We start from the raw sequence: 115,343 nt of genomic DNA, 5'->3' as shown, positions 1-115,343 counted from the left end.
TGATGGTGGTCAACTTCCAGTCGTTCCGGTATCCGTTTATCATTATTACGGCCCTGCCGGGTGCGCTTTGCGGCATGGTCTGGATGCTGTTTCTGACGCACACTACGTTCAGTATCCCGTCGCTGATGGGGGCCATCATGTCGGTGGGGGTAGCCACAGCTAACTCCATTCTGATGGTGAGCTTTGCCAAAGACCATTTGCCCGCCGTGAGCGGCAATGCCTACGAAGCGGCTCTCGAAGCTGGCCGCACGCGCCTTCGCCCGATTCTGATGACGGCCATCGCCATGATTATCGGAATGCTGCCCATGTCGCTTGGACTGGGCGAGGGCGGTGAGCAAAATGCTCCGCTGGGCCGGGCCGTGATTGGCGGTCTGTTGCTGGCTACGTTTACCACGCTCCTGTTTGTACCGGTTGTGTTTAGTTATCTGGCCCGGAAAGCGCCGAACCATAAACCCCAATGACGACACTCATTTACCACGTAACCACGCAGCCCGACTGGCAGCGGCAGGCTACCGAGGCTGTTTACCGGGCCGATAGTCTGGAAACCGAGGGCTTTATTCACCTCTCGCAAGACCATCAGGTAGCGGGTGTGCTCGACCGTTACTACCACAACGTACCCGACCGGCTACTGCTGCATGTCGATCCCGACAAGCTGACCGCCGAACTCAAATACGAACCCTCTACGGACAACGAATTATTTCCGCACCTCTACGGGCCTATCGACAAGGTAGCCATTGTGGAGGTTGAAAAACTATAGACCGAACGCATGAAACGTTTTATACTCTGGCTTATTCCCCTTGCGCTCATTGCCTTGTTTGTGCTGGTTGGCGTGATGCCCCGGATTCGTAACCAGCAGGAGCTGAAGGCCGCTGCCGAAGCCGAGCGCAGCCGCGAACCGGTGGTCAACGCTATTCCGCTCCGGCAGGGTGTCGATTCGGCGGGGCTTTCGTTGCCCGGTCAGATTCGGCCATTCATGGAAACCCCCATCCGCGCCCGTACGCAGGGTTTTGTGCGGAAAAGGCTGGTCGATATTGGTGCTTCGGTAGGGCAGGGGCAACTGCTGGCTACCCTCGACGTGCCCGAACTGGAGCAGGATATTGCCCGCGCCCGCGCCGACCTGCAACTGGCTCAGTCTAACCTGAGCCGCGTAACAAGTGTAACGCTGCCCGGTGCCGTTGCCCGGCAGGACATCGACAACCGGCAGGCGGCTGTGCAGGTGAGCGAGGCTGGCCTGAAGCGGTTGCAGACCCTGCGGAGCTTGCAGGAAATCCGGGCGCCGTTTCCGGGCATTATCACAAGCCGGGCCGTGGAAGTCGGTGACCTCATTTCGCCCACAAGCGCACAGCCTATGTATATGCTGGCGCAGCTCGACCGGCTGCGGGTGTTTGTCGATGTGCCGCAGAACTTCTACCAGCAGGTGCAAATTGGTATGCCTGCCACGGTGGTGGTGCCTGAGCTCAAAAACCGCACCCTTATGGGCACCGTAGTCCGTACGGCCGGCGCTCTGAACAACAGCACCCGTACGTTGCTCACCGAGGTGGTGATTCCCAATCCGGGCCGGGCTATTCCGTCAGGTTTGTATGCGCAGGTGAAATTTGCCGCCCGTTCGCAGGGGCAGAATGCCGTACTGCTACCTGCCAATGCACTCAAGATTACGCCACAGGGGCCCATGACCGTGGTGCTTGACCCTGACATGAAAGTGCGTTTTCAACCGGTAACCCTCGGCCGCGACTATGGTACCACTATTGAAGTAACGAGCGGCCTGACGGGTAACGAGCGCGTGGTGACCAACCCCAACGACCGCCTGAAAGATGGTATGAAGGTACGCTTGCGGCAGTCGGGTGGGGGAGCCAAAGAAACCAAAGTATAGGCCGGTAAGGCGAGTAATCGGCTTGTGCCGATGTCGAATCTAAGTGCCTGGTTAAACTGGTTTAGGGCGGTCACCGCTCTGGTTTGTCGTACAATTGCTTGATAGGTAGATGATTCGCCAAACGATAAGCTAAAAACAAAAAACCAGGAACGACTATTTTTGAACAGGTCTTTAATGAAAAACTGCCTCAGTTTTGTTCTGATTGCCTTACTCACGGGTGAAACCCTGGCGCAAACCACCCCGGCGGGCGGAGCCGTAACCCTCACACCCGCGTCGAACGGTACCGTGCAGCCCAGCCCGGTACCGGCTACCAATCCGGCCGCCCTGCCGTCGGGCTCGGTAACCGGTACCCCTACGCCCGATTATACCACCACGGGCTTTGCCCGTTTTAGTGACTCTACGCTCGACGGCCTCATTCAGGCTGGCCTTACCAATAGCCCCAATCTGCGGGCGGCCCTGAGCCGGTTAGAAGAAGCTCGTGTACGGGTACGCATTGCCCAGTCGTTTCTGTTACCATCCGTACGGAGCAGTGCGCTCATCACCACGCAAAGCCTGTCGGAGCACCGACCCGTGGCCATTCCGTTGGCTGCCGACCGCCTGCCCCGGTTTCAGCTCAATACGTTTCAGCTCCTGCCCGTCGACGCCAGTTACGAACTGGATCTGTTCAAGCGGATTCGGGCGGGCGTGGTCGTCGCCGATTTACAGGCGCAGGCTACCGACGCCGATTATCGGGCGTTTCGGCTCACGTTGGCCGCCGAAATTGCCCGCACGTATTTTCTGATTCGTGGTAACGATGCTGAGCAGGCTGTTTTTCGCCGGAATATCCAGGCCCGCGACTCGACGGTAGCCATTGCCCGCGAGCGTTTTCGGGTGGGTTTGGCGGATATTTTGGATGCCCAACGCGCCGAAACCGACGTGGCTCAGCTCCGGGTACAACTGGTAAGCCTGCAACGCGCCCGCACTGAGCTGGTCAACGGATTGGCACAGCTGGTGGCACAAGAACCCGCTACGTTTACACTCAACTCCGGCGACTTACCAGCGGCCGTACCAGCGTTGCCGGGTGCCGTATCGACCGCCGATCTGGCGCGTCGTCGGCCCGATCTGCAGCAGTTCGAGCGGCAGATCCAAATTGCCGGGGCGCAGCTTACGTTGCAGCAGGCCGCTACCCGCCCCAGGGTTACGGTGGTTGGGTCGGGGGGCTTGTTGTCGGGGCAATTGCCGTACTGGCCCGCGCCGAGCAGTGCCACGTATCTGCTGGGGGTCAATGCGTCGGTGCCGTTGTACGAAGGTCGCCGGAATCGGGAGCTGATCAATCTTTCGCGGCAGCAAACCCAAACAAGCCAGCAAACCTACCAGCAGGCTATTCAGGTAGCCGGGCGGGAAGTTGAAACGGCCGTAGACAACCTAACGCTCATTCGGGAGCAGCTTACCGCACAGACGCAGGTATTGACCCTCGCCCGAACGACCGAACGCTACAACCGCGAGCGGTACGTGCGTGGCCTGACCACGTACCTCGAAGTGCTGGATGCTCAACGGACCATTCTGACGGCCGAGCAAACGCTGGTGCAGCTGCGGGCTCAGGAAGTACAGTATGCCGTAGCACTGCTGCGGGCCGTTGGGGGAGATTTCTGAGTTGAGACGTTCGGGCGTCAGACGGTGCAAAGACCATGATCCGCCGGGTAACGTCCAGCCTGAACATAAATAAGTTGCAATTGCCAGATTGTGTGATTTTTTGGGGTAAAATGCCTCCATTCACCTCTTTCTGTAATGAACTTGTTTAAAAATCTCCTCCCCTTACGTATATGGCCCAGAATCTAATTGAATCAGGCGCGAACCGACGTGATTTTTTGAAAACATCAGGACTTTTTACGGGAGCGGCTATATTGAGCCAACTCCCTTTTGGTAGCCGGGCCGCCGGGTATCACGCATCGGTAGATGATACCATCAAAATTGCCCTTGTAGGTTGTGGCGGCCGGGGTACTGGTGCTGCACAGCAGGCATTGAATACAAAGCAGAATGTAAAGATTGTGGCTATTGCCGATGCGTTTCAGGATCGTGTCGACAAAGCGTACAGTGGCCTCATGCAACGCCCCGACGCAGCCGCTAAGGTTGATCTGCCCAAGGAGCGTCAGTTTGTCGGCCTTGATGCCTACAAACAGGCGATTGCTCTGGCCGATGTGGTTATTCTGGCCACTCCGCCGGGTTTCCGGCCGGGCCATTTCGAAGAGGCTGTACGGCAGAACAAGCACATCTTCATGGAGAAGCCCGTAGCCACCGATGCGCCGGGTATCCGCCGGGTGCTGGCCGCTGCTGAGGAAGCTAAGAAAAAGAAGCTGAACGTAGTGGTTGGTTTACAGCGCCATTATCAGAAAAACTACCGCGAGGCCATCAAACGAATTCACGGCGGAGCTATTGGCGATATTGTCGGGGGCAGCGTGTATTGGATCAGCGGGGGCGTCTGGATGAATCCCCGTAAGCCCGAACAAACGGAGCTGGAGTATCAAATGCGCAACTGGTATTACTTCAACTGGCTCTGTGGCGACCATATCGTAGAACAGCACGTTCACAACATCGACGTGGCTAACTGGGTGAAAAATGGTTATCCGGTATCGTGTCAGGGAACGGGTGGTCGTCAGGTACGCAACAGCAAAGAACATGGCGAGATTTTCGACCACCACGTAGTTGACTTCACGTATGCCGACGGTACGGTGATCAACAGCCAATGCCGGCATTACGAAGGAACGTACAGCAAAGTCGATGAGATGTTTATCGGTACCAAAGGCCGCATTGACTCATTTGGTAAGAATACGATCCTGAAAACGCACAAAGGGCAGGCTCTGTACACCCACCCGAATGACCCCAAAAAGCCCGATGGCAACCCGTATCAGGTTGAGCACGACGAGCTGTTTGCGGCTATTGCAGCTGGTCAGTATAAATTTGCTGATGCCGAAAACGGGGCTAAAAGTACCATGACCTCTATCATGGGTCGGATGGCGACCTATTCGGGCAAGCAAGTGAAATGGGAGGAAGCGCTGAATTCGGACATTAACCTCTTCCCCGACACGTTGGCCTGGGATGCGAAGCCGAAGCTTCTGCCGGGGCCGGATGGTTACTATCCAGTAGCAGTACCCGGTAAGACCATTACGGTGTAAGGTACAGCGTATAATTTTTTAGGTAAGGAGCGCTAACGACCAAGGTCGTTAGCGCTCCTTTTTGCTTTAAGTGCCCGAAAGAATTTAAGAGTTAATTAATTGTTTCGGGCGGATATTGGCAGGGTTTACGTTAAGGGTAAGTATAAATGGCTGAGTAATAAAAGCTATCAGATGCCAGTTGAATCTGCACAGTTATAAACGTAATTCAGCTATTTGTAATCGATTTTGCTTGTGAGTGCTTGTCTATATGGTGGTTGGTATAGTATTTGTTAAGCGACGGAGCGTCTCTATTTTCCCCTTTTTTGAGCCACTATCAAAAATAATGCTACATTTTTTTTTACGGGTTAAGTGTATTTACTATAGGTGGAAGATACATGATGATGTATTGAATTTTGTCTTTTAATTTTTTATATCGGTAACATATTGTGATGTAGAGATATTGTTATATCAACTATCAATGTTTTGTCGAATACAAAAAACGCGGTGTTTTACATTCTATTTATCTATATGTATTCTGAAAAAAAATAATGATTACTAAGTGTGATTTATTAAGTGCTCAATATTGATAGGCTTAGCGGATTGGGAGGTGGCTATGATTTTGCCGAGAGGGTGAGTATTGTCAGTGGAATCTTTAGTCCCATCAATACCAATCTGTAGGCTTATGAACTACATCTCCTTCATTCGGAATAACTACAAGCGCGCTTCTCTTAGGGAAAGAGTAGGGGCGACTTTATTTTTCTCGCTCCTGTATCAAGTATTTCTACGGGGGATGGTGGTATGGAACTCTCGCCGGAGAGATTCTGATAGTCTGATGCCGTCGGGTCTCAAAACCGTCTGGCTTAGCTTACTTGCCGTAACCCTGGTGTTTCCTGCCATTGCGCAGATTGCGTCGGCACCAGCCAACACACGCTCGCCCTGGGTGAATGGTACGTACACGAACCTGACCACCCTGACGGACGATAACAGTAGCTTAATTCCACTCAGGTCTGTAAGCATTACCGGGGCGGCAAACCTGGTTGATGCCAATACCGGAAATTTTGCAACCGTCTCAATCACAGGAATTGGTGGCCGAGCTACCATTAGTGTTAGAGACACAGATGCCGGTGATACGTATCCGGTTGGTACGTTTGCCGGTTTCAGAATTGGTACAGAAGGATTACTGAGCGCTACCCTGGCTTCAACCGTAACAATTCGGTTGTTGAACAATGGGTCGGTGGTGCAGCAACAGGATGTGGTGTCGGGCCTGATTGGCATTAACACCAGTTTGCTTGGGGCCGATGGCACGGCAACGCTCGGGTTTATTTCGACGGCGGCCTTCGATGAAATTCAGATTGAATACAATGCGCTGGTGGGACTCTTATTCACGGCCCAGGTTTACCATGCCGTTATTCAGCGGTTCGCGGCAGGGCCTGCGCTTGACTGTAACGTGCAGACACCGGTGAGCAACCCGGCTTATCCAGTTGCGGTGAATAGCGACAGAACAGGAATCTCCGGCGTGTGTGTGGGATGTTCCGTTGAAAATGCTGACAATGCCATCAATAGCAGCACGAGCGATTTTGCCCAGATTATTCTGACGGCCGGGGTTGCCGCTACGGGAAGTATTAGTGTTCAGGATCAAATCACCGACTACCCGGCGGGTACGTTTGCGGGTTTCAACATCGCTAACCCTTCGTTAATCGGGGTAAACCTGCTTTCCGGGCTGCAAATTCAAACCTACCTGAATGGTACGCTTCGGGAAACCTCGTCGTCGGGTACTCTTCTGTCTGTTAACTCGGTGCTGACCGGCAGCGGAGCGCAAACGGTCGGTTTCGTAACCACCCAAAGCTTTGATGAAGTTCGATTGGTGGTAAGCAACCTATTAGGGTTGCTGAGTACAACCAATGTGTATAACGTAGTGCTGCAACGGTTCTGCGCCGGGCCTGCCCTGAGTTGTAGCACCAACTCAAATCTGGTAACTCCTGCCTTCCCGGCTATTATCGACGGTACCCTGACCGGTATCAATGGGGTGGCCTGCGCACTTTGTTCGGTGAGCAACACACAGAATGTAATTGACAATGACCCCAACACGGCCGCTTCGATCGTACTGGCGGTTGGGGTAGGTGCTACGGGCTCGATTGCGGTGAAAGACCAGCTGACTACCTATCCGGCGGGTACCTTTGCCGGCTTCGATATCCAGAACGCGTCATTGATCGGTGTAAACCTACTGGGTGGTGTTACGGTTACGACCTACCTCAACGGGGTGCAGCAGGAGTCGAGCGGAGGCAACCTGATTTCATTGGAGCTCCTGAGCGCGAGCCGGCAGATAGTCGGTTTCAAAACCACGTTACCATTCAATACCGTACAGATTCGGGTGGGTAACTTAGTATCGGTAGATGTAGGAACAACGCAGGTGTATGGGGCCGTGTTGCGGGCTGCTTCAGCGGCTGGAGTAGTAGCGCCAACCCTATCATCTACGGCAGTTATAACCAATAGCTGCCCCACCACAACGATTGATCTGACCGCTCGGACGGTGACGAACCAGCCTGCCAACACGACGATTACGTACCACACAAGCGCAACCGCGACAACGGCGAACCGCGTAAGCACACCGACTTCGGTTGCGGCCGGTACGTACTTCGTAGCGTTTTACGATGCGGCCAACGATTGCTACAGCCCCACTTCGCCCGTGACGGCTACGACCGTGGCCTGCCCGCCTTCGGTAGCCATTCTGAGCCCGGCTACGAACACGACCGTAGCCACAACAGCGACGGTGAGTGGTACGGCCACACCGAATGCCCAGGTGGTACTGACCTCGTCGACGGGAACAACGCTTTGCACGACAACCGCTACGGCTGGTGGCTCATGGAGCTGTGCCGTGACACTCGCTCCGGGTTCGCAGACCTTGACCGCTGTAGCCAATAATGCAGCCGGTACCTCGGCTCCGGCTACCACTCAGGTCACGGCAATTGCTGCGGCTACGGTGGTGATCAACAGCCCCGCCAACGGATCGACGGTTGCCAATCTCAACCCGCCCATTTCGGGCACGGCCACACCGGGTAGCAGCGTAACGGTACAAGGACCCAACGGCCAAACGTGCATTACGGTGGCCAATGGCTCGGGTAGCTGGACCTGTACGAGCCTGACCTTTGTGAACGGACAGCCCGCCAGCGTAACGGCAGTAGCCTGCACGGCGGGTGGTTGCAGCAGCGCGGTGAGTAGCTTCACGGTGGCCGTTCCGCCAACGGTAGTCATCCTGAGCCCGGCCAACAACACGACCGCCACCACAACACCAGCCATTAGCGGTACGGCCACACCGGGCGCTCTGGTAACGATCACGGGCGGCCCCGGTTCAACGGGGGGTCCGGTTACGGTTACGGCTGATCCGGTCACGGGTGCTTATTCAACGTCGGCAATTACATTCCCCGCGGGTCCGCAAACGGTAACGGCCATCGCGACAAACGCAGGCGGTACCTCAACCCCCGCAACGGTTAGCTTCACGGCTGTAGCACCAGTAGGGCCATCGGCTGGTACAATCGACTGTTCGAAAACACAGATTATTCCGGCACCCGTAGCGGGCGTTCCCGGACAGGCGGTGCTGGTGGTTACGGTCAACGTAACGGTGGCCGGTACGTTTAGCCCCGTCACGGTTTCGGGCTCGGGTATCAGCCTCGCCAACGGCGTTACGTCGGTAAGCACACCGACAACCGGTATCCAGAGTTTCTTTATCCCGATTCGCTACGATGGGTCTGCGTTGGGCACTCTCAGCTTCACGGTAGGCAATACCGGTAGCTGTACGGCCGACCTGACTAAAGCACCCAAGAAAGCTATTACCGATGTGTGGACGCTGGATTGTATTCCAACGGTGGGCCCAAGCCTGAAATAGAAGTCATTACTCAATTAAACGGTATTTGATGTGAAACGATCATTTCCAAGTTCAAGTTGGGTAATAGGCTTCGTGCTGGGGGTTCTGTGTCTGATGAGCCAATTGGTTCAGGCCCAGACGCCCACTATCGACCTGACTACCCACGAGCCAACGGCAGTATTGCCGGCTGGCGTCACGCTGGAGTGGCATAATGCGCTGCCCATTGGTCCCGGCAATCTGTTGTCGCCGGTACAAACGCAGTCGGCCACACCGGGTGTTTATTACGCGGTATTCAATTACGGAGGCACGCCGGTTTGTTACAGCCAGCCGTCGTACCTGCGCGTGATTACCAACGTGTGCCCGGCCACAACCGTTGATCTGCAAACGGCGGTCGATGCTGCGGCTACCCCCGTGGGCTCGGTAGTGACCTACCACACGGCCCTCACTGGGGCAGGTACGGTGGACGGAACGAGCCAGTTAACACCTGCTCAAGTGGCTGCGGCTCCGACCTCACTGTCGGGTACTACGTACTATGTGGCTTACTTCGATCCGGTTGCAAACTGTTATTCGCAGCCGAGCCCGATTGTGGCCGTCACAACGAACTGTTGTCTCGTAACGGGCATTACGCCTGTGCTGTCGGCTTCGGCAATCACGAACATTTGCCCGGTTACTACGATCAATCTGAGCGCGATTACGGCGAATAATGCCCCTGCCAGCACATCACTGACCTGGCATTCGGGCACTCCGGCTACGGCAGCTAACCAGTTGCTGAGCATTACGGCTGTATCGGCCGGTACGTATTTTGCCGCTTTTTTCGATCCGATCAATAATTGCTACAGTGGCACAGCGGTGACGCCCGTCACGGCGACGACGGTATTGTGCGCACAGCCACCGGTTGCTCGTGGGGACATTGCCAATACGAACGTGAACACGCCGGTCTCGGGCAACGTGCTCACCAACGACACCGATCCGCAGGGACTGCCCCTGACGGCCTCGCTGCTCACCCAGCCCGCGGCTGGTACGGTGGTGCTGAGCCCCACGGGTAGCTTCACCTACACGCCCCCGGCAGGCTTTACTGGCACGGTGAGCTTCTGCTACACGGCCTCCAACACAGCGGGGCTGAGTGCCAGTGCCTGCGTGAGCGTGAACGTCAACCCCCAGCCGAGCCTGCTGGCCAACGATGCGCCCATTGCCAACAACGACAACACGCTCACCCGCTCGGGGGTAGCGGTGACGGTGGCGGTGCTGGCCAACGATTCGGACCCTGACTCGGCCACGAGCCTGGCCGGCCAGCTGGCCAACCCCACGCTGCTCGCCCAGCCCACGGTGGGCACGGCGGTGGTGAACGCCAATGGGACGGTGACCTACACCCCGCCGGTAGGCTTCACGGGTGTGGTGAGCTTCCCCTATCAGGTGTGTGACGGAGCTAGCCCGGCGCTGTGCGCGACGGCCCTGGTGACGGTGGTGGTACAGCCGACCCCGCCTGCGGGCACGACGCTGGCCCCGGTAGCGGTAGACGATGCGTTGCTGACATCGGTGAACACGCCGGGCGTGGGCAACGTGTCGGGTAACGACCGGGATCCGCAGGGCTTGCCGCTGACGTACGTGAGTGGTCAGCCGGTGAGTGGGACGGTGGTGCTGTCGCCGACGGGCAGCTACACCTACACCCCGGCAGCGGGTTTTGTGGGTCCTGACAGCTTCACCTACAGTGTGTGCAACTCGGCGGGCTTGTGCGACAAGGCCACCGTGAGCGTACTGGTGCAACAACCGGTCAACAATGCTCTGGTGTTGCGCCTGAAGGTGATGCTTCAGGGCGCACTGGTGGGTGGATCGGGTGGCCTCATGCGCGACGATCTTCGTAGCCGCGGCTTCCTGCCAGCCACCGAACCCTACACCGCCATTGGGGGCGCTCGCTTCACCCATGTCAATGGGGGAGGGGGCGAAACCATGCCCGCCAGTGTGACGGCACAGAATGTCGGTACCGGCAACGCGGTTGTTGACTGGGTGTTTGTGGAGTTGCGTAACCCCGCCAATATGTCGGTGGTAGTAGCAACACGGGCGGCTCTGGTGCAACGTGATGGCGATGTGGTGCTGGCGAGCGATGGCGTATCGCCCCTGAGCTTCACGGGTCTGTCGGGTACCAGTTTCTACGTCAGCGTGAAGCACCGGAACCACCTGGGTGTGATGACAGCATCGGCCATCCCGCTCTCTACGACGGGTACGCTTGTCGATTTTACTTCACTCACAGGACCACAGCTGTACAACACAGTTATTGGTGCCTTCAACTACGAAGGTTGGGAGCAGATCAATGTAAACGGGGTACAGGCCTTGTGGGCGGGTAACGCCAACCACGATGTGAAGGTGAAGTACCAGGGGTCGGCCAACGACCTGATTACGATCTTCTCGGAAGTGATCCAGGCACAAACGAGCATCGGCATTACCAATCCGATTTATAACTACGACAACGCACTCGGCTACTATTTCGGGGACGTAAACATGGACGGCAAAGTGAAGTACCAGGGTACCAGCAACGATACCTCGCTCATCTTTACCAACGTGATTACCAACTACCGTACCGATACCATGATGAACGTAGATCGGTTGTACAACTTTGACTTTATGCTTGAGCAAATTCCATAAGACCCACCCGGAGCGTACGTTCACGCGTACGCTCCATCTCATTTTCTATCATTTTTGCCATGAAAAAGCTCCTTTTTATCTTCTGTATGCTGGGGATCGGTCTGCCGGCTTTGGCCCAGACAGTCGAATACACCATTCGGTACAACCTCTCCCTAAGCCGGTATGAGGTGTATGCCCGCTCCAGCGCTACGGCAGCTCAGTTCAACTGGGGAAGCTCGCAGGTGTCCATCGTGACGCCCGCGTCGCTTACTAATGCGCCGTTTACGGTCAACAGCGTTGCTGCCGGTGGTTGGTCCGATAATTCACAGATTTACGACGTATTTGGGTCCGATTTTCACGGCGTTGGCTCTACGGGCTTGAAGGTCGATCTGGTAGCGAATCAGGAAACCCTGTTGTTTCACTTCACGTTGCCGGGAGGTGCCTGTGTACCGGGTATCCGGTTGTTTGTCAACGGGGTTGATCCCGCTTCGAGTGTTCCAGAGTTGAAAGGGGGCGATTTTGCCAACACCATGTACTCGGCCAATGATATTCTGGGGAGCAATAACCTGTACATCCAGAATTACGCCAACACTGGCACTGTATGTACGGCTTGCAATCTGGTAGCTCCAACGCTTAGTAAATAACCCAAGGCCATGAACAGCAAAAAAATGTATCTATGGCTGCTGGGGCTGACTGTCTGGTTCGGGCAGTTGGGCGGGGTGGCCTGGGCTACGACTCCCCGCGACGCCTACATCCTGACGACGCCCTGGCTGGCTGATAGCGACCTCGATGGAGTCGATGACGCCGTTGATCTTTGCCCCGGCACGCCCACCGGTACGCCGGTCAATGCGTATGGATGCCCCGTTTCGTTGTCTACCTGCGATTACAACACTTCTACCGTGTCGCTTATGAGCACGGGGGGCAGCAGCGGTACGTCGGTCACTACGGCCTATGTGCTGACCGATGCCGCAGGTACCATTTTACAGGTTCGCCCGACGGCCACCTTTTCGGGTTTGAGCGGTACGGCAACCTACATGGCTGTGGCTCTGACGTACGAGGGGACCGCCACTAATCTGACAGTGGGCGGTTCACTGAGTGCCGTCACTGCCAGCTGTTTCGATCTATCGAATGCACTCGTGTTCAAAGCCTGTGTACCCCCGTCAACAACCTGCGATTACGAGATTGGTAACCCGATTACGCTCCAGATTACCGGTGGTAGTTCGGGTACGGGTGTCAAAACAAGCTACGTTTTGACCGATGCAACCGATAAGATCCTCCAGGTTTCGGCCACGCCTACCTTTAGTACAACGGGGCTCGTAGCCGGTACGTACAAGGCCTACGCGGTTACCTATAATGACGACGGAACCATTACTAATCTGGTTCCCAATGGTACCAACTCGATCTTACAGGTGACGTCGAGCTGCCTGGCCTTATCGCCGGGTTTGCCGCTGGTGCTGTGTGGGGGCTGTATTCCCCGTTGTGTTCCGATTACGGTTACCCGGCTGTAACAAAACTGCTAAATCATGAAAACAGTAAACGCCTTAGTCGGAGTCCTCGGTTTGACGGGTTTATCATACCTGACTCAGGCCCAGTCGCAGTCTCCGCTTAATCTCCGACTCCATTTCAATACCGAACTAAACCGGTACGAGGTGTATGTGAAACCTACGTTTAGCGCCCAACGCTACACCTGGGGACCGTCGCAGGTAACGGTGGTTGTGCCTAAAGAGTTGGCCGACATTACCATCAGTCCGCACAGCAGTCAGGCCGGGGTCTGGCTCGACCAATCGGTGGTGTACAGCCCCGCTGCTGCTCCCGACCGCGATTTTCATGCCTTCTCAACGCAAGGGGGTAAGGTTGATCTGGTGGCGGGCGAAGAGCAGCTCCTGTTCGAATTCACCCTGGCGAAAGGGTATCTGGAGGGGGTACGGCTGTTTGATCCGGCCAAAGATCCGGGCTCGGCCGCGCCGGGTATGAAAGGGGGCGATTTTAGCTCGTACGCTTCCAACGATAAAGGGGATGTCAAACTTGGCCTCAACACCCGCCCCGCTGAACTACCCGTGGCGGTTGAGGCCGTCCGCTCGACCGGTGCCGAACCGGGGGCTTCGTTTGGCGTAGTTGCCTACCCCAACCCAAGCGTATCGGGTGTGTTTCGGTTACACCTGAAAGGGATACCCGATAAAGAAGTAGTACAGGTGCAGATGGCTACCCTAAACGGAAAAGTCCTGAAGCAGTTCGACGAGTCGGTTGAAACCCTGGCCGGGCGTGCCATTCCGGTACCGGGTGGGGCTAGTACCTACCTGCTCGTGACGGTGTCAAGACCCGAAAAACGGGAGGCTATTACCCAGAAGGTTTTGGTGAAGTAAATCGCTTCGCGTTTGGGAGTACACCGGATGTCCTTGAAAAATTTGCTAAAACCACAAACTACCGGTCTTTTTCGGTCGATTGCCATCGGAGCAGTCGACCTTTTTTTTGTTCGACTACCCAGACCTTTACGCCCGGAAACCGACGGGCCAACCGCTTATTGGGCCCCCAGTACGAAGGCCAGCCTCGCGACAGGCTGAAGACTTTGGTGAGCGCGTCGGCACGGTATCCATCGGGGGCCAATACCGTCGTTCTGACAAAGTGGGTCAGACCCAGGCCCGAGCGCGGGTTCATGATGTGCGAATACCGGCGGCCATTCAGGTCGAGGTGCCGGTACGTATCGCCCGATGTCGTAATGGCCCCGTTTTTCAGGTGGATAATCAGCGTGTCGGCTGGGTCGGGTCGCGCGTTGGTACCCGATCCTATGTCTATCCGCCAGCCCTGCGGTTGCCCCGGTGGAGGGGCGCCCGCCAGTACATCTCCACCCAAATCGAGCAGAAAAATTGAAATACCGGCATCTCGTAACACCCGACCAGCTTCGTCAACGGCAAATCCCTGTCCAATACCACCCACGTCGAGCCGCATACGGGGCCGTAACAGGCGCACTGTGCGACGAACGGTATCGAGTTGGATAAACCGGTAGCCAACAGCCCGGCGGGCCTGTCGGCGCTCTTTAGCGGGTGGAAATGACCGTTGGCGCACAGCGCGTCGCCAAAGCTGGGATAGGGGACCAATCGTTGGGTCGAAGCGCCCACCCGACAGACGGGCAATCCGGCATCCTTTTTGCAAAATATCAAATAACTCGGCCGATACCGGAATGGCCTGTTTGCTTCCGCCCGACTGCGACAGGCGGTTTATCTCCGACCCGTCGAGGTAATCGCTCAGGATTGTGTTGAGTGTATCCATACGGGCCGATACCTGCGTGTAGGCTCGCATGGCTGTGAGGCTATCGGGAGCGTATAGGATGACCGTAAATTGCGTACCCATAAGCCCCCGCCGAAAGCTGTAGCGCTGTAGTGACTGAGCCTGTGCGGTACTCCAGGCACCCAAAAGCGTAAGGAAGGTGATGACCCAACCCCAAATTGAGACGTGCATACGGGAGCATAAGCCGATTGAGCCCTTATTTTTTGGCCACCAACTAAAAAAAAATTGGCAACGCGACATCCGAAGCGTAGGTTTCGGCGTACATATCGATGCTTTTTTGCGAGGTCGTTGTAAAGTGCAAGTTTTTCTCAAAATGAGGCAGTTGTGCCGTAAAATGTGTTTATAGCAACAACGTTGCACGATACAAAATTTTATGGAACTAAACGCCCCACTTGAAAAATAATTGAATCCAGCTCTTGCTTGATACCTAATTATTTGGTTACTTTGATTCTACATTCTCGCAATTCGGCACAAAAAAACTAAACCAGCACACACTATCGATAGCACGCTCTACGTTACCTAATTGTCTTACTGAAAATGGAAAAAGCCCAGGTAACAGACAGTGAGCTGATTTCTCTGTACATCCGTGGTAGTGAAAGTGCCTTTGCCAAACTCGTTCATCGACATAAGTCTAAGATCTACACAACAATTTACCTGATTGTAAAAGACCAGTACGTAGCTGAAGACTTGCTTCAGGATACGTTCATCAAAGCGGTTGATACAATCAAGTCGGGTAGATATAACGAAGAAGGCAAGTTTCTCCCCTGGATCATTCGAATTGCTCACAACTTGGCCATTGACTATTTCCGGAAGGATAAACGCTACCCCAATGTAGTGTTTGAAGACGGAAGCAATGTGTTCAATACGCTTGAGTTTGCCGAGGACTCTATCGAATCCATGCAGATCAGGCAGGAGACACATGAGCATTTGCGCGAGTTGATCCAGCGGTTGCCGGAACAGCAGCGCCAGGTTCTGATCATGCGGCACTACGAGGAAATGAGTTTCCAGGAGATTGCCGATGCGACCGGCGTCAGTATAAACACAGCTTTGGGACGTATGCGTTATGCGCTGATTAATCTGCGCAAGCAACTAAGCAAACGTTCGCCGAGCTATGATAAAAACTTTTACTCACGATGATGTAATCCGGTATGTCTACGAGGAGACCTCCCCTGAGGAGAACCTGCTCATCGAAGACGCCATGATGTCGGACCCTGAACTGATGACTCAGTTCCTCGATACGCTCGAGCTTCGGGCGTTGATGGATAAAATTGAGCGGCAGCCCCGGCCCGATACGCTTAACGCGATACTCCAGTATTCACGATCGTACCCGCCGAACCCGGCGTCTCGTTTGTTGGCTTAGGCTACACAAAAGGGCGTCGGGTTTGTCGTATCTTTGGTCTTAGGAATTGAGTAGAGATGGCATCTTTCTGAACAAGATGCCATCTCTACTCAATTCCTAAGACTTTTCTTGTATATGCTGAAGAAAGAACGTTTCCGCCGTTTCATAGACTATTTCACAACGCATTACGCTGAAGTGCAAACCGAGCTCAACTTCAGCAATCCGTTTGAGCTGTTGGTCGCTGTCATTCTGTCGGCACAGTGTACCGATAAACGCATCAATCAGATTACGCCCGCTTTGTTTGCGCGCTTTCCGGAGGCCGAGTCGCTCGCGGCCGCGTCGGTTGAGGAGGTATTTTCGTACATCCGTTCGGTATCGTACCCCAACAACAAGGCAAAACACCTGGTTGGTATGGCCCGGTTGCTTGTCGAGCAATTTGGCGGAGAGGTACCGGCCACGCTGGCCGAGTTGCAGTCGCTACCGGGGGTTGGCCGCAAAACAGCGCACGTGATCCTCTCGATTGTGTATAATGAGCCCACAATGGCCGTAGATACCCACGTGTTTCGGGTGTCGCATCGGTTGGGGCTTGCGCCCTTAACGGCAACGACTCCCCTGGCCGTTGAGAAGGCCCTGGTGGCCCATATTCCGAAGGAACTGGTACCCAAGTCGCATCATTGGCTCATTCTGCACGGGCGGTACGTGTGTGTGGCCCGGGCTCCAAAGTGCGATGTGTGCGCGTTGAAAGACTTTTGTAAGTACTACGAAAAACAAACAGCTCCGCCCCGGAGAGTAAGGCAGAGCGTGTAACGAAGCAGCAGAAGGAGCGGACCGGTCAGTTCGCTCCTTTTTTTGTCAGCCAGGTCCAGACGGTGGCCGATGTCATCAGGGTAGCCTTGGCATACGCCGTGGCTTTGGTGCGCGTTGGGCAAGTAGGTTGACTCGCAACCGGCCGCTTGGCCCGAATCTGCTTACGAGCAGCAAACAAGTTGTGCGGATGCCCCATACCAAACGTCTGAAGACTCATCCCCACGATCAGAACCATCATTGCCAACTTCGTTTTCATTGTCTCGTCCGATTTGTTGTTCTTGTTGACACAAAGATATAGGTAACGTTTGGTATCTTGCAATACAAAGTACTAAAAATATTTTTTAAGAGCTGATTTGTTTGATGGCCGCGAGGGTGGGACTTGTGTCGCAAGTAGCTGACAGTCAATATAATCGCGGCCATCAAACAAACCAGTGGCTAATTTACTCGATGACCACCCGCTGAACGGCTCCGTCTTCGTTTTGTGTCACGCTAAGGAAATACACCCCCGCTGAGCCCTTTTTGCCGAGGTCAATTTGCCCCACAAACTCACCCGAGAAGTCTTTCAGCTCGCGCCGGGCTACCTCTTTCCCCTTGGCGTTGGTGACTACAATCTGAATATCGCCCTTGGCCGGTGCCGTAAAGCGAATGTTCAGCTGGTCTTTATCCGGATTGTTGGGGTAGGCGCTCAACCCCCGGATAGTTGAAGGCTTGTTCCGAATATTGTACGTACGCGACCAGCCATCGAACGCCCGGTTGAGTTCGGGTTCAATATCGCGCCGGAAGAAACGCTCGGTGTTGGTCACCAGCGAATCAACGTTCATGCGGAAGTTGTACTGCCAGTTAGGCGACACGTAAGGCCTGCGGGCGTACACATCGCCCGGCCGCTCGCGCACGCGGGTGCCATCAATTTGGTCGATGATGATGGTCATTTGCCGGTTACGCTCGTTAGGCCGGGCCGCCTTAATCGAGTCAACGAGTTTCATGGCAATCTGATCCCGGTCATCGTTGCTGTTGAGTTTGTACGTCCGGGTGGTTTCGCGAACCTGATCGCCATTGCGCTCAATAATCTTGATCGTAACGTCTTCGCCCTCGCTTGTTTTGTTGTTCGGCGATTGCTGGGCGAGGGTAGGGGTAGCGGCAAGGCTAATCAGCACGGCCGGCATCCAGAACCGTTGGTAAATAGAGCGTGTTGTTTTCATAGTGCTTGTCGTTGTGTAAAGGAACAAATGAGTTTTCAGAGGGTCTGCGGGTGAGCTGTTAAAGTTTGTTAAACCGGACCTGTTGGCCGGGGCCCTTCGTTAGTTTTACAAACACCGCCCGGCCTATGGGCCTGTTGAGCGGTTTTTAGCAAGGATGAATGTTCCGGTGGCAACGTTGCACGGGAGCCCAAAAAATGTCGAAACAACGCATTCGCTGGATTGTCGCCCTCATGACGGTAGGGTTGCTGGGGCTGGTAGGCCTGCAAGGCTACTACATTACCTCAGCGTGGCGGCTTCAGCGCGAACAGTTTGATTATAAAGTGACCGACGCCCTGCAGGAGGTTGTGCGGACACTCGAACGGCGGGAAATCATGGACCTGAGCCGGCAGCGGATTCGTGCCCAGCAACAGCAACAGGGGCTGATGGCTATTTCGCGCAAGGCCGAGGTTAAACCTGATGTGAAGCGGACTCCCTCGCCCAGGCCTCTCACCGAAAGCCGCATTGCCCGGCGGCTTCGGCAACAGCGGGCCGCCGAAAACGGCACCGACATGCCCGCTACGGTTGTGATTCAGTCCGATGTGTTGCACCCGCAAACCCAACCCATCACGCCCGAGCAAGCATTGGTGGTAGCTACGTTTTTTGAACAGCAGGAAATGCTGGCTGCTGCGGGCGAGTGGCAGGCTCAGCTCGAACAGCAACGCCAGTTTGAGGAATGGGCCAATCGGGAGCTGGTGGGGCAGATGAATCAGTTCAACCACGACCTGACTCAGTCTTACCTGAAGGCCGATTCGCTGCGCCAACGCCAACTGGCAGCCGGGCGCAATCAGGCCAGAAAGCAGCGAGAGCTTACCCGTAAATCTGTACCCGAACCGACGGCCGTAGCCCAATTGAACAAGCGGGCCGAGGAGCAAACCGAGATGGTAAAAGGGGTACTTAAGGAGCTGCTGCTGTCAGAACGGCCAATCGGTGAGCGTGTCGACCGGCTTACGCTCGATACGCTGTTGCGGCAAAGCCTGGCCGAGCGGGGTATCTCGCTGCCATTTGCCTATGGCGTTCGCAGCGACCGCACCAGCAGTGGTAAACCACAGTTTCTGTTTGCTACCTCCAATACCGATCCGAACCGAATTGCGCTGGCGGGCTACCGGGCGGTGCTGTTTCCCAATAACCTGCTCGACACGGGCAATCACCTGTACGTCTATTTCCCAACCCGGCAGGAGTTTATCTGGAGCCGCATGGGCTTTACCCTGGCCGCGTCGGCCTTGCTGATTCTGACCATTCTGGCTTGTTTTTACATCGCCATCAGTACCATTTTGCGGCAGAAGAAGATGGCCGACATCAAAAACGATTTTATCAATAACATGACCCACGAGTTCAAAACGCCTATTTCGACCATCTCATTGGCGGTCGAGATGGCCCAGAACATGGGTTGGCGGGAGCAAGCCGACTCCCAGCGCTCAACCGAACCCGAAGAGGCCGGGCGGTTGTCGCGCTACCTCGGTATCATCCGCGACGAAACCCGGCGGCTAGGCTCGCACGTTGAAAAAGTGCTCCAGATGGCCTTACTCGACCGAGGGGCGGTTAAGCTGGCTATCGTACCGGTAAATATCCACGATGTGGTGGAGAAGGTGCTAAACACCATTGGGTTGCAGATTGAACAGCGCGGGGGCGAACTGGAACTCGATTTTGACGCCGAAAACGAAGTAGTGGAAGCCGATGAGGTGCACCTGACCAATATTGTGTATAATCTTGTCGATAATGCGATTAAGTACTCGCCCGGTAAGCCGCACATCACCATTCGTACCCAAAGCCTGCCCGACGGGATAAGCCTGACCGTGGCCGACCAGGGGCTGGGCCTCTCCAAAGAGCAGCAAAACCGAATTTTCGAAACGTTTTATCGGGTTCCGACGGGTAACCTGCACGATGTGAAAGGCTTCGGGCTTGGCCTGAGTTATGTTCGGAAAATGGTCGACGCCCACCACGGCCGTATCACGGTGGAGAGCCAACTGGGGCAGGGCAGTGCATTTGAAGTAATCATTCCATATAAAATGAACAATGGATAGTGGTTAATGAATGGGCTTCTTTGCCGATATTATTCATTAACCACTATCCATTATTCATTGACCTATTACACATCCTTTTCGATGGCAACAATCTTACTGGCCGAAGACGACCCCAATCTGGGGCAACTTGTTCAAGAATATCTTACCCTGCGCGGGTTTCAGACCGACCGTGCCACCGATGGCAACATGGCGCTCGAATTATTTACCCGCGGCCAGTATGATCTGTGCATTTTTGATGTGATGATGCCCAAAAAGGACGGCTTCTCACTTGCCCGGGAGGTACGTATGACGGGCCGTGATGTGCCCATTATTTTCCTGACGGCCAAGTCGATGAAAGAAGACACCATTCAGGGGTTTAAGGTTGGGGCCGACGATTACGTGACCAAGCCCTTTAGCATGGAAGAGCTGTTGTTGCGGATTCAGGCTATTTTGCGCCGGTATCAGCGGGGTAGTGCCGATGCTCTCGAACCCACGGTGTACACCATCGGCTCGTTTTCGTTCGATTACCCCCATCAGGTATTGAGCCGCCATGCCGATGGACAGGAACAGTCGAGCCAGAAACTCACCAGTAAGGAATCGGAGCTGTTAAAATTGTTTGCTCAGAACCTCAATCAGCCAATAAGCCGTAGCTTTGCGCTCAAGATGGTCTGGGGCGACGATTCGTATTTCAACGCCCGGAGCATGGACGTGTACATCACCAAATTGCGCAAATACCTGCGCGATGATGAGCGGGTGCAACTGGTTAATGTGCACGGCGAAGGATTTAAACTGATTGTGTAATGGGTTGGTCGGTTGTGGTTCAGGGTTGACAGCCAACGGCCTGTGTGGGGCCCGCCCCCGTTTGCGCCGTTTGAAAAGGCCGGGGCCAGCAACGCATACACCCAAAACGATACACTATGAACCTCATTCGACGTCCCCGGCGTAACCGCGCTTCGGCGGTGATTCGGGATATGGTGCAGGAAACCCGCCTGACCCCCCACGATTTTATTCTGCCCATCTTTGTGATGGAGGGGCAAAACCTGCGGACCGAAGTGGCTTCGATGCCGGGCATTTATCGCCACTCGCCCGACCTGCTCATGGACGAAATTGCCGAGTGCGTTGACCTCGGTATTCGGGCGTTCGATCTGTTTCCCAACCTGCCCGAATTCAAAAAAGACAAGTACGCAACCGAGAGTACCAACCCCGACGGCCTGTATCTGAGCACCATCCGGGCCATTAAAGACCGTTTCCCGGAGGTGTGTATCATGACCGACGTGGCCATGGACCCTTACAGTTCCGACGGGCACGACGGCCTCGTGGAAAACGGGCAGATTCTGAACGATCCCACGCTCGAAATTCTGGCTAAAATGGCCGTAGCCCAAGCCGAAGCCGGCGCTGATATTCTGGGGCCTTCAGACATGATGGATGGTCGGGTGGGCTACATCCGGAGCGCCCTCGATGCGGCTGGTTTTACCAATGTGGGAATCATGTCGTACGCGGCCAAATACGCCAGTGCGTTTTATGGCCCTTTCCGCGACGCCCTCGATTCGGCGCCGAAGTTTGGCGATAAAAAAACCTACCAGATGAACCCCGCCAACAGCCGCGAAGCCCTCATTGAGGCCGAGCTGGATGTGCAGGAGGGGGCCGATATGCTCATGGTAAAACCCGCGTTGGCGTATCTGGATATTATCAAGCTCCTGCGCGAAAATGTGAACCTGCCCATTACGGCGTACAATGTGAGTGGCGAGTACGCTATGATTAAGGCAGCGGCCCGTAATGGCTGGCTCGATGGTGACCGTGCTATGATGGAGGCTTTGCTGTCGATCAAACGTGCGGGTGCCGATGTGATTCTGACGTATTTTGCCAAAGAAGCCGCTAAACAACTAAACAGCTAATCAGTGAACAACGAACAATAACGTATCATAAGCTATTGTTCGTTGATCTCTGTTCATTGTTCACTGTTTAGTTGTTCGTTGAACCCTGTTCACTGTAATGAAACTTCTAATTCTAAACGCTAACCTCGTCAACGAGGGGCAGATTACCCAAACCGATCTCCTGGTTGAGGATGGTTTTATTGCTCAGATTAGCCCTAATCTTTCGGGGCGCTCGGCTGACCGGGTCATTGACGCCAAGGGGCAGTACCTTCTGCCGGGGGTGATCGACGATCAGGTGCATTTTCGGGAGCCGGGCCTCACGCACAAAGCCAACATCCACACGGAGTCGATGGCGGGCGTGGCCGGGGGCACTACCACCTTTATGGAAATGCCCAATACGGTGCCTAATGCGCTTACGCAGGAGCTGTTGCAGGATAAATACGATATTGCCGCCCGGACGGCCATGGCTAACTACTCGTTTTTCATGGGGGCGTCGAACGATAATCTCGACGAAGTGCTGCGTACTGATCCCCGTACTGTGTGTGGCATAAAGGCATTCATGGGCTCATCGACCGGAAATATGCTGGTCGATAACGAGCAGGTACTTGATAATCTGTTTCGGCACAGCCCCATGCTGATTGCCACCCACTGCGAAGACGAAGCTACAGTACGCGCTAACAACGAACGATTCAAGGCGGAATATGGCGACCGCGGCACGGCGGCCCTGCACCCCCTGATTCGCGACGAGGTGGCCTGCCTCAAATCGTCGTCGCTGGCGGTGGAGCTGGCCAAACGGCACAATACCCGGCTGCATATTCTACATATTTCGACGGCCGAAGAGCTGGCCCTGTTCCGGAATGACATCCCGTTGGCCGAAAAACGCATTACGGCCGAGGTGTGTGTACATCATCTCTGGTTCGATGCCGACGATTACGAGCGGTTGGGGAATCAGATCAAATGTAATCCGGCCATCAAAGCCCCACATCACCGGGCCGAGCTGCTCAAAGGGTTACTGGACGACCGACTCGATATTATTGCCACAGACCACGCTCCCCATACCCGGGCTGAAAAAGAGCAGTCGTACTGGCAGGCCCCGTCGGGTTTACCGCTGATCCAACACTCGCTGCTGCTGATGCTCGATTTTGTGCGGCAGGGTAAACTGGATATACAAACGGTGGTCAGAAAGATGGCTCACGCGCCCGCCGAGTGTTTTCAGATCGACCGGCGCGGGTATGTGCGGGAGGGCTACTGGGCCGACCTGGTGCTGGTAGACCCGAATCAAACGACGCCCGTTACCGATGAGAGTGTGTACTACCATTGCGGCTGGACTCCGTTAGCCGGGCAGACCTTCACCAATGCCGTAACGCACACGATTGTATCGGGTGAGCTGGTGTATGAGCGGGGGCAGTTTCTGGTAGAGCGGGCCGGGAAACGGGTGTTGTTTGTCCGGTAATATAAAAAGCCCTCTTTTCGAGGGCTTAGTTTATTGATTGAGTCAGTAAGTTGAGCGCGTCAGGAGAATCGGACGCGATAGAAACAGCGATTTAAGACGGAGCGGTACATCTTTCCAAACTGTTCGTAGCACCACGACTTCAGGTGTTTCACTTCGTCGGGCAACAGGGATTCAATGGCTTTACGGAGTTCTTTTTCAAAGAGGGATTTGTCAAAACTAACCTTTTGCAGGATCGTCTTAATATACTCCAGCATTGGGGCCATGGGTGTACTCATTTTAAGGTTAAAAAAAGACTATGAGTTTATGAGTATGGATTAAAACTCGTTAAAAAAACAACGCAGAAATCCCTGAATTGTTGCAACAAAGTAACAATGAAAATTAGAATATTCGCCAAATTTCTTGTATTATTTTTTTGTGCGGTCGCGGGGCTAAATGCACAACAAATTGATAATGTACCTGTTATAGAACTTGGAACGCCTACTTTTTCTATAGACCGGCCTTACACAATTTCTGTACTGGTTCGGAACAGCGATTCGCGCCCGGTCATTGCCTTTCCAGACATCGCCGGTCTGACCAAACGGGGCACTGCCACCAGTATCTCAACGAGCGAATCGGAGGGGCAAACGGTGGTGAGTCAGGTAATTACCCAGACTTATATGGCGGTGCAGTCGGGTACAATTCGGGTACCTCCATTTAGTATCACGGTCAACGGAGTAACGGCCCGTTCGGAGGGGGCCGTGTTGCAGGTGCGACCCGCCAACACGCTTCCGGGCAGCAGTAGCCTGTCGGCCCCGCTCAAAATCCCGACCGAAAGCGGGGCGGCCTTTCTGTCGCTCCGGTCTTCTAAAAATCAAGTGTTTGTGGGCGAGGGGTTTGGCGTGCAATTATCCTTGTTTGTATCGGACAGCTACCCGTTTGAGTTACGGTTCGATGGGGTAGATGCCCAACTCCAAACGGTATTGAAACAGCTCCGACCCACCAACGCCTGGGAGGAGGATGCCGGCATTCGGGAGCTGACGGGACAACCCGTGGTTATCAATGGACGCAAGTTTACCGAGTACGTTATTTTTCAGGGTACCTTCTTTCCGTTGTCGGCCGTGCCAATCCAGTTGCCCTCGGTAAGCCTCAATCTCTTACGGGTGCGGCAGAGTGATCGACTACCCGACCCGACCCCGTCGGCTTCGGCAACTGCTACCAATAGCGAGCAGGGAACCCCGGCCGCCCGGCGCCCTCAACCAGCTCCGAAGGCCACTGAAACGGTTGAGCGCGTGCCGTTTATCACCTTGCCTCTCTCGATTGTCGTGAAGCCACTGCCTGCCCATCCGTTGCGGGGGCAGGTGCCGGTGGGCTCGTATCGGTTGGTAGAAAGTATTGACCGGACCAAGGTGGCGAGTGGGCAAAGTACCCGCTATACCATTCGGGTTGAGGGAACGGGAAATATTGCAGCCCTACAACCACCCTTGTTGAGCAATCAGCGGGCTTTGACGACCGTAGAGCCTATATCGCCGGTTACCGATGCGGGCCTGGAAGCGTTGCCTTCCAGCACGAATCAACAGATCAACCGCCTGAACGGGCAGGTAACGGGTAGTAAAACATTCGGGTATTTTCTGGTGCCGCGTCGGGGCGGAAAGCTCCCTCTGTCGAGCCTGTTTGGCCTGGTTTACTTCGATCCGCAAACCGCCCGCTACGATACCCTGACGCCCGTAACGGTGCTGACTGTGGGCGAGGGGGCTTCGGCCGCAGCACCCGCTCTGGCAACCGAAAATGGAGCACAGGCCAATTCGATTGATGCCTTATATGCAGGTCTGAACCAGATGGATAGTACCCAGCAACCCCTCAATTGGGTGGTGCTGGCGCGAGCGATTGCCAATGTTCTTTTGGTGTTGATGATTCTCGGAATGATCTTTGTGTTTTTAAGAAAATAACTTTTTAGCAACTCCTGAATCGCGAACCGGTCCGCCAGTTCTGTTCTCTGCCGGTTGTTCGTTGTTCGTTGTTCAATGCCATGAGTAGTACCTACGGAACCCTCTTCAAAATAACCACCTTCGGCGAATCGCACGGCCCGGCTTTGGGCGTCACTATCGACGGTTGCCCGGCTGGCCTTCGTTTCGACACCGACTTTATCCAGCAGGAACTGGATCGGCGGAAACCGGGACAGTCGCGTATCACAACCCAACGGCGTGAGGCCGATGAGTTTGAGGTGCTGTCGGGGGTTTTTGAGGGTGTCACGCAGGGAACGCCTATCGCACTCGTGATTCGGAATACCGATCAGCGCAGTAAAGACTACGGCCATATTGCCGGACAGTTTCGGCCTTCGCACGCTGATTACACATACATAGCCAAATACGGCACCCGCGATTACCGGGGCGGAGGGCGCTCATCGGCCCGCGAAACGGCGGCCCGCGTGGCGGCCGGAGCTGTTGCCAAAATGTTGCTTCAGTCTCTCGGGGTGAGGGTACAGGCCTACGTCTCGGCCGTGGGGACCATGAAGCTCGAAACCCCTTACCAATCGCTGAATCTGGCAACGGCCGAAGAAAACGCCGTACGCTGCCCCGACCCGGCAATGGCCGAGCAGATGTTTACGTACATCGACGAAATTCGAAAAAAAGGCGACTCAATCGGGGGCGTGGTTAGCTGCGTGGTTACGGGGGTGCCCGCCGGCTGGGGGGAGCCCGTTTTTGACAAATTACATGCTGAACTTGGTAAAGCCATGCTGAGTATCAATGCCGTAAAAGGCTTTGAGTACGGCAGTGGCTTTGCCGGAGCTGAATGGACGGGCTCTGCGCACAACGACGCTATGTACACCGATGCCGACGGCCGCGTGCGTACCCGGACCAACTTTTCGGGGGGCATTCAGGGGGGCATCAGCAATGGGGAGGATATTTATTTCCGCGTGGCATTTAAGCCGGTTGCCACAATCATGCAGGACCAGGAAAGCGTAGATGTAAACGGAGATCCCGTTACCGTATCGGGCAAAGGGCGGCACGACCCCTGCGTAGTGCCCCGTGCGGTGCCCATTGTCGAAGCAATGGCTGCTCTCGTCCTGGCTGATATGTGGCTAAGAAGCTGCAATGCACACCTTTAAGTAGGTGAGTGTATAATTACCTGAACAATTAAGCTTATTTCGGGTTAGCTCTGCTGATGTTGAGCCGATGGAATTCCCTATATTTGAGGCAGTACTGGTGATAATGTGCAGTTTCTGTCTGTTATGGTTATGCGTTGGGCTCTTGGGTTACTTATTGCTATGCTCGTTGCAACTGGCAGCGGGTGGGCCCAATCGCAGCTATTTCCCGAATTCAACTACGACCGCCGGGGCGATAAAGCCTATGTAGATAGTCTGCTGAAAGTGGGTCACCAGCGGCTCCGGCAGGCACAACAAGCGCCCCGATCTCCCCAAAATGACACCCTCCACCTGGAGTCTATTCGGTTTATAACCCGGGTGTTCAAACAACTGCGTACGGCCGAGCGCGACAGCAGCTATGTGTACGCGCTGCGGCTGTCGGCGCAGGCTCGTCAATACAGCAATAATTTGTATCAGGTGTATGGGCTTATTCAGGAGGAGTATTACCTCCGCATGGTTCGTAACGACTTTCTGACGGCCCTTTCACTCGATCAGAAAGCATCGGCGCTGTGCGAGAAGCAACGGCCCGACGTGTACCCCATCTGGCACATCCACATGAACATGGGCGACATTTATCTGCTCATGAAAGAGTACGACAACGCGCTGTACAATTATCAGCAGGCGTTTCGGCTGATGCCCAAATACAGGCTGCTTTCTAAACGCAATCAGCGCCTTATCTATTCACAGTTGACCACGCAGATTGGCGAAGTGTACGAAGCGCTTGGGCGATACGATCAGGCCCGGAAACAGTACGAAACCTCCCGTCAGATTGCGTTTGAGACCAATAGCCAAACCAATATTGCCTATGCCGACGAGCGCCTGGGTGATTTCCTGATCAGCCGCAAGCAATATCCTGAAGCGGTAAAGGTGTATCAGGAAGCCCTGAAGATCTGGAATCAGCTGAACGACGAGGGTGGTAAGGCGTCGGTCTGGGCGCGGCTCGCCGAAGGCTATTTCTACACCAATCGGTTGCCGGAGGCCATTCAGCTGGGCGAGCAGGCACTGGTACTGGCCCGCAAACGCGGCAACGCCCGGATCCAGCAAATTGCTTCGTCGGCCTTGTATCAGGCCTATCGGGCGAGTGGGCAGTACGAGCGCGCACTGGCCATGAACGAGATCAATGTGGCTCTCCGCGACTCGCTGGCCAACCAGAAGCAGGTGGAGGAAATGATGGTGCTGCAGCGGCAGTTTGAAACCAAAACCCTGCGGGCCGAAGCCGCCCGGAGCCGGTTTGAGCAGCAGGCTCGTATTGCCACGCTCAACCGCAACATCGAACGGCAAAACCTGCTGCGGGCTGTTTTGCTGGGCGGTCTGGTAATGCTGCTGGCGTTTGTGGGTGTGCTTTACCGGCGCAACCGCCTGATTCGGCAGCAACGACAGCAGATTGAACAGCTCAATGTGGGTCTGGAAGATAAAGTTCGGCGCCGGACGATCGAGCTCGAACGGGCCAACGAGCAGCTCCGGGCCAAAAACCGGGAAATTGAGGAGGCTTTGCTCCGTGGGCAGACGCTCGAACGCAAGCGCGTAGCCGCCGATCTGCACGATAACCTCGGGGGGCTGATTTCGGCCATTCGCTTGAGCTTGTCGGCGCTGAATCCGGGGCATCTTTCGGAGCGGGAGCAGCAGGTCTACAAAAACCTGCAGCACATGACCAAAGAGGCTTATGCTGAGGTGCGGCACCTGTCGCACAATCTGCAACCCGAAGAGCTGGAAAAGCAAGGGCTGGGCCATGCCCTCAGTCGCCTGGGCGATAAGCTCAACCAGAATCAACTGATTCGGTTTTCGATTGATACCGAGCAACTTCCCCGGTTGAACAAGGCTACCGAGTTTCATTTGTACTCGATCTGCCTTGAACTGTGCAACAACATCCTGAAGCACTCGGGGGCCACCGAGGCCTGTATTCAGTTCCGAAAGTACGGGGAGCAGCTCAACATGATTGTGAAAGATAATGGCCGGGGTATGGAAACGGTATTGCCGGTTACCCAGCAACACAGTCAGGCGCAGATGAATGGCATGGGGCTGCCCAACATACAAGCCCGTACCGACGCCATGAAGGGCCGTCTGGAGATTTACTCAGAAGTAGGAGAAGGCACAACGTTCTTCTTTATCTTGCCGCTGTCCGCTACCTTCGCGGAAGCATCGCAAGAAACAACTTCATGAAGTTCAAAAAACACGTTTTCATCTGCACAAACCAGAAAGACGCCCCCAAGAAAAGCTGCGGAACCGAACACGGTCTCGCATTGGTCGAAGCCTTTAAACAGGAACTGACGGCCCGGGGTCTGCAAAAAGAAATCCGGGCACAACGCGCCGGTTGCCTCGACGCCTGTGCCTTTGGCCCCGCGCTGGTGGTGTATCCTGAAGGAACCTACTACGGTAATGTTCAAATCGCCGACGTACCCGAGTTGGTAGAAAAACACCTCGTCGGCAACGAAGTGGTAGAGCGGCTTGAGCTGAAATTTTAGTAAAAAGTAGGTAGGAGTGAGAAGTTGCTCCTACCTACTCCCTCCCTCCGTTATGTACAAACATCTCTTTTTTGATCTCGACCACACGCTGTGGGACTTTGATCGCAACTCGGCTGAGTCGATTGCGGAGTTGTACGAGCGGCATCGTCTGCACGAACTGGGGATCGAATCCGTCGATCAGTTCAGCGATGCCTTTATCCGGATCAACCGGCAGCTTTGGCGCTCGTTTGATTTGAACGAACTGACCCACTCGTACATTCGTGAACACCGGTTTCCGCTTGTTTTTCAGGAGCTGGGTGTGACAGATACGTCGTGCTGTGCCGAACTGAATATGGGCTATCTGAGTCTGTTGCCCCGCAAGGCGCATTTGACCGAGGCTGCCCGTGACCTGCTCGATTACCTGACCGACCGGTACGAAATGCACATTATCACCAATGGGTTTGATGAAATTCAGGCTGTGAAGCTGGCGAGCTCAGAAATTGCCCATTATTTCACCCATGTAGTCACAAATGAGAAGGCCGGTGGGTATAAAAAGCCCGACTCGCGCATATTTGAGTATGCCCTGCGTGTAGCCCGTGCCGATGTGGCCGAAAGCCTCATGATTGGCGATAATTACGAAGCCGACATTCGCGGTGCCCAAACGGTTGGTTTAGATACGGTTTTCTACAACCCCAAAGGCGAAGTGGTCGATGTGGTGCCCACGCACGACATCCGGCACTGGCGCGAGTTGATGGAGATTTTGTAAGTCGCTGTTGGGCTGTCACCCAACTTTTTTACTCGAATGAAACGCATCCTGCCCCTTCTCCTTTTTGTTCTTTTTTCCCTTCCCGGCCTTGCCCAAACCTACGACATCTGCGTGTACGGTGGCAACTCGGCAGGGGTGATGGCGGCCGTAGCCGCCAAACGCGCCGGTAAATCGGTTATTCTGATCGAGCCCGGCAAGCATCTCGGCGGGCTTACGGCCGGCGGTCTCGGCGCTACCGATATTGGCAATAAATTCGCTATTACAGGGCTCTCGCGCGACTTCTATCGGCGCATTGGTCAGCACTACGGTAAGTTTGAGCAATGGACGTTTGAGCCGCACGTGGCCGAAAATCTGTTCAAACAGTACCTGCGCGAGGCCCGGATTGAGCCGCTGATGGCGTACCGCATTATAGGGGCCCAGAAGCAGGGTAATCGGTTGGTGTCGATCACCGTTGAACCCTCCACGTCGGCTAAGGGTCAGACTCGAACCATCTCGGCCCGGCAGTTTCTGGATTGCACCTACGAGGGCGACCTGATGGCACAGGCAGGTGTCTCGTTTACGGTTGGGCGCGAACCCAACCGCCAATACGGCGAAACCTGGAACGGGGTGCAGTATCTCGACAAGCATCAGTTTCCCGATGGCGTAGACCCCTACGTGATTCCGGGTAAGCCCGAAAGTGGCCTGATTTACGGAGTGAGTACCGCCAAACTAGCCCCCAATGGTACGGGCGATGCGGCCGTACAGGCGTACAACTACCGCATGTGCCTGACCGACGACCCCACCAACCGGGTGCCCATTACCCGCCCCGAGGGCTACGATTCGACCCGTTACGAGCTGCTGCTCCGGCAAATAAAGGCCAGCTCAAAGGTGCCCGATGTACTCACCTGGAACCTGATGCACTTTGTGCCGATGCCCAACCGCAAAACGGACATCAACAACTGCGGGGGCATGTCGACGGATATGATCGGGGCCAATTTTGAATACCCAACTGCCAGCTATGCGCGTCGGGAGGCTATTATCCGCGAGCATGAGCAATACACCAAGGGGTTCTTTTACTTTATCGGGCACGACCCCCGGATGCCCAAACACCTGCGGGACGAGATGCTGCAATGGGGCTACCCCAAGGACGAATACACCGACAACGGACATTTTTCGCATCAGCTGTATGTGCGGGAGGCCCGCCGGATGGTAGGCGAGTACGTGATGACGCAGGCCAACTGCGAGGGTAAAACCACTGTGACCGATGGCGTCGGGATGGCCGCTTACACCATGGATTCGCATAATTGCCAGCGTGTTGTGGTTGAAAAAGACGGCCGGATGATGGTCAAGAATGAAGGCGACGTACAGGTGGGGGGCTTTCCGCCGTACCCGGTTAGCTACCGCTCGTTGGTGCCCAAACGCACAGAGGTACAGAATCTGCTGGTGCCGGTATGCCTGTCGGCCAGTCACATTGCCTACGGCTCAATTCGAATGGAGCCCGTGTTTATGGTATTGGCCCAGTCGGCGGCAGTGGCGGCCTGCCAGGCCATTGACGAGCAACGCCCCGTGCAGGACATCGACATCAAAAAACTACAGGCCCGGCTTGCTACCGATCCCCTGCTCAGCGGACAGGCGGCCGAGGTGTTGATCGACAACGACGATGCCGACCGCGTAACCCGCTCGGGCACCTGGGAGCGTACCACCAAAGGCGGCAAATACGGCACATCGATGCTGGTGAGTCAGCGTGACGCATCGGCGCGGGTTACATTTCGGGCTACAAATGCGCGGTCGGGCCGTTACAAAGTGTACCTGTACAATCCACTATTGCAGGGTGGGGGTGGTAACCCCGATCAGGTAGGGCGGCAGTCGGACAAAGCTAACCGCGTGATGGTGCTGCTTTCGGATGGCAAAACCGAGAAACGACTCACGGTGGATCAGCAGGTGCAAAATAATGACTGGATTAGCCTGGGCGAGCATACGCTCAATGGCCCGCCCGCGCTGACCATCACGACGGTGGGTAATGCCGCCCCGGTGGTGGCCGATGCGGTGCTGTTTGTGCCGATTAACTAAGCAATTACTTTCACTTCTTCTATGAACTTCACCAACAAAACGGCCCTCGTTACAGGGGGCGCTTCGGGTCTCGGCGAGGCCACCTTGCGTCTGTTTCACCAACAGGGCGCCAATGTCGTTATTCTGGATCTGAACACCGAACGGGGCGAGGCTCTGGCAACGGAACTCGGGGAGCGGGCGCGTTTTATCCGTACCAACGTGGCCGATGAAGCGGATGTACAGGCCGCTGTTGATCTGGCTCTGAATACCTTCGGAGCACTCCACATGGCGGTCAACTGCGCGGGCATTGCCGAGGCCCGCAAAACACTCGGTAAGGTCGATGGTGTGTACGCACCCCACTCGCTTGATGTGTTTCGGAATGTAATCAACGTGAATTTGATTGGTACGTTCAATGTGATCCGACTGGCGGCTTTTGCGATGGAACGCAACGAGCCGAACGATGAAGGTGAGCGGGGCGTAATTATCAATACGGCCTCGGTAGCGGCCTACGACGGCCAAATGGGGCAGGCAGCCTACTCCGCGTCGAAAGGAGGCATTGTGGGAATGACCTTGCCCATTGCCCGTGATTTGTCGCGGTCGGGCATTCGGGTGATGACCATTGCACCGGGCCTGTTTGAAACCCCCCTGCTGATGGGGTTGCCCGAAGAGGCCCGGATTTCACTGGGTCAGCAAGTACCTTTCCCGTCGCGGTTGGGTCGACCGGCTGAGTACGCATTGCTGGCGAAAAGCATCGTGGAAAATCCCATGCTCAACGGCGAGGTAATCCGGCTCGATGGGGCCATCCGAATGGGCCCCAAATAGTTACTCGTACATTACAGGGCGGTTTTGATGAGCGGCCCTGCGGATTAACAATTTAGCTTAAAAAGAACCGACGAATGCCGCTTTCAAAATCAACTGTTGGTTCGTAACCGAGCAGCGTCCGGGCTTTGGTGATATCGGCCAGACTGTGCCGAATATCGCCGGGCCGGGCGGCTGCGTACGTCGGGTCGAGGGAATGACCGACCTGCTTTCGGATAACTGCCCAGGCATCGTTGAGTGAAATTTGCCTACCTGTGGCCACGTTGAACACCTGCCCAGGGGCCTCGGGATTGGCGGTGGTCAAAGCGAGTAGGTTAGCCTGTACCACATTGTCCACATGCGTAAAGTCGCGGCTTTGTTGCCCATCGCCAAAAAAAACGGGCGCTTCGGTTTGCCGGGCCGCCCGGAGCAAACGAGGAATTACGGCGGCATAGGGCCCATCGGGTCGTTGGCGGAGCCCAAATACGTTGAAATACCGCAGCCCTACGGTTTCCAGGCCGTACACACGCCCCCAAAGGTCGGCTTGGTGCTCGTTGATCTGCTTACTGAGCGCATACGGCGATAGCGCCCGGCCCGTGCGTTCCTCCTGCTTGGGTAGTGTCTCATTGTCGCCATACACCGAACTCGACGAAGCGTACACCACCCGACGCACCCCTGCTTTCCGGGCCGCTTCGAGCAGGTTGGTAAATCCTCCCACATTGACCTCCATAAACCGTTCCGGCTCCCTCAGCGACCGGGGCACCGACCCCAGCGCGGCCTGATGCGCTATGTGGGTGATGTGGGCACAGGCCCACTCGCATACGGTCGGATCGGTAATACTGCCCTCTATCAGTTCGAAACGGGAATTGTTTACGTGTGCACTCAGATTGGCCCGGCTGCCGTTGCTCAGATCGTCGAGCACCCGTACCAATTCGGCCCCTTGAGCCAGCAAGGTATCAACTAAGTGCGAGCCGATAAATCCCGCCCCACCTGTAACCAGAAAACGAAATCCTGATAGCATACTAGTTTATGGTTTTGGGTTTACAGTGTATTGAGTAGCCAGATAGATTTGGGTTTAGCCAACGTGAATTACGGACTCACTGCTGGACATTTTCTATCCATGAGGTCAGGTGAGGAGCGCACTAGTGGTCAGACCAGGAACTAAAAACGATAAACCAAAACCCCAAATCAAAGCCGCCCATCGGCCAGGCCGTCGCGGAGGCATCCTTTCACATCGTACACAATTTTGCCTAAGGCCCGCACCCGATCCTGAAAGGCAGACTCCGTGAAAACGTCGTGCGCGACGGTGAGCACCACGGCATCGTAACTGCCCTGCCCGTCGAGCGACGGCAGCAACGACAGTCCGTACATAGCCTGTACTTCATCCGGGTCGGCAAGGGGGTCGTATATATCGGTCAGAACGCCAAACTCATTCAATTCCTGAATGACATCGAGTACCCGTGAATTGCGAATATCAGCGCAATTTTCCTTAAACGTTATGCCCAGAATCAGGGCTCTTGCCCCGTTGATAGCGTAGCCGTTGCGGGTGAGAAGTTTGACTACTTTGCCCGCCACAAACGCGCCCATATTGTCGTTGATGCGCCGGCCGGCCAGTATCACCTGCGGGTGGTAACCCAGCGATTCGGCCTTGTAGGTGAGGTAGTACGGGTCTACGCCAATACAGTGCCCACCCACGAGCCCCGGTCGGAACGGCAGAAAATTCCATTTAGTGCGGGCCGCTTCGAGCACGGCTTGCGTGTCGAGGCCCATCCGGTCGAAAATGAGAGCCAACTCGTTGATAAACGCAATGTTGATGTCGCGCTGACAATTTTCAATCACTTTGGCGGCCTCGGCAACCCGGATAGAGGGGGCCAAATAGGTGCCCGCCGGAATAATGGACGCATACAGTTGATCGACGAACCGGGCGGTAGCGGGCGTAGATCCCGACGTAATCTTGCGGATGTTCTGAAGCGTGTGCTGTTGATCGCCGGGGTTGATACGTTCGGGGGAGTAGCCGCAGAAAAAGTCGACGTTGAAGCGTAATCCCGAAAGCTGTTCCAGAATCGGAACGCATTCCTCTTCGGTACATCCCGGGAAAACCGTTGATTCATACACGACCACATCGCCCGGTTTAAGCAATTGCCCCACGGTTCGGGTAGCCGTCAGAATTGGTGTCAGGTCGGGTTGGCGGTGGGCGTCGATGGGCGATGGCACCGTCATGATGTACACCGAGCAAGGCTGCAACTGAACCGGGTCGGCAGTCAGGGTCAGGTGTGTAGCCTCGGCCAACTGGTCTGGGGTGAAGCTGTGGGTTCGGTCGTGTCCCGACCGGAGCTCGGCAATACGGGCCGGGTTGCTGTCGAAACCCACAACCGGGTACTGTCTGCCAAACGCGGCTGCCAGAGGCAGACCCACGTAACCTAAGCCAATAATGCCAATATGGGGTGGAGGGGAAAGGTGCATAGTCAGAACCGAAACGCGTACCGGGCCAGCAAAACTACGATAGCCAGCACCAAACCCGACATGGCCCCGGTCAATACGATCCATTTTCGGGCGGGCCAGCTACGGCGGTCGGGCACCTGCGCTGGTTCGAGGATTTTAAACACGGGCGTTACTGTCTGCACCCGAATCCGGGCTTTGGCGTACTCGCGGGCGAGGTCGTGGTAAAGTAATTCAGCTAGGCGGTATTGTTCGTCGAGCCGTCGGTTAGGCAACGCAGCCGAGGGCAACGAAAAAAAGCGGGTCTGATCCTGCTGGTTTAACCGCTGTTTATCGAGCTGAATCATTTGTTTCTGGGCGTTGGCCAACTGGTTCGCCAGAAACGCTTCGTCGTCGCGGGCTTTCTGACTCCGGTACTGCCGCACATAGGTTTGCAGGTAATTGGCCGCAAACTGCACTACTTGGGCGGCTACCTCGGGGTCGGGCATTTGGGCCGAAATCGTCATAATGCCTGATTTTACATCCAGTTCGGCCGTAATGGCTTTCTGGGTGTCCTGCACCAGTTCCCGCTGTTCGGTCGAGAGCCGCAACGGGGTTTGGGCGGGCAATGGTAGTTTGGCCATACTCGCCCTACTCGAAAAGAGGTCGGGCCACGCTTGGCCCGGCCAAACGTGGCCCGACTGGTTTAGTAGCTGGTATAACGTGAGTGAATCGCCCGAACGGAGCCCAGCGCGCTGATGCAGCACCGATAATGCAAACGGAACCGACTCCAGAATGTCGGGGTACAGGTCGGGCCGGATGGCTTCGACGGGCGTGTGCGCGTCCAAGTCAATGTTGAACGACTCGGCCAATTCCCGAAACGGTTGCCAGTTTATCGCTTCGGCAGCATGTAGTTCGGGGAGTAGCCGCACGGTGGCCGTGTATCGCTCGGGCAGAACAAACGCCAGAATCAGACCCAGCAGTAAGCCTGCCAGGGTCGAGCCAAGGAGCCGACGGCGCGCTTGCCAGAGCGTAGCCCAAACCGGCCGTGACGCCAGTGGGGAAGTAGCGAGTTCAAAATCAGGGGTTTCCAACATGTGTGTGAGACAAGTCGGACCAATTATAACCATTTGTGACCACTCATGGCAGGGCTAACGCGCCTGATGAGTGGTCACCAGTGACAATTAATAGCTATTTAATACGCTAAGGTACCAGCTTCAGCTCAACCCGGCGGTTGCGGGCCTGCCCGGCCTTTGAATCGTCGCCGATGGGTTTGAACGCGCCGAAGTAGTCAATCAGAATCCGGCTCGGATCGTCGAGGCCGGCCCGAACAAGGTACTGCCGAACGGCATCGACCCGCCGACGCGAAAGGGCCATATTGTACCGGTCAGAAGCCCGGCGGTCGGCATGACCCGATAGTTGCAACCGGCACTGAGTGCGGTTCATCAGCTCCACCACCCGGTCCAGAATGGTGCGGTACTGCGGCTTGATGGCTGCCTGATCGGTGTCGAACTGGATATTGGCGAAAATTTCCGCGCAAGCCATTTCGGGCAGTGCCGAGGTAATATACTTCTCAAAATCAATGGACTCGCCTGAGCCCGACACCACGCTGCCCGCCGGGGTATTGGGTTGTTTATCGAAGAAATCCGATACGCCGTCGTTATCGGTGTCCATCATCAACCGGGGGTCAATTTCCTTAGGCCGGTTGGCCTTGGCTACCGAATCGATCTGGGCCAGCGACAGCACCGTGGGGGGCTTTACGAGCAGAGCCGGGTCGGTCCAGCGGAGGTGGTAGGTGCCCGCCTTCGTGTCGTAGTTGTATTTGCCGTTATTCTTCCGAACACGGGCGGCACCCGTTCCCAGCTTGTAGGTGAGCATGAGGGCCCCGTACCCGTACTTGTCTTTGGCCGATTGGCCCAGCTTTACGTCGGTTCCGTCGAAACTGCCCCGGCTACCTGTTGGGTCGAAAACGCTCGAATTGCTGCCGCCGATGGTGGCATCGAGCCGCTCAGTGTTGACGTGATTGATGCGAAAATCGAGGCCAATATCAAACCGGGGCGACACCTCGTAGTGAAACGCCACGCCCATCGGAATCGACCAGTCGCGCTCAAACCGGGCCGGGCGCACAATACCATCGCCGGGGTTGTCTTTGGTGTACCGCCGAACCCGGTTGGTACCCAATTCGTAGGCCGTCGACCGGAAAAACGTGACACCGATACCCGTGTACGCGTCAATTTTCCAGTGTTTCATTTTGTTCGGACCAAGCAGCAAGCTTTTCAGGTTGACGGTGCCGGTCAGTTCGGTATTGGCGTAGTCGGCCCGGAAGTACGAAAAGTAGATACGTCGTTTCATGCCGCGCAGCGTGCCGTAGCTACCGCCCAGTTGCAGTCCAAACAGGTGCGACAACTGCTTGTTGACCGTCAGGCCACCAAAAAACGATTCGCGTTCGTTGAAGCTGTCGCGGTTGGTGACGCCCACCGGGTAAAAGTCGTACTCGCGGAGGTCACCAAAAAATTGGGTGGGGCCGCCGTGCACCGAAATCGACCAGGTGTTGAGCCGGGGCGGGGCATCCGTTTGCGTACCCTGACCGAGTAAGCTACCCGAAAGCAGGGTCAGCGAAGCTGTAAGGGAAAGAGAGGAAAAGCGCATAGTTTTGAGGCTTCGTCGTCGGATTTACGCGATCAGGTGCGTTGAGGGTAGGTTGCTCAACAACTACCCGGCACGTTCCTACAATCGCTGCATGAGCCGAACCACCATCTCGTTTTTCCAGGAAACATAGTCTCCTGCCCGAATATGGAGTCTGGCCTGACGGACTAACCACAAATAGAAGGCCAAATTATGCAAACTGGCGATTTGGGCACCTAAAATTTCCTCCGAACGTATCAAATGGCGCAAATACGCCTTTGAATAGAAGTTGCTGGCGTAGTGGTCGAGGCCCGAATCGATGGGGCTGAAGTCGCGGCTCCACTTTTCGTTTTTGATATTGATGACTCCTTCCGTCGTGAACAGAATCCCGTGCCGGGCGTTGCGGGTGGGCATGACGCAGTCGAACATGTCGACCCCAAGAGCAATGCTTTCCAAGATATTGGCGGGTGTGCCAACCCCCATCAGGTAGCGGGGTTTGTGCCGGGGTAAAATCTCGTTTACAATCGCAATGGTCTCGTACATTTCCTCGGCGGGCTCACCCACGGCCAATCCGCCAATGGCGTTGCCGGTACGTTCTTTGCTCGCAATCACCTCGGCCGACTCCCGGCGCAGATCTTTGTAGGTGCTGCCCTGCACAATCGGGAAGAGGTATTGCCGGTAGCCGTACTTGTCGGGCGTGGCATCGAAGCGGGCAATGCACCGGTCGAGCCAACGGTGAGTCATGTGCATCGACCGGCGGGCGTAGTCGTAGTCGCAGGGGTAGGGCGTACACTCGTCGAAGGCCATGATAATGTCGGCCCCGATGGTCCGCTGAATATCCATCACAACCTCGGGCGTAAACTGATGTTTGGAACCGTCGATGTGTGATCGGAACGTGACGCCTTCTTCCTTAATCTTACGGGTGTTGGAGAGCGAATACACCTGATAACCACCCGAATCGGTCAAGATGGGGCGCTTCCAGCCGTTGAAACCGTGTAGCCCTCCGGCCCCTTCGAGCACGTCGAGGCCGGGCCGCAAATAAAGATGGTACGTGTTGCCCAGAATAATTTCGGCGTTAATGTCCGTTTCGAGCTCACGCTGATGAACAGCCTTTACGGTGCCTGCCGTACCGACAGGCATAAAAATGGGCGTTTCAATAGGCCCATGATCCGTGGTCAGCGTACCCGTGCGGGCGGCCGATGCCGGATCGGTACTGGTAATATCAAAGGTCATAACCCGCCTAACGTAGGTAAATGGTTTAGGGTTTCATCTATCTTTGCGCGTTCATCGTACTCATTTCTGGTATTCATCACGTTATACGCTGTTTGTGGTTTCTTTAGTGCTGATCGGCTGGCTGCTCGTTGTAGGGGTTCAGCTCGTGTTTATTTTGTTTGTTTTCGGACGATTAGCTTTCGCCCGACATACCCCACCCGGCGTTTCCGACGCGCAACTCCCTCCCGTAACGCTCGTTGTGTGTGCCCGCAACGAACTCGAAAACCTGCGTGCACTCCTGCCGCTGTTGCTCCAACAAGTTTACCCGCAGTTTGAAATTCTGGTCATGGACGACCGTTCGACCGATGGCTCCGACGGGTTTCTGGAGGAATTGGCCGCCCAACACCCACAGGTGCGCACCATCCGGGTCACGCAGGAATACGACCACGTGACGCCCAAAAAATACGCGCTCACCATTGCCCTCAAAAAGGCGCAACACCCGATTGTGTTGCTCACCGATGCCGACTGCCGACCTGCTTCAGACAACTGGTTGCGGCAGATGGTGGCCGAAGCCGAAGGGGGTCGCCGGGACCTGGTGCTGGGTTTCTCGCCCTATATCCGGTATTCGGGTATACTCAATTTTCTGATCCGGTCCGAAACCCTGTCGACGGCCGTGCAGTACCTGTCGTTGGCGCTCTGGGGGCGCCCGTACATGGGCGTAGGCCGAAATTTGCTGTACCGGCGCAATCTGTTTTTCGCCAATCGCGGCTTTTACTCGCACATGAATGTACTCGGGGGCGACGACGATCTGTTCGTCAACGAAGTGGCTACCGGACAAAATACGGCCGTTTCGCTCGATCCGGATACCTTTGTGTGGTCGGAGCCGAAACAGACCTGGGCCGAATGGCGTCGGCAGAAACGCCGACACCTCAACGTGGGGCGTTATTACAAAATTGGTGATAAAATCCGGTTGGGGCTTATTTCGAGTAGCCACATCTTGTCGTGGTTGCTGGGGTTGGGAGCAGGCTTGTTTGCGCTATGGCTGGTGGTCAGCGAGCAACAGGGCCGACTGATGGACACCTTGCTGCTGGCGGCCACGGGCCTGTTTGCCCTCCGCTTGCTGGCTTACTGGGTAGTGGTGGGCCGGTCGAGCTACCGGCTGGGGCATACCGTGCACTGGTTGCTTATTCCGGTAATGGATTTGTTGCTGGCCATTTACTACGCCCTGATGGGCCTGCGTGTGGTGTTCACCAAGAAGAAAAAGCAAGTGTGGTAGTAGAGTAATGAATAATGTATAATGAATAAGGACTTACCGGACCTGTTGACAGCGTCAGCCCATTATACATTATTCATTACTCATTACTCATTCAAACTAAGATGTCTGTAGACCTGATTTATAAACATTTTCCGAAGCTTACCGAGCAGCAGCGTGAGCAGTTTGCGGCTCTGGATGGGCTGTACAAGCATTGGAACGCGCAGATCAACGTGGTGTCGCGGCAGGACATTGAGGCCCTCTACGAAAAACACGTGCTGCACTCACTCGGTATTGCTAAGGTGATTCAGTTCAAGCCCGGCTCCGAGATTCTGGACGTGGGTACGGGGGGCGGTTTTCCGGGTATTCCGCTGGCCATTCTGTTTCCGCTGGTTGATTTTCACTTAGTCGATAGTATCGGCAAGAAAATCAAGGTGGTGCAGGAGGTTGCTTCGGCCCTGGGCCTTCAGAACGTCAAGGCCGAACAGGCCCGGGTTGAGCACCTGAGCACCACCTACGATTTTGTGGTGAGCCGGGCCGTAACCCGCCTGAAACCCTTTATGGGCTGGGTGCGCTATAAAATTCGGAAGGTGGGTAACAACGACCTGCCCAACGGCGTTCTTTACCTCAAAGGGGGCGATTTGGCCGAAGAACTGGCCGAAATTCCCGATAAGTACCGCATGTTCAACCTCTCTGACTATTTTGAGGGTGAATTTTTCGAGACCAAAAAAGTAATTTACGTACCTAAAAAATGAGTTTACAGTTTAAGGTTTACAGTTTTCAGTGCGCTAACCGGTGTGAATGCGTAAGCCAACTGAAAACTGTAAACCTTAAACTGCAAACCGAAAAAAAATGAGCGAACGTTTCTATTCCAGCAGTTTCAAAGATCCGATCAACCGCGATGTGGTTGAGTTTTCCGACAAGGGCGTCACCTTCCGGGTGAAACGACTCATCGGCGGTACCGACAACTTTGTGTTCTATTCCGATATTTCGGGCGTTGAGATCGACAACGGCCTGTTCTTCTCGACCATCCGGGTTATTCCACGAGCGCGTCCGGAAATCGTTATTCGGAACTTCTCGAAAGGCGATGCCCGCCGGGTGAAAGAGCTTATACTGGCCAATGTACCCAGCCACCGCCCCGATCCGTACGGAAATCGATAATTTTTTTTGCCCGCACCGGCTCATCCATACTCGTTGATTGTCATTTAGTTGTTGCTGACAGGAAGCGGGTAAAAGCAGAAATTAGCCTGTTGCGGGCAATTTTTTTCAGTCGGGCTCTTGCGCAATGTCAATTTTCGCTCTACTTTTGCACCACAATACGACGGAGACGCACCGGTTGTAACAGTCCCGAATAGCTCAGTCGGTTAGAGCATCTGACTGTTAATCAGAGGGTCGCTGGTTCGAGCCCAGCTTCGGGAGCCCTGATAATCAATAAGTTAAGCCATCTGCAGAAACAGGTGGCTTTTCTTTTTGCACATAATTTGCACATATTTGAGCCATCACTCCCTATTTGCACACAAACGGATACGTCTAAACTTACATGTCCCTAATCGATTCTCAGTATGAAGAGCTACGTAGCGACTACAATCAAGCCGGTAGTTATTCTGAGAAAATTAGTGTGTTTATCAAACATGGTGTCGACAATCTTACCATTTATAAAAGTAATCTTACTAATGAACGTGGTAGTTTGATCCAGTCAATAGCCTCATGGCGTCTACAGAGAAGGAGTCTAACCACAGAGCAGATAGAAGAAGCAACTGCTTTAAACAAGACATTACAAGAGTATGTCAAGGACCTGCAAAACGTTCAGTTTACTACAATCGAGCCTAAAAACCCGGACGAGTTAGAAATTTTGGTTTCAATGACGGAACAGTTAATGAATCAAGAGAACCAACCGTTATTGTACGCTCAGTTGATGAACAAATATGATTCAAGCGTTAAAACCTCGCCTATACCGAAACTTGCAATTAACGCTGAGTTGCAGATGGTCAACATTGTAAAGCTTAATTATGAAAATGGAAAGATCGGTAGAAAAGAATTATTGTCTTATGTGCATGAAGTCGATAGTAACGATCAAACACCTGCACCTGATTATGCTTATGAACTGTTTAAAGAGGGGTACGAATCAAAACTGCTGAATAGAAGCCGAGATTATGATAAAATATTTAAGATGTTGTACCGGGGACGATATGGATTTTTAGGAGCATTTAAGTTACCCGTAACAATATTAAGGCATTACTTCATAGGAGAGTCAATTCTACAGTACGAAGCATTTCTAACAGATCAATTAAACGCTACCACTATGCAGAAGGAAAGTCAGAGCAACAAGGCGGGTGATAATAAGGATGAGCAACGAGGTAAGGTGAAATTAAGGTGGACTGGTGGTAATGATGCATTGTATGATTTGTTTGCTCAACTTACGATCATGAACAACCGTGAGGGAACAACCACACTTTTACCAGACACTCTTGATGATATTGCCTATTTTATAAATCAGTCGTTCGAAGGAATGCCATCAACAAACACAATAAAGGCGAGTTTATCAAAATTTAGGGGTAGTAATCGACCAAAACGCTTCAGGCTGGATGTCAGAAAAGGATAATAATCTTATAACAATTTGGGAAAGAAGGTATTGGTTAACATTCTGAATATCAGAAATATAACTCTTTATTTTTTATAATATATTATATATTCTCTTCCTCTGGTTGCTGAAGGTCGATAGGTTTGCACTGTAATTAATCATTAAAGAAATGATACAACAAACCAATTTGATTTCAATATCAACCGACGAACTCATAAGCATAATTAAGGGCGCAATTGAAGCCGCTGTAAAGCAAGCTATATCCAAATCATTGCCGATACCGATAAACAAAACCAACGGGTTCCTTACCCGTGATCAAGCCGCGGAGAAGCTTCATATTACATTACCTACTCTTCATGCTTGGACGAAGAGCGGGCGTTTAGTCGCACATAGAATCGGTAGACGAGTCCTTTATAATGAAGACGAATTAGATCAATCAATCAGAGCATTTAGGAATAATGAATATAATGACTGACATCACTACAAACCATCTACAATTTTATATCAAGGTTAAAAAAACAGTTTTAAAAAGGGTTAATTATGATTAACAATATAAATCAACAGTATCAAACATTTGACGAAATAACTTTCACAATCCCTCTATGCGAATTAGAATCGTACAATAAAGATTGTTTCAGTACGGAAAGTTTACCATCAGGTTTATTAGTAAAACGAAAATATTATTCAAAAGGAGATATGAATAGGCGTTACAAACTGGATGTAATAATTAACTACAACTCCTATATTGTTCGGATCACTGTTTCGGCAAAATGCTTAGGTGATAGATACCCAGAATTGATTTGTTATAAGAATTTCGATCAAGTTATTAGTGCCATCAATAATACGGGTATCGTTAGAATTAGTGAAACTATCGATTATAATGATATTATAGTCGTTACTTGTGATGTGACGAGAGATGTTAATCAACGAATGGATGATTACTTCGGGTTAAAATTGGATGCAGCATTGCGAAAAGCAAATGCAATTATTATTCCTTACGGAAACAATAACTTAACTATTGTAACAATTAGAAAGAATAAAAGTAAGGAAGTACAGCGAGGATTTGCCAACAAATCTTTAACTATATATTGTAAAGAATATGAAATGGTAACTTATCAGAGGAAATTTCTTGAAAGCCTTAGCAATGGGGAAAAGGTTCTTATGGCATTCAAAGGAAAAACCCGTTATGAATTAAAGTTAAAAAATAAAAGCGAGGTGAAGCGAGCTTTTGGAAGCAATTATCTGGTTGACGTACTTTATTCTAACATTAGTCCAATCGATGACTACATGTCTTCAGTGTTGGATATGGATGTGTTTAACAACTACAATATTGTACCAATTTATAATTATAGTTCCGTTGTGGAGACGGGTAGGAACGGATTGAATTTTATGAAGAATCTGTTACTCTGTAGATATTTCAATTATGATCTCAAAGCGATAAAAGTTTTTTTAAAGAACTTTTACTCAAAGAATACTGATTTTCATGTCGCTATGAAGCCCTACAAGATTATTGTAAAGGAAAGAAGTAAGTACGAAGAGATGTTGACCCAGTTGAATCCAGCCAGCTTGTATAATTACAGTAGCTAAGGCAATTGTTAAGGAGAAGGTTTGGTCAGACCTATTTTTTATCACTGGACCGTTTTTTTACCAAACGTCTAAAAAGTGTAACACATACTAAAGCTATGTTTAACCACGAGAATTCGAATGTTATATACAAAATAAATGTATAGTAAAGCGGTTTGCAGCGTAAATGTACCTCTACTTCAGCTTATGGTATGTAAATCTAATCTGAAATTCAGAAAGCTTTGTTTACTTCAAGATCTTAAATTGAGTGATTGTTACAGAACTCTTGCTAATACCTGTAAAGGGTCGTAACAAAGTTCATTTGATAGATGTTTCGATAGTCTATGAAACATGTATATTATATTATTTAAGTATGAAAGCTTGGTATATTAGATTTTAATACATTAATTAGGCGTCTAATTAACATTTGAAGTGTGCATCTATCCTGACTCCAAACCATAATTTAACTGGAGAATATTGGCTACTATTGAGCTGCCGTGAACGAAACAAGCTCCTTAAAGTTAATACCCCCACTTGAATGGTGCGAACAATGTGCAGTAAAACGAAAAAACATTAAAGATCACCAAGAGCATGGCTAATAAATTAAAAATTTTTGAAAACGGTTCTAACTACTTGCGGGCTGACTTTCATCTTCACACAAAAGCAGACGAAGAGTTTAAATATGATGGTGACCCTAATTACTTTGTGAAAAACTATTTAGATAAGTTAGAAGAAGAAGAAATTCGGATTGGAGTAATTACCAATCATAATAAATTTGATGAAATAGAGTTCAGGGAACTCAAAAAGAATGCAATTAAAAAGGAAATATACTTATTGCCGGGAGTTGAGCTTTCAATTAACGATGGCAGAAAAGGGCTTCATGCGTTAATTGTTTTTAAAGAAGAGTGGATTATAAATATGGATAATAACCATAACTATATTCAACAGTTTATCAATGGGGCGTTTTCTGGCGTGGCAAATTTTGACAAACCTCCCTACGATGTAAACTCTATATATAACCTGAAAGAATTATGCCTTGCATTAGACCGATATAAAAAAGACTATTTTATAGTGCTTGCTCATGTTGATGATTCAAGTGGACTGTTTTTAGAATTGGAGGGCAGGGGACTAAGTGAATTTTTAAATTTAGATTCTTTTAAGAAGAATGTTATTGCATTACAAAAAGTTAGAACTCATAGAAACATTGGTAAGTTGAATAGTATTTTAGATAATAACGTTCCTGCGTTTGTAGAAGGAACTGATTGTGCTCATAAAGGAATTGAGGGGATTGGTAAAGGAAATGAAATAGATGGTGTTACTCAAAAAACGTATCTTAAAATTGGTGACTATAATTTTGACGCTGTTAAATATGCTTTAAAAGATTATAAAAATAGACTATTAGCTTACCCAGTTTTACATTCGAGACCTTACATAAAATCAATCACTTATGTAAGTAAAAGATTAGGAGATAAAAGTGTTTACTTGAGTTCTTCTATGAATAATTTAATAGGAATTAGAGGGAGTGGTAAGTCATCAATCCTTGAATCTATAAGGTATTTGTTAGATATTCCCCTCTCTCATAGTACGAAAGACTATGATTATAAAAATAATATTGTTCAAGAACTTTTAGGAAGTGGTGGAAAAATGAGTGCCGATATTATTGATAGTCAAGGTCAAGTATTTACTGTTGAGCGCATTTTTGGGGAATCTGCGAATATATATTTAGATGGAATGCTACAACAAAGTTTGAAGGTTGATTCAATTGTTTCAAATCCTTTATATTTTGGACAAAAGGATCTATCTGAACTTGGAAGTGAGGCCTCAACAGATGATCTTATAAGAAGGCTTATTGGAAACAAAACGATAGATATTAAACAGCAACTTGAAATTAAATGCTTTGAAGTAGAAGATTTGTTAAGAGAAATCAAAAAGGTTGATGCTACAATTAGCAAGGAGCAAGATTTAAAAGCCAAAAAAGCTGAACTCGAGATCAAAGAAAAGGCGTATAAACAACATAGCGTTGACAAAAAACTCAATAGACAGGTAGAGTTTGACAAGGATAAAAGTAAGTTAGCAGCATTGTCAACCTTTGAAGAAATGATTATTAGTAAATTGCGTGAGTTATGGACCGACAATTCATTTAACCTTGATGATTATATTAGTTATAAGTCTAAAGAAAATAATGAAATATTTGATGAAGTGTTTAAGTCATTCGGAAATTTTCATTCAACATTTGAACAAATTGGCGAATTATTAAATAAGCTTGATTCCGAAAGGGAAAAAATTAAACAAATTGAGCTACAATTCATCGCTCATTTTGATAGTTTGAAGCAGGAATTTTCTGAAATAAAGCGAACTATTGATATTCCAACCTTAAATCCTGATACTTATATTACTTTGTCGAATGAATTAAATAAAATTAATATTGATTTAGAGGAAGTTAGTAGGCTTAATACGAAAAAAGTCGAATTAAGGTCGAAACTTAAAGAGGCATTAGCTGATCTGAAAAAGCTTTGGTACAAAGAATATGAGATTGTAAAGAAGGAGATTGATAAAATTAATCTAAGTCAAACTTCTGTACGTCTGGCAGTTGATTTTAAAGGAAACAAAGACCGTTTTAAAGATTATTTAAAAGACGCATTAAGAGGGACAAATATATCAGATAAAAACATAAGTATGATTGTTTCAGAGTACCAAGATCTTGTTGAAGTCTATAACGACTTACGAATTGATAATTCTAAGATTAAATCTATTCTTTCAAATAGCGACTTTTTGCCAAAGTTTATAGGGAAATTTAGAGAGCGTGCAAGCGAATTCCTAACATTTCGAGTAGCTGATAAATATAACATTTATTATAAAGATAGGCCTCTTAAAGATCATTCTCTTGGGCAACGTGCATCCGCTGTTATTTTATTTATTTTGTCGTTGAAGGAGAATGATTTGATTCTTATTGATCAGCCAGAAGATGACTTAGATAACCAAACCATATATGAGGATGTAATAGCCGAGCTAAAAAAGTTAAAAAGTAAAACTCAGTTTATCTTCGCAACACACAACCCAAATATACCTGTATTAGGGGACTGTGAGCAAATTTTTGCTTGTAACTTTCAAGTTGATGAATCTAAGTCAGAAATAAGGCTGAGTTCTGGTAGTATTGACGATTTGTTTATCCAATCTCGAATAGTTAGTATAATGGAAGGCGGGAAAGAGGCCTTCAATCATAGAAAAATGATATATGATAATTGGAAACATTAGTATTGTTACTTTTAACCTTAGATTCTGAGTTAAATAATGAGCAACTAATAGGCTGCTGTCTTAAACATAAATCATTATAATTTAATGTAATTGTAATTACTTTATTGCATTGTTCTTGATTATGTGAGAGAATTAGAGTAAATGGGTCTGACAGTATACCTAACAGGCACGAATCAGGCTAAAATAATGTACTTTCTGAGCTTGAACAGGTATTTCAGAACTAAATCCGTCTAACAAGAGCCTTGTGATGAAGCCTTAGCAAACCTACCAAATTTCGGATATCATTTTATTGTTGAACAACAATTTAAAGGAGATTTTGAACATAAACTCTCTGGTTACTCTCGTCTAACGTTGCTGCATATTGTTCTGTCATTCTTATATCAGAGTGGCCTATCAGGTCTTTAATTTCCGTCAGTCGAACCCCTGTTTGAATTAGTCTCGAAACGAATGAATGTCTTGCATAATAAGTTGTTACATGGTTGGTAATACCGAGGGCCTTAGCAACCTTCTGTATATCCTTATTAATCCTTTTAGTGTAACCACCGATTGCATATCGTATTTGAATAGGTGTCATTTCTGGCTTTAGAAAGTCAAAAACGTAAGCATCCTTTGACTTATCTTGATTGCTCCACCGTTCGATGATTTCTAAGGCTTCAGGGATGAGTATCACCCGAATCGGTTGGGGCTGGTTTTTGGTTCTTGATGTCTTCGCTCTGATGAAGTACATAACGTCATCTTGAATGTTAGTCCATCTTAGTTGGAAAATATCTTTAAGATTCATTCCATTACATAAATAGGAAAAGATAAACAAATCTCTATTCCTTGCCGAAGTGCTGCCTTGCGGTAATTCATAGCTCCAAATAGCTTTAATATTCTCAATAGTTAAAGGTCGTTTGAAGTTCGTACCACCCGGTATTTCATATTTCCCTTTACCAAATGGGTATTCATCTTCTTGTAGGATGCCGACTTTTATTGCCCTTTTCACGATAGCTCGTAGATTCCTCATATAGATACCTATACCACTGGTGTTTTGCCCTCCGCCATCAGAACGACCTTTCGTTTCCATAAATTTCTGATAATCGTTCAGGAAGGGTACTGAGATTTCACCGAATGCAATAGGCTTATTCTTTCTAAATCGCTTTAAGGAAGAAAGTAAACTTTCATAACTAAGTCCAGTAGATGCTTGGCCATTGTTCAACTTTTCATCCGCGTAACTCTTGATTGCTGTGTAAACATCATCTGAAATCACTTGGTTGGTAAAAGTAGATGAATTGTGGCGAACAAATCGGGATTCAAATTCATTGAATGAAAAGTACTTCATGTTGTCAATGATTTCATTGGCATCCGCTTCAATCTTAGACTTAAGATTTCTTATGTCTTGAATCTTTGACCCTCCTCCCTTTGGTTTTAATGCAGCTTCCCAAGACTCTTTGCTATAGTCAGCGTTAAGCGGTATGTACAGGCGTTCGCCCTTATGAGTAACCCGCAATTTTAAGGGATACAGACCATCCTTCTTGCTTCTACGTGTATCAAGAAATGCTGTAACGATTGGCTTGGAAATTTTCATAATATTTGCACATAATTTGCACATGATTTGATGGTAAAGATACATAAAGTCAAAACAAATACAATGTTTCCTTTGATTTAATTATCTAAAAATCAGATACTTATATTAAATAAAGAAAAATCAGATAAAATGAGATAAACTGGAAAGTATGACTGTTAATCAGAGGGTCGCTGGTTCGAGCCCAGCTTCGGGAGCCCAAAACAAAAAGCCGCTTGCAATTTCTTGCAAGCGGCTTTTTGTTTTGAATATTACCCCCTTCAATAATCCCAGTGCCGATGCCGACCCGATACGTCGAAGTGCAACATGCGCGGAAACGATTGACGGTACAAGCCCACACCGCCCCGGTAGCGCGGGTGTTGGCTGTCGAGGTGATCGAGTGCGTCGGAGAGAATCCGCAAGTCGGCCGGGTCGAAGCGGTGGTTACCGTTGATGTCGAACACGAGTAGGTCGATGGCCTGCCCCTGCTGATGCACACTTTTGCGGGCCGACAAGGGCATGAGCCGGTTGAGCCAGGGCGGTCGGTAGCCCGATAGCAGTATGTAGTGGGTTCGATACCCCCGCGCAGTGAGGTAGCGGTCGAGCAGGCGTTTCTTTTGCCAGACCCGCGGACTCAGCCCGCTGTAGCTGATGGCAGCATAGACACCCACCAGAAAAAGCACAAGGCCCAAAACACTAGCGACGATTCGCATGGAGAACAAAGGGTTGGGTGGTCGAACATAGGCATTCGGGGTGGATTCTGGAACATGACCTACAATAAACCAGAACCCCAAATTAATAAACGATTTCAAACACGGCCCCGGTAGGCCGGTCGTTCCGCGCACCCACCAACAGTCAGGTATTGGTGTGGATATAGCGGGCCGCAAAGCAGGCGCAGCGGATGATGACCGACCCACGGGGGCCGTGTATATGGGTTATGTAACTCGGTGTGGTATAGCCAGAAAGCCTGAGGCATCTTCTGAACGTACACGATTGAATAGGCCATATTCGTGCCAACCGGAAAAAGGTCGTTTTTTAAGTGATTTATTCGTCTATATTTGTCGATACTTGAAAAGTACTGTCAATAATTGATAAAAATGGGGCACTCTATATGAGGCTCAAAAACAGCTAGATTATGAAGGCCCTGGTGTCGTGGTACGCATTTAGCAATGACTTTGCCGGCAACGAGATCCGCACGGATGGGCCAACCTATCAGTTTCATCAGTACTTTTTTGAGCACGACCGGCACCTGATCCTGTCGTCGGCGGCTCCGGACGAAGACCCCCGGCTCGACCGGCTCATTAACAGGTTGTTGCTCGATTTTCCGGGCCGTCAGATCGAGGGTAGGGGCATGCGCGTTGCCGATCCGATTGATATGCCCGACATCAAGACGAAGGTCGAAGCGCTGTTGCTGAGTTTATCGGAGGCCGATCAGATCGATCTGTTTATTTCGCCCGGTACGCCGGCTATGCAGGTGGCCTGGTATCTGTGCCACACAAGTCTGTCGCTCCCGACGCGCCTGCTGCAAACCCGCGCTCCGCAGTTCACGAAAACCAAACGGCCCGAGCTGATGGTGGTTGATACGGAACGGTCGGCGGTGCCGGTATCGATTGTGATTCGGGAGGGTCTGCAAACAAAAGAAGCCAAAGCGGGCACCGACGAATACCTCATTACATCGGCTCTTCAGCCTGTGTACGACCGGGCGGCCAAACTGGCCCAAACCGACCGGGTCACGGGGCTAATTCACGGCGCGAGTGGGAGTGGTAAAGAGCATTTGGCCCGGTACATCCACCGGCAGTCGCACCGATCGGCGGGGCCTTTTGTAGCGGTCAACTGCTCGGCCTTGGGCGACACCCTGCTCGAATCGCGTCTGTTTGGGTACGAAAAAGGGGCTTTTACGGGGGCCGAAAAGAAAACGGAGGGGTTTTTCGATGCCGCCCGCGAAGGCACCCTGTTTCTGGACGAGATCGGCGACATTTCGCCCTACATGCAGCAAACGCTTCTGCGCGTGTTGCAGGAGGGGGAGTTTACGCCCGTAGGAGCCACCAAGTCCCGAAAAACGAACGTTCGAATCATAGCGGCTACGCACCGGAACCTGCGCGATGCCTGCGAAGCGGGGCAGTTTCGGTGGGATTTGCTTTACCGGCTCTCGGTGGCTGAGCTACACCTGCCTACCCTGGCCGAGCGGGGTGTGGCCGACAAGCGGGCGTTGATCGAGCATTTTCTGAAAACGAAAGGGAAAGTATTTAAGCGACCCAAGCCCCTCAAATTGGCGCCCGCTGTCTGGAAACACCTGGACGGCTATCTGTTTCCGGGCAATGTGCGCGAACTCGAAAACCTGATCGAGTCGCTGTATGTCTTTGCCGGAGACGTTGCCGAGGAGGCCGACCTGCCCGGTTGGCTCCTGACACCATCCACTCAGGGGAGTACGTTCGATTGGCAGGCCCACGAAAAACAGCTCATCCAACGGGCATTGGCTTACTTCGGGGGCAACAAATCGCAGGCCTGCAAGGCGTTGGGCTACGGGTCTATCAATACCCTGACGGCCAAGATTGCGGGCTATGGAATTGAAACTGGAAATAATTAGTGGGGATGGACAGTTTTGCCAACTCCTACTAATTATTGCCAGTAGTTTGGGTTATACTTTGGATCAGAAGGGTAAGGGAGTTTCAGAAACAGGTGGAATATCTGTCACAGATACCTTGTCTGGTATCGACACGCTGTTGTCAAGTACCATTTGAATTGATTCCTGTATATATCCTCCTTCCTGTCGGGCCCAGCTGATGACTTGACTAAACAAGGAGTTGGCCGATAATAAATCCGGGTTGCCAATACCAATAAACTGCTCGCGGGCGCGTGTCAGGGCTACGTTTAGTTTACGGTCAACACGCCCGTCGCTGGTCAGATTCGGGAGCTGTAGCACCTGCCGCGGGGTGTTCACACTGAATGAGTAGATAATCACATCACGCTCTGACCCCTGAAATCTCTCTACGGTGTCGATCATAATCTTGTCGTGATCAGATATCTGAGCCTGATCCAATAAATGGCGGATTAAGGCGATCTGGTTGCGATAGGGGGTAATTACACCCAGCGAAAGGGCAGGATCGAACGGTTGTTTGTTGGCTTGGTATAGCCTCTGGACAGTCCTTATCAGCTGTACAACCAATTTGGCTTCATAGAGATGGCTTTTAGGACCGGTATGCGACCTTGCACGGGTTGGCTTATCGGTATGATCAGGCATTGACGGGAAAAAGATTACCCGCCGGGAGGCCAGCAACCGTTCGAGTGGCTGGGTTTGGTCGAACCGAAGGTACCGGCTTACTAGTGGTGCTTGTTGCTCGGGTCGGATTGTATTAAGTTGATTGTCGTAAAAATAGGTATTGGCAAATGATGCTATTTGCTCGTGCATACGCCCCTGGAAGGTAAGCGTACCGCGGGCCCAGGTCCATCCCTGGGCATCGGTTCGGGCCAGCAACCGTTCAAAAAGGGAGTTTTTTAGGGTATGAAGGCCAATAGCATTAAGTTCGGCTATGTCGGTTTCGGCTCGTTTATCAGACTGTTGTACAATGGCGGGCAACTGTTTGTCATCGCCAATGAGGATAAACTTTTTCACTTCTGGCCGGGCGAGTAATCCGATCAACTGCGGTTCCAGAATTTGAGATGCCTCGTCGACAATGGCTACATCGAACTGTTTTAATTTGAATAGTTCCGGCCTACTCGCCAGCGACGCCATGGTCGATACGAAAATGCGGTGGCCTTCCAGTATATTCAGTACCTGTTGGCGGGTAGTAGCTTGTGCAATCTGATTTTCGAGCAAATTCCCTCTGAAGTCGGGGTGGGCTGTAGTGCCGATCCGGGTAAAGGGAAGTTCACGAATGGCCATGCATATTTCGTCTACAGCCCGGTTTGTGTATGCAAGCAAAAGCACGTTTGCTGAGGGGTTTTCGTAGAGTTTTTGCACCATAGCCCTTAGCACCCGCGATGTTTTGCCGGTTCCGGGAGGGCCCACCAGCAGATAATAATCGTTGGCGGCCAGGGCGTCGCGCACAAGTTGTACCTGCTCAGGACGCAGATCGGGATTTTGGTAGGTGAAAGCCGTCCTTGTTTCGGGTGGGCGTAAGCCAAGTAGCAGGCTACGCCGGTCGGGCTGGGCTTTTAAAAAGGCGAATAAACTCTGATACTGGGTGGCAAAGTTGCTGTCGAGCGTATCATGTTCGAGGGCCCAGTGTGTGTGCTGAGTAAGAAAATGGGGGTTTCGTTGCTGATACCGAAACTTCACGGTAACCTCCTCTTTAGTCAGTTTGAGTATGGTACCCTTTAAGGTTTGATTGTTGCAGATAGTGGCTTGGCTATCATTGGGTTTACGCGGATAAAGAACACACAGGTCTCCCGTCCGGAAATTGACGAAACCTCCGATTTGAGGATCACGCTGGAAAACGATAGTTCGTTCGGGCGTATGAATCTGATTGTTGAGGATGGTCAGATTATACAAAATTTCGTAGGCCTCCTGCTTTACCTCAAACTCATTGGCCCATAGGGCTGCCTGCCCACTACTGACCTCATGCCCAGCATTGCCAATTTTGGTAATCAGATGTTCCTCGGCAATAAATCGGACAAACGCGTTGAAATAGCATCGCTCGGTTGGGGTTGCTTTTCGGATAGGCTCGTGCAGGTTGCGCAGCTTGTTCGTAAAAAAAGGGGGCGCTGCGGGGTGACGTTCAGGAAGGAGTGTCTCGAGGTATGTATTGAGGTATTTGCCCGATTTGTCGCGGGCGAGCTCGTACTCGACGGCCACAATCTGGTTTCGCATATCCAGCACCTTTTTCTCCCAAGTTTGTAGATATGGAGCATATTTTAAACTTTCTAACGCCAGTTTAGAATATAGGATGGAAGGTTGTACCTGCTCTGGCTGAAGCGCAAACGCACTCTGAATCATGAGTCGGTATAGCGTAGCTTGCGCGAAGTTGTTCTGGGGTAATGGTAGGCTGTCCGACGGGAAAAAGCTGCCCGATTTCAATTCGACAATACGGGCGGGGTTCGCTACGTCGTGGGGTTGAAAAAGGTCGAGCCGCCCTTGCAGACCGTAAGTCTCGCACAGGAAGGCTGGTTCCAGAATTACTGTGCCCGCGTAGATACCCTGTCCAGGAAACTGTTGCTGTATGGTTTGCTCAATGTTCTGGAAATGCTGTTGAGCTTCTTTAACAAATTCCTGCATTTTGGTTTGTTCCGCAATATCTTCACAGGTCGCATAAGCGAGCGGGGTTTCCCGGAACGATTGCTTCAACATATCCATAAAACTCTGTGGGACCTCCGTCCGGTGCATCATCCGGTCGATCATGAGGTTGGCCAGATTTCCGAGTAGGATAGGTTTTGACTGCGTTTTTGGGAAAAATCGGTTGAGCAGGTAGAGCAGGGGAGTAGTAGCATAATTGGTGAAACACTCTGCCACCGAGGTAACGTCGACCAGGTAATCGGGTTCGAGAATAATATACTGCGGGGTATAATAGCCTTCGCTGTTGAGGTTCACCTGCAGTAGGTTGAGTTGGGCCCCTACCCAAAAATGGCTTACTGACTGGCGGAAAAGATCATTGGTCTGGGCAACATTGACCCGCACTTTGAGTAATTCAGCATCCGAATTTACGTCATCTTCCTGGCTACACAGTAGAAGGTTATCCTGAATTTGGCTAATCTCGACCCGCATTTTCGGGATTGTTCGACTCTTGTGCACTGGCCGGATTGATACCCGTCGACTGCCGGATGTTGCAGTTGGTAGAAGAACTGCGAGGTGAGCTGGAATATGCGTTCGATACAGCCGGGCAATAGTTTGGCACAAGGCCCTTAGATCCTGCTGGTACTCTGTCTCGGAGGGATTAAGATTCTGGTGAAGCACTTTATTAGCCTGCATTCGGATTCGGTGGGCCATGGTGTTGGCTTCCCGATCGAAGTTTTCGCGCTGGCACAAATACGATAATCGACCGAAGAGATTAGCAAAATGTAGTCCGTCGTCGCGGGTAAGATCTTTACAAACGCCCTCTAAAATGGTGCGAAAGCGAGGATATCGGTCTTTTAATAGTGGGATTTGCTGGTGGGCCTGTTTTATTTCATCAAAGTATAGGGCCGCTGACGAATAGGTTTCGGTCATAAGGTATCGAACGGGTGAGGTTATGAATAAATGACCACGATAATAACTAATTGCCGCAAACTATTTTACAGCATTTGGAAAATAGTTACTGACTCTTTACAAAACGGTAGTCAATTCGTTCTCATAGAAATCTCACCCGCCCTCCGTAAGCCCTGCGTTAGACGTAGAAGGTCGCCAAAATAGCCTGTTTGTTCATAGTGAAGGTAGGGAGAGCGTGACTTCAGCAAGCAGCCAAACCCTACCCTCCCATTACCCCTGCCGCACGGTGATGCTGTCAAACAGGTCGCGGCCGGTCATGCTCAAAATCTCCTTGCCGTTGAAGTAGGCAGTCACCAGCCGTTTCCGGTAGAACCAGTTGTACGTAAACCGGAATTGCAGCCACACGAAAAGCAGCATGATGTAGTAGGCTGGACTTTTACGGACAGTAAACCGTGATTCGAGCCCGCTGATGATTCGAGAGAGGTGTACAGTAAAGATATAGCTATGCATTGTGTAAGTGTATTTCTAACCTGATGCATACCTACGTCGTATACGCCACCACAGATTGCTATATCTATATAGATTAACCCTATTTTAAGAATTCTGGTATTTATGCCAGTAATGTGATTGATAGGGCTATACGCGTTGATCCGTAAAAAATCTTTGGTAGCTATGTGAGGTATCTTACTTAGAAATTGTCTTTGTATTATACAAGATTTCCCGGCAATTTTTATGCAGAGAGTGTACCCTTCCGATTCCGATCCGTCGGCAGATAAATTCCCCTTCTCGGTTGGTGGGCCGGTAGGTGAGGGTAAGCTTACCGACGACGAATTACTTCTGCGACAGCATTTCGAGAAAGATGCGGCCGGGGCCTTTGCGCTGCTTTTTCGGCGGTACTACAAAAACCTGGTCAACCATGCACTTCGGTTCGTATATGGGCGTGAGGTAGCCGAAGATCTGGTGGCCGACGTGTTTACCCATTTCTGGCAGGAAGAGCTCTACAAAACGGTGCATACCTCGTACCGGGCGTATCTGTACCAGACGGTGCGGTACCGCGCTTACAACTATATCCGGTGCGAGCTGCACCCCGCAAATTCGCTCGACGCAGCTGATGACCAACCGACGCTCGCGTACCTGCAACCCGATCAGATTATTCAGTATAGCGAACTGCAACACAAAATTGAAGTCGTGGTGCAGCAACTGCCTCCTCAATGCCAGCGGGCCTTTTTGCTGAGCCGAATCGAGGGGAAAAAGTATGCAGAGATAGCGCAGGTGCTGCACATCAGCAGCAGTGCCGTCGAGAAACTCCTGATCCGGGCCCTCCAGAAACTGCGGCAGGAATTACAGGCCGGCCGGTTTCTTAGCGTCATGTTTATTTTTTGTCATTCAGCCATTTAAAAATAGGCCTACCCGCAGTGTTGGTCAACAACCCATGAATCAGGAGCAGATCAAAAAAATGGTGTTCGATCATTTCGACGGAAACGCAACGCTCATTCAGCGTAATTTCCTCGAAACCTGGCTGAACGACCATAGCCATCAGGAGCTTTACTACCGGTATCTGGACGAATGGGAAAGCGAACGCCCTCAACTCGCCCTCGATACCGACGATGCCTTCGGGAAGCTACAGCACCGGGTTCAGGTGGCCCCTGTGCCCGTTGGCGAAAAAGCCAAACCGCTATCGGTACGGCCCTGGTCGATTCGGTATGGTTGGGCTGCTGCAGCCGCCGTGCTGATTGTGACAGTGCTGGGGGGCTATCTGCTCCGGGATCAGATTCGTTACCAGACGTACCAGACAGCCTACGGCGAAACCGGTTCGTACGAACTACCCGATGGTACGCGCGTAACCCTCAACGCCAACTCGACCTTGCGGGTGCCCCGTTTTGGGTTTGGGGCCGAAACCCGCGACGTATTTTTAAAGGGCGAGGGCGAATTTAATGTGAAGCACCTGCCTACTCATCAGCGATTTGTGGTGCGGGCTGCCGACAATTTTCAGGTCGAGGTGCTGGGCACCGAGTTCGTTGTGTATGCCCGTGAGCGGGGCAAGCGCGTGTATCTGCGGCACGGAAAAGTGAAGCTCGGGTTGCCGCAGGGGAAACAGCTAACCATGAAGCCCGGCAACGTTGTGACCGTGTCAAACTCAGGGCAGTATCGGCTTCAGCAAACGGCCCCTGCCCAGCCTTACGTGGCCTGGAAAGACCACTGGTTTTATTTCGATGATACCTCACTGCTTGAAATTACGGCTCAGATTCGGGAGCGGTTTGGCGTGAAAGTCGTGGTGGCCGATACGGCCCTGGCTCACCGTCGGATTGCCGGGAATTTCAAGGCCGAAAGCGCCGACGATCTGCTGCAAACGCTGGCCGGTTTGCTAAATCTGAGCATTGTAAAAGGCCCAAAACACATTCAGTTAGAACATCCCAAAGAGGTCAATTAATCTAAATCCGTTAACTCATATGACTCGTATCTTTACCCTTATGGTGCTCTGGGTGGGCTTCGGGAACGTAGCTTCCGTAGCGGGGCAGTCGGTACTGCTTGCCCGGGCGAGCGTTCAGCCCGACCTGGCATTGCAGGCCACCCGAAACCAACCCCTCAAACTAAAAGACGCGCTCAAAAACCTGAGCCAGCAGTTTGGGGTGAGTATTTTGTTTGAAGAAACCACCGTGCGCGACCTGTCGGTTTCGGCCGAAGTCCGGCGTGGGTCGGGTGGGGTGGAGCGGCAACTGATGCAGCTCATCAAACCGTTCGATCTGGTGATCAAAAAAGTAAACGATCAGGTTTACTACATTCTGCCGCAAACGCCCAGCGCCACCTCGCGCCGGTTGGGTGGGTTGCTGGCACCCCGGAAAGGCGAGCCCATCATGGCCAGTCAGACCCAGACTCTGACGATGATGCCGACGCTCACATTCTCGACGGAAAGCGCAGCGGCACCCGCCGATATCACCGTGACCGGAACTGTATCGAGCGAGTCGGGGGAGCGGCTGCCGGGTGTCAACGTACTCATTAAAGGCACGCAGCGTGGCACCACAACCGACCAGAACGGCGGTTTCAAAATCGATGTACAAAACGCCAGCAGTACGCTTATTTTCAGTTTTATCGGCTACGTGAAGCAGGAGGTTGTGGTAGGCAACCAAACGGTGCTGAACATCGCGCTCAAACCCGACGACATGTCGCTCAATGAGGTGGTGGTAGTGGGGTACGGCGAAATCAAGAAAGCCGACCTCACCGGGGCCGTGGTGTCGATGCAACCCAAAGATATTGTGCGCGGCAACCCCGTTATGGCGGCCAAAGCCATTCAGGGGCAGGTGGCCGGGGCAACCGTCACCAAGTCGAGCAACAAGCCGGGAGCTGGGTACAACATCACGATTCGGGGCGAAAATACAATCAACAACTCGACCGAGCCGCTCGTGGTGATCGACGGGCTCATGGGCGGTAACCTCAACAACCTCAACCCCAACGATATTCAGTCGATGGATATTCTGAAAGATGCGTCGTCGACGGCCATCTACGGAGCCCGTGGGGCCAACGGGGTTATTATCGTGACTACCAAAAAAGGCCTTTCGGGCAAGCCGCGCATCAGCTACGACAGCTACGTGGGCCTGAAAGTACCCGCACACCTGCCCAAGCTCATGACGAGCGAGCAGTTTTACAAAGCCGTGTACACCGACCGGGTGCTCGAAGGCTCGACCGGGGCTACGTTTACGGCCGCCGAAAAAGCGAATATCGACGCAGGTAAAACCGCCGACTGGGTCGACCTGATTACCGATCCCGGCCTGCAAATGAGCCAAAACCTGAGCGTATCGGGCGGTACCGACAAAACAACCTACCGGTTTTCGGGTGGCTACCTCAACGAAAACGGCAATGTGTTGTACACCGGTTTTAAACGTTACAATCTCAACGCCGGCCTCGACAGCAAAATTGGGCGGTTGTTTAAGCTGGGTTTCACCTCGTACGCCAGCTACAGCGATCAGAACGTAGGTTCGGGTGAGTCGTTGCGGAATGCGTATCGCGCCCGCCCAACCGGCACGGTGTATTTCAAAGACCTGGCTAACCCGTCGGAAAACAGCGATTTCGACATCGACGGCTACGCGTACTGGATGGGTATCAACGACAAGCAGGTACCTAATCCACTCGCCGATATTGACCCCAAAACCTCGAAGCTGCAAACCACCAACCTCACCATTATGACCAATGGCTACGTGGAGTTTACGCCCGTAAAAGGCCTGAGCATCCGGTCGTCGCTGTCGGGTTCGTACACGGCTGAGCGGTTTGGTGATTTCCGGGGACAGTGGTCTAAATCGCAGATTGGGGCTAAACCTCGGGCGCAGTACGACAACCGGATCATGGGCAACTACACGCTCGACAACATCATTTCCTACAACCTGGACCTGGGTAAGCATCGCCTGGGCGTAACGGCCCTGCAAAGTGCCTTTTACCAGCGCAATGAGGCTTACCAGATTGCCGTACGCGACCTGCCGTACAACTCCGACTGGTACGCCCTGAACACCGGCACCCTGACGGGCATGAACAGCTCATTGGTCGAGCGTTCGCTGCTGTCGTTTATGGGGCGACTCAACTACTCGTACAACGACCGGTACCTGCTGACCCTGACGGGCCGCTCCGACGGGGCGTCGCAACTGGCCGAGGGTAACAAATGGGCGTTTTTCCCCTCGGTGGCACTGGCCTGGCGTTTGGGCGATGAGCCGTTTATCAGCAATCTGAATGTGTTTTCGAACCTGAAACTGCGGGTGAGCTACGGCGAAGTGGGTAACTCAACCGTGAACCCCTACAGCACGCAGGCGGGTCTGATTAATACAGGCTACGATTTCGACGGGACGCCCGCCTTTGGGTTTGCCCCCGCCAACCTCGCTAACAAAGACCTGCGGTGGGAGCGGAGCAGCGAGCGTAACCTCGGTATCGACTTTGGCTTTTTCAAAAACCGGATTGCGGCCTCGCTCGAACTCTACAACCGCAAAACCGTTGATCTGATCCTGAACCAGAAAATTCCGACCGTTACGGGCTTCTCGCAGGTGATTGCCAATGTGGGTCAGATCGAAAACAAGGGCATTGAGCTGACCCTCAACACCGTGAATATTGCGGCCCGGAATTTTGGCTGGAACAGCACCTTCGCCTTCACCCGCAACCGCAACAAACTGCTCGAACTGTACGGTAACGGGCAATTGGCCGACAAAGGCAACCGTTTGTTTGTGGGCTATCCGATCCGGGCCAACTTCGACTATAAGTTCGATGGAATCTGGCAAACGGCCGACAAAGACCTGGCCGCCAAGTACAAGCAGGTACCCGGCTCAGTGCGCGTAGTGGATCAGAACAACGACGGCATTATCTCTTCAACCGAAGGTATCGACGACCGGGTGGTACTGGGTACGCAGTTGCCCAACTGGATTCTGGGTATCACCAACCGGTTTACGTACAAGCAGTTCGACTTCTCGTTTTTTACGTACTACCGCAACGGGGTGCAGTACAACAACAGCACCTTGTCGGGTACGTTCGGCGAAATTTCGGGAACCCGGTACAACAAGCTGGCGTCGCTCGATTACTGGCGGAGCGACAACCCCTCCAACTCATACTTTGGGGTCGTAGCGGCCAACCCGTACCGGAGTGCCATCAACTATCAGGATGCCAGCTTCCTCCGTATTTCGGACATCACGCTCGGCTATGCCCTGCCCAAGTCGCTCATGGAGAAGTGGAAACTATCGAACGCTCGGGTGTACACGCAGGTGATGAACCCCTTCGTGTTTACCAAATTTGTTGGCTTCGATCCAGAGTTTAACTCGGCTATTTTCCAGGACGATGTGCCCTCGGCCATCTACAACCTCGGTGTAAATATCAGTTTCTAACCCACCTTTTTTAAACAGAAACGCGAATGAAATCTTTCGTTCCTACCCGAATTGCGTCGGTTGCGCTGGTGCTGTCGTGCCTGACGATACCGGCTTGTAAAGATGATTTTTTGGTTGAAAAGCCCGTTACGACACTCACTACCGATGTGTACTACAAAACCGAAGCGGGCTTTGAAGATCTGGTACGGGCGTGTTACCCGTTGCTGCGGAACATTCACCAGAACCGGGCGCTCGTGCTGAACGGTACCGATATTTTTTCGCAGACCGGTTTCAGTGATCCCAAGTTCAACACGCCGGGCATCAACACCAGCCCATTGGAGCAGTACGATGTGCGCCTGAACGCGACCATTCCGGAAGTACAAAGCCTCTGGACGTTGCTCTACGCCGAAGTAGCCCGGACCAACACGGCTATTGGCCGAGCGGCCGAGGTGACCACCATGGCTACGGCCCTGAAAGAGACGAGGGTGGCCGAGGCTAAGTTCCTGCGAGCCTTGTCGTACTTTTACCTGGTGCAGCAGTGGGGCGACATCCCGATGCCACTCACCGAAACCACCAGCCCCAGCAAAGAAGCCAACCGGGTGGCATCGGCCGAGGTGTACAAACAGATTATTGCTGATCTGCTCGAAGCGGAGGCCAAACTGCCCGTAACGGCCTCCAACATCGGTCGGGCTACCAAAGGAGCCGCTCAGTTTCTGCTGGCGCGGGTATACCTCACGCGGGGCTGGAACTTCAAAAACTCGCTCGGTGGATCGCAGGGAGATTTTGATTTGGCGCTGCAATATGCCGACAAGATCATCGACGCGTTCCCGCTCGCAACGGCGTACAACCAATTGTTCCCGATCCGGTCGGAGAACCCGCTGAAGCAGTACACCGGTGCCCAGAATGATAAAAATGCCGAAATCGTGTTTGCTGTGCAGTACAACGCCGATGTGCTGACCAACAAAACCGACCCTGCCTTTGCACAGGATGCGGCCGGGGGGAACAACCTGCACTCGGTGTTTGGCGGCAGTGGCGAGGGCTATCCCGGCACCAAAGGCCGTACATCGGACTACAACCGGCATCAGCCCTTCCACGTGACTACCCCGGCTATGTACCGGCTCTTTGACCCTGAAAATGACTCGCGCTACGATCACAACTTTGTGGAGGTTGGCTATGCCCTGCAAAACGTAGCCGGTTTCCGGCCTTTGCCCACCGTAAACCCCAACCTCCGCATCGACATCAAAGCGGGGGATACGGTGGTGTATTTCCGGCCCTGGAACAAACCCGCCCTTACCCTCGCCGAACGGGGTGTTGATTACGGTGGCCGCAAAAATTATTCAGTTGTAAACCTCGACGAGTATGGGGGTGGCTATGGCTTCATCAACGGGAGTGCGGTGAACGTGAGCGGTTTCCCCGGCGATTTTCCGATGATGTGGAAGTTCTGGCAGCCCGGTATTCCGTATGGCGACGCATTTGGGACGTTCAACGAAGCCGTGTTCCGCTCGGCAGAAGCCTACCTGATTGCGGCTGAGGCCATTGTAAAAGGGGCTAAAGGCGGTAAGCTGGGCGGTGCCGAGGTGTACTATAACCGCGTACTCGACCGGGCGCTGGTGAAAAAAGGAGCAGACCCCCGGTGTGCCAAAGACCCCGAAAACCTGAAGTCGCTCGAAGCAGTGTCGTACCGGGCTACAGCCGCCAACATCAGCATCGACATGATTCTGGACGAGCGCGCCCGCGAGCTCATGGGCGAGTACAACCGCTGGTTCGACCTGAAGCGGACGGGGAAGCTGGTTGAGCGGGTGAAGAAATATAACCCTTGGGCAGCCAAGAGCGCCAGCATTAAAGACATGCACTATCTGCGGCCCATTCCGCAAGCGGAAATCGACCTGTCGTTCCCGACGATGAAGCAAAACGAGGGCTATTGATCGACCGGTTAACTCATTCCTGAAAATCTTACGGTAAAAAGGGGGAGGACTTAGCAGCTTCCCCCTTTTTTTACCAGACTATTCGGTCACGTACCCGCCGGGTTTCGACGTGCCCGCGATCTGACCGTGCTTTCCTAAATCGTTTCAACTATGCCCAAGTACCCCCTCCTTCTGTTACTGACCCTGCTGACACTCAATACCTACGGTCAGGCCCGCTGGAAAGACCTGTTCAACGGGAAAGACCTCACCGGCTGGACTAAAAAAAACGGCAATGCCGAGTACAAAATAGTCGACAAAGCCATTGTGGGGGTATCGCAGCTCAACACACCAAACACCTTCTTGTGCACCGACGAAACCTACGGCGATTTTGTGCTCGAACTGGACGTAAAAGTGGAGCCGGGGCTGAACTCGGGCATTCAGATTCGTAGCCTCAGCGACCCAGCCTATAACAACGGCCGGGTGCACGGCTATCAGGTCGAGATTGACCCCGGCGGCCGGGCCTGGAGCGGGGGTATCTACGACGAAGCCCGCAACGGCTGGCTGTACCCGCTGTCGATCAATCCAACCGGGCAAAAAGCCTTTAAAACTGGGCAGTGGAACCGCTACCATATCGAAGCCATCGGCCCGCACCTGAAAACCTGGATCAACGGGATCCCCTGCGCCGATGTCTGGGATAATCAAACGGCGCGCGGCTTCATCGCCTTGCAGGTGCACGCGATCAAACAGGAAAAACAGAACGGCCTCACCGTGCAGTGGCGCAACATCCGCATCGCTACCGATAACCTCGACAAAGCCGTCTGGAAAAACACCGGGGCTATCCGGGAGGTCAGTTATTTGCAGAATCAGCTCACCGAGCGCGAAAAAAAGGAAGGCTGGCGGCTGCTGTGGGACGGTAAAACGGCCAAAGGCTGGAAGCTGGCCAATGCAGACAACTTCCCGGCGGCCGGCTGGGCCATGCAGGACGGCGTGCTGAAAGTGCTGGGCTCGAAAAAAGACAGTCTGCGCAAAGGCGGGGATATTGAAACGGTGGAAGAATTCGGTGATTTCGAGTTGGAACTGGACTTTAAACTGACCACCGGGGGCAACTCCGGCGTGAAGTATTTTGTGGTGGATGCCCCGAAGAAAAAGGCGGGCACCGGCCTCGGTCCGGAGTTTCAAATTCTGGACGATAAAGTGCATCCCGACGCCAAAGCGGGCGTCAACGGCAACCGCACCACCGGCTCTCTCTACGACCTGATTACCGCCGAAAACCTCTCGGAAGGAGGCACCGACAAACGCATGATGCCGCCCGGCAAATGGAACAAACTCCGAATTGTGTCGAAAAACGGGCAGGTGGAGCACTGGCTCAACAACCTCAAAATGGTGGAATACGACCGCCATTCGCAGATCTTCCGCAACCTCGTCGCCAAGAGCAAGTACAGCACCTACCCCAACTTCGCGCAGGCCCCGACCGGGCATATCCTGTTTCAGGACCACGGCGATGAGGTGCATTTCAGAAGCATAAAAATCAGAACGTTATGAATCGCCGAACCTTTGTAAACCTCACCGCTACCACGATTAGTCTGCTGCCCATGCAGGGTTTTGCCCGCTTTACCACGGCCCCCGCCAAACCCGCCTGGCTGCTCGACTGGATTAAGATCAACGACAAGGGCTTTCCGAATTACGCGCCCCTGAAAGTGACCACCGGCCCGTACGCCGGCGGCTACCTGAACGATATGGAAATGCCCAACCCGCACTCCACGAGCGGGTATCTGATGAAATCCTGTATGCTGTTCGGCACGCCCGAATCGGCCTACTACCAGGCGAAAAACCTGCTGCCCGACATTGAAGCGGCTGCCCAGGCTATGCTCCGGTTTCAGCATCCCGACGGCACCATCGACCTGCTCGAAACCAATTTCCACTCCACGCCTGACACGGCTTTTGTGCTGGAAAATATCATTCCGGCTTACCGCTTCCTGCTCGACTCGAAGGCTAAAGGCACCGAAAAAGCGCTGGATTTGCTCAGGACCTTCCTGAAAAATGCGGGTGAATCCCTCGTAGTCGGTGGTATTCATACGCCCAATCACCGCTGGGTGGTGTCGGCCGCGCTGACCAAACTGAACGAGCTGTTCCCCGACCCGCGCTACATCCGGCGCATCGACCAATGGCTGGCCGAGCATATCGACATCGACCCCGACGGGCAGTTCAACGAGAAAAGCACCAACAGCTATTCGCCCATTGTGGACCGCTCGCTGATTATCATGGCGCGTGGCCTCAAACGACCGGATTTGCTGGAGCCCGTTCGGCGCAACCTGCTGATGACGCTCTACTACGTGCACCCAAACGGCGAGGTGGTTACCGAAGCCTCCAACCGGCAGGACAAGGGCACGGTGGGCAATATGTCGCGGTACTACTACTGTTACCGGTTTATGGCCCTACAGGACAACAACGGTGAGATGGCCGCCCTGTGCCGCCTGATTGAGCAGACCTGTCCCAAAGAGCAGTTGGCCGGTTATCTGGATTATTTTCTGGAAGACCCCACGCTCTGGCGCGAGTTACCCGGTAGCAAACCCTTACCTACCAACTACGCCAAAGCCTTCCCGTACTCCGGTGTGGTGCGTATCCGGCGCGGCAACTGGGACAGTACCCTGCTGTCGAACAACGCAACCTGGCTTACCTTCCACAAGGGTAACGCGGTCTTGCAGGGGATGCGCGTGGCGGCTTCGTTCTTCGGCAAGGGGCAGTTTCAGACGACTAAAATTGAGCAGCAGGGCGATAGCTGGGTGATGCGGCAGTCGCTGGAGGGGCCGTATTACCAGCCCATTGCCACCGATAAAATCGACCCCGAGGGCGACTGGGATAAAATGCCCCGAACGGCCCGTCCGCAGAGTGAGATTCAGAAGCTGACCTATACCGTAACGGTCACCGAAACCGGTAACGGCCTCCGCATCGACCTCGACATTGCGGGCACCGATGGCGTTCCGGTCGCGCTGGAGCTGATTTTCCGGCCCGGCGGCACGCTGGCGGGCGTAACGGCCCACCCGAAAAAAGACAAGGCTTATTTGCTCGCCGGAGAGTCGGGCACCTACACGGTAGGCACCGATGTGGTCCGGTTTGGCCCCGGCCGGGCCGAGCACAAGGGCGTGCAACTGCGCGGGGCCTTACCCGCCATGGATGCCCCCACGGTATACCTGACCGGCTACACGCCTTTCCGCCATAGGTTGGAGTTGGGTTGACCTGTACTCGGCTCACGCTAATCAACCAAGAAACGAATGACCTTTATACAACCACATAACCTTAGACTGTTAGCCGTTGTGCTTCTGAGCACACTGGCCGGCTGCGGATTTGCCTTTGCCCAAAAGCCCTCTCACACGCTCTGGTACGACAAACCGGCCAAAGCCTGGCACGAGGCTCTGCCGCTGGGCAATGGCTATATGGGCGCGATGGTCTTCGGCGATCCGCTCAAAGAACACCTGCAACTCAACGAGGGCACCCTCTACACCGGCGACCCTACGGGCACCTACAAATCGGTCAACGTCCGCAAGGAATTTAAGCGGGTGGGCGAACTACTGGCCGCTGGGCAGTACGGCGAGGCTCAGGCGATTATTGCCAAAGAATGGCTCGGCCGGAACCATCAGCTTTACCAGCCCATGGGCGATTTCTGGTTCGAGGCCGACGCGCCAAAAACCGGCGTCACCGGCTACAGACGCCAGCTTGACCTGAAAACAGCTACCACAACCACGACCTACCGGGCGGGCACCACCACCTACACCCGCACCTGTTTTGCCAGCTACCCCGATCAGGTAATCGTGGTGAAAATGACGGCGACCGGGCCGGACAAAATAAACGGCAAACTTTATCTGTCGACGCCCCATCAGCCCACGGCTCGCTACCGGGCGCAGGGCAACACGCTCACTATGCAGGGGCAGGTGCCTGGTTTCGGGCTTCGGCGCTCGTTTGAGCAGGTCGAGAAGTTGGGCGATACCTACAAATACCCTGAGGTGTACGAGAAAAACGGTCAACGTAAGCCCGGTGCTCAAAACTTCCTGTACGACAAGCAGATCGGCGGGCTCGGTATGCGTTTCGAAACGCGGGTGAAGGTGCTGAATACCGGCGGGCAGGTTACCCCAACCGGCGACGCCATTACCGTTCGGGGGGCTTCGGAAGTGGTCTTTCTGGTGTCGGCCGCTACCAGTTTCAACGGTTTCGACAAAAGCCCGGCCTACGAGGGCCTCGACCCTAAACCGATTCTGGACAAACGCTTTAGCGCCCTCGCTCGTAAAACCTACGCCGATTTGTACCGGGCACACCTAAGCGATTACAAAAAACTGTTCGACCGGGTGGAGCTGGAAGTAGCCGCCGAAACCGAGCAGTCCGGCCTCCCCACCGACCGGCGCGTGGCCCTGTTTGCCAACGGCAAAGACCCGGCTTTTACCGCCCTGTATTTCCACTACGGCCGTTATTTGATGATTGCGGGTTCCCGGCCGGGCGGTCAGCCGCTCAACCTGCAAGGCATCTGGAACGATCAGATGACCCCGCCCTGGAACGGGGCCTACACCATCAACATCAACGCCCAGATGAACTACTGGCCCGCCGAACTGACCAATCTGTCGGAGTGTCAGGAGCCGTTCTTTAAAGCGATCAAGGAACTGGCCATCAACGGCCGCGAAACCGCCCGCAACGTGTACGGCAACGACGGCTGGGTGGCCCACCACAACACCGACATCTGGCGACATGCCGAACCCATCGACAACTGCAACTGCTCGTTCTGGCCCATGGCGGCCGGCTGGCTGACCAGTCATTTCTGGGATCGCTACCTGTTTACGGGCGACAAGACCTTTCTGAAAAACGAGGTTTTCCCCTTGCTGAAGGGGGCCGTTCAGTTTTATCAGGGCTGGCTGGTGCCCAACGCGCAGGGCTATCTGGTAACGCCCGTGGGCCACTCGCCGGAGCAGAATTTTCTGTACGACGGCCAGAAACAGGCCACTTTCAGCCCCGGCCCGACGATGGACATGGCTATTGTCCGCGAGTCGTTTGCGCGCTACGTAGAAGCCTGCGATTTGCTGGGCGTTAATGATGAGTTTACGACCTCCGTCAAACAAAATCTGGCGAAACTCTTGCCCTACCAGATCGGCAAATACGGTCAGTTGCAGGAGTGGCAGGAGGATTTTGAGGATGCCGACGTGCAGCACCGCCATTTTTCGCACCTCTACGCCATGCATCCCAGCAACCAGATCAACGCCCAAACCACGCCCGAACTGGCCTCGGCCGCCCGCCGGGTGATGGAGCGCCGGGGCGATGGCGCTACCGGCTGGTCGATGGGTTGGAAAGTGAACGTCTGGGCCCGGCTGTTCGACGGTGACCACGCGCTGAAACTGCTCACCAATCTGTTTAAGCTGATCACCACCGAGCAGGCGCACATGTCGGGCGGGGGCACCTACCCCAACCTGTTTTGCGCCCACCCGCCGTTTCAGATCGACGGTAATTTTGGCGCCACGGCGGGCATTGCCGAAATGCTGGTACAAAGCCACGCGGGTGAGATTCACCTGCTGCCCGCCCTGCCCCAAGCCTGGCATACGGGCCGGGTGAAGGGGTTAAAAACTCGTGGGGGGCTCATTGTGGATATGGAATGGAAGGCGGGCAAACTGACCAAAGCCGTAATTCGCCCGACCCTAGGCGGCCTGTTCCGGCTCCGCACCAGCGACCGGACGACCATTACCCCGGCCGCCCTGAGCGATGCGGCAACCCCCAATCCGCTTCTACGCTTTGTGGAGGCCGGAAAACCCCTCATTAAAGATCCTTCGGTGGTCGGTGAAATACCTGCACCAAAGGGTTTTACGATGGAGGTGAAACTGGAAAAAGGAAAAGTTTATGAGATTCGATAGTGTACGCATGAACACCAAGCACATACTTACAACCCTCTTAACCCTGGGCCTGCTGACCCACCAACCCCTGCTAGCCCAAAAACAGCCCGTCGATCTGGTGAACCCGATTGTCGATGCGGCAAACTCGCGCTGGTTCTTTTTCAACTCGGCGAGTCGCCCGTTTGGCATGGTCAACCTCAGCCCCGATAACGCCGTGAACGCCGACTGGGGCGCGGGCTACCGCTACCATCAGGACAGCATCAAGTGTTTCAGCCACGTACACGGCTGGCAGTTGTCGGGGGTACCCGTACTGCCCACCACTGGCGCGTTCAAAGGGCATCTGGGTGCCGACCAATACGGCTCGAAGTTTTCGCACGGGAAAGAGGTCATGAAAGCGGGCTACCATAAAGTAGTGCTGGATGCTTACAATATCACTGCCGAGCTCACTTCTACCACCCGCGTCGGCTTTCACAAATACACCTTCCCGGCATCCGACCAAAGCCATATCCTGTTCGATTTCTCAACCTTCCTCGGTCCCTCAGACACGCAGAAAGGCTTCGTCAAAAAGGTGAGCAACCGGGAGATTGAGGGCTACGCCATTATGGCCCCGACCATCCGCCGACCTAAAATCCTGCCCGTTTATTTCGTGGCCGTGTTCGACAAGCCGTTCGACTCCTTCAAGGGCTGGCGCAAAGGCAAACTCGAAACGATAAACGATCAGATCGAGGGTGAGCGTATCGGCGCGTACGTGAGCTTTAAGACCAAAGCGGGCGAGGTTCGGAAAATGAAAGTCGCCATTTCGTACGTGAGCGAAGCCCAGGCCCGGCTGAACCTGAACGCCGAACTGGCCCACTGGGATTTTGAAAAAACGGTGCAGGACAGCCGCACCGACTGGAACAACTGGCTGAGCCGCATTGAAGTGGAAGGTGGCTCCGATACTGTCCGCAGCCGCTTTTACACCGATCTCTGGCACGCCCTGCAAGGTCGCCGGATTATTTCGGACGTCAACGGCCAATACTCCGACATGACCGGTCCCGAACGCCGAATCCGCCAGATTCCGCTCGATGCCAACGGCAAGCCCAAATTCAATCACCACAATTCCGACTCGTTCTGGGGAGCGCAGTGGACCCTCAACACGCTCTGGCATCTGGTGTACCCCGAGGTGACGGAGTCGTTTGTTAATTCGATGGTGATGATGTACCAGGATGGCGGGCTGATTCCGCGCGGACCGGCGGGCGGCAACTACACCTACGTGATGACCGGGGCCGCGACCACGCCCTTCATCGTGAGCGCCTACCTGAAAGGCATCCGGGGTTTCGACATCGAAAAAGCCTACGAGGGCCTGCGCAAAAACCACTTTCCCGGCGGCATGATGAGCAAGGCGGGTTACGAGCACAACACGTTCAAAGGGGGCGGTGTAGAATACTACATCGAGCGGGGGTACGTGCCGCATCCGCTGACCAACATCCGCTACGGCTTCCATCAGGACGGCTCTACCCAAACACTCGAATACGCCTATCAGGATTACACGCTGGCGCAAATGGCCAAAGCGCTGGGCAAGACCGCCGATTATGAACTGTTTATGAAGCGGTCGCAGAACTACAAAAACATCTGGAACCCCGAACTGGGCTGGATGTGGAACCGCACCCTCGACGGCAAATGGGCCGAGCCCGTGGATATTCTGCGCTACGACAACGGCTGGGAAGAAGGTAACGCGGCTCAGTACACTTGGTTTGTGCCCCACGATGTGCCGGGTCTGATTAACCTGATGGGCGGTAAAGAGGCCTTCGTCACCAAACTCAACAGCTCGTTTGAGAAAGCGGAGCAGCATGATTTTGTCTCGGGCAAATCGCACGATAAAGAGACTTTGGAGCAATACCGCCGGGTGTTTCTCAACTACGGCAATCAGCCGAGCATCCAGACGGCCCACCTCTTCAACTACGCCGGGGCTCCCTGGCTCACCCAATATTGGACGCGGCAGGTGATCGAGAAAGTGTACAGCGGTATCTCGCCCGACGCAGGCTACAGTGGCGACGAAGATCAGGGGCTGATGGGCAGTCTGTCGGTATTGCTCAAAACGGGTATTTTCTCGACCAATGGCGGCACCTCGCCGGAACCGTTTTACGAGTTGAGCAGCCCGATCTTCAACAAAATCACCTTCAAGCTCAACCCAAAATATTACAAGGGGAAACAGTTTGTGATTGAAGCGAAAAATAACTCCGCCCAGAACCTGTATATCCAGTCGGCCCAGCTAAACGGCAAACCGCTCAACAGCCCCTGGGTGTTACACGAAACGGTGGTCAACGGCGGCACGCTGCAACTCCAGATGGGGGCAAAGCCGAATAAGGCGTGGGGGAATTAACCTCTCCGGCCGCTGCCGGTGAGATCGAAAAGCAAAAACAATATGAAATACTGCCCTACCCAACTATTCTCGCTCCTCCTCAGCGCTATAGCACTGAGTAGCTTCCTCGCGCTCCAAACCCCCAAAGCCCCCGACCAACGCCCAAATATCATCTACATTCTGGCCGATGATATGGGCTATTCGGACATTGGCTGCTACGGGGGCGAGGTCAGCACACCCAATTTGGATCAGTTGGCGGCCAACGGCATCAAACTGCGGAGCTTTTACAACAACGCCCGCTGCTGCCCTACCCGGGCCTCCCTGCTGACAGGGCAATATCCGCATACTGTTGGGATGGGGCTGATGGTGACCATGCCTAATGCCGCCATTCAGCCGGGCAGCTATCAGGGCTTTCTGGACGACCGCTACCCGACCCTCGCCGAGCGACTGAAACCGGCGGGCTACAGCACCTTCATGTTGGGCAAATGGCATGTGGGCGAACGGCGGCAGCATTGGCCCCTGAAACGCGGCTTCGATCACTATTTTGGCCTGATTTCGGGCGCGTCGAGCTATTACGAGGTCATTCCGGCCGAGAAAGGGAAACGGTTTATTGTGGAAGACGACAGGGAGTTTACCCCGCCTACCGATGGTTTCTACATGACCGACGCTTTTACCGACTACGCTATTCGGTATCTGAACGAACAAAAGCAGCAGCGCGCCGACAAGCCTTTTTTCATGTATCTGGCCTATACGGCCCCGCACTTCCCGCTGCATGCCTACGAGTCGGACATTGCCAAATACGAGAAGCTGTACGCGCAGGGTTGGGACGTGACCCGTGCCAAACGTTACCAGCGGATGCAAAAGCTGGGCTACGCCGATAAACGTTACCCGCTTACGCCCCGCCCGGCCGACATTCCCGACTGGAATACGGCCACCGACAAAGCGCAGTGGATTCGAAAAATGGCCGTGTATGCCGCCATGATCGACCGGATGGACCAGAATATTGGCAAGCTAATTAACACCCTCAAAGCCAACGGGCAATACGATAACACGCTCATCGTGTTCATGTCGGACAACGGCAGCTCGAACGAGAATATGGAAAGCCGTAAGCTCAACGACCCGACCAAAAAAATTGGCGAAAAAGGCTCTTACGTTACCTACGACACGCCCTGGGCCAATGTCTCCAACACGCCTTTCCGTAAGTACAAGCGCTTCCTGCACGAAGGGGGTATGATTACGCCCTGCATCATGCAATGGCCGCGTGGCATTCGCCCACAGTCGGGCTATGTGGAGGGCGTGGGGCACATCATGGACCTGGTACCTACAGGACTTGAACTGGCTGGACTGCCCGCAAACGACCTGCCCGGAAAAAGCCTGTCGTACCTCTGGGGCAAGACCAAAGCCACGCCCCGCACCTATTGCTGGGAGCACGAAGGCAACAAAGCCATTCGGAAGGCCGACTGGAAGCTGGAAAAAGATACCGAAGACGCCGATTGGGAGCTCTATAACCTGAAAACCGACCCCTGCGAGATGAACAACCTGGCCCAGACACAACCGCAGCGGGTGGCCGAACTCCGGGCCGAGTACGACCGCTGGGCGCAGCAGGTCGGCGTGCGGGAGAGAACCGGTGGGAAGAGTGAGTAATTGTGAGCTACGAGATAGACAATAGATTACAACACGCAGGCTGACGCATAGCCCTTCGACAAGCTCAGGGTGACCCAGAATTTGAGTCAATTACACTGAGCCGAGTCTATTGTACCGTCACCCTGAGCGAAGTTGAAGGGCTATGCGCCAGCCTAACAAAGTCCATAGTTTGCGCTTGAGCAAATATTTCTATCATGAAAAACCTGTACCCTTTACTAACCCTCCTGCTCCTCGCCCTCAGCGGTTACGCACAAACGCGCTCCTACGTGATTACGGCTTTTGGGGCAGTGGCCGATGGCGAAACGAACAATGCGACCATGCTGCAAAAGCTGATCGACAGGGCGTCGGCGCAGGGCGGAGGCCGGGTGGTGGTGCCGCTGGGCAACTTCATGACCGGCTCCATCTTCCTGAAATCCAACGTAGAGCTGCACCTGCAAAAAGGGGCACGGCTCCTTGGCTCGCCCAACCTCCGCGATTATTCGTCGGGGCGAGTTGCGCTGAAATCGGCCCGGCCGGGCGAGTACAACGATTACGGTAACGAGCGCATCGCCGTAGTGGCTGCCCATAACCAGACCAACGTATCTATTACGGGCAAGGGCGTGATCGACGGGCAGGGGCAGGAACTGATGCTCGACATCTTCAAAAAACTCCGCAGCGGAGAGATCAAACAGGACACCATCTGGAAGGTAAAACGGCCCTCGGGTCGTGCACTGGTCCTGAACATGACCGGCTGCAAAAAGGTGACTGTAACGGGCATTACCCTCAAAAACTCCTCGGAATGGGTGCAGGACTACCGCGAGTGCGACGGCGTGACCATCGACGGTATTACGGTGCAAAGCACCACCTACTGGAACAACGACGGCCTCGACCTCACCGACACCCGCAACGTCCGCATCACCAACTGCTTCATCAACTCCGCCGACGATGGCATTTGCCTTAAATCCGACAACCCCCGGTCGGGGTGCGAGAACGTGACCATTGAAAACTGCACCATTCGCAGCAGCGCCAACGGGCTTAAATTCGGAACCACCTCGGCGGGGGGATTCAAAAACGTCAAAGCCCGCAACCTGACCATTTTCGATACCTACCGCTCGGCCATCGCGCTCGAACTCGTGGATGGGGGCACGATGGAAGGGATTGACATTCGGGATGTGGTGGCCCGTAACACGGGTAACGCGATTTTCATCCGGCGCGGGCACCGCAACAAAACGGGCGCGGTCGGCAGCATCCGGGGCGTTTATATCGCCAACGTAAAAGCCGAGGTGCCGCTGCTGAAACCCGATCAGGGCTACCCCCTCGAAGGCCCACCCGACCACCTGCGGCCGGGCGAGGACAAAATGCCCAAACGCCCGTCGAGCTTCCACATTTACGGTCACCCCTACCTGCCCTACAACCTCGTTCCGGCTTCCATCACGGGCCTGCCGGGTTATCCGGTGCAGGACGTCACCCTCGAAAACATCGAAATCAGCTATGGAGGCCGGGCCGACAAAACCATCGCCCATATTCCGCTCGACAAGATCACCTCAGTACCCGAAAACGAAGCCGGTTACCCCGAGTTCTCGATGTTTGGCGAACTACCGGCCTGGGGTTTTTACGTGCGCCATGCCGAAGGAATCCGGTTCAAAAACCTGCGTCTACGCTACGTAGAAGAAGATTTTCGGCCCGCCCTAATCTTCGACGATGCCCGGCAAATTGAATTGTCCGACGTCTCGGTGCTGACGGCCAACCAGATGCCCGTGATCATGCTCAACAACACAGCCGAGGTGAAAACGACAAACCTGAAACTACCGGTCGATGCAGAAAAAGGGATTTTGAAGACGAACTACGGAAAATGAAAAAGGCGTTTTACCATTCCCCCGGACTGATAGCTACTCTATTTCTGGCTATCAATCTATTAGCTTTAGTAGCAACTGCCCAGATACCCGTTTCCTGGAAAGTGGGCGTTTCGGTGGCTCCTGCCCTCCGGCCGTCGTTCCTGAAAGGGGGGCGATTGCTGCTGCACGTAACCAAACAAAAGGAGCGCGAACCCCGCACTCGCTCGGAAATTACGGTGGGCATTACCCCGACAAACTGGGATGGTAAAAGCGCTTTTCTGATGGACATGCAGGCCAAAGAGGTCCTGTCGGTTGGGCTGGACAAGCTGGGCGAGAACCCCTCGGGGCTATACTATTTTCAGGTGGTCTACAAACAGAACCCCGACGACGGACAGGAAAACGTGCCGGGCAATCTGTACAGCAACATCGACTCGGTGGAGTTTTCGGCTAACCTGAACCTGAATCTCACGCTCAACACCCTGATACCGCCCTGGACCATTGTCAGCAATAAGTTTGTGAAAACGGTCGAGATCAAAAGTGCGCTGCTCACGGCTTTCCGGGGGCGTCCGAGCTTTCTGAGAGCCGCCGTACTGCTGCCGTCCGGCTATTTCGACAATCCGGGCAAGGCATACCCTATATGCTACCGGATTCCGGGCCTGAACGGGCGCTACACGGCAGTGAACACGGTGCTAGGCAACAAGGAGTTTGCCGACTGGTGGTTTGGCAAAGCGGCTCCGCAGGTCATCTACGTTTTTCTGGATTCGCAGGGGCCTTATGGCGATACCTATCAGGTCGATTCGGAGAACAACGGCCCTTGCGGTCGGGCGCTGACCGAGGAACTGATTCCGGAAATTGAGCGGCAGGTAGGCTATAATCCGACCGCCAAAAAGCGTTTCCTGACCGGTAATTCGACCGGCGGCTGGGTATCGTTGGGCTTGCAGATTTTCTACCCCGACTTTTTTGACGGCACTTGGTCGTACAGCCCCGACCCGGTCGATTTTGAGCATTACGGTCTCATCAACATCTACGAAGACAAAACCATTTTCTACAACCGCTACGGCTATCTGCAACCCGGTCGCCGGACGATTTACGGCGAACCGACTTTCTCGATGAAAGACTGGATTGCGGGCGAAAACGTAGCCAGTCGTACGGGTAATTATCTTATTTCGGGCGGTCAGTTTGGGGCTTACAACGCCGTTTTCGGGCCAAAAGGCAAAGACGGCCTCCCCTCGCTCATGTTCGATCCGGTTACGGGAGAAATCGACCACGCTATTGCCAAACAGTGGGAAAAGTATGACCTCAAAAAGGTGCTCGAACGAAACTGGACAACCCTTGGTCCCAAGCTGCAGGGCAAAATCTGGATCTGGATGGGCGATATGGACGGCCTGTACTCCAACGTAGCCACCCGGTTCCTGCAAAAATTCCTCGACAAGACCGAAAGCCCAAAATCGGACGCGACCATCCGGTTTACGGCCATGGCCGGGCATGGACAGGAATGGAGCGACAAAGCCGTACTGACGATGATTGCTGAACGAGTCGCTAAGTAGTAGTTAACTAGTAACTGGTTAATTAGTTGATTGGCTGGTTGATTGACTTCTATATATAAGCACTTAAATATCAAATATTTAACGATTAGGCGATCAACCCATTGCCTAAATTCTACCAAATGAGTTGCTGAAAAACTGACGCTGGTTCATGACAAAATTCTACCAATGGCTATTTGCCGGATTCTGCTGCGTTTCGTCAGCTACCCACGCCCAGACAACGACCAAACTCTGGCTGGACGAGATTAATATCAAATCGTTTTCGGAGGGGATCCCGGCGGTGCTGGGCAAGACCAACGCGGCCGGTGACTCCATGCTTATCAATGGTCAGTATTTTACACATGGGGTGGGCGTGAACGCCACCAGCATTCTGGCGTTTTTTCTGGACGGTAAAGCGGCCGAGTTTTCGGCGCTGGTGGGCGTGGATGACAAAGGCAACCGCGACCTGCCGCATACGTTCTACGTCATCGGCGACCGTAAAATCCTGTTCGATAGTGGCGAAATGCGGCTGGGCGATGCCCCCAAACGGGTGAAGGTGAACCTGACCGGCGTTAAGCGACTGGGTTTGCTGGTCAAAGTGGAGGATACCGGCCGGACCAAAGTCTATTCCAACTGGGCCAACGCGCAACTGCTGATGCTGGACAACCACCGGCCCCAAAACATCCCCAACGATGGCGAGCGATACATTCTGACCCCACCGGCCCCCAAAACACCCCGCATCAACTCGCCGGGCGTTTTCGGGGTCCGACCCGGCAATCCGTTTCTGTACACCATTGCCGCTACCGGCGAGCGACCCATGACGTTTGCCGCCAGGAACCTGCCCAAAGGACTTTCGCTGGACCCAACTACCGGCCGCATTACGGGTAGGGTGGGCGGGCGCGGCACCTACCCCGTCACGCTCACCGCCAAAAACGCCTTGGGTTCGGCTACCAAGAGCCTGAAAATCAAGATTGGCGATACCATTTCGCTGACCCCGCCCATCGGCTGGAACGGCTGGAATTCCTGGGCGCGACTTATCGATCAGGAAAAGGTGATTGCCTCGGCCGATGCGCTGGTACGGATGGGCCTGCGCGATCACGGCTGGACCTACATTAACATCGACGATGCCTGGCAGGGCAAACGTGGTGGCCCGCTCAACGCCATTCAGCCGAATGAGAAATTCCCCCGCTTCAAAGAAATGGTGGATTACATTCACTCGCTGGGCCTGAAAACGGGCATTTACTCCACGCCCATGATTACCAGTTATGCCGGGTACGTGGGTGGCTCATCGGATTTTGAAGACGGCCACATCACCGACGAAATCATTGCCAACAAACGATCGTACCGCTACGTGGGCAAGTACCAGTTTGAAACCGCCGACGCCCGCCAATTTGCCGAGTGGGGCATCGACTACCTCAAATACGATTGGCGAATCGAAGTCCCCTCCGCTGAACGAATGGCGGTTGCTTTGAAAAATTCCGGGCGGGATATTCACTACAGCATTTCCAATTCGGCTCCGTTTGGCAACGTCCGGGATTGGGTGCGGCTCACCAACAGCTACCGCACCGGCCCCGACATCCGCGATAGCTGGAACTCGCTGTTCGTATCGGCCTTCACGCTCGATAAATGGGCGCCTTACGGCGGTCCCGGCCACTGGAACGACCCCGACATGATGATTGTGGGCAACGTAACCACCGGCACCCAACTGCACCCCACCCGCCTGACGCCCGACGAGCAATACAGCCATGTGAGCCTGTTCAGTTTGCTGGCCGCGCCCCTGCTCATCGGCTGCCCGCTCGAACAGCTCGACCCGTTTACGCTCAACCTGCTCACCAACGACGAGGTTATTGCCATCAATCAAGACCCGTTGGGCAAATCGGCGCGGCTGGTGCAGGAGCAGGATGGTTTTCAGGTCTGGCTGAAGCCACTGGAAGATGGCTCGTATGCGGTGGGGCTGTTCAACGTGGGCGATTTTGGCAAAACGCCCGAGTCGTACTTCCGCTGGGGCGACGAAACTGCCCGCCCGTTTGTGCTCGATTTGACAAAAATTGGGTTAAAAGGCGCTTTTAACCTCCGCGATGTTTGGCGTCAGCAAGATCTTGGCAAATTTTACGGAACATTCCAAACAGAAATTCCTCATCACGGTGTTGTGATGGTGCGAATGTTTCCGGTAAAATAAACTCACCAACCGATATGGCCCGCAGACGACCATTCAAACTCGTTATCGCTTTATTGACCTTGTTTTCTGCCCTGCTGGCAGGTTTTCAATTCCTTCCTTCTCATGCTCCCCGTTTTTCGCCCGCCGATTACCAGGTTGAAGAGGGCTTCAAGCTGAGTCTGGTAGCCGCCGAGCCTATGCTCAGAGCGCCTGTCGGCCTTGATTTCGACAACAAAGGCCGCATGTGGGTGGTCGAGATGGTGGGCTACATGCCCAATCTGGAAGGTATCGGCGAGGAAGAGCCCAACGGCCGGATTGTGATTTTGGAAGACCTCAACAAAGATGGCGTGGCCGACCGCAGCAAGGTTTTTCTGGATAAACTCGTTTTGCCTCGCTCGCTCGCCCATGTGTATGGCGGCCTGTTGTACGTGGACGGCCCCAAGCTCTGGTTTGTGGAGATCGTCAACGATAAACCCGGCAAGAAAACGCTCGTGGACCCGATTTATGCCGAGGGCGGCAACGTGGAGCATACCTCCAACGGGCTGATGATGAACGTCGACAACTGGATTTACAACGCCAATTACAACTTCCGCTATCAGCTTCGCAACGGCAAATGGATCAAAGAACCCACCACCGACCGGGGCCAATGGGGCATCACCCACGACAACTTCGGGCGGCTGTATTACAACAACAACTCCACCAACCTGCAGGGCGACTATGTGTTGCCAAACCGGGTCATTCGCAACAAATATTTCAAGCCGACCCTCGCCGAGCATCAGCGGCTGGCCAGCAACCGGGTCTATCCCATTCACCAGACGTCGGTCAACCGGGGGTATCAGCCGGGGGTGCTGGACGAAAAAGGTATGCTCAAAGACGTAACGGCCTCCTGCGGCCCGCTGGTGTACCGGGGTGGGGCCTTCCCGGATGCCTACAACCAGAACGTGTTTGTCTGCGTGCCCGAAGCCAACCTCATCAAACGGAATATTCTGGAGTTCAACGGGCTGCAAACCAAAGCCCGGCAGGGCACCGAGGGCCGGGAATTCATAGCCTCCACTGACGAAGGATTCCGCCCGGTTAACCTCTTCAACGGTCCCGACGGAGCCATGTACGTGGTGGATATGCACCGGGGTATCATTCAGCACAAGGCGTATATCTCGCAATACCTGACCGAGCAACTGGCCAACAAAAAACTGGATACCCTGCAAAACGCCGGGCGGATTCTGAAAATCACGAGCACCACGGCCAAGGCGGGCGCTGTTCCTGACTTGTCGAAGGCAACCACTAAGGATTTGATAGCCCTTCTGAGCCAACCCAACGGCTGGTTGCGCGACCGGGCCCAGCAATTGCTCATTCAACGCAAAGACCTCACGGTGGTGAACCAACTGGTGACGCTTGCCAAAGGCCAAAACGAGCTGGCTACGGCTATTCACGCGCTGTACGTACTCGACGGCCTCAACGCTCTGACCTTTGAACGCCTGACCGCTATCATCAGCGAATCGAAACAGCCCGAAACCATCGCTCATGCCGTGGGGCTGCTGGAACGCTTTGCCAGCAAAGAGCGGGTCGCGCCTATGCAGGCCCTTTGCTCTAGCCTGCTTGCCCGGAACAACGAGCTGATCGACCTCTATCTGTCGATGTCGCTGAATAGCTGGCTTAACGTGTCGGAGACTACGTTTATGCCTATGCTGGCAGGTATCGAGAAAAAATACGCCACCCAGCGCCTTTTTGGGGAGGCTCTGACGAGCGGACTGGCTGGAAAAGAAGAGCAGTTTCTGGCGTCAATGAACCCCGGCGACCTGCTCAAAAACAACCTGACGGCCACCATCGGCAAGCGGCAGAAAAACGAAATGAACCCGATTTATGTGGTGCAGAAAAACGAGGCCGATAACCGGACCAAAGGCCTGAAACTGTACCGGAGCATCTGCGGAACCTGCCACGGGGCCGACGGCAAGGGCATTCAGGACCTGGCCCCACCCCTCAAAGGCTCCGAATACATCGACGGCTCCATGAAGCGGCTGGCGGCCATCATTCTGCACGGCGTCAGCGGCCCCATTCATGTGGATGGCAAGCTCTACCAACTGAACAACGAAATGCCCGCCCTGATCAACAACAAAGACATCAGCGATGGGGACATTGCCGACATCATCCGCTTCACGCAAAACGCCTTCGCCAAACAAGGGAAGGGCATTTCGGAAGCGGACGTAAAGAAAATGCGTGCCATGAAACCCGCTGGAAACGGCGTTTTCACGGAAAAGCAACTGCTGGAAACGGACTTTGATAAATGAAAAATTAATGAATAATGGAGAATGAACAATGTATAATGAAGGGGCAATGCGGCCATGACTTCCCATTATTCATTCTCCATTGTTCATTATCCATTACTCCCCCCTATGCCTAAACTCTTTACCCTTCTTCTCCTTTTCGTATCCATCACCTCCCTCGCCCAGACCACCCAAACCGTTTGGCTGGATGATCTGCCCATTCAAACGTTTTCGGAGGGGCTGCGGCCAGTGAAAGCCAAACACAACTACACCGAGGATACCCTGCGGATTAGCGGCAAACGGTACGCCCGTGGACTGGGCGGCCAATCGCCTTTTGTGGTGGCTTTTGACCTGAACAAGCAGGCCCGGCGGTTTCGGGCGCTGGTCGGGGCCGACGATCAGGGGAACAAAGACATTGCCCTGTCGTTTTTCGTACTGGGTGATGGTAAGGTGCTGTTTGCTAGTGGCGAAATGAAGATTGGCGATGCGCCCATTCCCGTCGACGTGGACCTGACGGGCGTTGGTCGGCTGGGATTGCTGGTGACGGATAAGGTGGGGGGCGTGGGCAACAAACGAACCAACTGCAACTGGGTCGATGCGCGGCTGGAAATGCTCGGCAACGCCATGCCCGAGCACATCACCAACCCCGATAAGCCGTATATCCTGACGCCCGCGTCTAAGCCAACTCCCCGTATCAACTCGGCCAAAGTGATCGGCGTTACCCCCGGCAATCCGCTGCTGTACTACATCGCGGCCACCGGCAAACGGCCTATGCATTACTCCGCCGAACCACTGCCGGCAGGGCTTTCACTTGATGCCAAAACCGGCATTATTTCGGGCAAAGTGGCGCAGCGCGGCACGTATCCGGTAACGCTGACCGCGAAAAATGCGCTGGGAAAAGCTACCCAAAAACTGACCATCAAGATTGGCGATACCATTGCCCTGACGCCCCCCATCGGCTGGAACGGCTGGAATTCGTGGGAAGCGCACATCGACCGCGAAAAGGTAATTGCCTCGGCCGACGCGATGGTCAAGAAAGGGCTGCGCGACCACGGCTGGGTGTACGTCAACATCGACGATGCCTGGCAAGGTAAGCGCGGTGGGCCGCTCAACGCCCTCCAACCCAACGCCAAATTCCCCCGGTTCAAGGAAATGGTGGACTATATTCATTCGCTGGGTTTGAAAGCCGGGTTGTATTCAACACCCTACATTTCCAGCTACGGCGGGTATGCCGGTGCCTCGTCCGATTCGGCCAAAGGGGGCGAAACCCATGAGACGATTATGGTAAACCGGCGGGCGTTCAACCGCATTGCCAAATACCGGTTCGAGACCGAAGACGCCAAACAGATGGCCGAGTGGGGTTTCGACTTCCTGAAATACGACTGGCGCATCGACGTGAACTCCACCGAACGCATGGCGGCTGCCCTGAAAACCTCGGGCCGGGATATTGTCTTCAGCCTGTCGAACAACGCGCCGTTTGAGAAGGTGACAGACTGGGCGCGCCTATCCCAGCTATACCGCACTGGCCCCGACATTAAAGACAGCTGGACGAGCCTGTACTGGACATCCTTCACGCTCGACAAATGGGCACCCTACACCGGCCCCGGCCACTGGGGCGACCCCGACATGATGATTCTGGGCAAGGTATCCATCGGCCCGGTGATGCACGACACCCGCCTGACGCCCGACGAGCAGTACAGCCACGTCAGTATGTTCAGCCTGCTCCCGGCCCCCATGCTCATCGGCTGCCCGATTGAGCAGCTGGACGACTTCACGCTCAACCTGCTCACCAACGACGAGGTCATCGCCATCAATCAGGACCCGCTGGGCAAAGCGGCCCGGCTGAAACACCAGCAGGACGGCGTCGAAATCTGGGTAAAACCGCTCGAAGACGGCTCCTACGCCGTGGGCCTGTTCAACACCGCCGACTACGGCAAAACCCCGGAATCGTTTTTCCACTGGGCGAACGAAAAACCCAAAGTCTTTACGTTTGACTTCACGAGCATTGGCCTGAAAGGCAAGTACAAGCTCCGCGACGTCTGGCGACAAAAAGACCTCGGCTCGTTCGACGGCTCATTCAAAACCGAAATCCGGCATCATGGGGTGGTGATGTTGCGGATGGTAGCTCAATAAACGACAGAAAACATGAAGAAGATCGTCGTACTTTGTATCGCCCTGTTTCTGATAGGGGCAGGGGTTTTCTCTGCTCAGCCAGACGCCGTACATTCCAAAAAATACACCTACGCCACCCTCTCCCGCTACCAGAAACAGTTGTTCGAAACGTTTCTGGCGGATGAAATACCGGCGGGCAAGCAGGTGGCCGATGTTCTGACCAATCGAACCAGTTTGCGCACCAAAACCCGACTGGCCGAGGCTCTCCTATTTCGCAATCAGCGGGGCGACAAGGAAAACGCGGCCGAGATTCTGCGGTGGATTCTGAAAAATCAGCATCGCGATGAAAACACCCGGATTTACGGCATCTGGAAAACGTCCATCGACGACGATAAGCTGGACCAAAACTGGCGGGAGTTTATCGGCTGCGACCTCATCTTAATCCGCAAAAATTTCAGTCATTTACTCCCCGAAGACCTGCGGAAAGAAATCGAAGTGGGCCTGATTCACGCGGCCAAGGGGGCTTTGAAACGCAACGTCGCGCCCGATTACACCAACATCTCTATCATGAGCGCGTTTCTGATGGCGTATGTGGGTACTGAATTCAAGCTCGACGAGCTACGAAATGCGGGTCAGCAGAAAGCCCGCGACATTTTCAACCTCTACCAGAAACACCACACGTTCAGCGAATTCAACTCACCCACGTACTACGGCGTTACCCTGATAGCCATTGCCTTATGGCGCGAACTTGCCCCATCGGCCGAGATGCGGCAGATGGGCCAAACGCTTGAACGTGAGTTCTGGCACGAAGCCGCTACCTTCTACCACCCGACCCTCCAGAACATGCCGGGACCGTACTTCCGCGGCTACGGTATGGACATGCGGAAGTATTTCGCCATCATGGGCATCTGGATTGCCGTGGCCGTAGACAACGAAAAGCAGGCTCCTATGCCCCCCGCCAAAGGCCCCAAATACGGCGAAATGAGTAATCTGGCGCCTATTTTCGCGCTGGGGCTGTCGATTCCGAAAGCGGATTTGGCCGCGCTCACCCGCTTCAGTGGCCCCCGTTACCTTAGCCGAACGGTTCCCAACAGCTACAAGGGCGATAGCCTCAAACAGGTCACGGCTACCCTAACCGACAACTGGATGATGGGGGGCGTGTGGGGGAATCGGCGCGTGTGGGGGCAGATCAAAACGGGTACCTTGCACTGGAAAACCGCCGACGGCGACATTGGCTGGCTCCTCGTGCCCGGCGATGGCAAAACCAATGTTCGGGTCGATAAAACCACCATGAGCCTGTACTGCGCTGACCCAACCACCACTACGCTGACGGTGTATATCGGTGTGCCCAACGTCCAAACCGACGCCTTTACCGACACCCGCTGGAACCTGCCTTCTATGCCGCTGGGCGTTCGGACTGCGCTCAGGAGGTTGAGCGTTGAACGGGTAGACTCGGCCCGGTTCGAAGATGAATGGGCGGTTTCGGAACCTTGTCCAAATGTGATTCGTGTCGTTTACGAAGTGCCGACTGACTTGAATAATGCGATGCCTTTGCTCGAAATCAATTGCTTATAAGCTCCCTTACAACCTCCTGATAACTTACATGCTCCGCTTTCTCCTTTTCTCCTTCCTCGTCGTATTTGTCTATACCGCCATGGGCCAAGCGCTACCCGCCCCCCGGCAGCTTCGCGTTGACTTACTCAAGAATACACAAGCCGTTAGTCAACGCGGCAAACCGGTGGTGGCAAGCCTGAGCGAGGCCGGAAAACAGCCAACTCAATATCAGTTTGCCGCCATCGCGAGTACCAACCCTACATTCAGTTGGGAGCTTGACGCCCAAATCGCCCGGCAAACGGGCTACCGGGTTTTGGTGGCCACCAAACCTGAGCAACTGGCAGCGGGTAAAGCAGATATTTGGGATTCACAACGGCAATCCTCCGGGCAAGCGCGGGTCGTTTATGCCGGAAAACCGCTCGTGGCCGGGAACGTTTATTACTGGACGGTTCAGGTCTGGAACGCAAACGGACAGTCCACGGCCCTCGCCAAACCCGCTTCGTTTCTCTACACCGAGCAGAATCCCGCCGAACGTTTTGCGTATTACCCGCTGGTGGCCGAGGTCCAGAAGCCCCGCCTGGTCCAGAAAACCGGTTCTGGTTCGTATTTTGTGGACTTCGGGAAAGATGCCCTGTGCCAGTTGAAACTCCACCTCGACAGTCCTGAGAATGATACAGTTTGGGTGGAAGTGGGCGAGGCCGTAAGTGCTCCGTACACCATCAACCCCAAAGCGGGTATGCGCATCCGCTACCTCAAAATGCCGCTGGCTGTTCGCAAAGGCAAGCACGACTACCAACTCGACTGGCCCGTTGACACGAAACGGAACAGCCGCAATCCGGTGCAGATGCCCGACTATATTGGCGAGGTTTACCCGTTCCGTTACGTGACGGTTTCCAACGTAAAGGGCCCCTTCGACCGAGCGTCGGTGAGCCGGACCATGGCTCACTATCCCTTCGATGAACAGGCCGCGCAGTTCACTTCCAGCGACACCATTCTGAATCAGATTTGGGACCTCTGCAAGTACTCCATCAAAGCCACAAGCTTCACAGGCTACTACGTGGACGGCGACCGCGAGCGGATTCCGTATGAGGCCGATGCGCTCATCAACCAGTTGTCGCATTATGCCGTCGATGCCGAATACAGCATGGCCCGGCGCAGCATGACCTATCTGCTCTATAACCCGACCTGGCCCACCGAATGGAGTTTGCAGAACGTCCTGATCGCCTGGAACGATTACCTCTATACAGGCGATGACCGGCTGCTGAAAACCTATTACCCCGAACTTCAGAAAAAAATCCTGATGCCGCTGGCGGGCGAAAACGGGCTTATCAGCACCCGCACGAACAAACAAACCGACGAGTTTCTGACCTCCATCCACATCACCAAGACCTTCGACGGTCGGCGGGGCCTCCACGACATTGTGGATTGGCCCCAAAACGGCGAGTACATCAGCCCCGAAAAGGAGCATAAAGGCGAAACCGACGGCTTTGTGTTTACCACCTACAACTCGGTGATCAACGCCTTTTACTACCGCAATCTGGTGCTGATGGCGCAGATTGCCCAGGCCTTGAAAAAACCCGACGATGCCGCTTTCTACAAAGCCAAAGCGCAGGAGGTGTATTCGGCCTACCAAACGGTGTTCCGCAACCCCAAAACCGGCCTGATTAAAGACGGCGACGGCACGGACCACAGCTCGCTCCACGCCAACATGTTTGCGCTGGCGTTTGGACTGGTTGCCGCTGCCGACGTACCCGCTGTTGGGCAGTTTATCAAAAGCCGCCGGATGGCGTGCAGCGTGTACGGCTCTCAGTTCCTGATGGACGCCCTGTACGACTCAGGCATGGGCGATTACGCTTTTGACCTGATGACAGCCACTACCCAGCGCAGCTGGTACAACATGATTCGCGTCGGTTCAACCATTTCGATGGAGGCCTGGGACATCGCCTTCAAACCCAACCTCGACTTGAGCCACGCCTGGGGAGCCGCCCCCGCCAACCTGATTACCCGGAAGCTGATGGGCGTTGAACCACTCACCCCCGGCTTCGATACGTTCCAGATAAAACCTCAACTGGGTCGGCTAACCAGTGCGGCTGCAACCATCCCCACGATCAAAGGGCCCGTAACGGTTTCGATCAAAAAATCGGCTGATGCCCAAACAATGGAAGTAAGCGTACCAGGCGGCTCAACGGCCACGGTGTACGTGCCAACCACGTCCGCCCAATCGCAACTGACCGTTGACGGGAAAAGGACCGTAATGGGGGCGCAGGGTGGTTATTTTCGGGTCGACAAGGTACCGTCAGGCAAACACACATTCGTACTGAAATGAAGCAGACAAACCGAATTTTAGGCTTGCTGTGCGTGCTGCTATTCGCGGGAGGGAGCAAGGCCCAACCGGGGCTAAATTGGACCGAGGTGCATCCGGGTATCTGGAAACTCACGGTCGGGAAGCCGCAACGCATCAGCCTGCTGAGTGCTGCCGAAGCAACGCCCAACCGCCGGGGGCTGGCCGAGTTACCCAAAACAGCTTTCCCGCTCGATAAAGCCGGGATTTCGGTGAAAATTGTTAACCAGAAAACCTACCTCCGATTTCCGTTGGAGCGCGAAGAACAGTTGTTTGGCCTGGGGCTGAATTTCCAGACCGTCAATCAGCGGGGGCGTATCCTAAATCTACACATGGACCATTACGGCGGCAAAGACAACGGCCGCACCCACGCACCAGTGCCATTTTATGTGTCGTCGCGGGGGTACGGGGTGCTGATTGATGCGGCTCGCTACCTCACCGTGTACGCGGGTACGGCCGTGCGCACCGACACCCGGAATCCGCCCGTTCTGAGCGACCGAAACACCGATAAGAAATGGTCGTCGCAGCCGTATTCCGATGCCGTTGAGGTGCTCGTACCGGCCGATGGGGCCACGATTTACGTTTTTAGTGGCCCCACACCCATGCAGGTGGTGCAACGCTATAACCTGATGAACGGCGGTGGTTATTTGCCGCCCAAATGGGGGCTTGGCTTCACGCAACGCGTCCCAACACTGTACTCCCAAATCGATATTCTAAACGAGGTTAAGAGCTTCGAAGCCCACAACTTCCCGCTCGATTTTATCGGTGTTGAACCGGGCTGGCACAGCATGGCTTACCCTTGTACGTTTGAGTGGGACAAAACCCGGTTCCCCAACCCCAAAAGCTTTCTGGACAGCCTGGCGCGCCGGGGAGTCAGCGCCAATTTGTGGCTCAATCCGTACGTTTCGCCTACGGCTTCGCTTTACCCCAAAATCAAGCCACTGGCAGGTTCACACACCGTCTGGAACGGCATTGTTCCCGATTTTACCCTGCCGCAGGCCCGGCAGGCGTTCAAAGATCACTTCATGCAACAGCACCTGAAGCTGGGCGTTGGCGGGTATAAAATCGACGAGGTAGATGGCTACGACAATTGGGTTTGGCCCGATGTGGCCACGTTCCCGTCGGGTCTGGAAGCCGAGCCGATGCGCCAAACCTACGGCCTGATGGTGCAAACCATGACCGGGAGCTGGTTCCGGGAGCTGAACAAACGAACCTACGGCCTGGTGCGGGCATCCAACGCAGGCGCGAGCAACTTCCCGTATGTGATCTACAACGACTACTACAGCCACAAGGATTTTATCACGGCGCTGGTCAACAGTAGTTTTATCGGGGTGCTATGGACGCCCGAAGTCCGGGCCTCACCGAGTGCCGAAGAGTGGGTCCGGCGGATGCAGTCGGTCTGTTTTTCGCCCATGGCCATGCTCAACGCCTGGGCCGACGGCACCAAACCCTGGACGTTCCCGGAGGTGGAGAAGGCTGTTTCGGAGGTGGCCAATTTGCGGATGCAATTGCTGCCATACCTGTACTCGACCTTTGCGCAGTACCATTTTGAGGGCAAGCCGCCGTTTCGGGCTATGAATCTGGTGGAGGGGTTCGGTTTTAAACCGACCACCGTTGCGGGTACGTTCGACGCTACGGCCAATCCGTATGCCATGAGCATTCGGAAAGACATCAAAGACCAGTACATGATGGGCGATTACCTGCTGGTAGCTCCCATGTTTACGGGCGAAAAAAGCCGCAAGGTGTACCTGCCCGCCGGGAAGTGGTACGATTTCTACACGGGCAAACTGGTGGGCGAAAACGAGGAAATCACGATCAACCCATCCCTCGACAAAATCCCGCTTTTTGTGAAAGACGGTGGCCTGATTCCGATGGTGCCACCCCGTCGGCAGGCCCCCAAACCGGGCGAGGTATTGCCGCTGGAGGTGCGTCATTACGGCACCCTGCCCGGTAGCTTCCTGCTGTACGACGATGACGGTGTTTCGTTCGACTACGAACGCGGTGCCTATTCATTCACCCGGTTGAGTGTTATAAAAGACCCAAACGGTCCTTTAAAAGGGCAGGAGATTACGGTGCCAAAAGGCAAACCGTTTGGCTATTCCGCGTCAGTGAAATGGACGTTTATGTCAGTTGGTCAGTAGTTTAAGAGAGCTGTCGAAGGGCTACGCGTCAGCTGTCACCAAGGAAACGATATCAAAGTTTGCGTTAGTCTTAACTTTTTCAAAAATGGAAAACGAAAAATCAACCTCCCTCAACCGCCGGGACTTTTTAGGCAAGGCCGCCACCGCTGCGGCTGGTTTTATGATTGTCCCCCGGTTTGTGCTGGGCGGCAAACGTCCCGACGGAACCAAATACCTCGCTCCCAGCGACATTATTTCGCTCGGCTTCATCGGCACGGGCAAGCAGGGGCGCGGCCTCACCACCTCGTTTCTGGGCACCAACGAGGTGCGCATTGTCGGGCTGGCCGAAGTGTACAAAGCCAAAGCCCAGCTGACCCTCGACCGCATCAAGGCACATTACGAAAAAAATACCCAATTGGGTAGGTACAGCGATATTTCGGTGTACAACGATTTCCGGGAGTTACTGGGTCGTAAAGACGTGGACGCCGTGGTGATTGCCACCCCCGACCACTGGCACGCGGCTATGGCCGTTCGGGCGGCTCAGGCGGGCAAGGACATTTACTGCGAAAAGCCGCTGGCCCTGACCGTGAAGGAAGGCCGGGCGATGGTGAAGGCCGCCCGCAAATACAACCGCGTGTTCCAGACCGGCAGCATGCAGCGCTCGTGGCCGGAGTTTCGCCAAACCGCCGAGCTGGTTCGGAACGGCTACATCGGCCAAATCAAGCAGATCAAGGTGAACGTAGGGCCACCACCCAAACCGTACGACCTCCCCGCCGAACCCATTCCCGACGGCCTCGACTGGTCGGCCTGGCTGGGGCCCAATATGCCTGTTGCGTTCAACTCCGAACTGGCTCCCCCGCTCTCGAAAGACGTGTTTCCGAACTGGCGCAACTACAAAGAGTTTGGCGGAGGCATGGTGACCGACTGGGGGGCGCACATGTTCGATATTGTGCAGTGGGCGCTGGATATGGACAATAGCGGCCCCGTAGAAGTGATTGCCCCCGATGGCAAGGAGCACCCGTTCCTGACCTACAAATACGACAACGGCATTGTGATGACCCACGAAAAATGGGATTGGAACAACGCCATTCACTTCATCGGAACCGAAGGCGAAATCAAGGTGCAGCGCCGGAAAATCGAAACGACGCCCGTTTCGCTGGCAACGAAAGTCATCGGTGAGAACGAGAAGCACGTGTATAAGAGCGAAAACCATTACAAGGACTTCCTCGACGCCATGCGCAAGCGAAGCAAGCCCATTTGCGACGTGGAAATTGGTCACCGCACGGCTTCCGTTTGCAACATCGGCAACATTGCCTATCAGCTCAAACGCCCGCTGCAGTGGAATCCGAAAAAGGAGAAATTCAAAGGCGACAAAGAAGCCAACGCACTCCTCGGCCGCGACATGAATAAGGAGTGGGGCATTAAGATTTAGTCAGGAGGTCGAAACAGCCGTAGTGTGTACAGTGGAGTGCCAGCCCGGTCCACTGTACACCTAACCTCACTAAAGGTGCTCGTCTCCAGTCTTTTATTCTAACGTGAGTTATGGAAGTAGCCATCCAGGCAAGGCAGGTCCTGAAAGCGCGTCAGGCCACCCAGTTAATTTTTCTGGTCTGCGGTTTAGGCATGTCCAGTTGGGCGCCCATGATTCCGTTCGCCAAAGAACGGTTAGCCTTGAACGATGCCAACCTGGGCTTGCTACTTCTGCTGTTGGGGGGTGGTGCCATGCTGATGATGCCCATTTCGGGTTGGCTGGTGAGCCGCCGGGGTAGCCGTATCGTTATGGCTGGGGCGGGTCTGGTCATGGCCGGGGTGCTGCCCCTGTTGCTTATTCTCGCGTCCACACCGGCTATGGCTGTAACCCTGTTTGTGTTCGGGGCCAGCATCGGCACCATCGATGTCGCCATGAACGCGCACGGTGTACAGGTCCAGAACCTGTACGGCAAACCAATCATGTCGTCCTTACACGGTTTGTTCAGTGTGGGAGGGCTGTTCGGTTCGCTGGGTTTGGGCTTTCTGGTCAAGCTGGGGCTTAACCCCGTTTATGCCATTGTGGGCATTGCCGCGCTCATGGTTGTCATCACCCTCACGCAGTACAAAAACTTGTTTCCTGTAGCGATGGAGCAACAAGCGATTGCCCATTTCTCGGGCGTGGAGGCCAAACCAGCCGAGCACAAGCAACCGTTCCAATGGCTGCACGCGCGGGTTTTGTTTCTGGGGCTGATGTGCTTCGCCGTTTTTCTGGCCGAAGGAGCCATCCTCGATTGGAGTGCCCTCTTTCTGCAGGAAGTCAAAGGTATATCGCTGGAATTTGCCGGTGCAGGCTATGCTGCTTTTTCGGTGGCAATGGCCGTTATGCGACTCATGGGCGATACGCTGGTGGCTCGCCTGAGCGGTAAAACAGTTGTGGTGGGGGGTAGTCTGGTTGGGGCCGTCGGCTTGGGCATTGCCGTTTTGAGCCCCTGGGTGGTTGGGGCACTGACTGGTTTTGTGCTGCTGGGATTAGGCGTCGCCAATGTGGTTCCCATCTTTTTCAGTGAAGCAGGCCGATTACCCGGCATTTCGCCAACGGTAAGCATCCCGGCCATTACGACCATTGGCTACACAGGGATGCTGGCCGGACCGGCCCTACTGGGGTTTATTGCCCATCATTTTTCGCTCACCATTGCGTTAGGCGGCTTAGCCGGTCTGCTGGCGCTGGTCGCACTGAGTTACCGGATAAAAGGCCATTAAATACATGCCTTAGCATACCAAGTTTGCCCTTCACTACTACGTTTGAGTTTGATAACAATGAAACCCTTTCTACAAATAATAGCCCTGGGGAGCGCTTTGCTTTCGCTGGCCTTCATGGTTCCAACCCAGACGAAGCAGCGGCCCAACATTGTGTACATTCTGGCCGACGACCTCGGCTACGGCGATGTGTCGGCTTATAACCCGGCGGGTGGCATTGCTACGCCCAACATCGATAGGCTGGCGGCTCAGGGAATGCGCTTCACCGATGCGCACTCGCCCTCGTCGGTGTGTACACCCACCCGCTACTCGATTATGACGGGCCGTTACCCCTGGCGAAGCCGCTTGCCGGTGGGCGTTTTACGGGGATACAGCCGCACGCTGATTGAACAGGATCGGGCTACGGTGGCTTCGTTGCTCAAAAAAGAGGGGTATCAGACCGCCGTGGTGGGCAAGTGGCACTTGGGCGTCGATTGGGTGGTGAAACCCGGTAAAGAAGCCTTGCTGGCTGATGCCGAGTACGGAATCAAAACCGAAATGAACCCCGACGATATCGACTACGCCAAACCCGTGGCGCAGGGGCCCAATACGGTTGGGTTCGACTATTCGTACATTCTGCCGGCCTCGCTCGATATGCCGCCCTACTGCTACCTCGAAAATCACCGGCTCGAAGCCGAGCCCACGGCGTACACTAAGGGCAATAAGATCGAATCGGGGTATTCGGGGCCGTTCTGGCGCGAAGGTAAAATGGCCCCGGCCTTCGATTTTCACGGGGTTTTGCCCCGGTTTATCGACAAGGCGATGGCGTTTCTGAATCGCCAAACCGCCCAGAAGCCGTTTTTTCTGTACCTGCCGTTGGCGGCTCCGCACACACCCTGGATGCCTACCGATACCTACACCGGCAAGTCGAAAGCGGGTGAGTACGGCGATTTTGTGCAACAGGTCGACGCGGCTGTGGGGCAGATTCTCCAAACCCTCGACCGGCAGGGGCTGGCGCAGAACACCATCGTGATTTTTGCGAGCGACAACGGCCCGTACTGGCGTCCCGATTTTGTGCAGCGTTTCAACCATAAATCGGCGGGGGAGTTTCGGGGCATGAAAGGCGATGCTTTTGAAGGGGGCCACCGGATTCCGTTTATCGTGCGTTGGCCGGGTCATGTCAAACCTAATTCGGTGAGTGGCGCGACCACCACTTTAGCCAACCTGATGGCTACCTGCACCGATTTGCTGGGCAACCGGTCGGCCGCGTTTAAGCCCGAAGACAGCTACAGCATCCTGCCCGTGCTGACGGGGAAAGCCAAACAGGTGCCCAACCAACCGGCCGTGGTGCACAGCTCGTCTATCGGCTATTTTGCCATCCGCAAAGGCGACTGGAAGCTGATCGAGGGCCTGGGGTCCGGCGGTTTCACCGATCCCAAAGAGATTAAACCCACGGCGGGCGGTCCACAGGGGCAGTTGTTTAATCTGGCTGCCGACCCCGCCGAAACCAACGACCTGTACACCCAACATCCCGAAAAAGTAGAGGAGCTACGGACGTTGCTGGCCGAGATTAAGGCGAAGAAGATGCAGTAAGATTAGGCCCTGGGAGTTCGGCTTAATGCCCGTATTTCACCACAATGGCTAATTGACCCGCGTGATAAGCCGTGTGCGACGTGATACGGCCCAGTGCCTGTGCTTTGGTTCGACGGCCAAATTCCTTGGTTTCGATAATCACATCCCAGTCGGAGACCGACTGGGCCAGAATCGCTTTTTCCAAACTTTCAAACGCGTAATTCTGGTATTCAAGCAGTTCCGAGAGGTTGGTCCATTCGCCGGTGTCGCGCTGGGCTATAACCGTCTTGGCGCTCACTTTGAGGTCGGTTTGGCCGAATACATTGCGGGCAAAAAGCAGTTCGACATCGGCGATGTGCCGAATCAGAAACCCCGCCGAATTGACCGAATCGCCTAATTTTTTGTTGAGGTCGGCTTCGGTAAGGGTGGCCAGCTGATTCGAGAAACGGGTGCGGGCTTCCTGCCAGAGGGCGTGTAGGTGTTCGGTTGTCATGGTTCAGAATGAAGGTGTTTGTGTCTCAGTGCTGGACATTAGATGTTGGACATTAGACCTCCCTACAGAATGGTAGTACGTCTAACGTCTAATGTCTGAAGTCCAAATGTCCAGTACTGAATGTTTGTGTAGTCAAAAGTGGTGAAAGAAATAAGACTCATGCGTGATAAATGTCACGGAATAGGATGATTTGTGCCGCCACCTTTGTGTCATCATTCTAAAACAAACACACAGATGCTTTCGCTTTTTAAGTCAATTTTCGGAGGAGGAAACAACGAACAGATCGATGCGGTACGGGCGCAGGGAGCTGTTATTATTGATGTCCGGTCGCCGGGCGAGTTTGCCGGTGGGCACGCCAAAGGAGCGGTCAACATCCCGCTCGATGTGCTCGACAGTAAGTTAAACACCATTCGCAACTACAAGAAACCCGTGATTGTGTGCTGCGCGTCGGGCATGCGGAGTGCTCGCGCCAAAGCCCTGCTGGGTAACCGGGGGCTTACCGAAGTCTACGACGCCGGTAGCTGGCGGAATCTGTAACTACTCGTCTGGGTTGCCCCTGTGTTGCCGGGCGTACTCCGACGGCGAGAGATTATACAGGTTCTGGAACGTCCGCCGGAAGTGTTTCAGGTCCTCAAAACCGACCTGATGCGCCACTTCCGATACGCGTAATCCACCCGTAGTCAGCAGTTGGGCGGCTCGTTTCATGCGCACATCGCGGATAAACTCGACCACTGTTTGCCCCGTAATGGCTTTGATCTGCCGGTAAAATGCCGACTGACTCATGCCCATTTCACGGACGAGCGTCGGTACCGAAAATTCAGGATCGGCCAGGTGCGTTTCGACTATCTCCATCGCTTTTTCGAGGAGTTGTTTCTCGGCGTCCGGGATCACGACGGTGGTGGGTTTGAGCAGAATCTGCCGGTCGTAATACTCGCGGAGCCGCGCCCGGCTTTGCAGCATGACCGATACCTTCGTGAACAGGATTTTCGGGTTAAACGGTTTGACCATGTACTCGTCGGCACCGGTTTCGAGGCCCTCCAGTTCGTGGGCAGCTGCTACCCGCGCTGTCAGGAGTACCACCGGAATATGCATTGTTTTGGGGTGCTGCTTGAGTCTTTGGCAAAGCTCCAGCCCGTTGCTGCGGGGCATCATCACATCGCTCACCACCAGGTCGGGGAGGAGGGAGAGCGCCTTGTCCCAACCGTCGAGGCCATCGGTAGCGGTGTGCACCTCGTAGGCCGGGCTAAACAGGTCCGAGAGGTACTGCCGAAGCTCATCGTTATCCTCCACGAGCAAAATCCGACCCGAAGGTGTCGGGGTTGGGGTGGCAATGCGTTCGGGCAGGAGGGGGATTTCGGCCGACGGGTGGGGGTCGGCCGGGGTTTCGTCTGCAATCGACTCAGGGGCGAGGTGTGCCTGTCCAAACGGCAACCGGATGGTAAAAGTGGTACCTGCGCCGGGGGCACTCTGCACCGTAACCTCGCCCGCGTGAGCCTCCACAAACTGCTTCACCAGCGACAGCCCGATGCCCGTGCCCATCATCCGCAGCGTGTTGGTGTGCGAAGCCTGGTAATACGGGTCGAAAATCTGGGCTACCTCGTCGGGTCTCATACCGATGCCCCAGTCCTGCACCATGAGTTGCAGGTAGTTGTTACTGAGCTGATTGTTGTAAAAAAGGGCGGCTTCGTCGGGGGAGCCAGCCATCGAAATAGTCACCCGAATTTTTCCGTTTTCGGGCGTGTATTTAAACGCGTTGGACAGCAGGTTGGTCAACACGATTTCGAGCTTTGCCCGGTCGAAGTACAGCGGCACGGGCTCCGTTGGGGCTTCCATGTCGTAGTCGAGGTGCATCTCTTCGGCTTTGAGCTTGAAAATGAGGAATATCTCGGTAACAAACGACAGAATATTGCCCCGCTCCGCCCGCAGCGATACATGTCCCGACTCTACCTTCCGAAACTCCAGCAATTGATTGACCAGATCGAGCAGTTTGCGGGTTTGCTGGTGCATCAGCAACACCTTGTCGCGCAGCCCGCCCGCCATTCCCGCCGACACCAGCTCGTCGAGTGGGCCCATGATGAGCGTCAGGGGCGTGCGTAACTCGTGCGAAACGTTCGTGAAAAACCGGAGCCGGTTGTCGGTCACTTCTTTCTCTTTTTCGGCTTTGTATTGCTCCAGCGCCAGTTCGTTTTGCAGGGTTTGCTGCGTTACGGTGATGCGCCGGTACAGTAGCAACGCGCTCACAGTCAGTACCGTGTACAGCAGGTAAGCCCAGCCCGTTTTCCACCAGGGCGGCAATACCGTAATCTGTAGGGTAGCGGGTTTGGCCGACCATTGCCCCTCGCCGTTGCCCGCCCGCACTTCAAGCGTGTAGTCGCCCGCGGGTAGGTTGGCAAAGTTGGCCGTGCGTTGCCCCGGTGCGGGATGCACCCACGCGTCGTTGTAGCCAATGAGCCGGTAGGCGTAGGTATGCTTTTGGGGGTTGGCGTAATTGAGGCCGACAAACTCGATCGAAAAGTCGTTTTCGGCGGCTTTGATGGTCAGCGTTTGGGTCTGATTGAGCGTTTGGGAGAGCACGACCCGCCCGTTTACCTCGTCGCCCACCGGTACAATTTTGTTGAAAATGCGAAGATTCGTGAGCTGAACAACCGGCGGGTAGGGGTTGGGCCGGATCAGCCGGGGCTGGAAGTACGTCACCCCCTTGATCCCGCCAAAATACAGGGTTCCGTCGGCATCGCGGTAGGCCGCGCCCACCTTAAACGAATTGCTTTGCAGGCCGTCGGCCACGTCGTACCGGATGGCCTGCCCCGTTGTGGGATTGAAGCGTAACAAACCGGCACCCCCCATCCAGAGGTCACCCTGTTCGTCCTGCAAAATGCTTTCGATGTTGGGCTCGGCAATCACCCGATCGAACCGGCGGATGTGTTCGCGGCCCTGCCGGTCGGTGGTGAGTTGGTGGAGCCCCCCGCCAATGGTGCCGATCCAGAGCCGTCCGAGCCGGTCTTTCAGCAGGGGCCAGGTGTAATTGACCCGTAAACTGGCCGGGTTGTTGGGGTCGTGCCGAAACTGCCGGAGTACCCGGAGCGAGTCGGGGCCAATCTGTAATTTCAGCAATCCTGTGCCGCGTGTACTGGCCCAAAGCACATCGGTAGCCCGGTCGTACAGCAAAAACGTGATCTGGTTGGTGGGCAAACGGCCATTATCGGCGCTGAAATGCCCCAGAAGTTGCCCCTGCCGGTCGAATCGGAGCAACCCTCTCTCGAAACTCCCAACCCAAATAGTACCGAACCGGTCTTCCACTATGGTTTCGAGGCTGGTAGAGCCGAGCGAAAGCCCCCCCGGTAAGGTGGTCAGGGTCGACAGGCGGCCGTTGCGCAGTATCTTGAGGCCACTGTAGCGGGTGCCCACCCACAGCGTACCGTCGGTTGTTTGGTGAAACGAAGCCACATCGACACCCGTTGCATCGCCGGGCAGGGGGCGGCTCTCGTAGTTCTGGTACGTTCGGGTGGTGAGGTCGTACCGCGAAAAACCGTTGCGGGTGCCTATCCAGAGCCAGTTACGGGTGCGGTCTTTGTAAATGGCGTTGGCGTAGTTGTTGGGCAAGGTGGGCTGTTGCGAAAATCGCCGTTGCAGGTTCTCAAAAGGCTTGTGGCCCAAATCGACCTTGTTGAGCCCCCCGGCCGACGCGGCCAGCCACAAAATCTGGTTTCGATCCTCAAAAATCTGGTGCACCCGCCCCGAGTTGATGCTGTGCGGGTCGTCGTCGCGGGGGTAAAAGGTTGTCGGCCGACCCTGGTCAATAGGAGGTTGGCCTGCCGGAGCCGGACCCGGTAAGCCGGGCCAGAACAGCAGCCCGTAGTTGGTTCCTACCCACAAATGCCCGAAGGAGTCGAAATGAATCGACTCAATTTCGTCGAACGTGCCGTTGAGCGGGGTTAGCCCGGACCGGCCCGTTGTTAACCCTCCGCTGTTGTAGGTCCAGAAAATCTGTTCGTCGGTGCCAATCCAGAGGCCGCCCCGTCGGTCGGCGTGTAGCGCACGCACGGTGGGCAAATCACCAGACCCGGAAGTCCGGTTGTGGGGGAGAGCCACGGTCCGGGCGCGGGGTGTGCCCGAGGGGGCTACCCACCAGAGGCCTTCGTGCGCTGTGCCAAACCAAACCGTGCCCGACCGGTCGGTAATGAGCGTTGTGACCCAGAAGTCGGCTTGCGTGCCAACGGGAACGCGGGTAAGGCTGGTAAGCTGTTGGCCGTCGTTGAGGGTGAGCAAAAATAATCCCTCCCGGCGCGTACCGACCCACACCCGCCCCTGCGTATCCGACGTGATCGCTTCTACATTGGCCAGATCGAGCCGGTCGAGCAGGGCGCGGTCGACGGTCGCGGTGGCCAGTTGACGCAGGCTGACGAATCGGTCGCGGTGAGTGTCGTACAAACTGACGCCAACGCTCTCGGAGCCCGCCCACAACCGCCCGCGGGTGTCGGTGTACACGGCCCGCAGCCGGTTACCCGCCAGTCCGTTGCGGGGGTTTACGGGGAGCAGGTAGCTACGGAGTTCGTAGCCGTCGTACCGATTGATGCCCTGATTGGTGCCGATCCAGATGAACCCGGCCCGGTCTTGCGTAACGCACATGGCGTCGCTGTGCGAAAGCCCCTGGTCGACGGTGATGTGCTCAAACCAGACCCGGTCAGGCGTGACCCGGTCAGGCGTGACCCGGTCTGGACTGACCCGGTCAGCCTTAGGGGGCTGAGCCGCACCCGGAAGGCTGGTGATGACCCCAATGACCCCCCAAAAAATAAATAGCCGAAACCACTTCATGATCAGGGACCAATTTACCCCTCTAATTTGACGAAAACGGACCCTTACCAACGGATTTCGCCCTTCTAAATTTGTCTAATTTACGATGTTTTTTGAGGAGAAAGGCTGACACAAATCGGTAAGAAATAGCGCCGGTTTTGTTTGTCATTCTGTATCAATCTGTTGCCAAACGTTTTTATGTTCACTTCTCTACTCAAGTACAGCTTACCCTTTGGGATTCTGGCCGGGCTTACTACCCTGCCCGCTTTCCATCGGGGTACCGACCGGGTACCGGCCCCGGCCCTGGCCGACACCCTGAACCGGCCTGAAGAAAACCGGTTCACCAAAACGGTACTTTCCAACGACCTCAACGAGCCCATGGAACTGGCCGTTGCGCCCGACGGACGGGTGTTTTTTGTCGAACGCGCCGGTAAGTTTTACCTCTACGACCCCGTTCAGAAGAAAACCCGGCTGCTGCACGACTTCCCCGTCAAGGCCGTCGACAAGTATCTGAACGGGTTGCTGGGCATGACCATCGACCCCGATTTTAGCCAGAACCAGTTTCTGTACTTTTTCTACACGATTCAGGAAGGTGAGCAAACGTTGCAACGTATCAGCCGGTTTCGGGTCAACGACGATAGCTCGCTCGATGTAGCCAGCGAAAAATCAATCATCGAATTTCCGATCGACCTGGAGGTAAGTGCGCATACCGGCGGGTCGATGGCGTGGGATGCCCACCGCAACCTGTTTATCTCGACCGGCGACAATACCGTGCCCTTTGAATCGAACGGACACGCGCCCATCGACGCCCGGTCGGGTCGGCTTACGTTCGACGCACAGCGGTCGTCGGGCAATCCGAACGATTTGCGGGGTAAAATCCTGCGGATCAACGTCAAAACCGATGGTTCGTACACCATTCCGGAGGGTAACCTGTTTCCCAAAGGCACCCCCGGCACCCGGCCCGAAATTTACGTGATGGGTTGCCGCAATCCGTACCGCATTTCGGTCGACCCGGCTACGTCGATTCTGTACTGGGGCGAAATTGGTCCCGATGCCGGTACCGACGGGCAGCAGGGGCCACGCGGCTACGATGAGTTCAATCAGGCCAAAAAAGCGGGTAACTACGGCTGGCCCTATTTTGTGGGCGACAACAAGGCCTACCATCAGTATGACTTTGCCACCAAAGCCGTGGGGGCTCTGTACGACCCGATGGCTCCCGTCAATAACTCGCCCAATAATACCGGAGCCAAAACCCTGCCCCCGGCCCAAAAAGCAATGATCTGGTACCCGTACAACGCGTCGGCCGAGTTTCCGAAGCTGGGTGTGGGCGGGCGGTGCGCCATGGGCGGGCCTGTGTATCATTACGACCCCGCACTCAAATCAACTACCAAATTGCCCGCCTATTACGACAAGGCTCTGTTTGTGTACGACTGGATGCGGAACTGGGTGTATGCCGTGCGGCTCGATGCCGACCAGAACTATCAGTACATGGAAGCGTTTATGCCCCAAACAGGCGATTTCCGGCGGCCGGTCGATATGGAAATCGGGGCCGACGGTAGTATCTACATGCTCGAATACGGCTCGGTGTATGGGATCGACAACGAAGACGCCCGGCTGGTACGTATTGACTTTAACGGCGGCAACCGGGCTCCGGTAGCGCGGGCTTCGGCCACGGATACCATCGGGCTGGCTCCGCTGACGGTGGCGTTTTCGGGCGACAAAAGCGTTGATTTCGACAAAGATGCGCTCCGGTACGCCTGGCGCTTCGAGGGGAACAAAGTAGCCTCGACGGAGGCCAATCCGACATACACCTTCCGCAAAAACGGCATCTACCGGGCTACCCTGACCGTGACCGACCCGGCGGGCAAGGTGAGCACCGACACCGTGACCGTAAAAGTGGGCAACACCACCCCGCAGGTGGCTGTATCGACCGGGCAAAACCGGACGTTCTTCTCTCCGCAGGCCACGCCCTTTGCCTATACCGTGCGCGTGACCGACAAAGAAGACAAGGTGATCGACAAAAAGAACCTGAAGGTGGTGCTCAACTATATTCCGAAGGTCAGCAGCGAGCCGATGATGGGCCATCAGCAACTGACGTCGACATACAGTTTGGGGAAATCGCTGGTGGCTGGCTCCGACTGCAAGGCCTGCCATCAGGTAGCCGCCAAATCGGTCGGGCCGTCGTTTACGGAGGTGGCCAAGCGCTACCGCGACGACAAAACCGCTACTGCCAAACTGGCCAACAAGGTCATCATTGGCGGGGGTGGTGTCTGGGGCGAACATGCCATGAGTGCGCACCCGCAACTCTCGCGCGAAGAGGCCACCGAGATGATCAAATACGTGCTTTCGCTGGGTACCGAGCCAACCGAAAATCGACTGCCACAGCAGGGTACGCTGACGCTCAATCAACACGTGGGCAAAGAGCAGGAAGGACGCTATGTACTGACGGCCTCGTACACCGACAAAGGTGCGTTGTTGCCGCCCAAGGCCCCGTTGGCCCTCACCAAAACGGATGTGTTGGTACTCCGCCCGACCAAAGTGATTGCCAGTGAGGCCGATGTGCTCTCCAATATGACCCGGCAGGGCAAACGGCTGGGTACTATTCACCATCAGTCGTATTTTGTGCTCAAGAACATCGACCTGAAAGGCATCGATCAGCTCACGTACCGTTATTCATCGAAAGATAAAGGCGCTACCATTGAGGTGCATATCGACTCGCCCACGGGCCCGGTGGTGAGCACGCTGGCGTACAAGCCTACGGGCGACTGGCGCAAGTATGAAGAAGTGAGCACCCCCGTTCGGGACCCCGGTGGCATGCACGACTTGTACGTGGTGTTTGTGAAGCCCGAAGGCCCCAACCGCGACCTGTTCAGCCTCGAATGGCTCCTGTTTGGCAAGCCCACGGCGGTAGCTGAGAAATAAGAAGCTGTTTGAGTTAATCCCTTTGGCCCGTAAGGGCAGCTTTTGGTCGCTGCCTGCGCCACTTTTTTGGGCCGTAGCAAGCGCTACGACCGGCAAAAACTGGCTTGTCAGCAACCAAAATTCGCTCCCTGCGGCCTCAAATCGCTAACTCAAACAGCTTCTAATGCAATCACCTAATTTTCCCATAACCTTATGCTTCGACTTATGTTTTTACTCCCTCTCTGCCTGCTGGCGCTCCTCAGCCTTGGGCAAGGCCGCTCGAAAGGCACCGGGTGGATCGAACTGTTTAACGGTAAAGATCTGAAAGACTGGACCGTGAAAATCTCGGGCCATCCGCTCAACGAAAATTACGGCAACACTTTCCGGGTCACCGACGGCAAGCTGACGGTCAACTACGACGGTTATACCTCGTTCGACAATCAGTTTGGGCATATTTTCTACAAGAAGCGTCCGTTTTCGGCGTATCTGCTCGTGCTCGAATACCGGTTTGTGGGGCAGCAGGCACCGGCGGGTCCCGGCTGGGCGATCCGTAACAGCGGGGCGATGCTCCACGGGCAGGCCCCCGAAACCATGACCGTGAAACAGGACTTCCCGATCTCGCTCGAAATGCAGCTGCTTGGGGGCGACGGGCAGCACGAGCGGCATACCGCCAACCTCTGCACGCCCGGCACGCACGTTGAAATGAACGGCAAGCTGTTTACGCCCCACTGCATCGACTCAAAGTCGAAAACGTATCACGGCGACCGTTGGGTACGGGCCGAGGCTCTGGTGCTGGGCGATTCGGTGATTCACCACATTGTAGAGGGTGATACCGTGCTGACCTACGAGAAACCCCAAATCGGCGGGGGCACTGTGTCGAACCATGACCCGGCCCAGAAGAAAGACGGCCAACCCCTGCGCGGGGGCTACATCTCGTTGCAGAGCGAAAGCCACCCGATTGAGTTCCGGCGGGTAGCCGTGTACGACCTGGAACCGTACATGCAGAAGCCCGAGGCCCTGCGGAAGGTGTTGCGGCAGTTGCAGACCCGCAAGCTGTAGCCGACCAACCGACAGAATGATACCCGGCCCGAGTCCGAATTGCCTGCTGGCAGTTTGGGCTCGGGCCGGTTTTTGTTTGTTCGGCCGGAGCCGAAACGCATCCCGGAGCCGAAGTTTCCCCAAAAAGCTGGCCCAGACGAATTACCCCCTGTTTTCTGGCGAATTATGCCCCCCGGTGGACGCTGTCTGGTGGCTAGTTTTGCACTATTCAAATGTTTGATTTATTCGTTTCTGGTACTTAGTAAAGAAAATCACCGAATAGCCAAGAAACTTTTCAGCCGTTCTATGAATCTCAAAAGGCTACTTTTTTGCGGGGCGTTGCTTCCAGTCAGTGGAATGTTGGCCCAACCGACTGCCTACGCGGGCAGTCCGCTTCATGCCGCCGTCCGACCCTCTGTCTTCTCCGCCGATCGGTTCGATGTGCAGGTGCTCACGATCACCGGGCAGGTGACCGACGAAAAAGGGGAGGGGCTGCCGGGCGCCAGTGTGTCGCTGAAAGGCTCAACAATTGGGGCCAATACCGATGCGCAGGGGAATTACACGCTCCGCATTCCCGACGGTACCGCCAACCCGGTGCTGGTGATTTCGTACATCGGCTACGCGGCTCAGGAAGTAGCCGTTGGCAACCAGACGGTGGTGAATGTGCAATTGAAAGCCGACGCCAAATCGCTGAATGAAGTGGTGGTAGTGGGGTACGGTACTCAGAAACGCTCCGACATTACGGGGGCCGTGGCCTCGGTGCCCAAGGCCCGCCTGTCGCAGTTGCCCGTGACCAACGTGTTGCAGGCCGTACAGGGCTCCGTAGCCGGGGTCAACATCAGTCAGTCGTCGTCGGTGCCGGGAAGCGCCCCCTCGACCATTATCCGGGGGCAGAACTCGATCAACGCCAACTCGGGGCCCTACGTGGTTGTCGACGGGATTCCGCTCAGCAAAACGGGGGGCTCGCTTAACGACGTCAACCCGAACGATATTGAGTCAATCGAGATTCTGAAAGATGCGTCGGCTGTAGCCATTTACGGAACCAACGGGGCCAACGGCGTTATCCTGATCACCACCAAGCGGGGCACTACCGGCAAGCCGACCATTCGGTACAGCAACTACGCTGGGGTCGAGAATTTCGCCCACATCCTGCGGCCCCGCAACGGCGAGGAGTACGTGCAGAAATACAAAGACTACATGACGCAAACGGGTCAGAAACTGGTGAATCCGGTCCCGAACTTTGAAGAGCTGAGCAACTACAACGCCGGTATCACTACCGACTGGATTAAGGAGGCTACGCAAACCGGTGTGTTGCAGGACCACAACCTGAGCATTTCGGGCGGTACCAGCAACGTACGTTACTTTGTTTCGGGGGCTTACCTCGATCAACAGGGCGTTATCAAAGGCTACCAGTACAAGCGGGCCAGTTTCCGCTCCAATCTGGATGTCAACGTGACGGACTTCCTGACGGTGGGTACTTCGCTCTTTATCGCCAACAATAACCGCGACGGTGGCCGGGCCAACCTGCTCAACGCAACGGCCATGAGCCCCTACGGGCAGGAGTACAACGCCAACGGGACGTACAAAATCTACCCGATGTTTCCTGAGCAGCTGTACACCAACCCCATGCTCGGCCTCACCACCGACCGGGTCGACCGGAACACCAACCTGAACGGAAATGGCTACGCGGAGGTGAAATTTTCGGGCGCGCTCGAAGGACTCAAGTTTCGTCTGAATGCGGGTTACTCGTACATTCCGGCCCGCACAGGTAGCTACGTGGGGCGCAGTGCCAACGACCTGCTCGGAACGGCCAACACGTTTTTCTCGGAAACCAATAGCTTCACGCTCGAAAACATCCTGACCTACACCCGCGACTGGGGCAAGCACCATTTCGACTTTACGGGCCTCTACAGTGCCCAACAGCGCAAATATGCCACGGCAAGCGGTTCGGCTACGGGTTTTGTTAACGACGAACTATCGTTCTACAACCTCGGGGCCGGGGCCACTCAGTCGAGCAACTCATTTGCCGATCGCTACGGCCTGAACTCGCAGATGGGCCGGGTCAACTACTCGTACGATAGCCGCTACCTGTTTACCCTGACGGCCCGTCGCGATGGTTCGTCGGTGTTTGGTGCCAACACGACCAAGTACGGTCTGTTTCCGTCGGCGGCTCTGGGCTGGAATATCAGCAACGAAGCCTTCATGAAAAATGCCACGGTGGTGAGCAACCTGAAACTGCGGTTGTCGTACGGTAAGTCGGGCAACGAGGCCATCAGCGTGTACCGTACCATCACGACGAATAACACGGGCCGGTCGCCGTTCAACGGGGTCAGCACGATTGGTGCTCTGGCGGGTAACCTCGGAAACGCCAACCTGCAATGGGAAACTACGCTGAGCCGCAACATTGGTCTTGACTTCGGATTTCTCAACAACCGGATCAACGGTAGCCTCGAACTGTACAAAAACAACACCAAGGGCCTGTTGCTGCTGCGGAGCCTGCCCATTATCACGGGGTATTCGAGTGTATTTGATAACCTCGGCGAAACCTCGAACACGGGCATCGAACTCACGCTCAATACCCGCAACGTGACCAAAGGGGATCTGAAATGGGAAAGCGGGGTGGTGTTTGCCTCGAACCGCAACCGGATTATCGACCTCTACGGTGACCAGAAAGACGACCTCGGTAACCGTTGGTTTATCGGGCAGCCTATCAGCGTGGTGTACGACTACAAACTGGCCGGTGTGTGGCAGGTGGGCGAAGATGCCTCGTCGCAGGACCCTGGCGCGGTGGCCGGTGATCTGAAATTTGCCGACCTCAACGGCGACAAGAAAATCACGCCCGACGGCGACCGCATGATTCTGGGCCAAACGGCACCCAAGTGGACGGGCGGCCTGACGAACACGTTCCACTACAAAAACTTCCACCTGAACGTGTTTATCCAGACGGTGCAGGGCATCACCCGCAACAACGCCGACCTGACCTATGCCGACGAAACCGGTAAGCGCAATACACCGATTGACGTGGGCTACTGGACCGCCGAAAACAAGAGCAACACCCGGCCCTCGCTGGCCTTCAAAAACCCACGGGGTTACGGGTACGCGTCAGATGCCAGCTTTACCCGCATCAAAGACGTAACCCTCAGCTACGTGTTCGGGGCCAAGGTGCTGGATAAGCTCCGCCTGGGCAGCGCAACCGTTTACGTCAGTGGCCGTAACCTCTACACGTTTACAAACTGGATTGGCTGGGACCCCGAAGCCGTACAGCAGTCGCGCGGGGTGGGCGACTGGGCCAACAACTACCCCCTGACCCGCTCGTTTGTGATGGGCCTGAACCTTAGCCTCCGTTAACCCGACTGCTTACATCCGATCTCATGAAATCATTTGCTAAACTTCTCTTCGTGTCGGTGGTGGTTCTGGCTTCGGCCTGCAAAGACACGTTTCTCGACGAAAAACCCTATTCGTCGTACACACCCGTAACGCTCAACGATTCGCTCGGTTTTGAAGCGCAACTCGTTGGCCTGTACAACCACACCAGCACCATTTTCTCCTGGGCCGACCAGCAGGGATGGCCGAGTGTGTGGCAGGTCGGTACCGACGTAGCCAACGCGACTGCCAACCAGCAGGGCATTGAGATTCCGTACTATAACTACGCGCAGCTGACCTCGACGGATGGCGCAGCCGCCCGGACCTGGAACCGGAGTTACATTATGGTGAACCTGTCCAACATTATCATCAACGGGGCCGAGTCGCCATCGCTGACGGGCATTAGCGCGGGGGGCAAAAACAAGATCAGCGCGGAGGCCAAATTTTTCCGGGCCTATGCGTACAATACCCTGGCGACCTGCTTCGGTGGGGTGCCCCTGCTGACGCAGGCCCTCACTGGCCCCAAAACCGATTTTGTACGGGCACCTATCGAAGACGTAAACAAGCAGATTGTCGATGACCTGACGTTTGCCATTGCCAACCTGCCCGACATCGACAATGTGAAGTCAAACGCGAAAGGGAAGCTCTACGGCCGTGCCAACAAGTTTATGGCGATGCAGCTGCTGGGCGAAGTGTACCTGCGTATGGGTAAGCCCGACCTGGCCGAAGCGCAACTGGGGGCCATTATCAGCAGTGGCAAGTTCAAGCTGGTGAAGAGCCGTTACGGTCTCAAAGCGGGTAGCCCCGGCGATTATTATTCCGATATGTTTGTGTACGGCAACCAGCGCCGGGTACAGGGCAATACCGAGGCTATCTGGGTGCTGGAGCAGGAAAACCCAAGCACCGTAGTGGGCGGTATCACCGACAACCCGCAGCAACGCCGGGTATGGGGGGCAGCCTACCACAATGTGCAGGGCATGGCCCTGTCGGACTCGACGGGTGGCCGGGCGCTGGGCCGCCTGCGACTGAGCAACTGGGTGTTGTATGGCCTGTATAAGCCCGGCGACATTCGTAATTCACAATACAACATCCGTCGTCGGTACGTGTACAACGACCCCACCAAGCCGGCTACCTATGGCAAGCCAGTGCCTTACACGGGTACCGATACCCTGTTCAACATTGCCCCGCACACCACCAAATGGTATCAGTTTGATCCGAACGATACGTTTGGCTACGCCATGGTGAAAGATTTTATTCTGATGCGTTTGGGCGAAACCTATCTGCTGATGGCCGAGGCCCAGGTGAAGCAGGGTAAACTCGAAGCCGCAGCGGCCAGTATTAACACCCTGCGTGAGCGGGCGTTTCCGGGTTACCCGGCGGTGGGCAAAGTGTCGGCGGCTGATATGACGCTCGACTTTGTGCTCGATGAGCGGGCCCGCGAACTAATCGGCGAAGAAAACCGCCGGATGACCCTCATGCGGACCAAAACGCTCGTTGAGCGGGCCAACCGACTCAACGCCAATAACCCCGTAAACCCGATTCGTGGCCTGACGGAGAAAAACCTCCTCATGCCGATTCCGCTGACCGAAATTCAGTTGAACAAAGACGCCGTGCTGGCGCAGAATCCCGGATATTAATTTATACTCACAATTCGATAACGAGTCTTCACCGATTTTTCGGATGGAGACTCGTTTCTTTGGTAGACAATGACCCAACTCCTAACGCTAACTCTCTGGCTGGCCTTGTGCGCGTGGGCCGGAGCCCAGCCCGTGCCCAAACCGGCCGAGGTGCTGCAAACAGTTCAGCACGTTAATGATTACTGGCAAAAAGCCAGACCTACCCACGGGAACGCCTTTTGGGACAATGCCGCCTACCATACCGGTAATATGGAGGCTTATTTTCTGACCAAAAACGAGGTCTACCGGCGTTATTCCGAAGCCTGGGCCGAGCAGAACGAGTGGAAGGGGGCCAAATCGGACAACCGGGCTAACTGGAAGTACACCTACGGCGAAACAGATGAGTACGTGCTCTTTGGCGACTGGCAGATCTGCTTTCAGACCTACGTTGACCTGTACAACCTGCAACCCGACGCCCGGAAGATAGCCCGCGCCCGCGAGGTGATGGAGTTCCAGATGAGTACACCCTACAGCGGGTACTGGTGGTGGGCCGATGGCCTGTACATGGTGATGCCGGTAATGACCAAGCTGTACAAGCTGACCGGAAATCGGCTGTATCTCCAGAAACTGCACGAATACTTCACCTTTGCCAATGGCATTATGTACGATGCCGACACCCGCCTGTACTACCGCGATGCCAAGTATGTGTACCCGGCTCACAAAACGGCCAATGGGCTGAAAGATTTCTGGTCGCGGGGGGATGGCTGGGTGTTTGCCGGCCTTGCTAAAGTGCTGGCCGACCTGCCCGCCGACGACCCGCACCGGGCCGAGTACATCGACAAGTTTAAGGGTATGGCCGAGGCCATCAGGAAAGCGCAGCAACCCGATGGCTACTGGACCCGCAGCCTGCTCGATCCGGCGCAGGCACCCGGCCCCGAAACCAGCGGCACCGCTTTTTTTACGTACGGGTTTCTGTGGGGTATCAACAACGGCCTGCTCGATGAGCGCACGTACCGGCCCACGGTCCTGAACGCCTGGAAATACCTCTCCACGGTGGCTCTGCAACCCGATGGCCGAATCGGGTACGTACAGCCCATTGGTGAGAAAGCCATTCCGGGGCAGGTTGTCAACGCCAGCTCGACTACCAATTTTGGCGTCGGTGCGTTTTTGCTGGCCGCGTGTGAGCTGCATCGGTACGTGTCCAAATAGACCTATTCCACGAACCCCCAAAACGATGAAGCACTGGTGTTTAGTCCTGATGCTGACCGGCCTCAAACTCATACTGGTGGGGTGCCCCGGTTTGGCCCAGAAATCGAAAAAGAAGGTTCTAGCCGCACCGGTTCCGGTAAGCGACCGGCAGTTCTGGCTGGCCGAAATGGATCGGATGGTGCGTCCGGTTGTTACGAGCCTGGCCGCCGACAGCCTCCGTATCCGAATGCCCAAAGTAACGTCGAACCGCGTCGACAATCGCGAGCACCGGATTCAGGTGCAGTACGTGGAGGTGCTGGGCCGGGTGTTGAGCGGCATGGCCCCCTGGCTTCAGGGCGAAGGCGGTCCGCCCAATGAGGTAGCCCTCCGCAATCAATACCGCCAATGGGTGCTCAAAGGTGTATCCAATGCGCTCGACTCGACCAGAAAAGACTACATGCGGTTCGATGTTGGCGGTCAGCAGATTGTCGATGCTTCGTTTATCGCCTATGCCTTTGTGCGGGCACCCTGGCTCTGGGAGCATTTGTCCAAAACCGATCAGGATCGGCTGGCAGGCGCCATTCGGAGTACGCGCCGGTTTAAGCCCGCGTTTTCGAACTGGCTCCTGTTTTCGGCCATGAACGAGGCTTTCCTGTGCCGGTACGGCTACGATTGGGACCCTATGCGTGTCGATTACGCGTTGCAGCAGTTGGAGCAGTGGTACGTGGGGGATGGCATGTATTCCGATGGCGTGCATTACGCTTTCGACTACTACAACAGCTACGTGATTCACCCGTATCTGGCCGGTATTGTCGACATTATCGGTAAGAAGACTAATGCCTACAACGGCATGATTGCCAAAATCCGAAAGCGCAACGAACGCTACGCGATCATTCAGGAACGGCTGATCAATGCCGACGGGAGTTTCCCGCCTACAGGACGCTCGCTGGTGTACCGGGGGGCGGCTTTTCATCATCTGGCTGATATGGCCTGGCGAAAAGCACTCCCCGCCGACCTCAAGCCTGCTCAGGTGCGGGGGGCGCTCACGGCCGTTATCAAGAAAACGCTCGAAAGCCCTTCTACGTACAACAACGGCTGGCTCACCATTGGGTTGTACGGGGCCCAGCCCGACATTGCCGATGTGTACAATAATCAGGGCAGCCTGTACCTGGCAACGGCTATTTTTCTGCCGCTCGGCCTGCCCGACACCGATCCGTTCTGGGCCGATCCGCCCGCTAAATGGAGTGCTCTGCGCGTTTGGAGTGGCGATGATTTTCCGCATGATAAAAGCGCCGACTTGCGCTAACCGATGTTGCCTACGCACCGTATGGTATTGGAATCCCTCTTGCTGTTAGGGTAGAGGTATGCCGAAGTGTGGGACCCCGTTATAAACGCAGTCAGTACCGGAATTGCGCCTGTCGATAGGCTGCGGCTAACAGGATTGTACGCGACCGAATGGGTATTGAACCGCTGACCCCTGCTTTTGAAACCATGCAGATAAAACCGCAGCCCGGTAGCGGGCAGAGCGTAACACGCAAAACAGAAACTAAAGAAGAATGCAGTCTGAACAAAACTCCCTGACCCCCACAACGACCGGGGCCAAAATAGCGTTTGAGAGCCGCTATGCCAGCTCACCCAACGAAGTGAAAACCATGACCACCGAAGGGCTTCGGCAGGCGTTTCTGATCGAAAAGCTGTTTGTGGCTGATGAGTTTCGCTGGACGCTGTCGTTTTTTGATCGCTACCTGACGGGAGGCATCATGCCGGTATCGGGGTCTGTGTCGCTCGAAGCGCCCGAGTCGCTCAAAGCCGCTTATTTTCTGGAACGTCGGGAGTTGGGGATGATCAACGTAGGCGGTCCGGGCCGGGTAGTGGCCGATGGCGTCGCCTACGACCTTGAGTATAAAGAAGCGTTGTACATTGGACAGGGGACAAAATCGGTGGAGTTTATGTCGCACGACGAAGACAAACCGGCCCGTTTTTACCTCAACTCGACACCCGCCCACACCAACTACCCGACCCGGAAGGTGTCGCGGCAGGAGGCCAACAAGCTCGAAATGGGGAGCCTCGAAACGGCCAACAACCGGACCATCAATCAGATGCTGATCAACAAGGTGCTGCCTACCTGTCAGTTACAAATGGGCATGACCGAGCTGAAAACGGGGAGTGTCTGGAACACCATGCCCGCGCATACCCACGACCGGCGTATGGAGGTTTATTTTTACTTTGAAATACCCGAAGGGCAGGCCGTATGCCATTTTATGGGGGAGCCGCAGGAAACCCGGCATATCTGGATGCAAAACGAGCAGGCCGTCATTTCGCCCAACTGGTCGATTCACTCCGGGGCTGGTACATCAAACTACACGTTTATCTGGGGCATGGCGGGCGAAAACCTCGACTATGGTGATATGGATTTTTGTGCAATACCTGATCTGCGATAATATGCGCTTCTCGATTTTACTCCCTTGTTTACTGGCCATTGCCGGGCCGGTACTGGCTCAGCAGGGCAACCTGAACATTACCAACCCGGGTACGGCGGCTTACGAGTCGGCGGTGGTCGAAATCCCGTGGTCGACCGTAGCGAAAGCATACCCTCAGGTCGATACGGCCCAACTTCGTGTGGTACGCGCCGACAATGGGCAGGAGGTTGCCTATCAGCTGGAGAAAAAAGGAGGGTCGGCCGTGCAGAACCTGCTCGTACAGGTTACGGTGGCACCCAAAGGGTCGGTGGGGCTGGTGCTGAGCAAAGGGAAACCAACCCCCGTGAAGCCTATGACTTACGGCCGGTACGTACCCGAACGCTACGATGACTTTGCCTGGGAAAACGACCGGGTGGCGTTTCGTATCTACGGCAAGGCCCTCAACGGTCGCTCCGATAATGCCTACGGCTCCGACATCTGGGCCAAGCGCACGCCCGAACTGATCATTAACAAATGGTATAAGCAAAACGACTACCACAAAGACAATGGCGACGGGCTCGATTATTACAAGGTGGGCCTGACCCTCGGTGCGGGCGACGTGGGCGTTTTCCTGAATGACTCCATTCAATACATCCATAATTACACGACCTGGGAGGTGCTCGACAACGGCCCGCTCCGTACCACGTTTCGGGTGAAGTACGACCCGTACACCTTCAAGGGCGTGACCGTCACCCAAACCAAGACGATTTCGCTCGATGCGGGCGCTCAGTTGAGCAAAATCCGGGTCGATGTGACGCATACCGCACCGGGTCAGCTGCCCATGGTAGCCGGGATTGTGCTGCGGCCCGAAGAGAGCCCGTTGCTGCTTGACGATAAAAACGGGGTACTTGGCTATTGGGAGCCCAAACACGGCCCCGATGGTACCATCGGGGTAGGGTGCGTATTTCCGGGCAAGTCGGCTGGGATGATGCGCAAATACGGTCACGGACTGGCCCGGCTTGCCGTGAAGTCGGGTGATGGTATCACGTACTACAGCGGAGGGGCCTGGGACAAAGCCGGTCTGATTACCTCCTCCGATGCCTGGTTTGCCTACCTGCAAGCCCACGCCAATCGGCTCCGGCAGCCGTTGGTCGTGACCACATCGGCCCCGCGCAAAGCTGGCCGGTGAGCCTGGTTCATGGTTTTTGGTTTATCGTTTTTAGTGGTCTCAAGATATGTAAACGTAGGTGATGCGTGTTCCAGGACCCCAGGCAGATCGAACCAAAAACCAAAAACTACTAACCATAAACCATTTGTATGACTACTGTTTTAAACACATTTTCTCTGACGGGCAAGGTAGCCCTTGTAACCGGTTGCAAGCGCGGTATTGGTAAAGCGATGGCCGAGGCCCTTGCCGAGGCTGGTGCTGATATTATTGGTGTGTCGGCCAATCTTGAACCCGAAGGCAGTGCCGTAGCGCAGGCTGTTGAAGCGCGTGGCCGCCGATTTTTCGCGTATCAGGCCGATTTCGGCAAGCGAGATTCGCTCAATGCGTTCATCGCGCAGGTGAAGCACGACCATCCGGTTATCGATATTCTGGTGAATAACGCGGGGACTATTTTGCGGAAACCGGCCGCCGAGCATCCCGATGAGTACTGGGATGAAGTGATCGCTATTAACCAAACAGCACAATTTATTCTGACCCGCGAAATTGGCCGCGATATGATTGCCCGTGGGAGCGGCAAAGTGATTTTTACGGCTTCGCTGCTGACGTTTCAGGGTGGGATCAACGTACCCGGTTATGCCGCGAGCAAAGGTGCGGTAGGTAGCCTGGTGAAGGCATTTGCCAACGAGTGGGCCGGTCAGGGTGTCAACGTAAACGCCATTGCACCGGGCTACATCTCAACCGACAATACCGAAGCACTCCGTGCCGACCCCGCCCGCTCGCAGTCGATTCTGAGCCGAATTCCGGCCAACCGCTGGGGGGAGCCCGAAGACTTCAAAGGTCCGGTCGTTTTTCTGGCATCCGATGCCGCCGGGTATGTGAACGGCACCGTGCTGACCGTGGATGGTGGCTGGATGGGCCGGTAGATCGAGTTATTTATTAAGAATAAATCTAAATAATTGTGCGATTCTGCATGGCGTGCTTTATCTTTACGGCAGATTCAGACAAGTCGGTGGTCTTCACCTATTTGAACCCTAAAGTATTTACCATGACAACGCGTTTTCGTCTGCTGTTGCTGTTGTGTCTCTGCCTCGGAGCGAGCGTAACGAGCTTTGCCGGCACTATTTTTGGCGACACTACCCGGGCTTTTGCGGTGCCTACACTCACCAGTACGCCCAAAGGTACAGTGGCCCTCTCCTGGACTGAGAAAGACCAGAACGGTCAGATTTTTTTCTACTGGGCAGAGTCGGCCGACCGGGGTAAGACGTTCGGGGCTAAGAAGCTGATTTTTGCCTCGTCGGGCATTGGCAACTCGCGCCTGATGCGCCCGAAGCTACTGTTCCGGCCCAATGGTACGGCGGTAGCGGTGTTTGCCCTGCGCGGTGAGCAACCAGCCGCGGCTGCGCAGGCAAAGACCGAAGAGCATAACCATAATGAACATCAGGGCCACGGTGCCCCGGCTCCGAAACCGGCTGCCAGCAGCAACCGGGGCGGTGGTGGTCGGCCGAGCGACCTCCAGATTGTGTTTGCCCAGTCGACCGATGGAGGGAACACCTGGACCAAACCAGCTCCTGTGCATCAGGACAAAACCCCGAACATTGTGCGGGGCTTCTTCGACGCAACCGTACTGGCCAACGGCGAAATTGGTGTAGCGTACCTGAACGATATTGTAGGGCAGGCTCATCAGCGTGATTTGCGACTCGTCACCTCAACCAATGGCGTGTTTGGGGCCGAGAAAGTGCTCGATCCGTTTGTGTGCGACTGCTGTAACATCAGCCTGCTCGTCGATAAGGCGGGGGCGCTGCACGTACACTACCGCGAAAATCAGGAAAACATCCGCGACATTGCCCGGATGACCTCTACCGACAACGGCCTGACGTTTGGAAAGCCCGCCATTATGTCGCCCGACAACTGGAAAGTGAACGGGTGCCCGCACTCAGGCCCAACTTCGAGCACGGGTGGTGGCCAGAATTTGGTGGCCTGGTTCTCGGGTGCCAACGACGCCCCCGGTATCCGGGTAATTGACCAGACAACGGGTAAGCGGTTGTTTGTGATTGATGAAGCCACGGCGAAGAATGCTTATCTGGTGCCAGCACCGGCTTCGTCGGTGCTGCTGTGGGAGCAGAGCCAGGTATCAGAAACGGGTGCTACCTCGATGATTGCGTACCGCAATATCCTGAAAGGTCAGCAACCGACTACCAAAATGGTCGATGGGTCGGTCAGCGGTACCAACGCGAGTGGTCTGGTAAGCAACGGCAAACTGCTCGTAGCCTACGAAGTTCGCAACCCAAACAACCGCAACTCCATGGCCGTAGCCCAGCTCGATTTGTAGGGTTGCGTTTAGGTATGTCGTACACGTCAGTATAAAAGAGCCCCTCCTTGCATCAAGGAGGGGCTTTTTAGTTAAGCACCTAAGCTGTGTTTGTTCATCATTTGGCGGATAAACTGTAGGCCCTGTTCGGCAATGTTCCAGGGTTCGTTGTATTCGCGCCAGACGTTGATGGCATTGGCAAAATCGGGATCGTTGCGGGTGAAGGCTTCTATAGTGAGCCAGCCCCGGTAATTGGCTTTGGCCAGTGCCGAAAAGGCATCGTCCCACGGGATATGGCCCGAACCGGGCGTGCCCCGGTCGTTTTCGCTGATGTGCACGTGGGCCAGCACCGGCGAAATGGTGGCAATGGCGTCGGCGTATTTTTTCTCCTCCATGTTGGCGTGGTGCGTGTCGAACATAGCCCGCACGTTGGGGTGGTCGGCGCGCCGGACCAGATCGGCCAGCTGGGTCATGGTGTTGCAGAGGTAACACTCAAACCGGTTGAGGGCCTCGGGCGTGAGCAGAATACCGGCCTGAGCGGCATAGTCGCCTGCCTGGTGGAGTACTTCGGCGCTCCGGTTGTATTCGTCGTCGGTAGGTGCCTGCCGCGAGAATGTGGCAAACGCCGAATGGAAAGGCCCACAAATGACGTCGGCGTTCATAGCGTGCGCACAGTCGATAGCCACCTTGAGCCGGTCGAGGCCCTTAGCCCGTACAGCGGCCGATTCGCTCACTGGGTTCTCGTCGGGGCCGAGCGTAATCACCGCCGACGACGACAAGCCCAACTGTTTCAGGTGGTCGCCGTAGCGTTGGTACACCTGGGTATCGGTTTCGCCGAGGTAGCACTCAATGCCATCGTAACCAATTGTTTTGAGCCGTTCGGCCATGGGGTTCATCTGCTCCGACAGCGTGGCTGTCCAGACGAGCAAATTGAAGCCTATTTTCAATGATCGGGGTTGAGGTTGGAGGGAGTCGGTTGTCATGAGGTGTCAGAAATCAGGATTTAGCCGGGTGGCCGTAGGGTACGTTGATGGTCATGCTGCCTTTCCAGTTTTTGGGAACCGGTTTGCCAGCCGCCCAGTGAATGGCGTTGATGACCAGCCGCTGAAACGACTCAACTTGAAAATCTTC

Annotated in this window: 80 protein-coding genes and 1 tRNA gene (2 of these 81 only partly in view); 64 read left to right on the top strand and 17 right to left on the bottom strand. The window is 54.4% G+C overall.

Annotation, left to right across the window (positions count from 1 at the left end; genetic code table 11):
• The 10 genes from RUDLU_RS0106675 to RUDLU_RS28665 form a co-directional block, all read left to right on the top strand.
• Positions 1 to 461: the end of an efflux RND transporter permease subunit gene (locus tag RUDLU_RS0106675; RefSeq protein WP_019987582.1), read on the top strand. The gene continues 2,719 nt to the left of window position 1, outside the view; 461 of the gene's 3,180 nt are visible here — the last part of the coding sequence; the start codon falls outside the window, past its left edge; its stop codon occupies positions 459 to 461.
• A complete protein-coding gene (locus tag RUDLU_RS0106670; protein ID WP_019987581.1) occupies positions 458 to 757 on the top strand; it encodes a DUF952 domain-containing protein in 300 nt (99 codons plus the stop codon). The genes RUDLU_RS0106675 and RUDLU_RS0106670 overlap by 4 nt, the downstream gene beginning before the upstream one ends.
• Positions 758 to 766: 9 nt before the next feature.
• Complete coding sequence (locus RUDLU_RS0106665; RefSeq protein ID WP_019987580.1) at positions 767 to 1,870, top strand: efflux RND transporter periplasmic adaptor subunit; 1,104 nt, start codon at positions 767 to 769, stop codon at positions 1,868 to 1,870.
• A gap of 174 nt (positions 1,871 to 2,044) precedes the next feature.
• Positions 2,045 to 3,502 (top strand): TolC family protein, encoded by a 1,458-nt coding sequence (locus tag RUDLU_RS0106660; protein WP_019987579.1) that lies wholly within the window; start codon positions 2,045 to 2,047, stop codon positions 3,500 to 3,502.
• Positions 3,503 to 3,672: 170 nt separating this feature from the next.
• The gene (locus RUDLU_RS0106655) at positions 3,673 to 5,022 is read left to right on the top strand and encodes a Gfo/Idh/MocA family protein (RefSeq protein ID WP_027302832.1); all 1,350 of its coding nucleotides are present in this window, start codon (positions 3,673 to 3,675) and stop codon (positions 5,020 to 5,022) included.
• Between the two features lie 661 nt (positions 5,023 to 5,683).
• Positions 5,684 to 8,884: a beta strand repeat-containing protein gene (locus RUDLU_RS0106650; RefSeq protein ID WP_157580110.1), complete on the top strand. Its 3,201-nt coding sequence runs from the start codon at positions 5,684 to 5,686 to the stop codon at positions 8,882 to 8,884.
• Positions 8,885 to 8,914: 30 nt separating this feature from the next.
• A complete protein-coding gene (locus tag RUDLU_RS0106645) occupies positions 8,915 to 11,503 on the top strand; it encodes a cadherin-like domain-containing protein (protein WP_157580109.1) in 2,589 nt (862 codons plus the stop codon).
• Between the two features lie 59 nt (positions 11,504 to 11,562).
• Positions 11,563 to 12,126, top strand: coding sequence for a hypothetical protein (locus RUDLU_RS0106640; RefSeq protein ID WP_027302831.1), 564 nt, complete (start codon positions 11,563 to 11,565; stop codon positions 12,124 to 12,126).
• A 9-nt stretch (positions 12,127 to 12,135) separates the two neighbouring features.
• Positions 12,136 to 12,990 (top strand): hypothetical protein, encoded by an 855-nt coding sequence (locus tag RUDLU_RS0106635; RefSeq protein WP_019987574.1) that lies wholly within the window; start codon positions 12,136 to 12,138, stop codon positions 12,988 to 12,990.
• A 15-nt stretch (positions 12,991 to 13,005) separates the two neighbouring features.
• Complete coding sequence (locus RUDLU_RS28665; protein WP_157580108.1) at positions 13,006 to 13,845, top strand: hypothetical protein; 840 nt, start codon at positions 13,006 to 13,008, stop codon at positions 13,843 to 13,845.
• A 58-nt stretch (positions 13,846 to 13,903) separates the two neighbouring features.
• Here RUDLU_RS28665 and RUDLU_RS0106625 read toward each other — a convergent pair whose 3' ends face one another.
• Complete coding sequence (locus RUDLU_RS0106625) at positions 13,904 to 14,938, bottom strand: FAD:protein FMN transferase (protein ID WP_019987572.1); 1,035 nt, start codon at positions 14,936 to 14,938, stop codon at positions 13,904 to 13,906.
• 366 nt (positions 14,939 to 15,304) lie between these two features.
• Here RUDLU_RS0106625 and RUDLU_RS0106620 point away from each other — a divergent pair, with 366 nt between their 5' ends.
• From RUDLU_RS0106620 to nth, 3 genes are all read left to right on the top strand, one after another.
• A complete protein-coding gene (locus tag RUDLU_RS0106620; protein ID WP_019987571.1) occupies positions 15,305 to 15,904 on the top strand; it encodes an RNA polymerase sigma factor in 600 nt (199 codons plus the stop codon).
• Positions 15,879 to 16,127 carry a hypothetical protein gene (locus RUDLU_RS0106615; protein ID WP_019987570.1) on the top strand — a complete coding sequence of 83 codons (249 nt, stop codon included), beginning with the start codon at positions 15,879 to 15,881 and terminating at the stop codon, positions 16,125 to 16,127. Before RUDLU_RS0106620 ends, RUDLU_RS0106615 begins: the two co-directional genes overlap by 26 nt.
• Positions 16,128 to 16,241: 114 nt before the next feature.
• Positions 16,242 to 16,913 carry an endonuclease III gene (gene nth, locus RUDLU_RS0106610; protein ID WP_019987569.1) on the top strand — a complete coding sequence of 224 codons (672 nt, stop codon included), beginning with the start codon at positions 16,242 to 16,244 and terminating at the stop codon, positions 16,911 to 16,913.
• A gap of 25 nt (positions 16,914 to 16,938) precedes the next feature.
• Here nth and RUDLU_RS0106605 read toward each other — a convergent pair whose 3' ends face one another.
• Positions 16,939 to 17,169, bottom strand: coding sequence for a hypothetical protein (locus RUDLU_RS0106605; RefSeq protein WP_027302829.1), 231 nt, complete (start codon positions 17,167 to 17,169; stop codon positions 16,939 to 16,941).
• Between the two features lie 184 nt (positions 17,170 to 17,353).
• Positions 17,354 to 18,112 carry a T9SS type A sorting domain-containing protein gene (locus tag RUDLU_RS0106600; protein ID WP_019987567.1) on the bottom strand — a complete coding sequence of 253 codons (759 nt, stop codon included), beginning with the start codon at positions 18,110 to 18,112 and terminating at the stop codon, positions 17,354 to 17,356.
• Between the two features lie 194 nt (positions 18,113 to 18,306).
• Between RUDLU_RS0106600 and RUDLU_RS0106595 the strand changes: the two genes are divergently transcribed.
• The 4 genes from RUDLU_RS0106595 to RUDLU_RS0106580 all read left to right on the top strand — a co-directional run bounded on the left by RUDLU_RS0106595 (position 18,307) and on the right by RUDLU_RS0106580 (position 23,478).
• Positions 18,307 to 20,172: a sensor histidine kinase gene (locus RUDLU_RS0106595; RefSeq protein WP_019987566.1), complete on the top strand. Its 1,866-nt coding sequence runs from the start codon at positions 18,307 to 18,309 to the stop codon at positions 20,170 to 20,172.
• An 81-nt stretch (positions 20,173 to 20,253) separates the two neighbouring features.
• A complete protein-coding gene (locus RUDLU_RS0106590) occupies positions 20,254 to 20,952 on the top strand; it encodes a response regulator transcription factor (protein WP_019987565.1) in 699 nt (232 codons plus the stop codon).
• Positions 20,953 to 21,068: 116 nt separating this feature from the next.
• Positions 21,069 to 22,046 (top strand): porphobilinogen synthase, encoded by a 978-nt coding sequence (gene hemB, locus RUDLU_RS0106585; protein ID WP_019987564.1) that lies wholly within the window; start codon positions 21,069 to 21,071, stop codon positions 22,044 to 22,046.
• Positions 22,047 to 22,143: 97 nt separating this feature from the next.
• Positions 22,144 to 23,478 carry a dihydroorotase gene (locus RUDLU_RS0106580; protein ID WP_019987563.1) on the top strand — a complete coding sequence of 445 codons (1,335 nt, stop codon included), beginning with the start codon at positions 22,144 to 22,146 and terminating at the stop codon, positions 23,476 to 23,478.
• Between the two features lie 59 nt (positions 23,479 to 23,537).
• On the opposite strand, the gene RUDLU_RS30270 is transcribed toward RUDLU_RS0106580, so the two are convergent.
• On the bottom strand, positions 23,538 to 23,741 hold the full coding sequence (locus tag RUDLU_RS30270) for a hypothetical protein (protein ID WP_019987562.1): 204 nt from the start codon (positions 23,739 to 23,741) through the stop codon (positions 23,538 to 23,540).
• Positions 23,742 to 23,849: 108 nt separating this feature from the next.
• Between RUDLU_RS30270 and RUDLU_RS0106570 the strand changes: the two genes are divergently transcribed.
• From RUDLU_RS0106570 to RUDLU_RS0106540, 7 genes are all read left to right on the top strand, one after another.
• Positions 23,850 to 25,403, top strand: a complete 1,554-nt coding sequence (locus RUDLU_RS0106570) for a BatD family protein (protein WP_019987561.1) — start codon at positions 23,850 to 23,852, stop codon at positions 25,401 to 25,403.
• Positions 25,404 to 25,483: 80 nt separating this feature from the next.
• Positions 25,484 to 26,563 (top strand): chorismate synthase, encoded by a 1,080-nt coding sequence (gene aroC, locus RUDLU_RS0106565; RefSeq protein WP_019987560.1) that lies wholly within the window; start codon positions 25,484 to 25,486, stop codon positions 26,561 to 26,563.
• A gap of 159 nt (positions 26,564 to 26,722) precedes the next feature.
• Positions 26,723 to 28,759 carry an ATP-binding protein gene (locus RUDLU_RS0106560; protein WP_245581634.1) on the top strand — a complete coding sequence of 679 codons (2,037 nt, stop codon included), beginning with the start codon at positions 26,723 to 26,725 and terminating at the stop codon, positions 28,757 to 28,759.
• The gene (locus RUDLU_RS0106555; RefSeq protein ID WP_019987558.1) at positions 28,756 to 29,061 is read left to right on the top strand and encodes a (2Fe-2S) ferredoxin domain-containing protein; all 306 of its coding nucleotides are present in this window, start codon (positions 28,756 to 28,758) and stop codon (positions 29,059 to 29,061) included. Before RUDLU_RS0106560 ends, RUDLU_RS0106555 begins: the two co-directional genes overlap by 4 nt.
• Before the next feature lie 52 nt (positions 29,062 to 29,113).
• Entirely contained in the window at positions 29,114 to 29,806 is a 693-nt protein-coding gene (locus RUDLU_RS0106550) for a YjjG family noncanonical pyrimidine nucleotidase (protein ID WP_019987557.1), read from the top strand.
• 36 nt (positions 29,807 to 29,842) lie between these two features.
• Positions 29,843 to 31,855: an FAD-dependent oxidoreductase gene (locus tag RUDLU_RS0106545; protein WP_019987556.1), complete on the top strand. Its 2,013-nt coding sequence runs from the start codon at positions 29,843 to 29,845 to the stop codon at positions 31,853 to 31,855.
• 21 nt (positions 31,856 to 31,876) lie between these two features.
• Positions 31,877 to 32,656, top strand: a complete 780-nt coding sequence (locus RUDLU_RS0106540; RefSeq protein ID WP_019987555.1) for a 3-hydroxyacyl-CoA dehydrogenase — start codon at positions 31,877 to 31,879, stop codon at positions 32,654 to 32,656.
• 52 nt (positions 32,657 to 32,708) lie between these two features.
• Here the strand turns inward: RUDLU_RS0106540 and RUDLU_RS0106535 are convergent, their stop codons facing one another.
• From RUDLU_RS0106535 to tgt, 5 genes are all read right to left on the bottom strand, one after another.
• Entirely contained in the window at positions 32,709 to 33,653 is a 945-nt protein-coding gene (locus RUDLU_RS0106535; RefSeq protein WP_019987554.1) for an SDR family oxidoreductase, read from the bottom strand.
• A gap of 167 nt (positions 33,654 to 33,820) precedes the next feature.
• Positions 33,821 to 35,095 (bottom strand): nucleotide sugar dehydrogenase, encoded by a 1,275-nt coding sequence (locus RUDLU_RS0106530; protein ID WP_044129368.1) that lies wholly within the window; start codon positions 35,093 to 35,095, stop codon positions 33,821 to 33,823.
• 2 nt (positions 35,096 to 35,097) lie between these two features.
• Positions 35,098 to 36,147: a Wzz/FepE/Etk N-terminal domain-containing protein gene (locus RUDLU_RS0106525; RefSeq protein WP_019987552.1), complete on the bottom strand. Its 1,050-nt coding sequence runs from the start codon at positions 36,145 to 36,147 to the stop codon at positions 35,098 to 35,100.
• A gap of 106 nt (positions 36,148 to 36,253) precedes the next feature.
• Positions 36,254 to 37,699, bottom strand: coding sequence for an OmpA family protein (locus RUDLU_RS0106520; protein WP_019987551.1), 1,446 nt, complete (start codon positions 37,697 to 37,699; stop codon positions 36,254 to 36,256).
• 78 nt (positions 37,700 to 37,777) lie between these two features.
• Positions 37,778 to 38,908 carry a tRNA guanosine(34) transglycosylase Tgt gene (tgt, locus tag RUDLU_RS0106515; protein ID WP_019987550.1) on the bottom strand — a complete coding sequence of 377 codons (1,131 nt, stop codon included), beginning with the start codon at positions 38,906 to 38,908 and terminating at the stop codon, positions 37,778 to 37,780.
• Positions 38,909 to 39,014: 106 nt separating this feature from the next.
• On the opposite strand from tgt, the gene RUDLU_RS0106510 reads away from it, so the two are divergent.
• From RUDLU_RS0106510 to RUDLU_RS0106470, 8 genes are all read left to right on the top strand, one after another.
• Entirely contained in the window at positions 39,015 to 40,163 is a 1,149-nt protein-coding gene (locus RUDLU_RS0106510; protein WP_019987549.1) for a glycosyltransferase, read from the top strand.
• Positions 40,164 to 40,264: 101 nt separating this feature from the next.
• Complete coding sequence (rsmG, locus tag RUDLU_RS0106505) at positions 40,265 to 40,894, top strand: 16S rRNA (guanine(527)-N(7))-methyltransferase RsmG (RefSeq protein ID WP_019987548.1); 630 nt, start codon at positions 40,265 to 40,267, stop codon at positions 40,892 to 40,894.
• 97 nt (positions 40,895 to 40,991) lie between these two features.
• Positions 40,992 to 41,300, top strand: coding sequence for a hypothetical protein (locus RUDLU_RS0106495; protein ID WP_019987546.1), 309 nt, complete (start codon positions 40,992 to 40,994; stop codon positions 41,298 to 41,300).
• 184 nt (positions 41,301 to 41,484) lie between these two features.
• Positions 41,485 to 41,558, top strand: a tRNA-Asn gene (locus tag RUDLU_RS0106490).
• Between the two features lie 121 nt (positions 41,559 to 41,679).
• Entirely contained in the window at positions 41,680 to 42,741 is a 1,062-nt protein-coding gene (locus tag RUDLU_RS0106485; protein ID WP_019987545.1) for a hypothetical protein, read from the top strand.
• A gap of 148 nt (positions 42,742 to 42,889) precedes the next feature.
• Complete coding sequence (locus RUDLU_RS30580) at positions 42,890 to 43,195, top strand: helix-turn-helix domain-containing protein (protein ID WP_019987544.1); 306 nt, start codon at positions 42,890 to 42,892, stop codon at positions 43,193 to 43,195.
• 65 nt (positions 43,196 to 43,260) lie between these two features.
• Positions 43,261 to 44,307 (top strand): hypothetical protein, encoded by a 1,047-nt coding sequence (locus tag RUDLU_RS0106475; protein WP_157580106.1) that lies wholly within the window; start codon positions 43,261 to 43,263, stop codon positions 44,305 to 44,307.
• Positions 44,308 to 44,874: 567 nt separating this feature from the next.
• Complete coding sequence (locus RUDLU_RS0106470) at positions 44,875 to 47,538, top strand: TrlF family AAA-like ATPase (RefSeq protein ID WP_019987542.1); 2,664 nt, start codon at positions 44,875 to 44,877, stop codon at positions 47,536 to 47,538.
• A gap of 304 nt (positions 47,539 to 47,842) precedes the next feature.
• Here the strand turns inward: RUDLU_RS0106470 and RUDLU_RS0106465 are convergent, their stop codons facing one another.
• Entirely contained in the window at positions 47,843 to 49,105 is a 1,263-nt protein-coding gene (locus RUDLU_RS0106465) for a site-specific integrase (protein WP_169578028.1), read from the bottom strand.
• Positions 49,106 to 49,362: 257 nt separating this feature from the next.
• On the bottom strand, positions 49,363 to 49,794 hold the full coding sequence (locus tag RUDLU_RS0106460) for a M15 family metallopeptidase domain-containing protein (RefSeq protein ID WP_027302825.1): 432 nt from the start codon (positions 49,792 to 49,794) through the stop codon (positions 49,363 to 49,365).
• 422 nt (positions 49,795 to 50,216) lie between these two features.
• On the opposite strand from RUDLU_RS0106460, the gene RUDLU_RS28660 reads away from it, so the two are divergent.
• Positions 50,217 to 51,668 (top strand): RNA repair transcriptional activator RtcR family protein, encoded by a 1,452-nt coding sequence (locus RUDLU_RS28660; protein WP_019987539.1) that lies wholly within the window; start codon positions 50,217 to 50,219, stop codon positions 51,666 to 51,668.
• A gap of 63 nt (positions 51,669 to 51,731) precedes the next feature.
• Here the strand turns inward: RUDLU_RS28660 and RUDLU_RS0106450 are convergent, their stop codons facing one another.
• Both RUDLU_RS0106450 and RUDLU_RS29630 read right to left on the bottom strand, forming a co-directional pair.
• The gene (locus RUDLU_RS0106450; RefSeq protein WP_211220196.1) at positions 51,732 to 54,809 is read right to left on the bottom strand and encodes an ATP-dependent helicase; all 3,078 of its coding nucleotides are present in this window, start codon (positions 54,807 to 54,809) and stop codon (positions 51,732 to 51,734) included.
• Positions 54,810 to 55,472: 663 nt separating this feature from the next.
• Positions 55,473 to 55,712, bottom strand: coding sequence for a hypothetical protein (locus RUDLU_RS29630; protein WP_157580105.1), 240 nt, complete (start codon positions 55,710 to 55,712; stop codon positions 55,473 to 55,475).
• A 222-nt stretch (positions 55,713 to 55,934) separates the two neighbouring features.
• Here RUDLU_RS29630 and RUDLU_RS0106440 point away from each other — a divergent pair, with 222 nt between their 5' ends.
• The 20 genes from RUDLU_RS0106440 to RUDLU_RS0106345 all read left to right on the top strand — a co-directional run bounded on the left by RUDLU_RS0106440 (position 55,935) and on the right by RUDLU_RS0106345 (position 92,968).
• Complete coding sequence (locus RUDLU_RS0106440; protein WP_019987536.1) at positions 55,935 to 56,600, top strand: RNA polymerase sigma-70 factor; 666 nt, start codon at positions 55,935 to 55,937, stop codon at positions 56,598 to 56,600.
• A gap of 34 nt (positions 56,601 to 56,634) precedes the next feature.
• The gene (locus tag RUDLU_RS0106435) at positions 56,635 to 57,633 is read left to right on the top strand and encodes a FecR family protein (protein ID WP_019987535.1); all 999 of its coding nucleotides are present in this window, start codon (positions 56,635 to 56,637) and stop codon (positions 57,631 to 57,633) included.
• A 19-nt stretch (positions 57,634 to 57,652) separates the two neighbouring features.
• Complete coding sequence (locus RUDLU_RS0106430; protein ID WP_245581632.1) at positions 57,653 to 61,054, top strand: SusC/RagA family TonB-linked outer membrane protein; 3,402 nt, start codon at positions 57,653 to 57,655, stop codon at positions 61,052 to 61,054.
• A gap of 26 nt (positions 61,055 to 61,080) precedes the next feature.
• The gene (locus RUDLU_RS0106425; protein ID WP_019987533.1) at positions 61,081 to 62,958 is read left to right on the top strand and encodes a RagB/SusD family nutrient uptake outer membrane protein; all 1,878 of its coding nucleotides are present in this window, start codon (positions 61,081 to 61,083) and stop codon (positions 62,956 to 62,958) included.
• Between the two features lie 150 nt (positions 62,959 to 63,108).
• A complete protein-coding gene (locus RUDLU_RS0106420; RefSeq protein WP_019987532.1) occupies positions 63,109 to 64,479 on the top strand; it encodes a 3-keto-disaccharide hydrolase in 1,371 nt (456 codons plus the stop codon).
• On the top strand, positions 64,476 to 66,173 hold the full coding sequence (locus tag RUDLU_RS0106415) for a hypothetical protein (RefSeq protein ID WP_019987531.1): 1,698 nt from the start codon (positions 64,476 to 64,478) through the stop codon (positions 66,171 to 66,173). Before RUDLU_RS0106420 ends, RUDLU_RS0106415 begins: the two co-directional genes overlap by 4 nt.
• A 78-nt stretch (positions 66,174 to 66,251) precedes the next feature.
• Positions 66,252 to 68,822 (top strand): glycoside hydrolase family 95 protein, encoded by a 2,571-nt coding sequence (locus RUDLU_RS0106410; RefSeq protein WP_019987530.1) that lies wholly within the window; start codon positions 66,252 to 66,254, stop codon positions 68,820 to 68,822.
• Positions 68,809 to 71,163, top strand: coding sequence for a GH92 family glycosyl hydrolase (locus RUDLU_RS0106405; protein WP_245581631.1), 2,355 nt, complete (start codon positions 68,809 to 68,811; stop codon positions 71,161 to 71,163). The genes RUDLU_RS0106410 and RUDLU_RS0106405 overlap by 14 nt, the downstream gene beginning before the upstream one ends.
• Positions 71,164 to 71,205: 42 nt before the next feature.
• On the top strand, positions 71,206 to 72,786 hold the full coding sequence (locus RUDLU_RS0106400; RefSeq protein WP_019987528.1) for an arylsulfatase: 1,581 nt from the start codon (positions 71,206 to 71,208) through the stop codon (positions 72,784 to 72,786).
• A 194-nt stretch (positions 72,787 to 72,980) separates the two neighbouring features.
• The gene (locus RUDLU_RS0106395) at positions 72,981 to 74,621 is read left to right on the top strand and encodes a glycoside hydrolase family 28 protein (protein WP_019987527.1); all 1,641 of its coding nucleotides are present in this window, start codon (positions 72,981 to 72,983) and stop codon (positions 74,619 to 74,621) included.
• A complete protein-coding gene (locus tag RUDLU_RS0106390) occupies positions 74,618 to 76,147 on the top strand; it encodes an alpha/beta hydrolase-fold protein (protein ID WP_019987526.1) in 1,530 nt (509 codons plus the stop codon). The genes RUDLU_RS0106395 and RUDLU_RS0106390 overlap by 4 nt, the downstream gene beginning before the upstream one ends.
• A 148-nt stretch (positions 76,148 to 76,295) precedes the next feature.
• Positions 76,296 to 78,302, top strand: a complete 2,007-nt coding sequence (locus RUDLU_RS0106385) for an NPCBM/NEW2 domain-containing protein (RefSeq protein ID WP_019987525.1) — start codon at positions 76,296 to 76,298, stop codon at positions 78,300 to 78,302.
• A 14-nt stretch (positions 78,303 to 78,316) separates the two neighbouring features.
• Positions 78,317 to 80,566 (top strand): PVC-type heme-binding CxxCH protein, encoded by a 2,250-nt coding sequence (locus RUDLU_RS0106380; RefSeq protein WP_027302823.1) that lies wholly within the window; start codon positions 78,317 to 78,319, stop codon positions 80,564 to 80,566.
• Between the two features lie 105 nt (positions 80,567 to 80,671).
• Positions 80,672 to 82,675 (top strand): NPCBM/NEW2 domain-containing protein, encoded by a 2,004-nt coding sequence (locus tag RUDLU_RS0106375; protein ID WP_019987523.1) that lies wholly within the window; start codon positions 80,672 to 80,674, stop codon positions 82,673 to 82,675.
• A gap of 12 nt (positions 82,676 to 82,687) precedes the next feature.
• A complete protein-coding gene (locus tag RUDLU_RS0106370; protein ID WP_019987522.1) occupies positions 82,688 to 84,229 on the top strand; it encodes a hypothetical protein in 1,542 nt (513 codons plus the stop codon).
• A gap of 28 nt (positions 84,230 to 84,257) precedes the next feature.
• Positions 84,258 to 86,534 (top strand): alpha-L-rhamnosidase-related protein, encoded by a 2,277-nt coding sequence (locus RUDLU_RS0106365; RefSeq protein ID WP_019987521.1) that lies wholly within the window; start codon positions 84,258 to 84,260, stop codon positions 86,532 to 86,534.
• Positions 86,531 to 88,690 (top strand): TIM-barrel domain-containing protein, encoded by a 2,160-nt coding sequence (locus RUDLU_RS0106360; protein ID WP_019987520.1) that lies wholly within the window; start codon positions 86,531 to 86,533, stop codon positions 88,688 to 88,690. The genes RUDLU_RS0106365 and RUDLU_RS0106360 overlap by 4 nt, the downstream gene beginning before the upstream one ends.
• A gap of 85 nt (positions 88,691 to 88,775) precedes the next feature.
• Entirely contained in the window at positions 88,776 to 90,101 is a 1,326-nt protein-coding gene (locus RUDLU_RS0106355) for a Gfo/Idh/MocA family protein (protein ID WP_019987519.1), read from the top strand.
• Positions 90,102 to 90,211: 110 nt separating this feature from the next.
• Positions 90,212 to 91,399: an MFS transporter gene (locus RUDLU_RS0106350; protein ID WP_019987518.1), complete on the top strand. Its 1,188-nt coding sequence runs from the start codon at positions 90,212 to 90,214 to the stop codon at positions 91,397 to 91,399.
• A 57-nt stretch (positions 91,400 to 91,456) separates the two neighbouring features.
• A complete protein-coding gene (locus RUDLU_RS0106345) occupies positions 91,457 to 92,968 on the top strand; it encodes a sulfatase family protein (RefSeq protein ID WP_027302822.1) in 1,512 nt (503 codons plus the stop codon).
• Between the two features lie 22 nt (positions 92,969 to 92,990).
• Here RUDLU_RS0106345 and RUDLU_RS0106340 read toward each other — a convergent pair whose 3' ends face one another.
• Positions 92,991 to 93,440 (bottom strand): DinB family protein, encoded by a 450-nt coding sequence (locus tag RUDLU_RS0106340; RefSeq protein WP_019987516.1) that lies wholly within the window; start codon positions 93,438 to 93,440, stop codon positions 92,991 to 92,993.
• A gap of 234 nt (positions 93,441 to 93,674) precedes the next feature.
• Here RUDLU_RS0106340 and RUDLU_RS0106335 point away from each other — a divergent pair, with 234 nt between their 5' ends.
• Complete coding sequence (locus RUDLU_RS0106335; protein WP_019987515.1) at positions 93,675 to 93,977, top strand: rhodanese-like domain-containing protein; 303 nt, start codon at positions 93,675 to 93,677, stop codon at positions 93,975 to 93,977.
• On the opposite strand, the gene RUDLU_RS0106330 is transcribed toward RUDLU_RS0106335, so the two are convergent.
• The gene (locus RUDLU_RS0106330; RefSeq protein WP_019987514.1) at positions 93,978 to 98,252 is read right to left on the bottom strand and encodes a hybrid sensor histidine kinase/response regulator transcription factor; all 4,275 of its coding nucleotides are present in this window, start codon (positions 98,250 to 98,252) and stop codon (positions 93,978 to 93,980) included.
• A gap of 177 nt (positions 98,253 to 98,429) precedes the next feature.
• On the opposite strand from RUDLU_RS0106330, the gene RUDLU_RS0106325 reads away from it, so the two are divergent.
• The 10 genes from RUDLU_RS0106325 to RUDLU_RS0106280 all read left to right on the top strand — a co-directional run bounded on the left by RUDLU_RS0106325 (position 98,430) and on the right by RUDLU_RS0106280 (position 114,233).
• A complete protein-coding gene (locus tag RUDLU_RS0106325) occupies positions 98,430 to 101,153 on the top strand; it encodes a PQQ-dependent sugar dehydrogenase (protein WP_019987513.1) in 2,724 nt (907 codons plus the stop codon).
• 204 nt (positions 101,154 to 101,357) lie between these two features.
• Positions 101,358 to 102,191 (top strand): 3-keto-disaccharide hydrolase, encoded by an 834-nt coding sequence (locus RUDLU_RS0106320; protein WP_019987512.1) that lies wholly within the window; start codon positions 101,358 to 101,360, stop codon positions 102,189 to 102,191.
• Positions 102,192 to 102,476: 285 nt separating this feature from the next.
• Positions 102,477 to 105,518, top strand: a complete 3,042-nt coding sequence (locus RUDLU_RS0106315) for a SusC/RagA family TonB-linked outer membrane protein (protein WP_157580103.1) — start codon at positions 102,477 to 102,479, stop codon at positions 105,516 to 105,518.
• A 23-nt stretch (positions 105,519 to 105,541) separates the two neighbouring features.
• A complete protein-coding gene (locus tag RUDLU_RS0106310; RefSeq protein ID WP_019987510.1) occupies positions 105,542 to 107,170 on the top strand; it encodes a RagB/SusD family nutrient uptake outer membrane protein in 1,629 nt (542 codons plus the stop codon).
• A gap of 69 nt (positions 107,171 to 107,239) precedes the next feature.
• Positions 107,240 to 108,358: a glycoside hydrolase family 88/105 protein gene (locus RUDLU_RS0106305; protein WP_019987509.1), complete on the top strand. Its 1,119-nt coding sequence runs from the start codon at positions 107,240 to 107,242 to the stop codon at positions 108,356 to 108,358.
• Positions 108,359 to 108,383: 25 nt separating this feature from the next.
• On the top strand, positions 108,384 to 109,643 hold the full coding sequence (locus tag RUDLU_RS0106300) for a DUF2264 domain-containing protein (RefSeq protein ID WP_027302821.1): 1,260 nt from the start codon (positions 108,384 to 108,386) through the stop codon (positions 109,641 to 109,643).
• A 250-nt stretch (positions 109,644 to 109,893) separates the two neighbouring features.
• Positions 109,894 to 110,778 carry a 5-dehydro-4-deoxy-D-glucuronate isomerase gene (gene kduI, locus RUDLU_RS0106295; protein WP_019987507.1) on the top strand — a complete coding sequence of 295 codons (885 nt, stop codon included), beginning with the start codon at positions 109,894 to 109,896 and terminating at the stop codon, positions 110,776 to 110,778.
• Positions 110,738 to 111,925, top strand: coding sequence for a DUF4861 family protein (locus tag RUDLU_RS0106290; RefSeq protein WP_019987506.1), 1,188 nt, complete (start codon positions 110,738 to 110,740; stop codon positions 111,923 to 111,925). Before kduI ends, RUDLU_RS0106290 begins: the two co-directional genes overlap by 41 nt.
• 128 nt (positions 111,926 to 112,053) lie before the next feature.
• The gene (locus tag RUDLU_RS0106285) at positions 112,054 to 112,827 is read left to right on the top strand and encodes an SDR family NAD(P)-dependent oxidoreductase (protein ID WP_019987505.1); all 774 of its coding nucleotides are present in this window, start codon (positions 112,054 to 112,056) and stop codon (positions 112,825 to 112,827) included.
• 122 nt (positions 112,828 to 112,949) lie between these two features.
• A complete protein-coding gene (locus RUDLU_RS0106280) occupies positions 112,950 to 114,233 on the top strand; it encodes a sialidase family protein (protein WP_027302818.1) in 1,284 nt (427 codons plus the stop codon).
• Positions 114,234 to 114,304: 71 nt separating this feature from the next.
• Here RUDLU_RS0106280 and RUDLU_RS0106275 read toward each other — a convergent pair whose 3' ends face one another.
• The gene (locus RUDLU_RS0106275) at positions 114,305 to 115,195 is read right to left on the bottom strand and encodes a sugar phosphate isomerase/epimerase family protein (RefSeq protein ID WP_044129367.1); all 891 of its coding nucleotides are present in this window, start codon (positions 115,193 to 115,195) and stop codon (positions 114,305 to 114,307) included.
• 13 nt (positions 115,196 to 115,208) lie between these two features.
• On the bottom strand, positions 115,209 to 115,343 hold the final stretch of the coding sequence (locus RUDLU_RS0106270) for a ThuA domain-containing protein (RefSeq protein WP_019987502.1). It continues 741 nt past the right edge of the window; only the last 135 of its 876 coding nucleotides appear in the window; its start codon lies off the right edge, out of view; its stop codon occupies positions 115,209 to 115,211.

The organism is Rudanella lutea DSM 19387 (assembly GCF_000383955.1).
GTDB classification, from domain to species: Bacteria; Bacteroidota; Bacteroidia; order Cytophagales; family Spirosomataceae; genus Rudanella; species Rudanella lutea.
The sequence above is the reverse complement of the archived record's forward strand: the minus strand, read 5'-3'. Positions and strand labels throughout refer to the sequence as shown.

Excerpts from the sequence above, each read along its gene's own strand:
- RUDLU_RS0106670 (WP_019987581.1), top strand. The coding sequence starts at position 458 with ATGACGACACTCATTTACCACGTAACCACGCAGCCCGACTGGCAGCGG.
- RUDLU_RS0106665 (WP_019987580.1), top strand. The coding sequence starts at position 767 with ATGAAACGTTTTATACTCTGGCTTATTCCCCTTGCGCTCATTGCCTTG.
- RUDLU_RS0106660 (WP_019987579.1), top strand. The coding sequence starts at position 2,045 with ATGAAAAACTGCCTCAGTTTTGTTCTGATTGCCTTACTCACGGGTGAA.
- RUDLU_RS0106655 (WP_027302832.1), top strand. The coding sequence starts at position 3,673 with ATGGCCCAGAATCTAATTGAATCAGGCGCGAACCGACGTGATTTTTTG.
- RUDLU_RS0106650 (WP_157580110.1), top strand. The coding sequence starts at position 5,684 with ATGAACTACATCTCCTTCATTCGGAATAACTACAAGCGCGCTTCTCTT.
- RUDLU_RS0106640 (WP_027302831.1), top strand. The coding sequence starts at position 11,563 with ATGAAAAAGCTCCTTTTTATCTTCTGTATGCTGGGGATCGGTCTGCCG.
- RUDLU_RS0106635 (WP_019987574.1), top strand. The coding sequence starts at position 12,136 with ATGAACAGCAAAAAAATGTATCTATGGCTGCTGGGGCTGACTGTCTGG.
- RUDLU_RS28665 (WP_157580108.1), top strand. The coding sequence starts at position 13,006 with ATGAAAACAGTAAACGCCTTAGTCGGAGTCCTCGGTTTGACGGGTTTA.
- RUDLU_RS0106625 (WP_019987572.1), bottom strand. The coding sequence starts at position 14,938 with ATGCACGTCTCAATTTGGGGTTGGGTCATCACCTTCCTTACGCTTTTG.
- RUDLU_RS0106620 (WP_019987571.1), top strand. The coding sequence starts at position 15,305 with ATGGAAAAAGCCCAGGTAACAGACAGTGAGCTGATTTCTCTGTACATC.
- RUDLU_RS0106615 (WP_019987570.1), top strand. The coding sequence starts at position 15,879 with ATGATAAAAACTTTTACTCACGATGATGTAATCCGGTATGTCTACGAG.
- nth (WP_019987569.1), top strand. The coding sequence starts at position 16,242 with ATGCTGAAGAAAGAACGTTTCCGCCGTTTCATAGACTATTTCACAACG.
- RUDLU_RS0106605 (WP_027302829.1), bottom strand. The coding sequence starts at position 17,169 with ATGAAAACGAAGTTGGCAATGATGGTTCTGATCGTGGGGATGAGTCTT.
- RUDLU_RS0106600 (WP_019987567.1), bottom strand. The coding sequence starts at position 18,112 with ATGAAAACAACACGCTCTATTTACCAACGGTTCTGGATGCCGGCCGTG.
- RUDLU_RS0106595 (WP_019987566.1), top strand. The coding sequence starts at position 18,307 with ATGTCGAAACAACGCATTCGCTGGATTGTCGCCCTCATGACGGTAGGG.
- RUDLU_RS0106590 (WP_019987565.1), top strand. The coding sequence starts at position 20,254 with ATGGCAACAATCTTACTGGCCGAAGACGACCCCAATCTGGGGCAACTT.
- hemB (WP_019987564.1), top strand. The coding sequence starts at position 21,069 with ATGAACCTCATTCGACGTCCCCGGCGTAACCGCGCTTCGGCGGTGATT.
- RUDLU_RS0106580 (WP_019987563.1), top strand. The coding sequence starts at position 22,144 with ATGAAACTTCTAATTCTAAACGCTAACCTCGTCAACGAGGGGCAGATT.
- RUDLU_RS30270 (WP_019987562.1), bottom strand. The coding sequence starts at position 23,741 with ATGGCCCCAATGCTGGAGTATATTAAGACGATCCTGCAAAAGGTTAGT.
- RUDLU_RS0106570 (WP_019987561.1), top strand. The coding sequence starts at position 23,850 with ATGAAAATTAGAATATTCGCCAAATTTCTTGTATTATTTTTTTGTGCG.
- aroC (WP_019987560.1), top strand. The coding sequence starts at position 25,484 with ATGAGTAGTACCTACGGAACCCTCTTCAAAATAACCACCTTCGGCGAA.
- RUDLU_RS0106560 (WP_245581634.1), top strand. The coding sequence starts at position 26,723 with ATGCTCGTTGCAACTGGCAGCGGGTGGGCCCAATCGCAGCTATTTCCC.
- RUDLU_RS0106555 (WP_019987558.1), top strand. The coding sequence starts at position 28,756 with ATGAAGTTCAAAAAACACGTTTTCATCTGCACAAACCAGAAAGACGCC.
- RUDLU_RS0106550 (WP_019987557.1), top strand. The coding sequence starts at position 29,114 with ATGTACAAACATCTCTTTTTTGATCTCGACCACACGCTGTGGGACTTT.
- RUDLU_RS0106545 (WP_019987556.1), top strand. The coding sequence starts at position 29,843 with ATGAAACGCATCCTGCCCCTTCTCCTTTTTGTTCTTTTTTCCCTTCCC.
- RUDLU_RS0106540 (WP_019987555.1), top strand. The coding sequence starts at position 31,877 with ATGAACTTCACCAACAAAACGGCCCTCGTTACAGGGGGCGCTTCGGGT.
- RUDLU_RS0106535 (WP_019987554.1), bottom strand. The coding sequence starts at position 33,653 with ATGCTATCAGGATTTCGTTTTCTGGTTACAGGTGGGGCGGGATTTATC.
- RUDLU_RS0106530 (WP_044129368.1), bottom strand. The coding sequence starts at position 35,095 with ATGCACCTTTCCCCTCCACCCCATATTGGCATTATTGGCTTAGGTTAC.
- RUDLU_RS0106525 (WP_019987552.1), bottom strand. The coding sequence starts at position 36,147 with ATGTTGGAAACCCCTGATTTTGAACTCGCTACTTCCCCACTGGCGTCA.
- RUDLU_RS0106520 (WP_019987551.1), bottom strand. The coding sequence starts at position 37,699 with ATGCGCTTTTCCTCTCTTTCCCTTACAGCTTCGCTGACCCTGCTTTCG.
- tgt (WP_019987550.1), bottom strand. The coding sequence starts at position 38,908 with ATGACCTTTGATATTACCAGTACCGATCCGGCATCGGCCGCCCGCACG.
- rsmG (WP_019987548.1), top strand. The coding sequence starts at position 40,265 with ATGTCTGTAGACCTGATTTATAAACATTTTCCGAAGCTTACCGAGCAG.
- RUDLU_RS0106495 (WP_019987546.1), top strand. The coding sequence starts at position 40,992 with ATGAGCGAACGTTTCTATTCCAGCAGTTTCAAAGATCCGATCAACCGC.
- RUDLU_RS0106485 (WP_019987545.1), top strand. The coding sequence starts at position 41,680 with ATGTCCCTAATCGATTCTCAGTATGAAGAGCTACGTAGCGACTACAAT.
- RUDLU_RS30580 (WP_019987544.1), top strand. The coding sequence starts at position 42,890 with ATGATACAACAAACCAATTTGATTTCAATATCAACCGACGAACTCATA.
- RUDLU_RS0106475 (WP_157580106.1), top strand. The coding sequence starts at position 43,261 with ATGATTAACAATATAAATCAACAGTATCAAACATTTGACGAAATAACT.
- RUDLU_RS0106470 (WP_019987542.1), top strand. The coding sequence starts at position 44,875 with ATGGCTAATAAATTAAAAATTTTTGAAAACGGTTCTAACTACTTGCGG.
- RUDLU_RS0106465 (WP_169578028.1), bottom strand. The coding sequence starts at position 49,105 with ATGAAAATTTCCAAGCCAATCGTTACAGCATTTCTTGATACACGTAGA.
- RUDLU_RS0106460 (WP_027302825.1), bottom strand. The coding sequence starts at position 49,794 with ATGCGAATCGTCGCTAGTGTTTTGGGCCTTGTGCTTTTTCTGGTGGGT.
- RUDLU_RS28660 (WP_019987539.1), top strand. The coding sequence starts at position 50,217 with ATGAAGGCCCTGGTGTCGTGGTACGCATTTAGCAATGACTTTGCCGGC.
- RUDLU_RS29630 (WP_157580105.1), bottom strand. The coding sequence starts at position 55,712 with ATGCATAGCTATATCTTTACTGTACACCTCTCTCGAATCATCAGCGGG.
- RUDLU_RS0106440 (WP_019987536.1), top strand. The coding sequence starts at position 55,935 with ATGCAGAGAGTGTACCCTTCCGATTCCGATCCGTCGGCAGATAAATTC.
- RUDLU_RS0106435 (WP_019987535.1), top strand. The coding sequence starts at position 56,635 with ATGAATCAGGAGCAGATCAAAAAAATGGTGTTCGATCATTTCGACGGA.
- RUDLU_RS0106430 (WP_245581632.1), top strand. The coding sequence starts at position 57,653 with ATGACTCGTATCTTTACCCTTATGGTGCTCTGGGTGGGCTTCGGGAAC.
- RUDLU_RS0106425 (WP_019987533.1), top strand. The coding sequence starts at position 61,081 with ATGAAATCTTTCGTTCCTACCCGAATTGCGTCGGTTGCGCTGGTGCTG.
- RUDLU_RS0106420 (WP_019987532.1), top strand. The coding sequence starts at position 63,109 with ATGCCCAAGTACCCCCTCCTTCTGTTACTGACCCTGCTGACACTCAAT.
- RUDLU_RS0106415 (WP_019987531.1), top strand. The coding sequence starts at position 64,476 with ATGAATCGCCGAACCTTTGTAAACCTCACCGCTACCACGATTAGTCTG.
- RUDLU_RS0106405 (WP_245581631.1), top strand. The coding sequence starts at position 68,809 with ATGAGATTCGATAGTGTACGCATGAACACCAAGCACATACTTACAACC.
- RUDLU_RS0106400 (WP_019987528.1), top strand. The coding sequence starts at position 71,206 with ATGAAATACTGCCCTACCCAACTATTCTCGCTCCTCCTCAGCGCTATA.
- RUDLU_RS0106395 (WP_019987527.1), top strand. The coding sequence starts at position 72,981 with ATGAAAAACCTGTACCCTTTACTAACCCTCCTGCTCCTCGCCCTCAGC.
- RUDLU_RS0106390 (WP_019987526.1), top strand. The coding sequence starts at position 74,618 with ATGAAAAAGGCGTTTTACCATTCCCCCGGACTGATAGCTACTCTATTT.
- RUDLU_RS0106385 (WP_019987525.1), top strand. The coding sequence starts at position 76,296 with ATGACAAAATTCTACCAATGGCTATTTGCCGGATTCTGCTGCGTTTCG.
- RUDLU_RS0106380 (WP_027302823.1), top strand. The coding sequence starts at position 78,317 with ATGGCCCGCAGACGACCATTCAAACTCGTTATCGCTTTATTGACCTTG.
- RUDLU_RS0106375 (WP_019987523.1), top strand. The coding sequence starts at position 80,672 with ATGCCTAAACTCTTTACCCTTCTTCTCCTTTTCGTATCCATCACCTCC.
- RUDLU_RS0106370 (WP_019987522.1), top strand. The coding sequence starts at position 82,688 with ATGAAGAAGATCGTCGTACTTTGTATCGCCCTGTTTCTGATAGGGGCA.
- RUDLU_RS0106365 (WP_019987521.1), top strand. The coding sequence starts at position 84,258 with ATGCTCCGCTTTCTCCTTTTCTCCTTCCTCGTCGTATTTGTCTATACC.
- RUDLU_RS0106360 (WP_019987520.1), top strand. The coding sequence starts at position 86,531 with ATGAAGCAGACAAACCGAATTTTAGGCTTGCTGTGCGTGCTGCTATTC.
- RUDLU_RS0106355 (WP_019987519.1), top strand. The coding sequence starts at position 88,776 with ATGGAAAACGAAAAATCAACCTCCCTCAACCGCCGGGACTTTTTAGGC.
- RUDLU_RS0106350 (WP_019987518.1), top strand. The coding sequence starts at position 90,212 with ATGGAAGTAGCCATCCAGGCAAGGCAGGTCCTGAAAGCGCGTCAGGCC.
- RUDLU_RS0106345 (WP_027302822.1), top strand. The coding sequence starts at position 91,457 with ATGAAACCCTTTCTACAAATAATAGCCCTGGGGAGCGCTTTGCTTTCG.
- RUDLU_RS0106340 (WP_019987516.1), bottom strand. The coding sequence starts at position 93,440 with ATGACAACCGAACACCTACACGCCCTCTGGCAGGAAGCCCGCACCCGT.
- RUDLU_RS0106335 (WP_019987515.1), top strand. The coding sequence starts at position 93,675 with ATGCTTTCGCTTTTTAAGTCAATTTTCGGAGGAGGAAACAACGAACAG.
- RUDLU_RS0106330 (WP_019987514.1), bottom strand. The coding sequence starts at position 98,252 with ATGAAGTGGTTTCGGCTATTTATTTTTTGGGGGGTCATTGGGGTCATC.
- RUDLU_RS0106325 (WP_019987513.1), top strand. The coding sequence starts at position 98,430 with ATGTTCACTTCTCTACTCAAGTACAGCTTACCCTTTGGGATTCTGGCC.
- RUDLU_RS0106320 (WP_019987512.1), top strand. The coding sequence starts at position 101,358 with ATGTTTTTACTCCCTCTCTGCCTGCTGGCGCTCCTCAGCCTTGGGCAA.
- RUDLU_RS0106315 (WP_157580103.1), top strand. The coding sequence starts at position 102,477 with ATGAATCTCAAAAGGCTACTTTTTTGCGGGGCGTTGCTTCCAGTCAGT.
- RUDLU_RS0106310 (WP_019987510.1), top strand. The coding sequence starts at position 105,542 with ATGAAATCATTTGCTAAACTTCTCTTCGTGTCGGTGGTGGTTCTGGCT.
- RUDLU_RS0106305 (WP_019987509.1), top strand. The coding sequence starts at position 107,240 with ATGACCCAACTCCTAACGCTAACTCTCTGGCTGGCCTTGTGCGCGTGG.
- RUDLU_RS0106300 (WP_027302821.1), top strand. The coding sequence starts at position 108,384 with ATGAAGCACTGGTGTTTAGTCCTGATGCTGACCGGCCTCAAACTCATA.
- kduI (WP_019987507.1), top strand. The coding sequence starts at position 109,894 with ATGCAGTCTGAACAAAACTCCCTGACCCCCACAACGACCGGGGCCAAA.
- RUDLU_RS0106290 (WP_019987506.1), top strand. The coding sequence starts at position 110,738 with ATGGTGATATGGATTTTTGTGCAATACCTGATCTGCGATAATATGCGC.
- RUDLU_RS0106285 (WP_019987505.1), top strand. The coding sequence starts at position 112,054 with ATGACTACTGTTTTAAACACATTTTCTCTGACGGGCAAGGTAGCCCTT.
- RUDLU_RS0106280 (WP_027302818.1), top strand. The coding sequence starts at position 112,950 with ATGACAACGCGTTTTCGTCTGCTGTTGCTGTTGTGTCTCTGCCTCGGA.
- RUDLU_RS0106275 (WP_044129367.1), bottom strand. The coding sequence starts at position 115,195 with ATGACAACCGACTCCCTCCAACCTCAACCCCGATCATTGAAAATAGGC.